The organism is Nocardioides gansuensis, assembly GCF_003076135.1.
Taxonomy (GTDB): domain Bacteria; phylum Actinomycetota; class Actinomycetes; order Propionibacteriales; family Nocardioidaceae; genus Nocardioides; species Nocardioides gansuensis.
On record NZ_QDGZ01000003.1, the window covers coordinates 1 to 112681 of the forward strand.

At 71.9% G+C, this 112681-nt stretch carries 116 protein-coding genes, 1 tRNA gene and 1 pseudogene (1 of these 118 cut by a window edge); 89 read left to right on the forward strand and 29 right to left on the reverse strand.

Going from position 1 to position 112681, the window contains the following annotated elements; translation table 11 throughout:
• The coding region (locus DDE18_RS06980) for a carboxyl transferase domain-containing protein (protein WP_281258365.1) at positions 1-427 on the reverse strand (427 nt) is incomplete at its 3' end.
• 97 nt (positions 428-524) lie between these two features.
• Here DDE18_RS06980 and DDE18_RS06985 point away from each other — a divergent pair.
• The 8 genes from DDE18_RS06985 to DDE18_RS07020 all read left to right on the forward strand — a co-directional run bounded on the left by DDE18_RS06985 (position 525) and on the right by DDE18_RS07020 (position 7001).
• Positions 525-1328 (forward strand): biotin--[acetyl-CoA-carboxylase] ligase, encoded by an 804-nt coding sequence (locus DDE18_RS06985; RefSeq protein WP_116571550.1) that lies wholly within the window; start codon positions 525-527, stop codon positions 1326-1328.
• A 12-nt stretch (positions 1329-1340) separates the two neighbouring features.
• Positions 1341-1841: a PH domain-containing protein gene (locus DDE18_RS06990; protein WP_116571551.1), complete on the forward strand. Its 501-nt coding sequence runs from the start codon at positions 1341-1343 to the stop codon at positions 1839-1841.
• The gene (locus DDE18_RS06995) at positions 1831-2817 is read left to right on the forward strand and encodes an adenylate/guanylate cyclase domain-containing protein (RefSeq protein ID WP_116571552.1); all 987 of its coding nucleotides are present in this window, start codon (positions 1831-1833) and stop codon (positions 2815-2817) included. Before DDE18_RS06990 ends, DDE18_RS06995 begins: the two co-directional genes overlap by 11 nt.
• 71 nt (positions 2818-2888) lie before the next feature.
• Positions 2889-3197, forward strand: coding sequence for a winged helix-turn-helix domain-containing protein (locus DDE18_RS07000; RefSeq protein ID WP_116571972.1), 309 nt, complete (start codon positions 2889-2891; stop codon positions 3195-3197).
• Positions 3198-3232: 35 nt separating this feature from the next.
• Complete coding sequence (locus DDE18_RS07005; protein WP_116571553.1) at positions 3233-4390, forward strand: 5-(carboxyamino)imidazole ribonucleotide synthase; 1158 nt, start codon at positions 3233-3235, stop codon at positions 4388-4390.
• A complete protein-coding gene (gene purE, locus DDE18_RS07010) occupies positions 4383-4919 on the forward strand; it encodes a 5-(carboxyamino)imidazole ribonucleotide mutase (RefSeq protein ID WP_281258351.1) in 537 nt (178 codons plus the stop codon). Before DDE18_RS07005 ends, purE begins: the two co-directional genes overlap by 8 nt.
• Positions 4920-4923: 4 nt before the next feature.
• A complete protein-coding gene (locus DDE18_RS07015; RefSeq protein WP_165821070.1) occupies positions 4924-6006 on the forward strand; it encodes a heparan-alpha-glucosaminide N-acetyltransferase domain-containing protein in 1083 nt (360 codons plus the stop codon).
• 5 nt (positions 6007-6011) lie between these two features.
• The gene (locus DDE18_RS07020; RefSeq protein ID WP_116571555.1) at positions 6012-7001 is read left to right on the forward strand and encodes a Gfo/Idh/MocA family protein; all 990 of its coding nucleotides are present in this window, start codon (positions 6012-6014) and stop codon (positions 6999-7001) included.
• Here DDE18_RS07020 and arfB read toward each other — a convergent pair.
• The gene (arfB, locus tag DDE18_RS07025; protein ID WP_116571556.1) at positions 6998-7426 is read right to left on the reverse strand and encodes an alternative ribosome rescue aminoacyl-tRNA hydrolase ArfB; all 429 of its coding nucleotides are present in this window, start codon (positions 7424-7426) and stop codon (positions 6998-7000) included. The genes DDE18_RS07020 and arfB overlap by 4 nt on opposite strands.
• A gap of 48 nt (positions 7427-7474) precedes the next feature.
• On the opposite strand from arfB, the gene DDE18_RS23955 reads away from it, so the two are divergent.
• Together DDE18_RS23955 and DDE18_RS23960 are read left to right on the forward strand one after the other, a co-directional pair.
• The gene (locus tag DDE18_RS23955) at positions 7475-8548 is read left to right on the forward strand and encodes an AAA family ATPase (protein WP_116571557.1); all 1074 of its coding nucleotides are present in this window, start codon (positions 7475-7477) and stop codon (positions 8546-8548) included.
• Complete coding sequence (locus tag DDE18_RS23960) at positions 8506-8931, forward strand: ATP-binding protein (protein ID WP_116571558.1); 426 nt, start codon at positions 8506-8508, stop codon at positions 8929-8931. Before DDE18_RS23955 ends, DDE18_RS23960 begins: the two co-directional genes overlap by 43 nt.
• A gap of 76 nt (positions 8932-9007) precedes the next feature.
• Here DDE18_RS23960 and DDE18_RS22865 read toward each other — a convergent pair whose 3' ends face one another.
• From DDE18_RS22865 to DDE18_RS07050, 4 genes are all read right to left on the reverse strand, one after another.
• Positions 9008-9151: a GPGG-motif small membrane protein gene (locus DDE18_RS22865; RefSeq protein WP_165821071.1), complete on the reverse strand. Its 144-nt coding sequence runs from the start codon at positions 9149-9151 to the stop codon at positions 9008-9010.
• 77 nt (positions 9152-9228) lie between these two features.
• A complete protein-coding gene (locus DDE18_RS07040; RefSeq protein WP_116571559.1) occupies positions 9229-9657 on the reverse strand; it encodes a DUF1707 SHOCT-like domain-containing protein in 429 nt (142 codons plus the stop codon).
• Entirely contained in the window at positions 9657-10271 is a 615-nt protein-coding gene (locus DDE18_RS07045) for a PadR family transcriptional regulator (protein WP_116571560.1), read from the reverse strand. The genes DDE18_RS07040 and DDE18_RS07045 overlap by 1 nt, the downstream gene beginning before the upstream one ends.
• Positions 10272-10368: 97 nt before the next feature.
• Positions 10369-11412, reverse strand: coding sequence for an NAD-dependent epimerase/dehydratase family protein (locus tag DDE18_RS07050; protein WP_211754455.1), 1044 nt, complete (start codon positions 11410-11412; stop codon positions 10369-10371).
• Positions 11413-11452: 40 nt separating this feature from the next.
• Here DDE18_RS07050 and DDE18_RS07055 point away from each other — a divergent pair, with 40 nt between their 5' ends.
• On the forward strand, positions 11453-12637 hold the full coding sequence (locus tag DDE18_RS07055) for an alcohol dehydrogenase catalytic domain-containing protein (protein ID WP_116571974.1): 1185 nt from the start codon (positions 11453-11455) through the stop codon (positions 12635-12637).
• On the opposite strand, the gene DDE18_RS07060 is transcribed toward DDE18_RS07055, so the two are convergent.
• Together DDE18_RS07060 and DDE18_RS07065 are read right to left on the reverse strand one after the other, a co-directional pair.
• A complete protein-coding gene (locus DDE18_RS07060; protein ID WP_133241179.1) occupies positions 12609-13139 on the reverse strand; it encodes a hypothetical protein in 531 nt (176 codons plus the stop codon). The genes DDE18_RS07055 and DDE18_RS07060 overlap by 29 nt on opposite strands.
• A 55-nt stretch (positions 13140-13194) precedes the next feature.
• Positions 13195-14430 carry an LCP family protein gene (locus tag DDE18_RS07065; protein ID WP_116571563.1) on the reverse strand — a complete coding sequence of 412 codons (1236 nt, stop codon included), beginning with the start codon at positions 14428-14430 and terminating at the stop codon, positions 13195-13197.
• Between the two features lie 24 nt (positions 14431-14454).
• Here DDE18_RS07065 and DDE18_RS07070 point away from each other — a divergent pair, with 24 nt between their 5' ends.
• The 9 genes from DDE18_RS07070 (at position 14455) to DDE18_RS07110 (ending at position 26232) form a co-directional block, all read left to right on the forward strand.
• Positions 14455-15039 (forward strand): acyl-CoA thioesterase, encoded by a 585-nt coding sequence (locus DDE18_RS07070; protein ID WP_245916493.1) that lies wholly within the window; start codon positions 14455-14457, stop codon positions 15037-15039.
• A gap of 49 nt (positions 15040-15088) precedes the next feature.
• Complete coding sequence (locus tag DDE18_RS07075; RefSeq protein ID WP_116571564.1) at positions 15089-16603, forward strand: LCP family protein; 1515 nt, start codon at positions 15089-15091, stop codon at positions 16601-16603.
• 31 nt (positions 16604-16634) lie between these two features.
• The gene (locus tag DDE18_RS07080; RefSeq protein WP_116571975.1) at positions 16635-17567 is read left to right on the forward strand and encodes a glycosyltransferase family 2 protein; all 933 of its coding nucleotides are present in this window, start codon (positions 16635-16637) and stop codon (positions 17565-17567) included.
• Complete coding sequence (locus DDE18_RS07085; RefSeq protein ID WP_116571565.1) at positions 17564-18469, forward strand: glycosyltransferase family 2 protein; 906 nt, start codon at positions 17564-17566, stop codon at positions 18467-18469. Before DDE18_RS07080 ends, DDE18_RS07085 begins: the two co-directional genes overlap by 4 nt.
• Before the next feature lie 43 nt (positions 18470-18512).
• Entirely contained in the window at positions 18513-19688 is a 1176-nt protein-coding gene (glf, locus tag DDE18_RS07090) for a UDP-galactopyranose mutase (RefSeq protein WP_211754456.1), read from the forward strand.
• Positions 19685-21703 carry a glycosyltransferase gene (locus tag DDE18_RS07095; RefSeq protein WP_211754457.1) on the forward strand — a complete coding sequence of 673 codons (2019 nt, stop codon included), beginning with the start codon at positions 19685-19687 and terminating at the stop codon, positions 21701-21703. The genes glf and DDE18_RS07095 overlap by 4 nt, the downstream gene beginning before the upstream one ends.
• Entirely contained in the window at positions 21696-22592 is an 897-nt protein-coding gene (locus DDE18_RS07100) for an ABC transporter permease (RefSeq protein ID WP_116571567.1), read from the forward strand. The genes DDE18_RS07095 and DDE18_RS07100 overlap by 8 nt, the downstream gene beginning before the upstream one ends.
• Positions 22593-23366 (forward strand): ABC transporter ATP-binding protein, encoded by a 774-nt coding sequence (locus tag DDE18_RS07105; protein WP_116571568.1) that lies wholly within the window; start codon positions 22593-22595, stop codon positions 23364-23366.
• A 172-nt stretch (positions 23367-23538) separates the two neighbouring features.
• Positions 23539-26232, forward strand: coding sequence for an FG-GAP-like repeat-containing protein (locus DDE18_RS07110; RefSeq protein ID WP_116571569.1), 2694 nt, complete (start codon positions 23539-23541; stop codon positions 26230-26232).
• Here the strand turns inward: DDE18_RS07110 and DDE18_RS07115 are convergent.
• Positions 26229-26933, reverse strand: coding sequence for a TIGR03089 family protein (locus DDE18_RS07115; RefSeq protein WP_116571570.1), 705 nt, complete (start codon positions 26931-26933; stop codon positions 26229-26231). The genes DDE18_RS07110 and DDE18_RS07115 overlap by 4 nt on opposite strands.
• Before the next feature lie 43 nt (positions 26934-26976).
• Between DDE18_RS07115 and DDE18_RS07120 the strand changes: the two genes are divergently transcribed.
• Positions 26977-28071: a mannose-1-phosphate guanylyltransferase gene (locus DDE18_RS07120; RefSeq protein ID WP_116571571.1), complete on the forward strand. Its 1095-nt coding sequence runs from the start codon at positions 26977-26979 to the stop codon at positions 28069-28071.
• Positions 28072-28074: 3 nt separating this feature from the next.
• Here the strand turns inward: DDE18_RS07120 and DDE18_RS07125 are convergent, their stop codons facing one another.
• Positions 28075-28812, reverse strand: coding sequence for a DUF3105 domain-containing protein (locus tag DDE18_RS07125; protein ID WP_116571572.1), 738 nt, complete (start codon positions 28810-28812; stop codon positions 28075-28077).
• Positions 28813-29073: 261 nt separating this feature from the next.
• On the opposite strand from DDE18_RS07125, the gene DDE18_RS07130 reads away from it, so the two are divergent.
• The 4 genes from DDE18_RS07130 (at position 29074) to DDE18_RS24230 (ending at position 34051) form a co-directional block, all read left to right on the forward strand.
• The gene (locus DDE18_RS07130) at positions 29074-29331 is read left to right on the forward strand and encodes a WhiB family transcriptional regulator (protein WP_116571573.1); all 258 of its coding nucleotides are present in this window, start codon (positions 29074-29076) and stop codon (positions 29329-29331) included.
• A 119-nt stretch (positions 29332-29450) separates the two neighbouring features.
• Positions 29451-32327, forward strand: a complete 2877-nt coding sequence (locus DDE18_RS07135) for a glycosyltransferase family 2 protein (protein ID WP_116571574.1) — start codon at positions 29451-29453, stop codon at positions 32325-32327.
• Positions 32320-33690, forward strand: a complete 1371-nt coding sequence (locus tag DDE18_RS07140; RefSeq protein ID WP_116571575.1) for a DUF5719 family protein — start codon at positions 32320-32322, stop codon at positions 33688-33690. Before DDE18_RS07135 ends, DDE18_RS07140 begins: the two co-directional genes overlap by 8 nt.
• Before the next feature lie 109 nt (positions 33691-33799).
• Positions 33800-34051: a helix-turn-helix domain-containing protein gene (locus tag DDE18_RS24230; RefSeq protein WP_133241180.1), complete on the forward strand. Its 252-nt coding sequence runs from the start codon at positions 33800-33802 to the stop codon at positions 34049-34051.
• Between the two features lie 272 nt (positions 34052-34323).
• Here DDE18_RS24230 and DDE18_RS07150 read toward each other — a convergent pair whose 3' ends face one another.
• Positions 34324-34767 (reverse strand): metallopeptidase family protein, encoded by a 444-nt coding sequence (locus DDE18_RS07150; protein WP_245916494.1) that lies wholly within the window; start codon positions 34765-34767, stop codon positions 34324-34326.
• A gap of 49 nt (positions 34768-34816) precedes the next feature.
• Between DDE18_RS07150 and DDE18_RS07155 the strand changes: the two genes are divergently transcribed.
• The 14 genes from DDE18_RS07155 to secA all read left to right on the forward strand — a co-directional run bounded on the left by DDE18_RS07155 (position 34817) and on the right by secA (position 51076).
• Positions 34817-35191, forward strand: coding sequence for a DUF3499 domain-containing protein (locus tag DDE18_RS07155; protein ID WP_116571577.1), 375 nt, complete (start codon positions 34817-34819; stop codon positions 35189-35191).
• Between the two features lie 23 nt (positions 35192-35214).
• Positions 35215-36606 carry a phosphomannomutase/phosphoglucomutase gene (locus tag DDE18_RS07160; RefSeq protein ID WP_116571578.1) on the forward strand — a complete coding sequence of 464 codons (1392 nt, stop codon included), beginning with the start codon at positions 35215-35217 and terminating at the stop codon, positions 36604-36606.
• Positions 36603-36767 carry a Trm112 family protein gene (locus DDE18_RS07165; RefSeq protein WP_116571579.1) on the forward strand — a complete coding sequence of 55 codons (165 nt, stop codon included), beginning with the start codon at positions 36603-36605 and terminating at the stop codon, positions 36765-36767. Before DDE18_RS07160 ends, DDE18_RS07165 begins: the two co-directional genes overlap by 4 nt.
• A gap of 12 nt (positions 36768-36779) precedes the next feature.
• The gene (locus DDE18_RS07170; RefSeq protein ID WP_116571580.1) at positions 36780-37811 is read left to right on the forward strand and encodes an SIS domain-containing protein; all 1032 of its coding nucleotides are present in this window, start codon (positions 36780-36782) and stop codon (positions 37809-37811) included.
• Between the two features lie 67 nt (positions 37812-37878).
• A complete protein-coding gene (locus tag DDE18_RS07175) occupies positions 37879-38805 on the forward strand; it encodes a DUF808 domain-containing protein (protein ID WP_116571581.1) in 927 nt (308 codons plus the stop codon).
• Positions 38806-38890: 85 nt separating this feature from the next.
• Positions 38891-40336, forward strand: a complete 1446-nt coding sequence (gene ahcY, locus DDE18_RS07180) for an adenosylhomocysteinase (RefSeq protein WP_116571582.1) — start codon at positions 38891-38893, stop codon at positions 40334-40336.
• Positions 40337-40361: 25 nt separating this feature from the next.
• Positions 40362-41060, forward strand: coding sequence for an MtrAB system response regulator MtrA (gene mtrA / locus DDE18_RS07185; RefSeq protein ID WP_116571583.1), 699 nt, complete (start codon positions 40362-40364; stop codon positions 41058-41060).
• A 7-nt stretch (positions 41061-41067) separates the two neighbouring features.
• The gene (gene mtrB, locus DDE18_RS07190) at positions 41068-42687 is read left to right on the forward strand and encodes an MtrAB system histidine kinase MtrB (protein WP_116571584.1); all 1620 of its coding nucleotides are present in this window, start codon (positions 41068-41070) and stop codon (positions 42685-42687) included.
• Positions 42684-44408, forward strand: coding sequence for an LpqB family beta-propeller domain-containing protein (locus DDE18_RS07195; protein WP_116571585.1), 1725 nt, complete (start codon positions 42684-42686; stop codon positions 44406-44408). The genes mtrB and DDE18_RS07195 overlap by 4 nt, the downstream gene beginning before the upstream one ends.
• 59 nt (positions 44409-44467) lie before the next feature.
• Complete coding sequence (locus tag DDE18_RS07200) at positions 44468-45199, forward strand: ComF family protein (protein WP_116571586.1); 732 nt, start codon at positions 44468-44470, stop codon at positions 45197-45199.
• 356 nt (positions 45200-45555) lie between these two features.
• Positions 45556-46182 (forward strand): ribosome hibernation-promoting factor, HPF/YfiA family, encoded by a 627-nt coding sequence (gene hpf / locus DDE18_RS07205; RefSeq protein WP_116571587.1) that lies wholly within the window; start codon positions 45556-45558, stop codon positions 46180-46182.
• Positions 46183-46235: 53 nt separating this feature from the next.
• On the forward strand, positions 46236-46931 hold the full coding sequence (locus DDE18_RS07210; RefSeq protein ID WP_245916495.1) for a response regulator: 696 nt from the start codon (positions 46236-46238) through the stop codon (positions 46929-46931).
• 2 nt (positions 46932-46933) lie between these two features.
• The gene (locus DDE18_RS07215; RefSeq protein WP_425437548.1) at positions 46934-48163 is read left to right on the forward strand and encodes a winged helix-turn-helix domain-containing protein; all 1230 of its coding nucleotides are present in this window, start codon (positions 46934-46936) and stop codon (positions 48161-48163) included.
• Between the two features lie 51 nt (positions 48164-48214).
• Positions 48215-51076 carry a preprotein translocase subunit SecA gene (gene secA, locus DDE18_RS07220; protein WP_116571589.1) on the forward strand — a complete coding sequence of 954 codons (2862 nt, stop codon included), beginning with the start codon at positions 48215-48217 and terminating at the stop codon, positions 51074-51076.
• Here secA and DDE18_RS07225 read toward each other — a convergent pair.
• Positions 51073-51537 carry an Rv3235 family protein gene (locus DDE18_RS07225; protein ID WP_116571590.1) on the reverse strand — a complete coding sequence of 155 codons (465 nt, stop codon included), beginning with the start codon at positions 51535-51537 and terminating at the stop codon, positions 51073-51075. The genes secA and DDE18_RS07225 overlap by 4 nt on opposite strands.
• An 11-nt stretch (positions 51538-51548) precedes the next feature.
• On the reverse strand, positions 51549-52205 hold the full coding sequence (locus tag DDE18_RS07230) for a LysM peptidoglycan-binding domain-containing protein (RefSeq protein WP_116571591.1): 657 nt from the start codon (positions 52203-52205) through the stop codon (positions 51549-51551).
• An 89-nt stretch (positions 52206-52294) separates the two neighbouring features.
• On the opposite strand from DDE18_RS07230, the gene DDE18_RS07235 reads away from it, so the two are divergent.
• A complete protein-coding gene (locus DDE18_RS07235) occupies positions 52295-52828 on the forward strand; it encodes a hypothetical protein (protein WP_116571592.1) in 534 nt (177 codons plus the stop codon).
• Between the two features lie 23 nt (positions 52829-52851).
• Here DDE18_RS07235 and DDE18_RS07240 read toward each other — a convergent pair whose 3' ends face one another.
• The 4 genes from DDE18_RS07240 to DDE18_RS07255 are packed head-to-tail and all read right to left on the reverse strand — an operon-like array spanning position 52852 to position 56163.
• Positions 52852-53175 (reverse strand): sec-independent translocase, encoded by a 324-nt coding sequence (locus DDE18_RS07240; RefSeq protein WP_116571593.1) that lies wholly within the window; start codon positions 53173-53175, stop codon positions 52852-52854.
• A 3-nt stretch (positions 53176-53178) separates the two neighbouring features.
• Positions 53179-54339, reverse strand: a complete 1161-nt coding sequence (locus DDE18_RS07245) for an Mrp/NBP35 family ATP-binding protein (protein ID WP_116571979.1) — start codon at positions 54337-54339, stop codon at positions 53179-53181.
• Positions 54340-54370: 31 nt separating this feature from the next.
• Positions 54371-54901 (reverse strand): DUF1003 domain-containing protein, encoded by a 531-nt coding sequence (locus DDE18_RS07250; protein WP_116571594.1) that lies wholly within the window; start codon positions 54899-54901, stop codon positions 54371-54373.
• On the reverse strand, positions 54898-56163 hold the full coding sequence (locus tag DDE18_RS07255; RefSeq protein ID WP_116571595.1) for a magnesium transporter MgtE N-terminal domain-containing protein: 1266 nt from the start codon (positions 56161-56163) through the stop codon (positions 54898-54900). The genes DDE18_RS07250 and DDE18_RS07255 overlap by 4 nt, the downstream gene beginning before the upstream one ends.
• A gap of 107 nt (positions 56164-56270) precedes the next feature.
• Between DDE18_RS07255 and DDE18_RS07260 the strand changes: the two genes are divergently transcribed.
• The 17 genes from DDE18_RS07260 to DDE18_RS07340 all read left to right on the forward strand — a co-directional run bounded on the left by DDE18_RS07260 (position 56271) and on the right by DDE18_RS07340 (position 72667).
• The gene (locus tag DDE18_RS07260; RefSeq protein WP_116571596.1) at positions 56271-56669 is read left to right on the forward strand and encodes a hypothetical protein; all 399 of its coding nucleotides are present in this window, start codon (positions 56271-56273) and stop codon (positions 56667-56669) included.
• Between the two features lie 103 nt (positions 56670-56772).
• Positions 56773-58194, forward strand: coding sequence for a phospholipase D-like domain-containing protein (locus tag DDE18_RS07265; RefSeq protein WP_133241181.1), 1422 nt, complete (start codon positions 56773-56775; stop codon positions 58192-58194).
• Between the two features lie 143 nt (positions 58195-58337).
• Positions 58338-60245 carry an RCC1 domain-containing protein gene (locus tag DDE18_RS07270; RefSeq protein WP_116571598.1) on the forward strand — a complete coding sequence of 636 codons (1908 nt, stop codon included), beginning with the start codon at positions 58338-58340 and terminating at the stop codon, positions 60243-60245.
• Between the two features lie 76 nt (positions 60246-60321).
• Entirely contained in the window at positions 60322-61404 is a 1083-nt protein-coding gene (locus DDE18_RS07275; RefSeq protein ID WP_116571599.1) for a hypothetical protein, read from the forward strand.
• Entirely contained in the window at positions 61401-62282 is an 882-nt protein-coding gene (locus tag DDE18_RS07280) for a glycosyltransferase family 2 protein (protein ID WP_116571600.1), read from the forward strand. Before DDE18_RS07275 ends, DDE18_RS07280 begins: the two co-directional genes overlap by 4 nt.
• Positions 62283-62364: 82 nt before the next feature.
• Positions 62365-63945 (forward strand): class I SAM-dependent methyltransferase, encoded by a 1581-nt coding sequence (locus tag DDE18_RS07285; protein WP_116571601.1) that lies wholly within the window; start codon positions 62365-62367, stop codon positions 63943-63945.
• Positions 63942-64142, forward strand: a complete 201-nt coding sequence (locus tag DDE18_RS07290; protein ID WP_133241182.1) for a DUF6752 domain-containing protein — start codon at positions 63942-63944, stop codon at positions 64140-64142. The genes DDE18_RS07285 and DDE18_RS07290 overlap by 4 nt, the downstream gene beginning before the upstream one ends.
• Positions 64139-65251: a hypothetical protein gene (locus DDE18_RS07295; RefSeq protein WP_116571603.1), complete on the forward strand. Its 1113-nt coding sequence runs from the start codon at positions 64139-64141 to the stop codon at positions 65249-65251. Before DDE18_RS07290 ends, DDE18_RS07295 begins: the two co-directional genes overlap by 4 nt.
• Complete coding sequence (locus DDE18_RS07300) at positions 65248-66282, forward strand: MaoC family dehydratase (protein ID WP_116571604.1); 1035 nt, start codon at positions 65248-65250, stop codon at positions 66280-66282. Before DDE18_RS07295 ends, DDE18_RS07300 begins: the two co-directional genes overlap by 4 nt.
• A gap of 54 nt (positions 66283-66336) precedes the next feature.
• Positions 66337-67554, forward strand: a complete 1218-nt coding sequence (locus DDE18_RS07305; protein WP_116571605.1) for an acyl-CoA dehydrogenase family protein — start codon at positions 66337-66339, stop codon at positions 67552-67554.
• Positions 67555-67559: 5 nt separating this feature from the next.
• A complete protein-coding gene (locus DDE18_RS07310) occupies positions 67560-68423 on the forward strand; it encodes a sulfotransferase (RefSeq protein WP_116571606.1) in 864 nt (287 codons plus the stop codon).
• 22 nt (positions 68424-68445) lie between these two features.
• A complete protein-coding gene (locus DDE18_RS07315; RefSeq protein WP_133241183.1) occupies positions 68446-69504 on the forward strand; it encodes a hypothetical protein in 1059 nt (352 codons plus the stop codon).
• Positions 69504-70274 (forward strand): class I SAM-dependent methyltransferase, encoded by a 771-nt coding sequence (locus DDE18_RS07320; RefSeq protein ID WP_116571608.1) that lies wholly within the window; start codon positions 69504-69506, stop codon positions 70272-70274. Before DDE18_RS07315 ends, DDE18_RS07320 begins: the two co-directional genes overlap by 1 nt.
• Positions 70275-70341: 67 nt before the next feature.
• Complete coding sequence (locus DDE18_RS07325; RefSeq protein WP_116571609.1) at positions 70342-70530, forward strand: DUF5302 domain-containing protein; 189 nt, start codon at positions 70342-70344, stop codon at positions 70528-70530.
• 28 nt (positions 70531-70558) lie between these two features.
• Positions 70559-71119 carry a histidine phosphatase family protein gene (locus tag DDE18_RS07330; RefSeq protein WP_116571610.1) on the forward strand — a complete coding sequence of 187 codons (561 nt, stop codon included), beginning with the start codon at positions 70559-70561 and terminating at the stop codon, positions 71117-71119.
• Between the two features lie 31 nt (positions 71120-71150).
• Entirely contained in the window at positions 71151-71777 is a 627-nt protein-coding gene (locus DDE18_RS07335) for a DUF6758 family protein (protein ID WP_245916496.1), read from the forward strand.
• Positions 71778-71788: 11 nt separating this feature from the next.
• Positions 71789-72667, forward strand: a complete 879-nt coding sequence (locus DDE18_RS07340) for a PHP domain-containing protein (protein WP_116571981.1) — start codon at positions 71789-71791, stop codon at positions 72665-72667.
• Between the two features lie 12 nt (positions 72668-72679).
• Here the strand turns inward: DDE18_RS07340 and DDE18_RS07345 are convergent, their stop codons facing one another.
• Positions 72680-73453 carry an SDR family NAD(P)-dependent oxidoreductase gene (locus DDE18_RS07345; protein WP_116571982.1) on the reverse strand — a complete coding sequence of 258 codons (774 nt, stop codon included), beginning with the start codon at positions 73451-73453 and terminating at the stop codon, positions 72680-72682.
• Between the two features lie 61 nt (positions 73454-73514).
• Here DDE18_RS07345 and DDE18_RS07350 point away from each other — a divergent pair, with 61 nt between their 5' ends.
• Complete coding sequence (locus tag DDE18_RS07350; protein WP_116571611.1) at positions 73515-74300, forward strand: ParA family protein; 786 nt, start codon at positions 73515-73517, stop codon at positions 74298-74300.
• Positions 74301-74355: 55 nt separating this feature from the next.
• Positions 74356-75150 (forward strand): endonuclease/exonuclease/phosphatase family protein, encoded by a 795-nt coding sequence (locus tag DDE18_RS07355; RefSeq protein ID WP_116571612.1) that lies wholly within the window; start codon positions 74356-74358, stop codon positions 75148-75150.
• 126 nt (positions 75151-75276) lie between these two features.
• On the opposite strand, the gene DDE18_RS07360 is transcribed toward DDE18_RS07355, so the two are convergent.
• Complete coding sequence (locus tag DDE18_RS07360) at positions 75277-76758, reverse strand: DEAD/DEAH box helicase (protein ID WP_245916497.1); 1482 nt, start codon at positions 76756-76758, stop codon at positions 75277-75279.
• 146 nt (positions 76759-76904) lie between these two features.
• On the opposite strand from DDE18_RS07360, the gene DDE18_RS07365 reads away from it, so the two are divergent.
• Positions 76905-77618: a ferritin-like fold-containing protein gene (locus DDE18_RS07365; RefSeq protein WP_116571613.1), complete on the forward strand. Its 714-nt coding sequence runs from the start codon at positions 76905-76907 to the stop codon at positions 77616-77618.
• Positions 77619-77687: 69 nt separating this feature from the next.
• Here DDE18_RS07365 and DDE18_RS07370 read toward each other — a convergent pair whose 3' ends face one another.
• From DDE18_RS07370 to DDE18_RS07380, 3 genes are all read right to left on the reverse strand, one after another.
• Positions 77688-77963, reverse strand: a complete 276-nt coding sequence (locus DDE18_RS07370; protein WP_116571614.1) for a GlsB/YeaQ/YmgE family stress response membrane protein — start codon at positions 77961-77963, stop codon at positions 77688-77690.
• 130 nt (positions 77964-78093) lie between these two features.
• The gene (locus DDE18_RS07375; protein ID WP_116571615.1) at positions 78094-78312 is read right to left on the reverse strand and encodes a DUF3107 domain-containing protein; all 219 of its coding nucleotides are present in this window, start codon (positions 78310-78312) and stop codon (positions 78094-78096) included.
• 26 nt (positions 78313-78338) lie between these two features.
• On the reverse strand, positions 78339-78935 hold the full coding sequence (locus DDE18_RS07380) for a TetR/AcrR family transcriptional regulator (protein ID WP_116571984.1): 597 nt from the start codon (positions 78933-78935) through the stop codon (positions 78339-78341).
• Between the two features lie 296 nt (positions 78936-79231).
• Between DDE18_RS07380 and moeZ the strand changes: the two genes are divergently transcribed.
• The 6 genes from moeZ to DDE18_RS07410 all read left to right on the forward strand — a co-directional run bounded on the left by moeZ (position 79232) and on the right by DDE18_RS07410 (position 89708).
• The gene (gene moeZ / locus DDE18_RS07385; protein WP_116571616.1) at positions 79232-80431 is read left to right on the forward strand and encodes an adenylyltransferase/sulfurtransferase MoeZ; all 1200 of its coding nucleotides are present in this window, start codon (positions 79232-79234) and stop codon (positions 80429-80431) included.
• 165 nt (positions 80432-80596) lie between these two features.
• Entirely contained in the window at positions 80597-81472 is an 876-nt protein-coding gene (locus DDE18_RS07390) for a hypothetical protein (protein ID WP_165821073.1), read from the forward strand.
• Positions 81473-81584: 112 nt separating this feature from the next.
• Entirely contained in the window at positions 81585-82463 is an 879-nt protein-coding gene (locus DDE18_RS07395) for a S1 family serine peptidase (protein ID WP_116571617.1), read from the forward strand.
• A gap of 44 nt (positions 82464-82507) precedes the next feature.
• Positions 82508-83176, forward strand: a complete 669-nt coding sequence (locus tag DDE18_RS07400) for a lysophospholipid acyltransferase family protein (protein ID WP_116571618.1) — start codon at positions 82508-82510, stop codon at positions 83174-83176.
• A 47-nt stretch (positions 83177-83223) separates the two neighbouring features.
• Complete coding sequence (locus tag DDE18_RS07405) at positions 83224-86463, forward strand: ATP-dependent helicase (protein WP_116571619.1); 3240 nt, start codon at positions 83224-83226, stop codon at positions 86461-86463.
• Positions 86460-89708: an ATP-dependent helicase gene (locus DDE18_RS07410; RefSeq protein WP_245916499.1), complete on the forward strand. Its 3249-nt coding sequence runs from the start codon at positions 86460-86462 to the stop codon at positions 89706-89708. The genes DDE18_RS07405 and DDE18_RS07410 overlap by 4 nt, the downstream gene beginning before the upstream one ends.
• Here DDE18_RS07410 and deoD read toward each other — a convergent pair.
• A complete protein-coding gene (gene deoD / locus DDE18_RS07415) occupies positions 89695-90405 on the reverse strand; it encodes a purine-nucleoside phosphorylase (protein ID WP_116571987.1) in 711 nt (236 codons plus the stop codon). The genes DDE18_RS07410 and deoD overlap by 14 nt on opposite strands.
• A gap of 43 nt (positions 90406-90448) precedes the next feature.
• Between deoD and nudC the strand changes: the two genes are divergently transcribed.
• Positions 90449-91366, forward strand: coding sequence for an NAD(+) diphosphatase (gene nudC / locus DDE18_RS07420; protein ID WP_245916500.1), 918 nt, complete (start codon positions 90449-90451; stop codon positions 91364-91366).
• A gap of 4 nt (positions 91367-91370) precedes the next feature.
• Here the strand turns inward: nudC and DDE18_RS07425 are convergent, their stop codons facing one another.
• Positions 91371-91613: a mycoredoxin gene (locus DDE18_RS07425; RefSeq protein ID WP_116571621.1), complete on the reverse strand. Its 243-nt coding sequence runs from the start codon at positions 91611-91613 to the stop codon at positions 91371-91373.
• Positions 91614-91691: 78 nt separating this feature from the next.
• Here DDE18_RS07425 and DDE18_RS07430 point away from each other — a divergent pair, with 78 nt between their 5' ends.
• From DDE18_RS07430 to DDE18_RS22870, 5 genes are all read left to right on the forward strand, one after another.
• A complete protein-coding gene (locus tag DDE18_RS07430; RefSeq protein WP_116571622.1) occupies positions 91692-93734 on the forward strand; it encodes an ATP-dependent DNA helicase UvrD2 in 2043 nt (680 codons plus the stop codon).
• A gap of 134 nt (positions 93735-93868) precedes the next feature.
• Positions 93869-94060 (forward strand): hypothetical protein, encoded by a 192-nt coding sequence (locus tag DDE18_RS07435; protein WP_116571623.1) that lies wholly within the window; start codon positions 93869-93871, stop codon positions 94058-94060.
• Positions 94061-94183: 123 nt separating this feature from the next.
• Positions 94184-94516: a WhiB family transcriptional regulator gene (locus DDE18_RS07440; RefSeq protein ID WP_116571624.1), complete on the forward strand. Its 333-nt coding sequence runs from the start codon at positions 94184-94186 to the stop codon at positions 94514-94516.
• 40 nt (positions 94517-94556) lie between these two features.
• Positions 94557-94757, forward strand: coding sequence for a hypothetical protein (locus DDE18_RS07445; RefSeq protein ID WP_116571625.1), 201 nt, complete (start codon positions 94557-94559; stop codon positions 94755-94757).
• Between the two features lie 91 nt (positions 94758-94848).
• Complete coding sequence (locus DDE18_RS22870; RefSeq protein WP_165821074.1) at positions 94849-95007, forward strand: hypothetical protein; 159 nt, start codon at positions 94849-94851, stop codon at positions 95005-95007.
• Between the two features lie 17 nt (positions 95008-95024).
• Here DDE18_RS22870 and DDE18_RS22875 read toward each other — a convergent pair whose 3' ends face one another.
• Together DDE18_RS22875 and DDE18_RS22880 are read right to left on the reverse strand one after the other, a co-directional pair.
• Positions 95025-95516, reverse strand: coding sequence for a hypothetical protein (locus tag DDE18_RS22875; RefSeq protein ID WP_165821075.1), 492 nt, complete (start codon positions 95514-95516; stop codon positions 95025-95027).
• A gap of 128 nt (positions 95517-95644) precedes the next feature.
• Positions 95645-95803, reverse strand: a complete 159-nt coding sequence (locus tag DDE18_RS22880; protein WP_165821076.1) for a DUF5679 domain-containing protein — start codon at positions 95801-95803, stop codon at positions 95645-95647.
• Between the two features lie 189 nt (positions 95804-95992).
• On the opposite strand from DDE18_RS22880, the gene DDE18_RS07450 reads away from it, so the two are divergent.
• The 3 genes from DDE18_RS07450 (at position 95993) to DDE18_RS07460 (ending at position 98751) form a co-directional block, all read left to right on the forward strand.
• The gene (locus DDE18_RS07450; RefSeq protein ID WP_116571626.1) at positions 95993-96787 is read left to right on the forward strand and encodes an enoyl-CoA hydratase/isomerase family protein; all 795 of its coding nucleotides are present in this window, start codon (positions 95993-95995) and stop codon (positions 96785-96787) included.
• 332 nt (positions 96788-97119) lie between these two features.
• Positions 97120-98172, forward strand: a complete 1053-nt coding sequence (locus tag DDE18_RS07455) for a PHP domain-containing protein (protein ID WP_245916501.1) — start codon at positions 97120-97122, stop codon at positions 98170-98172.
• Positions 98173-98181: 9 nt separating this feature from the next.
• The gene (locus tag DDE18_RS07460) at positions 98182-98751 is read left to right on the forward strand and encodes a M48 metallopeptidase family protein (RefSeq protein WP_116571628.1); all 570 of its coding nucleotides are present in this window, start codon (positions 98182-98184) and stop codon (positions 98749-98751) included.
• Between the two features lie 2 nt (positions 98752-98753).
• Here DDE18_RS07460 and DDE18_RS07465 read toward each other — a convergent pair whose 3' ends face one another.
• A complete protein-coding gene (locus tag DDE18_RS07465) occupies positions 98754-99299 on the reverse strand; it encodes an NUDIX hydrolase (RefSeq protein ID WP_116571629.1) in 546 nt (181 codons plus the stop codon).
• Positions 99296-100615: a zinc-dependent metalloprotease gene (locus DDE18_RS07470; RefSeq protein ID WP_116571630.1), complete on the reverse strand. Its 1320-nt coding sequence runs from the start codon at positions 100613-100615 to the stop codon at positions 99296-99298. Before DDE18_RS07470 ends, DDE18_RS07465 begins: the two co-directional genes overlap by 4 nt.
• 62 nt (positions 100616-100677) lie before the next feature.
• Between DDE18_RS07470 and DDE18_RS07475 the strand changes: the two genes are divergently transcribed.
• The 12 genes and pseudogenes from DDE18_RS07475 (at position 100678) to DDE18_RS23595 (ending at position 109628) form a co-directional block, all read left to right on the forward strand.
• Positions 100678-101109 carry a molybdenum cofactor biosynthesis protein MoaE gene (locus DDE18_RS07475; RefSeq protein ID WP_116571631.1) on the forward strand — a complete coding sequence of 144 codons (432 nt, stop codon included), beginning with the start codon at positions 100678-100680 and terminating at the stop codon, positions 101107-101109.
• A gap of 47 nt (positions 101110-101156) precedes the next feature.
• A complete protein-coding gene (locus DDE18_RS07480; RefSeq protein ID WP_245916502.1) occupies positions 101157-101402 on the forward strand; it encodes a hypothetical protein in 246 nt (81 codons plus the stop codon).
• A gap of 26 nt (positions 101403-101428) precedes the next feature.
• Complete coding sequence (locus DDE18_RS07485; protein WP_116571633.1) at positions 101429-102490, forward strand: YlbL family protein; 1062 nt, start codon at positions 101429-101431, stop codon at positions 102488-102490.
• Positions 102490-103029, forward strand: a complete 540-nt coding sequence (locus DDE18_RS07490; RefSeq protein WP_116571634.1) for a PPA1309 family protein — start codon at positions 102490-102492, stop codon at positions 103027-103029. The genes DDE18_RS07485 and DDE18_RS07490 overlap by 1 nt, the downstream gene beginning before the upstream one ends.
• A gap of 5 nt (positions 103030-103034) precedes the next feature.
• Positions 103035-105941: a UPF0182 family membrane protein gene (locus DDE18_RS07495; protein ID WP_116571988.1), complete on the forward strand. Its 2907-nt coding sequence runs from the start codon at positions 103035-103037 to the stop codon at positions 105939-105941.
• A gap of 63 nt (positions 105942-106004) precedes the next feature.
• Positions 106005-106078: transfer RNA gene (locus DDE18_RS07500), tRNA-Met, on the forward strand.
• 469 nt (positions 106079-106547) lie between these two features.
• Positions 106548-106700 (forward strand): hypothetical protein, encoded by a 153-nt coding sequence (locus DDE18_RS22885; protein ID WP_165821077.1) that lies wholly within the window; start codon positions 106548-106550, stop codon positions 106698-106700.
• Positions 106701-106882: 182 nt separating this feature from the next.
• Complete coding sequence (locus tag DDE18_RS07505) at positions 106883-107239, forward strand: cupin domain-containing protein (protein ID WP_211754458.1); 357 nt, start codon at positions 106883-106885, stop codon at positions 107237-107239.
• 167 nt (positions 107240-107406) lie between these two features.
• Positions 107407-108081 (forward strand): haloacid dehalogenase type II, encoded by a 675-nt coding sequence (locus DDE18_RS07510; RefSeq protein WP_116571636.1) that lies wholly within the window; start codon positions 107407-107409, stop codon positions 108079-108081.
• A gap of 377 nt (positions 108082-108458) precedes the next feature.
• Positions 108459-108716 (forward strand): TIM barrel protein, encoded by a 258-nt coding sequence (locus DDE18_RS23585; protein WP_342748923.1) that lies wholly within the window; start codon positions 108459-108461, stop codon positions 108714-108716.
• Positions 108717-108757: 41 nt separating this feature from the next.
• Positions 108758-109102, forward strand: a pseudogene (locus DDE18_RS23590) (NAD(P)-dependent oxidoreductase); the annotation flags it as partial.
• Entirely contained in the window at positions 109095-109628 is a 534-nt protein-coding gene (locus DDE18_RS23595) for an NAD-binding protein (protein WP_245916504.1), read from the forward strand. The pseudogene DDE18_RS23590 and the gene DDE18_RS23595, both read left to right, overlap by 8 nt.
• Positions 109629-109645: 17 nt before the next feature.
• On the opposite strand, the gene DDE18_RS07525 is transcribed toward DDE18_RS23595, so the two are convergent.
• The gene (locus tag DDE18_RS07525; RefSeq protein ID WP_116571637.1) at positions 109646-110545 is read right to left on the reverse strand and encodes a LysR family transcriptional regulator; all 900 of its coding nucleotides are present in this window, start codon (positions 110543-110545) and stop codon (positions 109646-109648) included.
• Between the two features lie 278 nt (positions 110546-110823).
• Between DDE18_RS07525 and otnK the strand changes: the two genes are divergently transcribed.
• Together otnK and otnC are read left to right on the forward strand one after the other, a co-directional pair.
• A complete protein-coding gene (otnK, locus tag DDE18_RS07530; RefSeq protein ID WP_211754459.1) occupies positions 110824-112125 on the forward strand; it encodes a 3-oxo-tetronate kinase in 1302 nt (433 codons plus the stop codon).
• On the forward strand, positions 112122-112681 hold the 5' portion of the coding sequence (otnC, locus tag DDE18_RS07535; protein WP_116571639.1) for a 3-oxo-tetronate 4-phosphate decarboxylase. Its footprint extends 91 nt past the window's final position; only the first 560 of its 651 coding nucleotides appear in the window; its start codon is at positions 112122-112124; its stop codon lies off the right edge, out of view. The genes otnK and otnC overlap by 4 nt, the downstream gene beginning before the upstream one ends.

Consider the following 112681-nt stretch of genomic DNA (forward strand, 5'->3'; position numbering starts at 1 on the left):
CCACGCCCTCCTGGATCCGGGCGCCGGCGCCCTCGTTGATCCCGATGATCGGGCAGCCGGTCTTGATGGCCAGGTCCATCACCTTGGTGATCTTCTCGCCGTAGACCTCGCCCAGCGAGCCGCCGAACACGGTGAAGTCCTGGGAGAACACGCACACCTGGCGGCCCTCGATGGTGCCGTAGCCGGTGACCACGCCGTCGCCGTAGGGGCGGCGCTGGTCCAGCCCGAACGCGGTCGAGCGGTGCCGGGCCAGCTCGTCGAGCTCGACGAAGGAGCCCTCGTCGAAGAGCATCTCGATCCGCTCCCGGGCGGTCCTGCGGCCCTTGGCGTGCTGCTTCTCCACCGCCTTGGCCGACCCCGCGTGCACCGCCTCGTCCAGGCGCCGCTCCAGGTCCGCGAGCTTGCCGGCCGTGGTGTGGATGTCGATGCCCTGCGGGACCTCGGTGCCGCCTGTCGGCTGTGCGCTCACGCTGGTGGTGTCCTCTCACTGGCTCGTGCTGGGGCCATGGGCCAATCTAGTGTCCATGACCGGGACCCCCTCACCGCGCCCACCTCTCGATCCGGACCGCCTCGCGGTCCCCAGCGGCTGGCGCGTGGAGGTGCTCGAGAGCGCTGCGTCGACCAACGCCCTCGTCGCCGAGCGCGCCCGCGCCGGCGAGCCGGCCGGCCTCGTGGTCGTCACCGAGCACCAGACCGCGGGCCGGGGCCGCCTCGACCGTGCCTGGGAGACGCCGGCCCGCTCGTCGCTGACGTTCTCCGTGCTGCTGCGTCCCGACGTGCCCGCGAAGGACTGGCCGTGGCTGCCGCTGCTGACGGGGTACGCCGTGCAGGCGGCGCTCGCCGACCGGCTGCCCGAGATCGCCCTCAAGTGGCCCAACGACGTCCTCGTGGAGGACCCCGCCACGGGGCAGGGTCGCAAGCTGGCCGGCATCCTGGTGGAGCGGGTCGACTCCGAGGACGGCCCGGCCGCGATCGTCGGCATCGGCATCAACGTCGACCAGACGCTCGACGAGCTGCCCGTCGCGTCGGCCACGTCGGTGCAGCTGGAGCTCGGCGAGACGCCCGACCGCACGGACCTCCTGGGGCAGGTGCTCGGCTCGCTGCACGGCCTCCAGGGCCTGCTCGAAGACACCGCGGCTCTCCGTGCCGCCTACGTCGACGCCTGCTCCACCCTCGGGAAGGTGGTCGACGTCCAGCTGCCCGCCGAGGGCGTGCGGCGGGGGGAGGCGCTCGACATCGACGCCGGCGGGGCGCTGGTGGTGAGTGCCGACGACGGCGTGTTCAGCGTGGGTGCCGGAGACGTCGTACACGTGCGTCCGATCGGGTGACATGATCGGGGCGTGTCGTTCCCCGCGCGTCTCCTCAACGAGGGTGAGACCGTCCTCGTCTCGACCCGCACCCACCCCAAGGCCCTGATCGGCCCCGTGCTGCTCACCGTGGTGCTGGTCGTCCTCTCCGTCCTCGTCCTGCGGACCGGCGTCACCGCGCTGGAGCTGGTCGTGTGGGTGCTGGCCGCGGCCGCCTTCCTGTGGTGGGTGGTCCGCCCGGTCGTCGCCTGGCTGACCACGACCTACACCTTCACCACGCGACGGTTCGTCAAGCGGTCCGGGCTGATCGCGAAGGAGGGCCGCACCATCCCGCTCAACCGGATCAGCGGTGTCGACTTCGAGATCGGGGTCATCGACCGGATCTTCGGTTGTGGCACGTTGATCGTCTCCGACGCCAGCACCGACGGCCGCGTCCTCCTTCACGACGTCCCGCGCGTGGAGGAGGTCCAGCTCCGCGTCGCCGAGCAGTTGCACGAGCTCTCCGGAGAAGGGCGTTCCGACGATGGCGCGTGACGCCGAGCTCGACGCCACCGAGCGGCTCGATCGCGCGATCCTGGGCGAGACGCCGAAGTTCACCGCCACCGACGTCGCGGAGGAAGCGGGTGTCACGCTCGACGAGACCCGCCGGCTCTGGCGGGCACTCGGCTTTCCCGAGATCCTCGGGGAGGCGGCCTTCACCCAGGGCGACGTCGACGCCCTCAGCACCGTCACCGGCATCGTCCGCACGGGAGTCCTCGACTTCGACATGGCGGTCAACCTGACGCGTGCGCTGGGCCAGACGATGGCCCGGCTGGCCGACTGGGAGGTGGGCACGCTGGCCGCCCGCGTGGAGGAGCTCGAGCGTGGCGAGCAGGCCACCGGCTCCCGCGTCGGCTCTGCGCTCCGGCTGATCCACGAGGTCAACCCGCCCTTCGAGGAGATGCTCGTCTACGCCTGGCGGCGTCACCTCGCTGCCGCCGTGCACCGGATGCAGGCGATGGGGGCCCGCGACGAGGACCTGCACACGGTCGACGTCACCGTGGGCTTCGCCGACCTGGTGGCCTTCACCGCGCTCTCCAACGAGATGGACAAGGACGGCCTCGGCGACCTCGTGGAGGTCTTCGAGTCCCGCTGCCACGACGTCATCTCCCACCACGGCGGCCGGATCATCAAGAGCCTCGGCGACTCGGTGCTCTTCGTGGTCAGCGAGGCGGTCGCGGGGGTCGCGATCGCCGAGGGGATCATCCACGTCATCGGCCGCGACCCGAAGATGCCCGACGTCCGCGTCGGCCTCGCCACCGGCGCCGTCATCGCCCGCCTGGGGGACGTCTTCGGGCCGCCGGTCAACATGGCGGCCCGGCTCACCGCGGTCGCGCGGCGCAACCGCCTGATCATCGACCAGGCCACCGCCGAGGCCCTGCCGGACGAGGACTTCGAGTGGCGACGGCTGCCCGCCCGGCCGGTGCGCGGCTTCGGCCTGGTCGAGCCGGTCGCCGTACGCCGTCGCTGACCGCAGAACTTTTTACTTGCGACTTCCGCAAACCGGTCGTGGGCCACGCGGCCACTGCCTACTTTGTGTCCGTGCTGGAAGTCCAAGACCTGCGTCTGGACCCGCAGTCCCGCAGGGTGTGGCGAGCCGAGGAGGAGATCCGGCTCTCCCGCAAGGAGTTCGACCTCCTGCACCACCTGATGGGGCGGGCGGGCCAGGTGGTCACGCGCGCCGAGCTGATGGAGCACGTGTGGCAGACCTCGTTCTTCACGTCGTCCAAGACGATCGACGTCCACCTGGGGTGGCTGCGGCGCAAGCTCGGTGACGACCCGAGGAGGCCGCACCTGATCACCACGCTGCGCGGCCACGGGCTCCGCTTCGAGACCGGCGGAGGCGCCTGAGCGCCCTCGGCGCGACCGGGGCTAGGGTTCTTCCCGTGTCTGAGCCTGCCCCCACTCTCGCTGTCATCGGCGGCGGCCAGCTGGCCCGGATGATGGCCCAGCCAGCGATCGCGCTCGCCCTGCCGCTGCGCCTGCTCGCGGAGGCCGAGGGCGTCTCGGCGGCCCAGGTGATCCCCGACCACGAGGTGGGGGACTACCGCGACCTGGAGACGCTGCGCCGGGTGACCAAGGGCTGCGCGGTCGTGACCTTCGACCACGAGCACGTCCCGACCGAGCACCTGCACGCGCTGGAGGCCGACGGGATCGCCGTACGCCCCGGGCCCGACGCGCTGGTGCACGCCCAGGACAAGGCGGTGATGCGCGCCCGGCTCGCCGAGCTCGGGGTGCCCTGCCCCCGCAACGCCGTCGTCGCCTCGCCCGCGGACGTCGAGGAGTTCGGCTTCCCGTGCGTCCTCAAGACGACGCGGGGCGGGTACGACGGCAAGGGGGTCTGGGTCGTCCGGGGGACCGAGGACACCGCCGAGCCGTTCGCGGTCGCCGCGGAGACCGGAGTCGGGCTGCTCGCCGAGGAGCTGGTCGAGTTCCGCCGCGAGCTCTCCGCGCTCGTCGCCCGGTCGCCCAGCGGCCAGGCCGCGGCCTACCCGGTCGTCGCCTCGACCCAGCTCGGCGGCATCTGCCACGAGGTCGTCGCCCCGGCGCCCGACCTCGACCCCTCACTGGCCGGGCAGGCACAGGAGATCGCGCTGCGGATCGCCGGGGCGCTCGACGTCACCGGCATCCTCGCCGTCGAGCTCTTCGAGACGACCGACGGCCGGATCCTGGTCAACGAGCTGGCGATGCGCCCGCACAACACCGGCCACTGGACCCAGGACGGCGCGGTGACCTCGCAGTTCGAGAACCACCTCCGTGCCGTGATGGACCTGCCGCTCGGCTCGCCCGCGCCCCGCGCCCGGTGGACCGTGATGGTCAACATCCTCGGCGGCCCCACCGACGCCGGCCGGCTCTACGACGGCTACCCGCACGCGATGGCCCGCGACCCGCACCTGCGGGTGCACCTCTACGGCAAGGAGCTGCGCCCCGGCCGCAAGGTGGGCCACGTGAACGCCTACGGCGACGACCTCGACGACTGCCTGGAGCGCGCCCGCCACGCGGCGGCGTGGTTCAGGGGAGACCTGGGAGACACGAGTGAGTGACCACGCAACCCCCACCGGTGCACGCGTCGGCATCGTGATGGGATCCGACTCCGACTGGCCGGTCATGCAGGCGGCCGCGGAGGCGCTGCGCGAGTTCGACGTGCCGTTCGAGGCCGACGTCGTGTCCGCCCACCGGATGCCCGACGAGATGCTCGCCTACGGCCGGGAGGCCGCCGACCGCGGGCTGTCGGTGATCATCGCCGGCGCCGGGGGAGCGGCCCACCTGCCGGGGATGCTGGCCTCGGTCACGCCGCTGCCCGTCATCGGCGTGCCCGTCCCGCTCAAGTACCTCGACGGCATGGACTCCCTGCTCTCGATCGTCCAGATGCCGGCCGGCGTCCCGGTCGCCACCGTCGCGGTCGGCAACGCCCGCAACGCCGGGCTGCTCGCCGTACGCATCCTCGCCGCCACGGATGCGGACCTCCGGGCGAAGATGGTGGAGTTCCAGGACTCGCTGCGGCAGGCCGCCACCGACAAGGGCGCCGTCGTCCGTGAGGCCGCAGGCGGCCCCCGCAAGCTCGGCTTCTGATCCGGTGCCGGGCGCGGGCCGAATCGTCGGGCTCGACGTCGCCCGGTGCCTCGCCCTGCTGGGGATGGTCGCGTCGCACGTGTTCGACGAGCCCACGCCCGCCGACGGCCGGGCGTCGGCGCTCTTCGCGGTCCTGGCCGGCGTCACCCTGGCGCTGTCGTCGGGCGGGCCTCGTCCCACGCCGGCGAGCCGTCGGGCCGGGGTCGCCGCCGGCCTGGCCGTGCGCGCCGTCCTGATCGCCCTGGTCGGGCTGGTGCTCGGCGGGCTCGGCTCGGGCCTGGCCGTGATCCTCACCTACTACGGCCTGCTGTTCCTGGTCGGCCTGGCCTTCCTGCCTCTCCGGGCCAGCGCCCTCCTCGTCCTCGGCGCAGTCACGGTCGTGGTGGGGCCGGTGCTCTCGCACCTGGTCCGGCCGCACCTGCCCGAGCGCGGCTTCGCCAGCCCGACCCTGGGCCAGCTGGTCGGCGACCCGGCCGGCCTCGTGTCGGAGCTGCTGTTCACCGGCTACTACCCGGTGGTGCCCTGGCTGGCCTACCTCCTCGTCGGGATGGGGCTGGGCCGCCTCGGCCTCTCGTCCCGCCGTACGCCGCTGCTGCTGGCCGGAGCCGGCGCGGTCCTCGCGGTCGCCGCGACGGTCGTCTCACGCGCGTTGACAGGGGACCGGGTCGCCGGTCGTCGGCTCGAGGAGGTCGAAGGGCTGCCCGGCACGACTCCGACCGGCGGCCCGTGGGAGTGGCTCCTGGTGGCAGAGCCCCACAGCGGCACCCCCTTCGACCTGGCGCAGACGACGGGCAGTGCGCTGCTGGTCATCGGTCTCGCGCTCCTGGTCGTGGGCCCGCTCGGCGCCCGGGGCACGCGCTTCGTCTCCGTCCTCTTCGGCGCCGGGACGATGACGCTCACCCTCTACTCGCTGCACGTGGTGACCCGGGCACCCGGGCTGCTGCCGGGATCGCTCGTCGAGAGCTATCTCTTCCACGTCCTGCTGCTGATGGGCATCGGCTCGGTCTACGTCGCGCTGGGCCGCCGGGGACCGCTCGAGCGCCTCGTCGGTGTGGCCAGTCGCTCCACGTCGCGTGCCCTAGGTTGACGTCCATGACGACGCGCTGGGGCATCGCCGGCACCGGGGCCATGGCGGCCGCCTTCCTCGCCGACTTCGACCAGGTCGCCGACGCGGAGGTGACCGCGGTCGGCAGCCGCACCGCCGAGCGGGCCGCGGAGTTCGCTGCCGGGCACGGCATCGCCGGCGCGCACACCTACCGCAACCTGATGGCGAGCGACGTCGACGTCGTCTACGTCGCCACGCCGCACCCCCAGCACCACGCGCTCGCCCTCGCGGCGATCGAGGCCGGCAAGGCCGTCGTCGTCGAGAAGGCCTTCAGCGCCACGCTCGCCGGCGCCCGCGAGGTCGTCGACGCCGCCCGCGAGCGCGGGGTCTTCTGCATGGAGGCGATGTGGACGCGCTTCCAGCCCGCCGTCGTCCGGGCCCGCGAGCTGATCGCCGAGGGCGAGATCGGCGACGTCTTCATGGTGCAGGCCGACCTGGGTGCCTTCCGTCCCTACGACCCCGCCAGCCGGCTCTTCGACCCCGCGCTCGGGGGCGGCGCCACCCTCGACCTCGGCGTCTACGTGATCTCCGTGGCGCAGCACTTCCTCGGCACGCCCGACCGCGTCACGGCCACCGGCACGCGCTACCCCAACGACACCGACGCCAGCGCCGCCATCCACCTCGCGTACGACGACGGGCGCGCCGCCTCCCTGGTCTGCTCGCTCACCAGCGAGACCGGTGGTCGCGCCGTCGTGATGGGCACCGCGGGGTCGATCGAGCTGGCTCCGCGCTTCCACCACCCCACGCGCCTCGTCGTACGGCGCAACGGGCAGGCGGCCGAGGAGGTCGACCTGCCGGCGGACGGCCGCGGCTACGCCCACGAGATCGTCGAGGTGGGCCGCTGCCTCGCCGCCGGGCTGACCGAGAGCCCGCTGATGTCGCTCGACGACACCCTGGCCGTGCAGTGGGTGATGGAGGAGACCCTGTCGCAGCTCGGCATCACCGCGCACGAGGGAGAGGTCCCGGGCCTCGCCTAGTCGCCGACCCGCCCCCGCAGCGACTTGGTCTCCGCGCGCTGCTTCTTCTCCTTCAGGCGCCGCTCCTTCGACCCGCGGGTCGGCCGGGTGGGCCGCCGCGGCGGAGGAGGCGGCGCGAGGGCCTGGCGCAGCTGGTCGGCCAGCCGCTCCCGCGCCGCCATCCTGTTGCGGTGCTGGGAGCGGTGCTCCGACGCCGCGACGGTGATCCGTCCCTCGGGCCAGCGGGCGAGCGCTCGCCGCCGTTGGGTCTCGGTGAGCGAGGGCGACGACGCCATGTCCCACTCCAGCTCCACGCGGGTGTCGCTGGTGTTGACCGACTGGCCGCCGGGGCCGGGCGACTTCGAGAACCGCTCGACCAGCTCGGCCGAAGGGATCACGAGTCCCTGCGGCACGCCCGGACCGGGCGGCACCTGGAGGTCGCGCATGTCTCTGCTCCCGGGATAAGGGCTGGACAGCCAGCCTAGGCTCGCGCCATGGGGATGCCGGGGGAGCAGAGGGAGCCCGACGGGTTCGAGCTGGCAGACGTCGGCCGCGTGGCGCGCCACTCGGTTGGGCGGTGGGTCAAGGCCGCCCGCATCGCCGAGCAGCCGACGTTCTCCGACATCATCGCCGGGCACCTGCACACGGACGCACGGGGGCTCCCGGTCGCGGAGGAGCGGTGGCCTTCCTACGAGCACGTCAACGTCCAGGCCGGGCTCGACGCCTGGCTCGCCACGGGTGAGTGGGAGCACGACACGCTAGGCATGACCGGCTACCGCCACCGCGGGCCGTTCGGGCTCAGCGACCTCCTCAGCGCGGACGAGATGTTCGGCCCGGCGATCCGGCCCGGCAACATCTCGACCGTCCGGTTGGCGGCGGGCCCCGACGGCGATACCGTCGAGTGCCTCCGCGCGGCCGTGATCCTGCTCAGCCGGGCCGGCGACCGCGCGGCCCTGCTCGTGCGCGGGTCGGACCGCGAGAGCGACATGCACGGGGTGACCGTGGAGATCATCGCCAGCCGGGACGGCCTCGCAGCCGAGATCGGGGCGCGCGTGCGGGCGGCGGCCGTCGAGCACAACGTCTTTCGCGGTCACGTGGTGTCCTTCGGCCAGGACATGTTCGGTGAGCGCGGCTCGGCCCTGAAGTTCCGGCGTCGTCCGTCGATGTCGCGTGAGCAGCTCATCCTGCCGGAGGAGACCTTCTCCGACGTACGCCGCCAGGTGGTCGGCGTCGCCCGCAACCGCGACCGGCTGCGCGCCGCCGGCCAGCACCTGAAACGGGGCCTGCTGCTCTACGGCCCGCCGGGAGTGGGAAAGACGCACACGATCCGCTACCTCATCAGCGAGCTGGCCGACACGACCGTCGTGGAGCTGACGGGCGAGACGCTCCATGCCATTCGCGAGGCCTGCTCCGTGGCCCGCACCCTGCAGCCGGCGGTCATCGTGGTCGAGGACGTCGACCTGATCGCGGAACAGCGCGACCACTACAGCGGGCAGACTCCCTCCTCTTCACGCTGCTCAACGAGATGGACGGGCTCGACGAGGACGCCGACGTCGTCTTCGTGCTGACGACCAATCGGGCCGACCTGCTCGAGCCGGCGCTCACCCAGCGACCCGGCCGGGTGGACCAGGCGGTGCATATCGGGCTGCCCGGCAGGGACGACCGCCGGCGCCTCATCGACCTCTACCGCGGCCGGCTCGAGGTCGACCTCAGCCGGCTCGAGGACGTGCTCGACCGCACGGAGGGCGTCACCGCCTCCTTCCTCAAGGAGCTGCTCCGCAGGTCCGCGGTGCTCGCGGTCGAGGAGGGGCTGGTCGACGGGGGCGAGCCCGTGCAGGTGGCCGCGGAGATGCTCGACCGGGCGCTCGCGGACCTCCTGGATGACCGCAACGAGATGACCCGGACAGTGCTGGGCTTCCGCGACCCCGGACAGGTGGAGGTCGACGGCTGACGCCTGCGTCCGGAGACGCCGGGGCCCTCAGGCCGCGCACCCCCGTGGGCTGCACGTGCTGAGGGCCCCGGTGCGCCTACCGGAAGATGCTGTAACCGCCCGGGCCCACGAGCAAGCCCACGACGATCAGCACGACGCCCCAGAGCACCTGTCCGCGGATCAGCGAGACGATGCCGGCGATCACGAGGATGGCCGCGATGATGAACAACAGGGTGGTCATGTTCCCTCCTACGTCTGCGGCTGATGCCGCCTCGCTCGTCCGGTACCCGGTCACCGCGGCCCGCTAACCCGCGGCCATCAGGACGTGTGGGGCCGCCGCATCATCCCGTGGCAGCCGCCGTGCTGCCACGATCCGGCCCGGCGCGGCGACCCGCGGTGGAGCTTGGCCAGCACGATCCAGACGCCGATGGCGAGGACCCACCACGGGATCAGCTCGACCAGCGCGACGGCCACGAGGGCGCCGAGCACCAGCAGCGGGACGGGCAGCGGGAGGGACAGCCGGCCGCGCGGCCGCAGGTAGCTGCGCTGCGGCGTGGCCGCGGCCGGTGGCGCCAGGGCAGGCAGGTCCTCGAACAGCATCGCCAGGTCGGCCCGGGTGCGAGCGGTCCAGATAGCGTCGAGGCGCTCGTCGTACTCCTCGTGCGAGAGCCGGCCGTCGGCGTAGTGCCGCGCGAGGTCGGCCATGGCGCGCTCGCGGTCGGCGTCACTGATGCGCAGCTCGGCCATCACGCCTCCTCGTCCCGTGCGGTGTCGTCACCGTCGGCGAGGATGCCGTAGAGGCGCCGGCGGGTGTCGACCAGCACGTCGAGCGCGGCCCGGCGCTGCTGGTCGGAGCCCTGGGTGAGCAGCTGCCACACGGCGCTCATCACCTGGCCGATCTCGCTCTTGATGTCCGCCCCGCCGGACGTGCCCTGCTCGCGCCGGTCAGGACGCTCGAAGGGCGCCCAGACCTCCGCGAGCTCGTCGGCGTGCTGCTCCGCCCAGGCGAGACCCTCCGCGGTCAGCCGGATCGTGCGCCTGCCGCGGTCGTCGTCACTCTCGACCAGGCCCTCGTCCTGCAGCTGCTGGATGGTCGGGTAGACCGACCCGGGGGAGGGTCGCCACTCGCCGTTGCTGCGCTCGGCGATCTCCTGGATCACCTGGTAGCCGTTGATCGACTCTCCGGCGTGGGCAGCCCGCGCGAGCACGTCGATGATCCCGGTGCGGACGTCGCCCCGGCGCACGCGCGGGCCGCTGCCCGCCGGGCGGGTGGGCTGGGCGAGCCCGAAGAGTCCCTGCAGCCAGGGCGGGGGTCCCGACGGACCGCCGCTCCACGCGTGTCCCTGCCATCCGTGTCCCATGGTCGCCTCCCCGACGCTGTATCGCTGTCATATCGCTGTCCTATCGCGATATATCGCGAGCGTAGCGCCGCTGAAGGAGGCGGACAAGGGGAATCCGTCAGCGGTCGGGGTGGAGGGGCGGCGTGCCGTGGCCGGCGCCCGCCTGCATCCCGCCGAGCAGCTCCTGGAGGGCCTCGGTGGCCGTCCGGGTGGGTGCCCAGTCCAGCTCGCTCCGGGCGCGCGCGTGCGACAGCACCGGCACCCGCATCAGCGCGTCGAAGAGCTCCGGCGGGACCGGCGCCGCCCGGGTCCGCCAGGCCGCGCCGAGCGCGGCGCGCGCCACCCGGGGCGGCACGACCCAGGCCCGCGAGCCGACGGCCTCCGCCACGTCGGACTCCGTGAGCACCTGGTCGGCGCAGAGGTTGAACGGCCCCGGCGCCCTCCTCGCCAGGATCCGGGCGACCGCGTCGGCCACGTCGCGGGCGTGCACCACCTGCAGCCTCAGGCCCGCCGGGATCGGGAGTCGCGGCGCGAGCTCGGGGCGCATGAGCCGCCCGGGGACTAGGGGGCCGGCGAAGATCCGGCGCTGCTCGGAGGACGCCCGCCACTGGAAGACGAAGGCAGGGCGCAGGCGCGAGACCACGAGGCCGGGTCGCTCCGCCAGGTCGAGCAGACGCTCGACGTACGCCTTCTCCCGCGCGTACGCCGCCGAGGACGCGCCATGGGTCGGCCAGTCCTCGGCCACGGGAGCATCGGACCCCGCGGGGGAGTAGGCGGCGATCGAGGACGCCACGACCAGCTGGGAGACCGAGGTCGACGGCAGCGCCTCCAGCAGCCGGACCAGCCCGATCACGTTGGTGCTCCAGGTGATGTCGGGGCGCCTGGTGGGGTGGAACATCCAGGCCAGGTCCACCACCGCGTCCGCGTCGCCCACCACGTCCTGGGGCCTCGCGAGCCGGACGTCGAGCGCGCGCCACCTGACGCTCCGTCCGCCGGGCGCCCTGGCCTCGGGCGTCTCGGGCAGCCGCCGCGCCACGCCGACGACCTCGTCCACCTCGGGGTCGGACGCCAGCCGCTCGACGACGGCCGTGCCGATGTTGCCGGTCGCGCCGACCACCACCACCTTCACCTCGCGCCGGTACCCGGCCGGCTCCTCGGGCACACCGTGCATGCGGCGGGGTCGGCATGGGCACCGGTCCGCCATGCGAGCGGTGACCTGGCACGGAGTCGGCGACGTGCGGGTCGAGGACGTCCCCGACCCCGTCATCCAGCAGCCCACCGATGCGCTCGTGCGCATCACCTCCACCGGGCTGTGCGGGTCGGACCTCCATCTCTACGGCCCGCTGGCGCCGTTCATGACCCGCGGCGACGTCCTCGGCCATGAGCCGATGGGCGTGGTGGAGTCGGTCGGGTCGGCGGTCCCCGACCTCGCGGCTGGCGACCGGGTCGTCGTGCCGTTCCAGGTCGCCTGCGGCACCTGCTGGATGTGCACGCACGAGCTGCAGTCGCAGTGCGAGACCACGCAGGTGCGGGAGCACGGCACCGGCGCCAGGCTGCTCGGCTACAGCGCCCTCTACGGCAGCGTCCCGGGCGGCCAGGCCCAGCTGCTGCGGGTGCCCCACGCGTCGTACGGACCCATCAAGGTGCCGCACGGGCCGCCCGACGAGCGCTTCCTCTTCCTCTCCGACGTGCTGCCGACCGCCTGGCAGGCCGTGGAGTACGCCGAGGTGCCCGACGGCGGCACGCTGCTGGTCCTCGGGCTCGGGCCGATCGGCCAGATGTGCGTGCGCATCGCCCGGCACCGGGGACACCGCGTCATCGGCGTCGACCGGGTCCCCGAGCGGCTGGAGGCCGCCGCCGCCTGGGGTGCGGAGACCATCGACTTCTCGGGCACCGACGTGGTGCCGGAGATCCACGACCGCACCGAGGGGCGGGGAGCCGACTCGGTGGTCGACGCGGTCGGCATGGAGGCCCACGGCTCACCCGTCGCCGAGCTGGGCATCAAGGCCGTCAGCAGGCTGCCGTCCCCCGTGGCCGGCGCCATGATGAAACGTGCGGGAATCGACCGGCTCGCCGCCCTGCAGACCGCCATCGAGGCGGTCAGGCGTGGTGGCACGCTGTCCCTGAGCGGCGTCTACGGCGGCCAGGCCGACCCGCTGCCGATGATGACCCTGTTCGACAAGCAGGTCCGGATCCACATGGGCCAGGCCAACGTCCGCCGCTGGGTGGACGACCTGATGCCCCTGGTCGCCGGCGAGGACGACCCGCTGGGCGTCGAGTCGTTCGCGACGCACCGGCTGCCCCTCGGCGAGGCGCCGGACGCCTACCGAGCCTTCCGCGACAAGGAGCGCGGCATGATCAAGGTCGTCCTGGACCCCTGGGCGTGAGCAGCTGGGCCTCGACGCTCATGGTGTGGGCCTCCTCCAGGCGGCGCAGCTGGTCGTCCGCCCGCGCGATGAGCGCGTCGAGGACCGCCACGTCGAGACGCGAGTCGTCCCGCGCCAGCACCCGTAGGCTCTCCCAGCCGGCCCGCTTGCCGATCACGGCGCTGCGCAGGCCCTCGATCTCGAGGACGTCCGAGACGGGTGAGCGCCGCACGATCCGGCCGTTCGGCTTGAGGCGCCCCAGGCGCTCGACCGCCCGTGCGGCGAGCGGCATGACATGGCCACGGCCGACCCCGAGCGTGTCCATCAGGCGGGCGAGCTGGTCCCGGTCCTCGGCGATGTCCTGGGCGACACCGTCGAGCACGCGCGCGACCTCGCGGTCCGAGTGGGAGCGCGCCGCACGACGTGCGAAGTCGACGCCGGCGGCGGCGCCTGCCCAGTGGTTGCGCAGGTAGATCTCGAGAGCGTCCATGGTGGGGACGTACCCGATCCGGTGCCCGCGCACGCGGGTCAGAGGATGCGCGGCGTCTCCGACGCCCGGGCATCGTAGGCGTCGCCGGTCACCGGGGCATTCCTGTCGGGGTGCAGAGCTGGTCGGGGATGCCGGCGGTGTCGTCCTCGATGATGTGCTGGAAAAGCTGCCGGCTCCGCTCCTCGTCCCAGTTGACGGCGAGGTCGGCGATCGGGACGCCGCAAGTGAGGCCCTGCTCGCCGTTGACCCGGGTCATCGCGAAGCCGAACCTGGCCAGCGAGATCGGCGAGGTGCCGTCGCTGACGTTGAACGAGTCGGCCGCGGCCATGTTGAGGCGGTAGTAGCGGACCGGGTTGATGAAGGTCCACGGCGAGAGGGCTTCCTTGCCGATCGCCGAGACGACCTCGCGCTGGTGCTTCGCACGGTCGATGTCACCGAGTCCGGACGTGTGCCGCGAGCGCGCGTAGCCCAGCGCGGTCTTGCCGTCGGCCTCCTGGCAGCCCTTCTTGATCTTGAGGTTGGCCAGCGGGTCGTCCATCGCCTCGGTCGGGCAGATCTCGATGCCGCCCACCGCGTCGACCATGCCGACGAAGCCGCCGAACCCGACCTCGACGTAGTCGTCGATGCGGATGCCGGTCTCGCCCTCCAGCGTCCGGATCAGCCCCTCCGGGCCGTCGTAGGCGAACGCGGCGTTGATCTTGTCGGTCCCGTGGCCGGGGATCTCCACGATCGAGTCGCGGGGGATCGACATCAGCAGGTTGGGCCCGTCGCCGGTGTGCAGCAGCATGATCGTGTCGGTGCGCTGGCCTTCCGGGCCGCCCGTGCCGAGCTCCTTGCGCTCCTCCGGCGTGAGGTCGTCGCGCGAGTCTGAGCCGACGAGCAGGTAGGTCTGCCCCGGCTGGTCGGCCGGCCTGTCGCCGTCGGGGAGCGCCTCGACCTTGGTCACCTTGGTCCACGCCCAGAACGGCACGGCGATCATGAAGACCAGCCAGAGCAGCAGGACCAGCTTGAGCCAGCCGAGGCGGAACCGGCCGCGCGACCGGGCTGGACGGGATGGCGGCCGGTCCCCCGTGGTGGAGCGGGACTCCGGGCGGCGCGGCGGGCCATCGGCCGAGCTCGCCCGGCGTGGGCGGGTGACGGCCGGCATCACTCGGGTCTCGTCGGGGCGTGAGGTCGACTCTGCTCGGGGTGTCTGGCTCTTCGGGGACTGCGTGGGGATCGCCCGCGTGACGTCGTCGGGCGCGTTGCCGCGCCGGCCGTAGAGCCATTCGTACTCGGGCGTCCCCTCCGCGGGGGCGCCCGGATCCCTGGGACGATCAGACATGGCCGTGACGCTACCGTGCAGCCCATGAGCGAGCACGGCCCGGCAGCACATGTGGATCACCACGCCCCGAGCGCCCGCCCGGCCTCCTTCTCTCGTGTCTCACTGGCCATCACGGCTCACTCCACGCACGCCAACCTGCTCGGCAACGTGCACGGCGGCGAGATCATGAAGCTCGCCGACAACACCGCCGGCGCGGTCGCGTTCCGGCACAGCGGTGGGCCTGCCGTGACGGCGGCCATGGACGAGATGAGCTTCCTCGAGCCCGTGCGCGTCGGCGACATCATCCGCACCTTCGGCCAGGTCAACTGGTCGGGTCGCTCGTCGATGGAGATCGGCGTCCGGGTCGAGGCGCAGCCGTGGGGCAACGCGACCGACGAGCCCGTGCACGTGGCCAGCGCCTACTTCGTCTTCGTCGCCATCGACGAGCACGGCGCCCCGCGCCCACCCTCGTCACGGAGACCCCCCACGACGTACGCCGCGAGCGCGAGGCCCAGATCCGCCGCGCCCACCGCCTCGCACGCAAGAGGGAGATCGACCAGGGCCGCGAGCCGTGACGGCGAGCCCACCGCAGACCTGACGGCGCGTCGTACCCGGCTGTGGCGGGTGTGACTGGTGATACTGGCGGGGCACTCTTCTTCCCCCACCGAGAGGGCACCCCATGGCTCCAGGGCAGCCTGCCGTCGACTCCGGCGCTCGCTTCTCGACCGTCGACCGCGCCCAGCGGGTGCGGTTCCGGCGCGCCGTCACGCTGATGGTGATGACCCTCATCGTCCCCGGGTCCGCGCAGCTCGTGGCGGGCAACCGGCGTCTCGGGCGGCTGGCGATGCGGATCTGGATGGTGCTGCTCCTGGTGGGCCTGGTCGTGGGGGCGATCGCCTGGTTCTCCAACGCCTTCGTCTTCTGGGCCGCGTCCAACACGCTGCTCCTCGGCGCTGTGCGGCTGCTGCTCATGGGCCTGGCGATCGGCTGGGCAGCCCTCTTCATGGACGCCTGGCGGATCGGCCAGCCGCTCACCCTGCACCGCAAGCAGCGGCTGGGCGTGGTGGGCGTCAACGGCCTGCTCTGCTTCTCCGTCGCCGGCACCCTGCTCTTCGGCGCGCACCTGGTGGGGGTGCAGCGCCAGTTCATGATCACGATGTTCGGCGACGGCGAGGCCGTCGGCGCCCACGACGGCCGCTACAACATCCTGCTGCTCGGCGGTGACGCCGGCGCCGGCCGCTGGGGGCTCCGCCCCGACTCGCTCACGGTCGCCTCCGTAGATGCCCGCACCGGCAAGACGGTGCTCATCGGGCTGCCCCGCAACATGGCCAACTTCCCGTTCGCCGAGGGCTCCCCGATGGCGCAGGAGTTCCCGGACGGCTTCGACTGCGACGGGTGCTACCTCAACGGCGTGAGCACGTGGGCGATGGACAACACCGAGCTGTTCAAGGGCTCGAAGCACCCCGGCGTCGACGCCACCGTGAGCGCGGTCGAGGGGATCACCGACCTCGAGATCAGCTACTGGGCGATGGTCAACCTCGAAGGGTTCAAGGACCTCGTCGACGCCGTGGGCGGCGTGACCCTCAACGTCCGCTCGCGGATCCCGGTCGGCCTCCCACACGACGACTTCTACACGCACATCGAGCCCGGGGTGAAGAAGCTCAACGGCTTCGAGACCCTGTGGTTCGCCCGGGCCCGGCACGACTCCGACGACTACTCGCGGATGGCCCGCCAGAAGTGCGTGATGAACGCGATGCTCCAGCAGGTCAGCCCGGAGGTGGCGCTGCGCAACTTCTCCAAGATCGCCAAGGCGAGCTCGCAGATGGTGTCCACCAGCGTCCCGCGCGGCGAGGTCGACCGCTTCGTGCAGCTCGCGCTCCGCGCCAAGGAGCAGAGGATCGCCTCGGTGTCGCTGGTGCCGCCGAAGGTCAACACCGCCGACCCCGACATGGACGTCGTGCACGCGATGATCAGCGACGCGATCGACAGGTCCGAGGGCGACGCCGCGACGCCCGCTCCGGTGCCGACCGACGACGAGGCAGCAGCCGACGGTGGCAAGGCGGTGTCGGGCAAGCAGGCGGTGGAGCCGAAGCCCACGCCGGCACCGCAGCCGACCACGACCGGAGGCTCGCTGGGCTCCCTGAAGGACGGCTACCAGGCCAACCAGGCCGACGACCTCGGCGCGGCCTGCTGACCGTGGAGCACGGCCCCCTAGGGTGTACGCCGTGAGTCGTCGAGGTCCGGAGCCGCGCATCGTCGCGGTGGTCGTGACCTTCAACCGGCTGGCGCTCGTGCAGCGGCTCGTCGCCCGGCTCGGGGAGGTCGCCGGGGTCGCCGAGGTGCTCGTCCTCGACAACGCCTCGACCGACGGCACGGGGGAGTGGCTCGCAGCCACGACGACCACGGGTGAGGTCCCGGTCGTGGGCCGCTCGCTCGAGACCAACCGCGGCGGAGCGGGTGGCTTCCACGACGGCCTCGCCTGGGCGATCGACCGGGACGCCGACCTGGTCTGGCTGATGGACGACGACGGCCTGCCGGACTCCGACTGCCTGGAGCGGCTGCTCCCCTTCCACGGGGAGCTCGACTTCTGGGGCCCCGCGGTGCTCGCGGAGCACGACCCGTGGCGGCTGTGCTTTCCGATCCGGCTGCCCGGAAGCAGCAAGGTCGTCCACGAGATGGCAGCGGTCGAGGCCGCGGCCACGGACGGGCTGATCCGCGACGTCGTCATCCCGTTCAACGGCGTTCTCGTCACCCGTGACCTCGTCGACCTGGTCGGTCTGCCGCGCGAGGAGTTCTTCATCTGGGGCGACGACGTGGAATACCTGTGGCGGTCCCGCGAGGCCGGCGCCCGCGTCGCCACGGTGGTCGACGCCCACTTCCTGCACCCGGCGACCGATGACCTGGGGACGCCCATGATGTTCGGGCTGACCACCTACAACCACAGCCCGAGCGACCTCAAGCACTACTGCATGGCGCGCAACAACCTGGTCAACCTCCGCGACTACCGCGGCCCGCTGCACGCCCTGGCGTTCGTGGTGAAGACGCTGTGGTTCTACGCCTTCACCCGCCCCAGCCCGGCCCGGCTCCGCCTGAGCATCGGGGCGATGCGGGCCGGCATCGCCGGCGACTTCGACGGGCATCGGAGGTTCCTGGCGTGAGGGAGACCGTGGCGGTGGTCGTGGTCACCTACAACCGCGCCGACCTGCTCGCGAGGATGCTCGACGGCCTCGCAGCCCAGACGCACCTGCCCGACGCGGTGATCGTCGTCGACAACGCGAGCACCGACCACACCCGGGCCGTGCTCGACGCGCGGCACGACCTGCCGCTGCACGTGACCACCACCCACGCCAACCTCGGCGGCGCCGGCGGCTTCCACGTCGGTGTCCGCGCGGCGTACGACGCGGGCTGGGACAGGCTGTGGCTGATGGACGACGACGTCGTCCCGGCGCCCGACTGCCTCGCCACGCTGATGGCCACGGACGAGGACTGCCTGATGGCCGTGCGCGAGGACCTCGAGGGCCGGCTGTGCGAGAAGGCGGCGCTGCGCTTCGACCTCGCCAACCCGCTGGTGATCCGGCCGAAGACGGCCAGCGTCGACTCGGCGTACTCCTCCCGCGACGAGCTGCCCGCGCTGGTGGAGCTGGAGAACGTCGCCTTCGAGGGCTTCATGGTGCGGCGCCGGGTGGTGGAGCGGATCGGGTTCCCCGACCCGGAGTTCTTCATCTTCTACGACGACGTCGACTTCGCCGTGCGCGCCCGGCGGGCCGGCTACCGGATCTGGGCCGTGCGCGACGCGCGGCTGGTGCGCCAGCTCGACTTCAACCAGCAGCACGACCTCGCGGGCTGGAAGGGGTTCTACATGTACCGGAACCTCTTCGTCGTCCACCTCCGCTACGGCGAGAACGCCCTCGTCCGGCTCAAGCCGTGGCTGATCGTCCTCGCGGTGCTGCTCATGTGCCCGCTGCGCGGCGGCCGTGCCGAGGCGGCCAACGTGACCCGCGCCATCCGCTCGGCCCGGGGCATGCGTCGCCTGACCGAGGCCGCCGGGCCCCCTCGCTAGACTCATCGACGCCTCCAGGCGTCCCACACACAGGAGATCCCCCTTGTCCGATCCCGACCTCGTCGTCGTCGGCTCCGGCTTCTTCGGCCTCACCATCGCCGAACGCTGCGCCAACGACCTGGGCCTCAACGTCCTCGTCCTCGAGCGGCGCCACCACATCGGCGGCAACGCCTACAGCGAGCGTGAGCCCGAGACCGGGATCGAGGTGCACGTCTACGGCGCCCACCTCTTCCACACCTCCAACCAGAAGGTGTGGGACTACGTCAACCGGTTCACCAGCTTCACCAACTACCAGCACCGGGTCTTCGGCCAGTACGCCGGGCAGGTCTACTCGCTGCCGATGAACCTGGGCCTGATCAACCAGTTCTTCGGCCAGTCGCACACGCCCGACGAGGCGAAGACGCTGATCGCCGAGCAGGCCAGCGAGTTCGACACCGCGGAGGCGACCAACTTCGAGGAGAAGGCGATCTCGCTGATCGGTCGACCCCTCTACGAGGCCTTCATCAAGGGCTACACCGCGAAGCAGTGGCAGACCGACCCGACGAAGCTGAGCGCCGACATCATCACCAGGCTCCCGGTCCGCTACAACTTCGACAACCGGTGGTTCAACGACAAGTACGAGGGCCTCCCCGTCGACGGCTACACCGCGTGGCTGGAGAAGATGGCGGACAACCCGAACATCGAGGTCCGGCTCGAGACCGACTTCTTCGACGTGGCCGAGGAGTTCAAGGGCAAGGTCCCGATCGTCTACACCGGCCCGGTCGACGAATACTTCGGCAACTCCGAGGGGCGGCTGTCCTGGCGGACCGTCGACCTCGAGGCCGAGGTCAAGGAGGTCGACGACTTCCAGGGCTGCGCGGTGATGAACTACAACGACCAGGACGTGCCGTGGACCCGGATCCACGAGTTCAAGCACTTCCACCCCGAGCGGACCTACCTCTCGGGGAAGACCGTCATCGTTCACGAATACTCCCGCTTCGCGGAGGACGACGACGAGCCCTACTACCCGATCAACACCGCCGAGGACCGCGAGAAGCTGCTGAAGTACCGCGACCTGGCCCGCAAGGAGCCGATGGTGCTCTTCGGCGGCCGCCTCGGCACCTACAAGTACCTCGACATGCACATGGCCATCGGCTCGGCGCTGTCGATGTACGAGAACAAGCTCAGGCCCCACTTCGCCGAGGGAGCCGAGCTCAAGAGCGGAGGAGTCGACGAATGAGCGACAACGCAATGAGTGGCACTGTGACCAGGCTGCTGCAGCGGCAGATCCTGCCGATCGACGGTGACACCGACGTCTTCCGGCTGTACGTCGACCCCGACCCGGCCGTCCTGGATCGGGACAAGTACGAGGTCGGCTCCAACCGCACCGCGCAGGAGCTCAACGCCTCCCAGATGCGGGAGTCGATCACCAGCGGCGCGCAGATCCACCCCGACCAGATCCTCGGTCGCACCGCCCTGCGCATCCCGGCGGAGCAGCGCCTCTCGTTCGGCTCCTACTTCAACGCCTTCCCCGCGTCGTACTGGCGGCGCTGGACGGTGGTCACCGACGTGACCCTCACCCTGGTGGTGGAGGGCCGCGGCGCGACGGTGATCGTCTACCGCTCGATGGCCAACGGCCGCTCGCAGCGCGTCGAGACGGTAACGACCGAGGGGGAGGAGTCCTCGTCGTTCACCTTCGACCTGCCGCTGAAGCCGTTCGTCGACGGCGGGTGGTACTGGTACGACGTCGTCGCTGGGGACGAGGACGTCGTCGTCCGCTCCGCCGAGTGGACGGCCGAGGTGTCCGCCGACCGGGCCGAGCACGGCACGGTCGACGTCTGCATCACGACGATGAACCGCCCCGACTTCGTGGCCAAGCTGCTCGGCCAGATCGCCGACACCGAGGAGCTGCGCCCCTACCTCGACCAGGTGATGGTCATGGAGCAGGGCACCAAGAAGATGAAGGACTCCGAGTTCTTCCCCGCCGCGGCGGAGTCGCTCGGCGACACCCTCCGGGTGATCGAGCAGGGCAACCTGGGTGGCTCCGGCGGCTACGCCCGCGGACAGCTCGAGTCCGTGCGCAAGGGCACCGCGACCTACGCGGTGATGATGGACGACGACGTCATCTGCGAGCCCGAGGGCATCATCCGCGCGGTCACCTTCGGCGACCTCGCCCGCCGCCCCACGATCGTGGGCGGCCACATGTTCAGCATCTACGCCCGCACCCGCCTGCACAGCTTCGGCGAGGTCATCCAGCCGTGGCGCTTCTGGTGGCAGTCGGCGCCGGGGGTGTTCAACGACTGGGACTTCGGCGCCCGCAACCTGCGCTCCACCCGCTGGCTGCACAAGCGCATCGACGTCGACTTCAACGGCTGGTTCATGTGCCTCATCCCGCGCCGGGTGATCGAGGAGATCGGCCTGAGTCTGCCGCTGTTCATCAAGTGGGACGACTCGGAGTACGGCCTGCGCGCGCGGGAGGCCGGCTACCCGACCGTGTCGTTCCCCGGTGCGGCCGTCTGGCACATCCCGTGGTCCGACAAGAACGACGCCCTCGACTGGCAGGCCTACTTCCACCTCCGCAACCGCTTCGTCGCGGCGCTGCTCCACTCGGCGTACGAGCGGGGCGGGCGGATGGTGCGCGAGAGCCTCAACCACCAGATCGCCCACCTGGTCTCGATGCAGTACTCCACCGCCGAGCTGCGGCTGCAGGCACTCGAGGACGTGCTGGCCGGACCGCACGCGCTGCACGAGAAGCTGCCGACCAAGCTGGCCGAGGTCAACGCGTTCCGCAAGCAGTTCACCGACGCCCAGCTCGAGGCCGATCCCGAGGCGTTCCCGTCGGTGCGGCGCCACAAGCCGCCGCGCAAGGGCAGGGACGGCACCGAGGTGCCCACCCGTCTCCAGACTCTGATCGCCGCCGGCATCATGCCGCTGCGTCAGCTCAAGCCGGTCCGCCCCACCTCGCGGAAGCACCCCGAGGCGGAGATCCCGGCCATGGACGCCAAGTGGTACCGGATCGCGCGCTTCGACTCGGCGATCGTCTCGATGCCCGACGGCACCTCGGCCGCCTACTACCAGCGTGACCCCGAGCGGTTCCGCGACCTGATGAAGCGCACCGTCGAGATCCACGCCCGCTTCAAGAAGGAGTGGCCGCGCCTCGCGGCCGAGTATCGCGCCGCGCTGCCGGAGATCACCTCGCCGGAGGCCTGGGAGAAGACGTTCGCGCCCTGGACGGACGAGGCCACTGATGGGTGACCTCACGAGGCACCGGGCGCGCGACGACGCGCCGATGGTCTCGCCGTCCTCGACGACCGGCCTGGTCGAGGTCTTCCGCCGCAGGCACCTGCTGGGCCTGCTGGTGCGTACGACGATGAAGTCGCGCTACCAGGGCACGCTGCTCGGCTGGGCGTGGAGCTACCTCCAGCCGGCCGTCCGCTTCTGCCTGTTCTACTTCCTGTTCCAGGTGATGATCGGCCGCGGCGCGGAGACGACCCCCAACTTCGCCATCCACCTGTTCGCGGGGATGGTGATCATCCACTTCTTCACCGAGACCTTCAACGGCGGCACCCAGTCGCTCGTGGCGAACCGGAGCCTGATCATCAAACTGGCGATGCCCAAGGAGCTGTTCCCGGTCGCCCGCATGCTGGTGGCCCTGTGGCACACCGGGCCGATGATGGTGATCCTCGTGATCGCCTGTGTCGCGACCGGGTGGCGCCCCGACATGGTCGGACTGGGGGCCGGACTCCTCGGCTTCGCCGTCACCATGTCCCTCGGCCTCGCCGTCGGCCTGACCTTCGCGGTCGCCAACGTCTACTTCCGCGACTTCGGCAAGGTGGCCCAGACCCTCACGCAGTTCGTCACGTTCAGCGTGCCGATGATGTACCCCTACACGCTGGTGGCCGAGCGCTTCGGCGAGACCGGGGCCCACTATTACCTGTTCAACCCGATGGCCGAGGCCGTGCTGCTGATCCAGCGGTGCTTCTGGACCGGCTCCACGGACGATCCCGCAGCGACCGCCGCCGCGCATCTCCCCGACGACCTGTGGTCACGTGGCTTCGTGATGCTCGGGGCCACGCTTTTGCTACTTCTCCTGGCGCAGCTGCTCTTCGCCCGCCTGGAGAAGGGCGTTCCCGAAAGGCTCTAGATGTCGACCGTCATCTCGGTGGAGCACGCGACCAAGTCCTTCACCATGCACTACCACCGCTCGCTCAAGCAGATCGCGCTCGCGAAGGCGCGCGGGCGGCAGACCTCCGACACCTTCAACGCGGTCGAGGACGTCAGCTTCACCGTCGGGCAGGGTGAGTCGGTGGGCCTGATGGGGCTCAACGGCTCCGGCAAGTCCACCCTGCTCAAGCTGATCAGCGGAGTGATGCAGCCCGACAGCGGCTCGGTGCTGACCCGGGGCCGGATCGCCGGGCTGATCGCGACCGGCGCGGGGTTCGACCTCCAGCTCTCGGGCCGCGACAACCTGTGGCTCAACGCCGCCATCCTCGGCATGTCCCGCGCGGAGACCGCGCGGAAGCTGGACGAGATCGTCGAGTTCGCGGACCTCGGGAAGTTCCTCGACACCCCGGTGACCTACTACAGCTCCGGCATGAAGGCCCGCCTCGGCTTCGCGGTGGCGATCCACGTCGACGCGGATATCTTCATCGCCGACGAGGCACTCGCCGTCGGAGACCGGCCGTTCAAGCGCAAGTGCAAGCAGAAGATGGAGGAGATCGTCGCGCAGGGCACGACGATGTTCTACGTCTCCCACGCGCCCGGCTCGGTTCGCAAGCTGTGCAACCGGGTGCTGGTGCTTGAACAGGGTCGGCTGGGCTTCGACGGGGGAGTGGAGGAAGGGATCCACTACCTCCACTACGACGATGACGACGAGGACACCCAGACCGCCGACGACGGCCTCGGCGTCGACATCTGACGCGCGATCTCGGCCGCGACGCGTCCCGACGAATTGACAAATCGCGGAGTGGTCGGCGTGTCGACTGGAAATTACAGCCTTGTAGTTACTCACGAAACCTTGCGGTGACTGGTGTGACTGGTGTGAAACTTGCTACCCGTGTGAACTTCCCCGCGCACTGGAGTAGCCACTCATGCAGCCTCATCAGGCCCCGTTCGTCACCGCGACCCAGCAGCTGCTGGCGCTCGGTGTAGTCCTCGCCCTGCTCACCCCCGCGTCGAGGATCATCTCTCTCGACGTGGTCCCCGGGAGCACCGCTCAGCCGGCGGGACTGGTGTCGGCGACGGTGCCCACGAGCCCGGTGACCCCCGAGGTCACCGAGGTGCCCCTCACCGACCGGTCCGGCCGCACCGGCGGTCTGGTCGGCCGCACCGTGCTGGGCCGGACCGTCGAGTCCGGCCACCTGCAGAGCCGCCCGCAGCCGGTCGACGGCTTCGGGACGGTCGGCGTCACGTGGGGCCACGGCGAGCAGTTCGAGGAGGACGACATCACGGTGGCGGTGCGCACGCGCACCGACGGCACGTGGGGTGAGTGGAGGACGCTGGCCTACCACGACGAGCACGCCCCAGACCCGGGCAGCCCCGAGGCCGCGCACGCGCGTCCCGGCACCGAGCCCCTCGTCGTCGGCGACGTGGACGACGTGCAGGTGAAGGCCGACGCGGCGAGCGGGCTGCCGGCCGACCTCTCCCTGGCCGTGATCGAGCCGGGCGCCGCTCCCGGCACGCAGGCCCAGGCACCGGACACGGGCGCCTCGCTGGACCCCGACGAGAAGTTCGAGGAGGAGGGCGACCGCGGCGCGATCGCGCTGCGCTCCGCCGCTGCGCCCGCCCAGCCGACGATCTTCTCCCGCGCCCAGTGGGGCGCCGACGAGCGGATGCGGGACGCCGGCTCACTGCGCTACGGCAGCATCAGCGCCGGGTTCGTCCACCACACCGTCAACGGCAACGACTACACCGAGGCCCAGGTGCCCGGCATCATCCGCAGCATCTACGCCTACCACGTGAAGTCCCGGGGCTGGAGCGACATCGGCTACAACTTCCTCGTCGACAAGTTCGGCCGGATCTGGGAGGGCCGCTACGGCGGCGTCGACAAGCCGGTGGTCGGCGCCCACACGCTCGGCTACAACGACTACTCGTTCGCGATGTCGGCCATCGGCAACTTCGAGACCGTGAAGCCGACCGACGCGATGCTGCGGTCCTACGGCGCGCTCTTCGGCTGGAAGCTCGGCCTCCACGGGGTCAACCCCGCCTCGACGTCGCAGAAGGTGGGCAGGTCCACGTTCGCCGCCATCAACGGGCACCGCGACGCCGGCAGCACTGCCTGCCCCGGCAAGTACCTCTACGCGCAGCTCCCCCTGATCCGCCAGTACGCCGTGTCCGCCGCCCCGCCTCCGCCCCCGCCTCCGCCACCGCCTCCGCCGCAGGTCACCATCACCGAGCCGGACCTCCAGACCAACCTCGTCGGCACGCCGTACCCCGACCTCGTCGTCCGGCGCGCCAGCGACGGCCAGGCGTTCATCCTCCCGACCGGTGGGCTGAGCTCGTTCACCAGCCGCAAGACGGTGTCGCAGAAGGGCTGGAAGGACCGCGTCGACGTGCTCGTCTCTCCCGACCTCACCGGCGACGGCCTGGTCGACCTGGCCTCCACGACGAGGTCGGGCCTCCTCAAGATCCGTCCCGGTACGGCGAGCGGCAAGTTCGCGGCGACGAGCAAGGTGGTCAAGTCCACCCGGAAGCACGACCTGCTCACGGCCACCGGTGACCTCAACCGCGACGGACGCAACGACCTGGCAGCCCGCCAGCAGGGTCGGCTCGTCGTGTTCCTCGGCGCGCCGAAGGGCGGGTTCAAGCGGGTCGTGGCGGCCAAGGGCATCGGCGGCTACAAGCAGCTGGTCGGCCCGGGCGACGTGACCGGCGACGGCTCCCCCGACCTGCTCGGCCGCGACTCGAAGGGCACGCTCAAGCTGCATGCGGGCGACGGCTCCGGCGACTTCGCGACGCGCAGGTCGGTGCCCGGCTCGTGGAGCGCCTACAACCGGCTGGCCGGCGGCGGCGACTACACCGTCGACGGGCGCACCGACCTGGTGGCCCGCGACGCCAAGGGCAAGGTCTACATCCTGCCCGGCCGCGGCGACGGCACCTTCGGCATGCCGCTCGGCCCGACGGCCAACCTGCGCACGATGCGCTCCATCACCGGAGCCGGCAACGTGCTCGGCGACCCCGCCCCCGACCTGGTCGGCGTCAAGGGCAACAGCCTCGTGGTGGCGCCCAACCGCGGCACCTACGACCTCGGCACGCCGATCGACACCGGCGCGAGCTTCGCCGGCGACACCGCGGTGCTCAACGTGGGTGACTGGGACCGGGACGGCCTCGGCGACGTGGTCACCCGCAACGCGGCCGGCGAGCTGGTGCTGCGCAGGGGCAACGGCCAGGGCCAGCTGGTGAGCGCCACGACCATCGGGTCGGGGTTCGGGGCGATCCCCGACCTCCGGGCGGTCGGCGACGTCACGGGCGACGGCTTCCCCGACCTGCTCGGCACGCCGCCGGGCGGCGCCCTCATGGTCTACGCCGGCACCGGCTCGGCCATCTCCTCCGGCAAGCTGGTCAACAAGAAGGACAGCGTCCTGGGTCGCGCCGGACTGCCCGTCGACCTCTCGCCGTACGACTGGGTGATCGGGATCGGCGACATGAGGCTCGCGGGCGGCGACGACTTCGTGGTCCGCCAGCGCGGCACCGGCTTTCTCTACCTCTTCAACGGCCAGGCGTCGGGCACCAGCACCCCGCGGTTCCTCGGCGAGGGGCTGGGGGTCTACGACCTGGGCGGCTAGCCGCGGTGCGTGGCCCGCTCCGCTGCCGCCGTCTCCTCGAGGCGGGACGGGTCGGGGTGGGCGACGAGGACCAGCGAGCCGCGATGCGCGAGCGGCTCGGTGAAGGTGGCGATCCCCGGTGGGGAAGCCGGGTTCGCCACCGTGAGGAGACGGCCGCCGTCGGTGAGGAGACTCCCGGCGGCGGCCGCCTCCATCAGCTCGCCCTGGGTGAGGTCGTCGGTCGCCGGGTCACCGGAGCCCGGCGGGTCCCACGGGATGAACGAGTCGGGCTGCCCCCAGACGTCGACGCCGACATCGCGTACGCCGGGCGGCAAGGGGGTAGCGAACCGGACCCCAAGAGGGAGGAGGCTGCACGCGAGCACGGGAGTCGCACTCGCGCTCCCCGCCCAGCGCTCGACCGAGTCGGGCCCGCAGACGACGGCGTCCGGCGAATCGTCGGTCGTGACCACGAGGCCGACCGTCCACGCGGCGCCGAGGAACACGGTGCCCAGCCAGTGGGCGGGCAGGTCGAGGCGGATCCGCTGGCCACGCTCCAGGTCGCACTCGTCCACCAGGAGGCCCGCCACCTTGGCGACCCAGTTTGCGTAGGTGGTGACGGAGAGCTCCACCCGCTCCCCGGTCCCGTGGTCGTAGAAGGTGACGAGGGGCTGGCCGGGGTCGGTGCGCAGCCGGGCGGCCAGGACATCGGCGAAGGTGGTCACCCGTCGATCATTCCAGCCGTGACCCGCAGGTAGCCTCGCCGACATGACTGAAGCCGACGTGGCCGCCTCGTCCCTCGACCACTTCTGGGCCGTTATCCCGGCAGGCGGTGCGGGCACCCGGCTCTGGCCGCTGTCGCGGGCGGCTGCCCCGAAGTTCCTCCACGACCTCACCGGTTCGGGGCGGACCCTGATCCAGGCGACCGTGGACCGCCTCGTGCCGCTCGTCGCGGAGCGGGTGCTGGTCGTCACGGGCGCCAGCCACCGGGATGCGGTCGTCGCCCAGCTCCCCGAGGTGGACGAGGCCGGTGTCGTCGGCGAGCCCTCGCCCCGCGACTCGATGGCCGCGATCGGGCTGGCCGCCGCGATGCTCGAGCTACGCGACCCGGACGCGGTGATGGGCTCCTTCGCCGCCGACCACGTGATCACCGATCCCCAGACGTTCCGGGCGGTCGTCACCCGGGCAGCAGCCGCCGCTCGCGAGGGATGGCTGGTGACCATCGGCATCGAGCCGACCCATCCGGCCACCGGTTTCGGCTACATCGCCGTCGGCGACCCGCTCCCGGGCCTCGACGAGACCTTCGCCGTCCGTGAGTTCGTGGAGAAGCCCGCGGCCGACGTGGCGGCACGCTACGTCGAGGACGGATACCGGTGGAACGCCGGCATGTTCGTCGCCCGGCCAGGCGTGATCCTCGACCTGCTCGCCGGGGAGGACCCCGACTTCGCGAGGGCGCTGCGCGGCATCGCGGCGGCGCCCGAGACGCTCGAGGAGGCCTGGTCGACCCTGCCGAGGATCGCGGTCGACCACGCGGTCGCGGAGCCGGCGGCCGCAGCGGGCCGGGTCGCCGTCGTGCCGGGCTCCTTCGGCTGGGACGACATCGGCGACTTCGCCTCGCTCGAGACCCTGCTGCGGAGTGCAGGCGGCCTCACCGTCCTGGGCGACCCGGAGCTCGTGCGCACGCTCGACGCCTCGGGGCTCGTCGTGCCCTCGGCCGGGCGGGTGGTCGCGGTGGTCGGGCTCGAGGACGTCGTCGTGGTCGACACCGGTGACGCCCTGCTGGTCACCACCCGTGAGCGAGCCCAGGACGTGAAGGCCGTGGTGGCCGCCCTCAAGGAGGGCGCCCACCACGGCCTCACGTAGCGACTACCTGACCGTCGGCTCGGGGGAGTCCATGTAGGGGTAGTCCTCCATGAACTGCTCGAGCGCAGCGCCGCTCGGGGCCTCGCAGTACTGGAAGACGCCCACCTGCTTGCCGGTGGTCTCGGCGCCCGCGCCGCCGATCGACCAGTGGGTCAGGGCCACGTGCTGGCCCTTGGGGAACGGCTCGCCGTCCTCCTCGGTCCACGGCACGGCCTTGAACTTCAGGCGCAGGTCGTCGGTGCCCTGCAGCTTCTGGGCGATGGCGCGGAGGTCGTCCATCTGGGCGTCGTCGGCCGCGACGGTCTCGTCGTACCAGAGGATGGTGTAGCCGTGCTCGAGGTTGTGCACGAGCTCGCCCACGTCGGGGCGGTCGGACTCGATGTAGAGCTTGCGCTCCATCTCGTCCCAGACGTTGTAGTGCGTGCCGAAGGCCGGCGGGGCGTCGTCGTAGGTGATCGGGGTGCCGGGCTCGACGTGCTCCTGGCTGCCGGTCGCCTTCTTCGTGGTGACCTCGCCGCAGGCGTCGGCGGGAGCTCCGATGTCGGAGAGCGCCTGGTCCTGGATGCCGCGCAGCTCCCACCAGTCCACGAGCGGGCGGTAGGCCGCTGCCCCGACGATGAGCAGCGCCACCAGCACGCAGACGCCCACGATCATGGTGCCGCGGCGCTTCTCGGCGCTCTTCTGCTGCTTGCGGATGGACTCGATGACCGCCTGGCGGTCGGTCTTTGCCTGCTTGGCCACGGGGAGTGCGTCTCTCTTGTCAGTCCAGACTTCTCGTCAGCCGGAGTGTCGTCGGCAGAGTCTACGGAGTGGCCGGGGAGACCCGCGCCTCCGCACCCCCGCGTCAATCGACCAGGTGACCGGCGGCCGCCACCATGGCGGCGGTGGCGTCGTGGTCCTCGTCGGTGGTCTGGTCCATACCAGATGCGGGCTTGACTTCCGTGGATGACAGGCATGTAATTCCCGTAGTGTTCTTCTCCGAGGGTCGAAAGGGCGAGCGCCATGAGAGCAGAGCTGTTTCTCCTCGAGCCGGAGGCCGAAGAGCTGGGTTGGCAGGAGCGTGCCCTGTGCGCCCAGACCGACCCTGAAGCCTTCTTCCCTGAGAAGGGTGGCTCGACCAGGGAGGCCAAGAAGGTCTGCCTGACCTGCGAGGTGCGTGATGACTGCCTCGAATACGCACTGATGAACGACGAGCGCTTCGGCATCTGGGGCGGTCTCTCCGAGCGGGAGCGCCGCAAGCTGAAGAAGCGCGCAGTCTGAGCACGACCCAGCTCCACCGTCTGCGCACCACCTGACGCACGCACGCTCCGGTCCCGTGTCCGACACGGGGGGCCGGAGCGCGTGCATTTCCGCTCCCGGGGCTCACGTAGGGTGCTCCGGTGACCGTCACCGCCCTGCTCGTCAGCCATGACGGGGGCAGGTGGCTCCCCGCCGTGCTGGCCGGCCTCTCGGGCCAGAGCCGCGCCGCCGACCGCGTCGTCGCAATCGACACCTCCAGCAAGGACGGCAGCGCCGACCTCGTCCGCGCGGCCCTCGGGGACGAGGCGGTCCACGTCATCCCCGGCTCGACCAGCTTTCCCGACGCCGTCGCCCACGGGCTCGCCACCGTGCCCGCCGCGAGCGACGACGAGTGGGTCTGGCTCCTCCACGACGATGCCAATCCCGAGCCCGGCGCGCTCGCGGCGCTGCTCGCCGCCGCGGAGAGCCATCCCGACGCCGACGTCCTCGGGCCCAAGCTCCGCGAGTGGCCCTCATTGCGCCGACTCCTCGAGGTGGGGCTCACGATCACAGGCACCGGCCATCGAGAGACCGGCCTGGAGCGGGGCGAGTACGACCAGGGGCAGCACGACGAGGTGCGCCGCGTCCTCGCGGTCAACACCGCCGGGATGCTGGTGCGCCGCCGGGTGCTCGAGGACCTCGGCGGCCTCGCCCCGGAGCTGCCGATCTTCGGCAACGACGTGGACTTCGGCTGGCGCGCCGCCGCCGCCGGGCACGCGACGTACGTCGTGCCGCAGGCCGTGGTCTTCCACGCGGAGGCCGCCCACCGGGGCCTCAGGCGGACGCCGCTGACCGGCCGTCACACCCACTACCAGGAGCGCCGGGCGGCGCTCTTCACCATCCTGGCCAACGCGCCCGCGCAGTGGCTGCCCTGGCAGGTGGTGCGGCTGTTCGCCGGCTCACTGCTGCGGATGCTGGGCTTCCTGTGCGTGCGCTCGGTGGGCGAGGCGCTCGACGAGCTCGCCGCCGTCGTGTCGCTCTACTCCCACCCCGGTGAGATCCGCGCCGCGCGGCAGGTCCGCGCGTCCCGGCGGCGCGGCGAGCCGCACGACGTGCGCGGCCTGCTCGCGCCGCGCTGGCTGCCCTACCGCCACGGCCTCGACTTCGTCACCGACCTGGTCACGGCGGCCAGCAACCAGGCCCAGGACGTCGCAGAGCGCCGTCGGGCCGCGAAGGCGGCCGAGCTGCCGGTGGCGACTGCCGCGGCCTCCAGGCCGCGGCCGGACGCCGACGACGAAGAAGCCTTCCTCCGGGACACCGGTCTCGTGGCGCGCTTCCTCTCCAACCCCGTGGCGCTCGCGCTCACGCTCTTCGCGGTCCTGGCCATCGTGGCCGCACGGGCTGCCTTCGGCAGCATCACGGGCGGCGCGCTCTCCCCGGCACCCGAGGCGGCCGCGGACTGGTGGCGGCTGCACGTCGAGGCACGCCACCCGCTCGGCACGGGCACCGACGTCCCCGCACCCGCCTACGTGCTGCCGTTCGCCGTGGTCGGCTCGGTGCTCGGGGGGCAGGCCGGCGCCGTGGTCTCCGCGCTCATGCTGCTGGCGGTGCCGCTCGCGGCCTGGGGCGCCTGGCGCCTGCTCCGCGTGGTCGGCCACCTCGTCGATCCGGCGGGCCTGCCGCGCTGGGTGCTGGTCTGGGGGGCCACGACCTACGCCCTGGTGCCCGCGACGAGCGGTGCCTGGAGTGAGGGGCGGTTCGGGACCGTCGCTGTCGCGGCCCTGCTCCCGTGGGCGGCGCACGCCGCCCTCGGGTTCTCCGACCCTGACGCCGACCGTCGCTGGCGGGCCGCGTGGCGCACGTCGCTGCTCGTCGCCCTCGCGGCGGCCTTCGTCCCCGGGGTCTGGCTCTTCGCACTGCTCGCGGCCGTCGTGGGGCTGGGCGCTGCCGCCTTCATCGCTCCTCGGCTGCTCCGGGACCGGTCCGCGTGGGGGCCGCCCGTCGTGGCCGTCCTCGCCGTCCCCGTGCTGCTCGCTCCCTGGCTGCTGCCGCTGGTGACCACCGGCTCGTCGGCCGGACTCCTGCTGGAGTCGGGGCGGCTGCCGGGTGACCGGGTCGACTTCACCGGGCTGGTGACCGGACGGCTGGGTGACCTGGGGGCGCCCTGGTGGCTCGGCCTCGTCCTGGCGGTGCTCGCGCTGCTCGCCCTGGTCCCGGTGCGCACGCGGGTGCCGGTGCTCGCCTGCTGGCTGCTCGCGCTCGCGGCCGCCGTCGTGGCGGCCGTGCTCGGGCAGGTGACGCTGCAGTTGCCGGTCGCCTCGACCCGCCCGAGCCTCGGACTCTTCGTCGTGGTCCTGCAGGGTGCGGCCGTCGTGGCCGCCTGCCTCGGCGGCACGGCGTACCTCCGCCGCCTGGCCGGGCGCCATCCGGCCTGGCAACGCGCCGTCGCGGGGGCGCTGGTCGTCGTCGCGGCCCTGGTGCCCCTCGGCGGGCTGGCCTGGTGGCTTGCGTCGCCGAGCGATGTGCTCGAGCGCGACGCGGACGCCGTCGTGCCGGCCTACATGGAGCAGAGCTCGCTGCTGGGAGCCGAGCACGGCGTCCTCGTCCTGCGCGGCTCGGTCGACGACGGCGTGGACTACCGCGTACGCCGCGGCGACGGCACCACCCTGGGCGAGGACGAGGTGCTCGCCCTGGCCGACGAGGACGTCGCGTTCACAAAGGACGTCCGGACCCTCGTCTCCGCGCCGACACCCGCCGTCGTGACCGCACTGGGGGACCGGGGCATCGAGTACGTCGTGGCCCCGGCGCCCGTCGACGGGCGGATCGCGTCGGCCCTCGACGCCACGAGCGGCCTCGAGCAGGCCAGCGCCGAGGACCGCACCACCCGCGCCTGGCGGGTGGACCGCCCTCTCTCGGCGGGCTCGGTCGAGGGCGCGTGGGCCTGGTCGCGCACGGTGCTGCTCGTCGTCCAGGGCCTGGCGGTCCTCGCCGTGCTCGTGCTCGCAGCACCGACCGTGAGGAGGTCGCGCGATGGCTGAGCCGACGCCCGGCCGCCGTGCGCTGGTCGCCACCCGCCGGCGCCCGGCCGCCCTCGACGTGCTGGCGGTGCTGATCCCGCTGGTGACGGTCGGCGCGCTCGCCCTCGTCCGCCCGGCCGCGGAGCCGGTCGAGCACCGGGCCTCCGAGCCGACCCAGCTGCACCGCACCACCCTGGTGTGCCCCGCGGCGCTGCCCGGGGCCGACGACGTCTCTGTCGCCAGCCTCGAGAGTGCCACCGGTGAGCTCACCACGCGTGGTGAGGAGGAGTCCATCCGGCTCACGGACGGAGTGGCGGTGACGGACCGACGGGACGCCGTGGCGATGACGGCGGAGGGCCAGCTCGCGCCCGGCCTGGCTGCCTGGCGGCATGGCGCCGGTTCGGCCACCGCCTGTCCGCGGCCCGCCGCCGAGGTGTGGTTCACGGGTGTGGGCGCGGCGCCCGAGCACTCGTCCGTCCTCGAGCTCGTCAACCCCGACGGCGGACCGGCCGTCGCGGACGTCACCGTCCTCGGTCCGACGGGGGAGATGACGGTGGCCTCGCTGCGCGGGGTCACCGTCGCGGGCGGCCGCACCGAGCGCTTCGACCTCGCCCGGCTGGTGCCGACCCGTGACGAGCTCGCACTGCGGGTGCGCGTGCCCCGAGGGCGGCTCGGGGTGCACGTCGTCGACGTCGTGGACGAGCTCGGCCTCGGCGCCCGCAGCCAGGACTGGCTGCCGGCGCAGGCGGAGCCGCTCACCACGTCCCATCTCCTCGGCCTCGGATCGAGCCCGGGAGGCCGGGTGCTGAGCGTCGCCAACCCGGGTGACTCCGAGGCCCGGGTGCAGATCGACCTGCTGACCCGGGCCAGTGCCTTCGCGCCCGCCGGGGTCGAGGAGCTCCGGGTGCCGCCGGGCTCGGTCGTCACCACCGACCTGGGCCGGCTGCTCTCCTCGCGAGTCGCCCAGGGCGCACTCGGCCTCCGACTCACCGCGACACAGCCCGTCACCTCCTCCCTCCGCACGCTCGCCGCTGGCGATCTCTCGCACGCGGTGCCCGGCGAGCCGCTGGAGGGGCGCGCGGGCGCGGTCCTGCCGCCCGGCCCCAAGCGCCTCCTCCTCTCCGGGGCCGAGGGGGCGGGCACCGTGACCTGGCTGGCCCTGGACGAGCGCGGGCGCGAGGTCGCCCAGGAGACCGTCCGGGTCTCCGAGGGGACCAGTCAGCGCATCGCCCTCCCGCCGCCGGCGGCCGTGCTCGACGTGCGCGTCGAGGACACCACCCTGCTCGCGGCCCTCGAGATGGGACCGCCCGGCCTGGCGGTCGTGCCGCTCGCCCCCTTGCCGCTCACCGGGGAGGTCCCCGACGTGCGACCGGCGCTGCAGTGAGCTGAGGGGCTCTGCTCTCAAGTGAGGTGGGGCGGACGTGGTGGCCGCCTCGATCCGCACTGTGGATGATGCCCGCCGGCTGTCGGTGCCAGGCGGTGTGCTTGGGGTCATGAGCGGAAGCACCATCTTCGAGAGCCAGGTGCCGGGACTGCTGCGACGCGTCCGGCGGGTGGCCGGACTGTCCCAGCGTGCGCTGGCGGAGGAGATCGGTGTGTCGAAGTCCGTCGTGGCTCGCTGGGAGAGCGGCCAGCGGCTTCCTCGCTCGGGCTGCTCGAGCAGGCCGCCGCCCTCGCCGATCTCCGTCTCGTCCTCATCGACGACGAGGACAGGGTGGTTCCGTCCATGCGCCCCGACGGAGTGAGGACCGAGGCGGGTCGGCGGCCTCCGCCGTTCACGGATCCCAGGCCGGGAGGCTGGCGCACCGAGACCGACAGCCTGGACGCCTCATGGACGAAGGATCGCCTGTAAGCACGGCGTGCCGGCCGTGTGCGGGTCACCTTTCCATCGGACGGGCTCGACGCCGAGTGAGCGACTCCACGACGACCACCCGACCGATGGCGAGCTCCTGGACGAGATCGAACAGCGGGAGCAGGCACTGGACCGGGAGACGAATCCCCCTGAGCCGAGCGTGGCTCAGTCGCCGTAGCGGGGGTCCACGTCCTCCGGCGGGATCCCCAGCAGCTCGGCGACCTGCTCGACCACGACGGTCAGCACCATCGCCTCCAGGTCGTCGCGGCTCTCGGCGCGGTGCTCGATCGGCCGGCGGAAGATCACCAGGCGCGTCGGCTCCGCCCCGGAGCCGCGGACGAGCGACGACAGGGGCACGGTCTCGCCCCAGTCGTCGGGCAGCATCGGCGCATCCTCCACGGCGTACTCCACCAGCCCGAGGTGCCGCTGCCAGCGCGCGTCGATCTCCGTGACGATGTCGAGGACCAGCTCGTCGAAGCGCTCCCGCCTCGTGCGTGTGGCGGGCCGGCCCGGGATGCGCGGCAGCACGCCGGGCCCGCGCATGCCCCGCCCGCGGCGGTCGCGGGTGACCCGTCGGCCGCGGCCTTCGACGCCGGTGCTCTCCTCCACGCAGCGAGCCTAATCGGGCGGGGCGGTGGGGCGAGGTAGCGTCTGCCGCGTGAGCCTCGCCCGTCGCTGTTCGCGCACTGCCTGCGGTCGCAGTGCGGTGAACACGCTGACCTACGTCTACGCCGACCAGACCGCGGTCCTCGGCCCCCTCGCGACGTACGCCGAGCCGCACGCCTACGACCTGTGCGAGCAGCACAGCGAACGGCTCTCGGCGCCGCGGGGCTGGGAGGTGCTCCGCCTCGCTCCGGACCCCTCGGCCAAGGGACCCAGCTCCGACGACCTGCTCGCCCTCGCCGACGCGGTGCGCGAGGCGGCCCGCCCGGCCGAGCCGCTGCCGCCGCTCCGTGCCGCCTCCCCCGAGGGCGCCGACGACGCGACACGGGGCACCAAGCGCGGCCACCTCCGGGTGCTCACCTCCGACTGACCGCGGCGGTCTACGCTGCTCGCATGCCACCGAGCGAGCAGCCGAGCACTCTCGATCCCGCGAACCTCGACGCCACGTTCAAGGCGTACGACGTTCGTGGCACCGTCCCGGACCAGGTCGACGAGGACCTCGCGCGCGCCACGGGTGCCGCCTTCGTGGAGGTGACCGGTGCGACCACGGTCGTCGTCGGCCACGACATGCGTCCCAGCTCGCCCGGCCTGGCCGGTGCGTTCGCAGACGGCGCCACCTTCGCCGGTGCGGACGTGGTGATGATCGGCCTGTCCTCGACCGACCAGCTCTACTTCGCCTCCGGCCACCTGGGCCACCCGGGAGTGATGTTCACCGCCAGCCACAACCCCGCGCAGTACAACGGGATGAAGCTGTGCCGGGAGGGCGCGCAGCCGATCGGCACCGACACCGGTCTCGGCGAGATCCGGGCCAGCGTGGAGGCGGGTGGCCACCGCCCCGCCCGGGTGGCGGGCAACATCACCCAGGACGACGTGATCGAGGCCTACGCCGCCCACCTGCTGGTGCTCGCGCCCGTCGAGGGCCGCCGCCTCAAGGTCGTCGTCGACGCCGGCAACGGAATGGCCGGCCTGACCGCCCCGGCCGTCTTCGACCGCCTCGGCTCCGACAAGGTGGAGCTGGTGCCGATGTACTTCGAGCTCGACGGCACCTTCCCGAACCACGAGGCCAACCCGATCGAGCCCGAGAACCTCCGTGACCTCCAGGCCCGGGTGCTCGCCGAGAGCGCCGACATCGGCCTGGCCTTCGACGGCGACGCCGACCGCTGCTTCCTCGTCGACGAGAGGGGCGAGGCCGTCTCCCCGTCCACGCTCACGGCGCTCATCGCGGCGCGCGAGCTCGCCAAGGAGCCGGGCGCGACCGTCATCCACAACCTGATCACGAGTCGCGCCGTGCCCGAGATCGTGGAAGAGCTCGGCGGCTCGCCCGTCCGCACCCGGGTCGGCCACTCCTACATCAAGGCCAGGATGGCCGAGACGGGTGCGATCTTCGGCGGCGAGCACAGCGGCCACTTCTACTTCCGCGACTTCTGGCGAGCCGACTCCGGGATGCTCGCGGCCCTGCACGCCCTGGCCGCGCTCGCCGAGACCGAGCAGCCGCTCAGCGCGCTGCTGGCCGACTACGAGCGCTACGTCGTGAGTGGCGAGATCAACTCCACCGTGGCCGACCAGCAGGCGATCATCGACGACCTCGAGAGGCGCTACGCCGGCAGCGACGGCGTCGAGACCGACCGCCTCGACGGGCTGACGGTCTCCCACGAGGACTGGTGGTTCAACGTCCGGCCCTCCAACACCGAGCCGCTGCTGCGGCTCAACGCCGAGGGGCGCGACCGGGCCACGATGGAGCGGGTGCGCGACCAGGTGCTGACGACGATCAGGAGAGACGCATGAACATCGACCCCCGGCTGATGGAGATCATCGTGTGCCCGGGTTGCCACGGGGACCTCGCAGCGGAGGGGGAGGAGCTCGTGTGCTCAGGCTGCGGCAATGCCTACCCCGTGCGCGACGACATACCCGTGCTGCTCCTCGACGAGGCCCGCAAGCCGGCCTGACGGGCTGTCGAGATGGCGACCTGGTTCGACGAGTCCCGGCTGGACGACGAGTCCGCCCTCGCGCACATCGACGCACACCTGCGCTCCCTCGCCGAGAGCGGCGCCCGGGTCCGCCGGGAGGCCCACGACGCCGCGGCCGCCACCGCCGAGGCCATCGCGCGTGAGCAGGGCGCGTCGGCGCCGCGCGCCGTGATCGCCGCCGGCCCGGACTCGCGGCTCCTGCGGGCCGTGCTCGAGCCGTGGTGCCCGGTGCCGTTCGTGGCCTGGCCGGGCCCGGCCCTGCCGGGCTGGGCAGGCAGCCTCGACCTCGTGGTGATGCTCGCGCCCGAGGGGTCCGACACGGGCTCGGCGTCCGCGGTCGCGGAGGCCGTACGCCGCGGCGCGCAAGTCGTCGTGGCCTGCCCCCCCGGATCACTGGTGGCCGAGCACGCGGCCGGCCGCTACACGACCCTGCTGCCCACCGTGACCGGCGACCAGCTCGCCACTGCGGTGGTCATGCTCGACTACCTCGCGCAGGTCCACCTCGGGCCGAGGGCCGACGCCGAGGGTGTCGCCACCGCCCTGGACGACGTGGCGGTGTCCTGCTCGCCGCACCGCGACCTCGCGGTCAACCCGGCCAAGATGCTCGCGATCTCCCTCGCCGACACCATCCCCGTCGTCTGGGGCGGGTCGGTCCTGGCGGCACGCGCTGCGCGGCGCGTCGCCGAGTCCATCCGCCGGGCAAGCGGTCGCTCCGCGATCGCCGGGGACGCCGAGCACCTGCTGCCGGTGCTCGAGGCCGCCAAGCAACGCGATGTCTTCGACGACCCGTTCGCGGACCCGGCCGGTGATCTGAGGCCGCTGCTGCTCGTGCTCGACGACGGCAGCGACGACCCGGTGGTGCGGGAGCAGCGCGGCCGGCTGCAGGCGGCGGCCACGAGCCGCGGCGTACGCGTGGAGACGCTGACGACGACGGCTGACACCGAGGTGGCGCGCTACGCGTCGCTCATGCTGCAGGGACGCTACGCCGCGGCGTACCTGCAGCTCGGACTCGTCGAGGAGTGACCTGAGGGGTCGTCGCTAGGCTTCGGCCCGTGACTGACCACGCCGCGACTCGACCGGGGGACTGCTGATGGCCGGAGGACTCTTCGCTCTCCTCGACGACGTGGCCGTGCTGGCCAAGATGTCCGCGGCTGCCAGCACCAAGGCGGCGGGCGTGGTCGTCGACGACATGGCGGTCACGCCGCAGTACGTCCACGGCGTGACGGCCGAGCGCGAGCTGCCGATCATCCGCAGGATCGCGATCGGCTCACTGCGCAACAAGCTGCTCCTCATCCTCCCGGCGGCCTTGCTGCTCAGCCAGTTCCTGCCATGGCTGCTGACCCCGCTGCTCATGATCGGCGGCACCTACCTGTGCTACGAGGGCGCGGAGAAGATCTGGGAGAAGCTCAGCGGCCACGAGGAGCACGACCACCTCGCCGTCGAGGAGGGCCCCGACGCCGAGCGGACCATGGTCTCCGGGGCGATCCGCACCGACTTCATCCTCTCCAGCGAGATCATGGTGATCGCCCTCAACGAGGTCGCGAGCGAGGGCTTCGTCGATCGCGCGATCATCCTCGTCGTGGTGGCCGTCGCGATCACGGTGCTCGTCTACGGGCTGGTCGCGCTCATCGTGAAGATGGACGACGTGGGCCTGCGGATGACCGAGCGCGGCTCCTCGACCTCCCAGCGCCTGGGCCACGCGCTCGTCGCCGGCATGCCCCGGCTGCTCACCGCCCTGTCGACCATCGGCATCGTCGCGATGCTCTGGGTCGGCGGCCACATCCTCCTCGTCGGTGTGGACGAGCTCGGCTGGCACTCGCCCTACGAGCTGGTGCACCACCTCGAGGAGGCGGTGCACCACGCCGTCCCGGCGGTCGGCTCGTTCCTCGGCTGGGTCGTCAACACCCTCGCGTCGGCGATCGTCGGCGTCCTCATCGGGGCCGTCGTCGTCGTCGCGATGCACCTCCTGCCGTTCCGCAAGGGCGGCCATCACGTGGAGGAGCCGGAGCAGGCCTGAGGATTCTGCGTTCGACTCGGCAGAGTCCTACCCTCGGACGAAGGGGCGCGGCAGCGCGCAGTCACAATCGCGAGGGGAACCACTGATGGACTTCAAGGTCGCCGACCTGGGGCTGGCCGAGTTCGGCCGCAAGGAGATCGCGCTCGCGGAGCACGAGATGCCGGGCCTGATGGCCATGCGCGAGCGCTACGGCGCCGAGAAGCCGCTGGCCGGCGCGAAGATCGCGGGCTCGCTGCACATGACGATCCAGACCGCTGTCCTCATCGAGACGCTCGTCGCGCTCGGTGCCGAGGTCCGCTGGGCCTCGTGCAACATCTTCTCCACCCAGGACCACGCGGCTGCCGCGATCGTCGTCGGCCCCGAGGGCACCGTCGACGCCCCGGCCGGTGTCCCGGTCTTCGCCTGGAAGGGCGAGACCCTGGAGGACTACTGGTGGTGCACCCAGCAGATCCTGCAGTGGCCGAACGGCGAGTTCGCCAACATGATCCTCGACGACGGCGGCGACGCCACCCTGCTCGTCCACCTCGGTGTCGAGATGGAGAAGAGGGGCGAGGCACCGGACCCGGCGACCGCCACCTCCACCGAGCAGAAGATCATCTTCGACGTCCTCAACGCCTCGCTGGCCGAGAGCAAGGACCGCTGGACCCGGATCGCCGCTGAGCTCAAGGGCGTCACCGAGGAGACCACCACGGGCGTGCACCGCCTCTACGAGATGATGAAGGAGGGGTCGCTCCTCTTCCCCGCCATCAACGTCAACGACTCGGTCACCAAGTCGAAGTTCGACAACAAGTACGGCTGCCGCCACTCCCTCATCGACGGCATCAACCGCGCCACCGACGTGCTCATCGGCGGCAAGGTCGCGGTCGTCTGCGGCTACGGCGACGTGGGCAAGGGCTGCGCGGAGTCGCTGCGGGGCCAGGGCGCGCGCGTGATCGTCACCGAGATCGACCCGATCTGCGCCCTGCAGGCGGCGATGGACGGCTACCAGGTCGCCACCCTCGACGACGTGCTCGACGTCGCGGACATCGTCATCACCGCCACGGGCAACAAGGACGTCGTCACCGTCGACCAGATGCGCCGGATGAAGCACAACGCGATCCTCGGCAACATCGGCCACTTCGACAACGAGATCGACATGGCCGGCCTCGAGGCGCCGGGCGTGGCCGAGCGCACCAACGTCAAGCCGCAGGTCGACGTGTGGACCTTCCCTCCCGACGACATGGGAGAGCGCAAGGCGATCATCGTCCTCTCCGAGGGTCGCCTGATGAACCTCGGCAACGCCACGGGCCACCCGAGCTTCGTGATGTCCAACTCCTTCACCAACCAGGTGTTGGCCCAGATCGAGCTCTTCACCAAGCCCGAGGCCTACCCGGTCGGCGTCTACGTGCTCCCCAAGCACCTCGACGAGGAGGTCGCGCGGCTGCACCTGGCGTCGCTCGGCGTCAGGCTCACCACGCTGACCGACGAGCAGGCCAGCTACCTCGGCGTGCCGGTGTCGGGCCCGTACAAGCCCGATCAGTACCGGTACTGAGCCGGCGGGCTGGCAGACTGGCGGCATGACCCCGTCCGCTGACACCAGGGGCAGCATCCTCGTCGTCGACGACGACGCCTCCCTGGCCGAGATGCTGTCGCTCGTCCTCCGCCAGGAGGGCTTCGACAGTCGTCTCGTCGGCCGCGGCGACGAGGCGATGGAGGCGTTCCGCGCCTACCGGCCGGACCTGGTGCTCCTGGACCTGATGCTGCCCGGCAAGGACGGCATCGACGTCTGCAAGGAGATCCGGGCCGAGTCGGGTGTGCCGATCGTGATGCTCACCGCCAAGGGCGACACGGTCGACGTCGTGCTGGGCCTCGAGTCCGGCGCCGACGACTACATCGTCAAGCCGTTCAAGCCCAAGGAGCTCATCGCGCGTGTCCGGGCGCGGGTGCGTCGGCTCGACGCACCCGCCTCGGAGTCGCTCACGATCGGCGACCTGGCCATCGACGTCGCCGGGCACTCCGTGACTCGCGACGGCAAGCCGGTGAGCCTCACGCCGCTCGAGTTCGACCTCCTCGTCTGCCTGGCGCGCAAGCCGTGGCAAGTGTTCACCCGCGAGGTGCTGCTCGAGCGGGTGTGGGGCTACCGCCACAGCGCCGACACGCGGCTCGTCAACGTGCACGTCCAGCGGCTGCGTTCCAAGATCGAGCACGACCCGGAGAACCCCGAGATCGTCGTGACGGTGCGGGGAGTGGGCTACAAGGCCGGCCCGCCGTCCTAGGCCAGCCATGAGCACTACGCCGCGGCTCCCTCCTGTCCCCGAACGCGCGTCGTACGCCCTCCGCCGGGGGCTCACCTTCTGGCGCCGGTCGGTGCAGGCGCGCGTCGTGGCCAGCACGGTGCTGCTCTCGGCCGCGGTCGTGGGGATCGTCGGCTGGTTCCTGATGCAGCAGACGCGCGACGGCCTGCTGGACCACCGCGTCGACCAGGTGGTGGCGGAGGCGGAGAACGAGACCGCCGACGCACGCAACCGGCTGGCCTACGCGCCGGGGACCGAGGTCGACGAGTCGGAGCAGCAGGAGGACCTCGTCGAGCCGATCATCGCGCGCGGCGCGACGCGGGGCTTCGCCGTCGTGCTGGCGCCGGCCGTCGGCAGCGGCCGGCTCGCCGAGGGTGGCGCCAAGTTCACCCAGGGCCTGGACACCTCGAGCGTGCCCGACAACCTCCAGCAGCACTTCGACCAGCCCGCGCCCACGGCCTGGACCTACACCACGATCCGCACCACCCGCGCCGTGCCCGGCCTTCCGGAGGGCCCCGGCATCGTCGTCGGCAGCCAGGTGACCCTGCCGGCCGACGACCAGACCTACACCCTCTACTACCTCTACTCCCTCGACGACGAGGAGGAGACCCTGGCGCTCGTCGAGCGGGCCCTCCTCACCGCCGGCGTGCTGCTCCTCCTGCTGGTCGCCGGGCTCACCTGGCTGGTCGCCCGCCAGGTCGTGACGCCCGTGCGGATGGCCCGCCGGGTGGCCGAGCGGCTCGCGGCCGGTCAGCTGCAGGAGAGACTGCGGGTGACCGGCGAGGACGACCTGGCCCGGCTGGCCACGTCCTTCAACCAGATGGCCTCCAACCTCCAGCGGCAGATCCGCCAGCTGGAGGAGCTCAGCCGCCTGCAGCGACGCTTCGTGTCCGACGTCTCCCACGAGCTGCGCACCCCGCTCACGACCGTGCGGATGGCGGGCGACGTCCTCCACGACGCGCGCGCCAGCTTCGACCCGATGACCGCACGGGCCGCCGAGCTGCTCCAGACCGAGCTGGACCGCTTCGAGACGCTGCTCTCCGACCTGCTCGAGATCAGCCGGTTCGACGCCGGCGCGGCCGTGCTCGAGGTCGAAGACGTCAACCTGGTCGACGTCGCCCGGCGGGTGGTCGACATGACCAGCGCCCTGGCGGAGCAGCGGGACACGCGCGTCATCGTCATCGACCCGGGTCACCTCTGCCTCGCGGAGGCCGACGTACGCCGGGTGGAGCGGATCGTCCGCAACCTGGTCACCAACGCGATCGACCACGCGGAGTCGCACGACGTGCACGTGCTCGTCGAGGGCGACGACCACGCGGCCGCGATCGCGGTGCGCGACCACGGGGTCGGTCTCGGTCCGGGCGAGTCCGCGATGGTCTTCAACCGGTTCTGGCGTGCCGACCCCGCCCGGGCCCGGACCAGCGGCGGCACCGGCCTCGGCCTCTCGATCGCGCTCGAGGACACCCACCTGCACGGCGGGTGGCTGCAGGCCTGGGGCCGCCCCGGGGAGGGCGCCCAGTTCCGCCTCACCCTGCCGCGGCGGCTCAGCCAGCCGTTGCGCCACAGCCCGCTGCCGCTGGTGCCGCAGGATGACCGGGAGCCGGCATGACCCGCGCGCTGAGGCTGCTCGTGGCCCTGCTGCTCCTGGCCGGGCTGGCGGGGTGCGTCCGGATGCCCAGCGAGGGTCCCGTGGAGGCCCGCACCGGATCGGGGCGCCCGCCGGAGACGCCCAGGCTCTACTTCGACCCCAGGCCGCCGCAGCCGGGGGAGACCCCCTCGGAGATCGTCACCCACTTCCTCGAGGCGATGACCGCGACACCGATCAAGACAAGTGTGGCGCGGCAGTTCCTCTCCACCTCTGCCCAGGAGGCCTGGCGGCCCGAGAAGGCCATCCTCACCTACGCCGAGGCCGGTGAGCCGCTGGGCGACCTCGAGGTCGCCCAGCCGCTGGCAGGAATCAACCGCTATGACGACCGGGGGGCCTGGCAGGGACGCGGCGCCGCGCACACGCTGCGGTTCGCGATGGTCCAGGAGGACGGGGAGTGGCGCATCGACCGGGCGCCGGACGCGGTCATCGTGCCCGAGGGCTGGTTCGCCGACTGGTACCAGCGCGTCTCGCTCCACTTCTTCGACCCGACGGCCCAGATCCTGGTGCCCGAGCCGGTCTACGTGCCGGTGGGCGACCAGTCGGGCGCCGCGATGGTCCGCGGCCTGCTCGCGGACCCGTCCGACGGCCCGCAGGTGGCGCGCACGTTCTTCCCGCCGGGCTTCGACGAGGGCCTCTCGGTCCCCATCACCCCGGGGGGCATCGCGGAGGTGACCCTCTCGGGCGGCGACCCGGGTGCGCTGGACGAGGCGACCACGCACCGCATGCTCGCCCAGCTGGTGTGGACGCTTCGGCAGGATCCACGCGTCAGCGCGGTCCAGGTCACCGTCGGCGACCGTGAGCTGGGCCTGCCGGGCGGTCCCACGCAGGTCCGGCTCGACGTGGGCGCGGCCTACGACCCCACCGGCGCCCAGGCGACCGGCGACCTCTTCGGCCTGCTCGACGGTCGCCTCGTGCGCGGCTCCGCGGATGGCTTCGAGCCCACGGCCGGGCCGCTCGGCGCCGCCCAGCTGAGCATCCGGTCGGTGGGTGTCGACCTCGCGGGCGAGCGCGCGGCCGCCGTGGCAGCCGACGGCCGGTCCGTGCTGGTCGCGCCGGTCGACGACGGCGAGGACGCGGCGGTCCAGGTCGTGAGCGGGGCCCGCGACCTGCTCCCGCCGCACTGGGACTTCGCCGACCGGCTGTGGCTGGTCGACCGCAACCGGGGCAGCGCCCGCGTGCAGTACGTCGTGGGTGAGCGGTCGCGGCGGGTCGCGATCGACGTGCCCGGCATCACCGGCAGGCAGGTCCGTCACTTCCTCGTCTCGCGCGACGGCAGCCGCCTGGTCGCGGTGGTGCGCACCCGGGCCGGTGACCGGGTCCGGGTGAGCCGGCTCCTGCACGACGAGCGGGGCCGGGTCCTCCGGGCGACCCGGGCCCGCGGCATCGCACCGGGGCTGGCAGCCGAGCGCATCAGCGACCTGGGGTGGCGCTCGCCCACGGCGGTGTCGGTGCTCATCAACGACGAGCTCTCACAGGTGCGCACGGTGTCGGTCGAGGGCGCTCCGGAGGAGGTGCTGACACCGACCCGGCTGCGGGGCCGCACGAGCCGGCTGGTCACGTCGCCGGTGGAGGGGGCGGGCGTCTACGCCGTCGGCGGCTCCACGATCACCGACATGGCCTCGCCCGACCTGGACCTGGCCGCCCTGCCCGACGGGATGGAGTTCCTGACCTACGTCGGCTGATCCACAGGCCGGCCGGGTGCCGGTTGAGATCACAGGCCCCGTGCTGGTGGCATGGCCGGGTGCGTGACGCCCTCGTCGACCTGGTGACCGGCAGCTCCTGCGTGGGCTGCGCGAGGCCCGGGCGCCTGCTGTGCCCGTCCTGCCGTGCCGCCCTGCCGACGTCGGCCTCCGTGCGCTGGCCGACGCCCGTCCCGCCGGGCCTGGCCGTCCCGTGGGCGACGGGGGAGTACGCCGAGGCGCTGAGGGCGATGGTCGTGGGACACAAGGACGAGGGCCAGCTCGTGCTGCGGCGGCCGCTGGGCGCGCTGCTCGCGACGGCCGTCCGGGCAGCGGTCGTCCACCTGCCTCCGGGTGACCCGATCGTCCTCGTGCCGGTGCCGTCCCGGCCGGGCTCGCGCCGGCGCCGGGGCTACGACCCGACGGGGGCGCTGGTGCGCTCCGCGGAGCGGGCGATGCGGCAGGAGCGGCACGTCGTGGTGGCCGACCTCCTGGTGTCGCGTGGCGGCGTGCGCGACCAGGCCGGGCTCGGCGCGGCCGACCGCACGGCCAACCTCACGGGGTCGATGACGTGCCCCTCGCCGCGGCTGCGGCGCCTCGCCCGGCTGGTGCCGCGGGCCCGCGTGGTCGTGTGCGACGACGTGCTGACGACCGGCGCGACGGCTCGCGAGGCGCAGCGCGCGCTCGAGTCCGTGGGGCTCCACGTGGCCGCGATCGCGGTCGTGGCGGCGACGCGCAGGCGACGTACGGATGAATCCTCCGGCACGCTTTCAACGACCGGCCGCGACCTGTAGCGTCTGTGCATGGAGTCCGTCCGGGTCCGTGGTTGCGTCACCCGGAGCACCGCGCGCCAAGCGCGGGGAGACGGGTGGCTAGCCGATGCCAGTCGCAGGCGAAACGGTCCACGTAAGTCCGGCCCACCCTCACCGGTGGCCGGGCGATCACGGTGCGGCTTAGACGTAAGTCCTGCCTCGGTCCCGCCGTCAGACACGGTGAAGCCCGGGAGAAGGCCGGTAGTGACGGAGAAGTTGCGGAAGCCTCAGCAGGCGACTGTGGGGACGAAGACCAGGTCGGCCGGGCGGACTCCATCCCACCCTGCTCACATGCGGGTGAGGACGATCGAGGGGCAACCCACGCTACGGAGGTTCAGATGGATGTTGTGGTCACCGGACGGCACTGCGAGGTGTCGGAGAGGTTTCGCGAACACGTCTCAGAGAAGCTCAGTCGACTGGAGAAGCACGATCATCGGATCATCCGGGTCCAGGTCGAGGTCGAGGTCGAGCGCAACCCCCGCCAGCACGATCACGCGACGCGCGTGGAGCTGACCGCCTTCTCCAAGGGCCCGGTGATCCGGGCGGAGGCGGCTGCCGAGGACAAGATGAGCGCCCTCGACCTGGCGCTCGACAAGATGGCCTCGCAGATGCGCAAGGCTGCCGACCGGCGCCGCGTGCACCGCGGCCGGCACACGCCCGTGTCCGTGGGCCAGGCGCTCGCCAGCGGCGCCGGTGCGCTGGTCGGCAGCGAAGCCGCGCCCGACGAGGACGTGGTCACCGATCGCCAGGTGGGTCCGATCACGGTGACCGGCGACGGACCCCTCGTCGTCCGGGAGAAGACGCACGCCGCCACCCCGATGACCCTCGACCAGGCGCTCTACGAGATGGAGCTCGTCGGCCACGACTTCTACCTGTTCGTCGACAAGGAGAGCGAGCGGCCCTCGGTGGTCTACCGCCGCCGGGGCTACGACTACGGCGTCATCTCCCTGGACCTCGGGGACTGATGCACGGCCCTTCTTCGTCTCGGCCACGTCCCGCGTCTGACATGATGCGGGACGTGACCGAGGCGACTCCCACCGAGACCAGACCGACGGGCGGCGAGCCGATCCGGGTCCTCGTCGTCGATGACCAGGAGCTGTTCCGCCGGGGCCTTGTCATGCTGCTCCGCCAGGACGCCGACATCGAGGTCGTCGGTGAGGCCGGCGACGGCATGGCGGCGACCGACTTCGCCGAGAGCCTCGCGCCCGACGTCGTGCTCCTCGACGTCCGGATGCCCAAGCGCACCGGTGTCGAGGCGTGCCGTGCGATCAAGGAGGCCGTGCCGTCGGCCAAGATCATCATGCTGACGGTCTCCGACGAGGAGGCTGACCTCTACGACACCGTGAAGAACGGCGCGTCGGGCTACCTCCTCAAGGACTCCTCGATCGACGAGGTCGCCCAGGCCATCCGGGTGGTCCATGAGGGACAGTCGCTGATCAGCCCGTCCATGGCGGTGAAGCTGATCGACGAGTTCAAGTCGATGTCCAAGCCGGAGAAGGCACAGGGTCCGGGCTTCAAGCTCACCGACCGCGAGCTCGAGGTGCTGCGGCTGGTCGCCAAGGGGATGAACAACCGCGATGTGGCCAAGGCGCTGTTCATCTCCGAGAACACGGTGAAGAACCACGTCCGCAACATCCTGGAGAAGCTGCAGCTGCACTCGCGCATGGAGGCGGTCATGTTCGCCATGCGGGAGAAGCTCCTCGACCTGCCCTGACGGTGGCCCAGACACTCACGCGCCCCCAGGCGCGACGCATCGCCCTAGCCGCCCAGGGGTTCTGCGACCGCCCGCACGCCACGCCCACCATGCGCACCCTGGAGCGCACGGTGGGGCGCACCGGCGTGCTGCAGGTGGACTCCGTCAACGTGCTTCAGCGCGCGCACTTCATGCCGCTCTACTCCCGGATGGGCCCCTACGACGTGTCGCTCCTAGCCCGCGCGCAGTCCGCCCGTGCACGGCAGCCGCGGCGGCTGGTGGAGTACTGGGCGCACGTGCAGGCGCTGATGCCGGTCGACCTCTGGCCGGTCATGCGGCACCGGATGGACTCCTACCGTGCCCAGCGCGGCAAGTGGGGCTTCACCGCCGACCCGATGCTGGAGCCCGCCGTGCTGGCAGCCGTGCGCGAGCGTGGCCCCGTCACGGCGCGCGACCTCGACACCGACTTCAGCGGTCCCCGGATCCGTGAGCACTGGGGCTGGAACTGGTCGGACGCCCGGAAGGTCCTCGACTACCTCTTCCTCGTCGGCGAGGTCGCCATCGCCGGCCGCAGCCCGCAGTTCGAGGTCCTGTACGACGTGCCCGAGCGGGTGCTGCCAGCCGAGGTCCTGGCCGCGCCGACCCCGACGCCGGAGGAGGCCGCCGTCGAGCTCGTCCGGCGGGCCGCGCGGTCCCACGGCGTCGCCAGCGCCGCGTGCCTGGCCGACTACTACCGGCTGCGCCTGCAGCCGGCCCCCGGCGGGCCCAGCGTCCAGGACGCGATCGACGTGCTGGTCGGGTCGGGCGAGCTCGAGCCGGTGCGCGTGGAGGGCTGGCGCCGCGCGGCGTACCTCCATCGCGACGCACGGCTGCCGCGCAGCGTGGGCGCCCGCACCCTGCTCAGCCCGTTCGACCCGGTGGTGTGGGAGCGGTCCCGCACCGAGGCGCTCTTCGACTTCCGCTACCGGATCGAGATCTACGTGCCCGCCGAGAAGAGGGTGCACGGCTACTACGTGCTCCCGTTCCTGCTCGGCGACCGGATCGCCGCCCGCGTCGACCTCAAGGCCGACCGTGCGGAGCGGCGGCTGCTCGTGCGGGCCGCGCACCTCGAGCCCGGCGCCCCCGACGGGACGCCGGAGCAGCTGTGGGCCGAGCTGCACCGGCTGGCGGGCTGGCTCGGCCTCGACCAGGTGCTGGTGGAGCCGCGCGGCGACCTCGCGCCCGCGCTGAGCGCCGCTTCCGTGCGTAGGTAGCATGACCGGTGGCCGTCCGGCCGCCCATCGACCTGCCTGGAGACCCATCCCGTGCCTGCCATCATCGACAAGCTCCTCCGCATCGGCGAGGGCAAGATCCTGCGACAGCTCGAGGCGATCGCCAAGGCGGTCAACGCGATCGAGGACGACTTCGTCAAGATGACCGACGACGAGCTGCGCGGGATGACGGCGGAGTTCAGGGAGCGCCTGGCCAACGGCGAGAGCCTCGACGACCTGATGCCGGAGGCGTTCGCCACCGTGCGCGAGGCGTCGCGCCGGGTGATGGGCATGCGGCCCTTCGACGTGCAGATCATGGGTAGCGCGGCGCTGCACATGGGCAACATCGCCGAGATGAAGACCGGTGAGGGCAAGACCCTGGTCGCGGTCGCCCCGGCCTACCTCAACGCGCTCGCCGGCAACGGCGTCCACGTCGTCACCGTCAACGACTACCTCGCCCGCTACCAGTCCGAGATGATGGGCCGCGTCCACCACTTCCTCGGCCTCTCGGTCGGGGTGATCCTGCCGCAGATGCGTCCTGCGGAGCGCCGCGAGGCCTACGCGTGCGACATCACCTACGGCACCAACAACGAGCTAGGCTTCGACTACCTGCGCGACAACATGGCCGACTCCATCGAGGAGTGCGTGCAGCGCGGCCACAACTTCGCCATCGTCGACGAGGTCGACTCGATCCTGATCGACGAGGCCCGCACGCCCCTCATCATCAGCGGCCCGACGCAGGACGAGGTGAAGTGGTACGCCGAGTTCGCGACCATCGCCCGCAGCCTGGCCAGGGACGTCGACTACGAGGTCGACGAGAAGAAGCGCACGATCTCGGTGCTCGAGCCCGGCATCACCAAGGTCGAGGACCACCTGGGCATCGAGAACCTCTACGACTCGGTCAACACCCCGCTGATCTCCTTCCTCAACAACTCCATCAAGGCCAAGGAGCTGTTCCGCAAGGACAAGGAGTACGTCGTCATGGACGGCGAGGTGCTCATCGTCGACGAGCACACCGGCCGCATGCTCGCCGGCCGCCGCTACAACGACGGCCTCCACCAGGCGATCGAGGCCAAGGAGGGCGTGACCGTCCGCGAGGAGTACCAGACGCTCGCGACCGTCACCCTGCAGAACTACTTCCGCCTCTACGACAAGCTCTCCGGCATGACTGGCACGGCGATGACCGAGGCCAGCGAGTTCGACAAGATCTACGGCCTCGGCGTGGTCCCGATCCCGACCAACAAGCCGATGATCCGCATCGACCAGCCCGACCTCGTCTACCGCACCGAGGAGGCGAAGTACGAGGCGGTCGTCAAGGACATCACCGAGCGGCACCGCAACGGCCAGCCGGTGCTGGTCGGCACCGTCTCCGTCGAGAAGTCCGAGCTGCTCTCGGGGATGCTGAAGACGAACGGCGTGCCGCACTCCGTGCTCAACGCGAAGATGCACGCCGACGAGGCGAAGATCGTCGCGCTCGCCGGCCACACGGGCGCCGTCACCGTTGCCACCAACATGGCCGGTCGGGGCACCGACATCATGCTGGGTGGGTCGATCGACTTCCTCGCCGACCAGGAGCTGCGCAAGCAGGGTCTCGAGCCCTCGGGTGAGACCGCCGAGGCCTACGAGGAGGCCTGGCCGGCGATGCTCGAGAAGATCCGCGAGCAGGTCGCGGCCGAGCACGACGAGGTCAAGGAGCTCGGCGGCCTCTACGTCGTCGGCACCGAGCGCCACGAGTCGCGCCGCATCGACAACCAGCTGCGCGGCCGCTCCGGCCGCCAGGGAGACCCGGGCGAGTCCCGCTTCTACCTCTCCCTCGAGGACGAGCTGATGCGGCTGTTCAAGTCCGACTGGGTCGACCGTGTGCTGCAGGTGCTCAAGGTCCCCGACGACGTGCCGATCGAGAACAAGCGCGTCACCGGCGCCATCGCCAACGCTCAGGGGCAGGTCGAGTCGCAGAACTTCGAGTCCCGCAAGAACGTCCTCAAGTACGACGACGTGATGGACCGCCAGCGCCAGGTCATCTACGCCGAGCGCCGCGAGGTCCTCGAGGGCGCCGACCTCGAGAAGCAGATCCGCGGCTTCATCGACGACGTGATCGCCGGCTACGTCACCGGTGCCACGGCCGACTACGCCGAGGACTGGGACCTCGAGGGGCTGTGGACCGCCCTGGGCCAGCTCTACCCGATCGGACTGAGCCTCGACGTGGTCGAGAAGGCGGCCGGCGGCCGGAGCGGTCTGAGCCGTGAGTCCCTCATCGCGGACCTGCAGAAGGACGCCCAGGAGGCCTACAACAGGCGCGAGGCCGAGATGGGTGAGGAGGTCATGCGCGAGCTGGAGCGCCGTGTCGTGCTCTCCGTGCTCGACCGCAAGTGGCGCGAGCACCTCTACGAGATGGACTATCTCCGCGAGGGCATCTACCTCCGCGCCTACTCCCAGCGCGACCCGCTGGTGGAGTACCAGCGCGAGGGCTTCGACATGTTCGCCGCGATGATGGACGGCATCAAGGAGGAGTCGGTCGGCTTCCTGTTCAACCTCGTCGTGGAGGTCGAGCCGGAAGGGACCGCGGCCGACGACGACCTGGTCGACGAGGGCGACGAGCTGCGGGACCTCGAGGCCTCCGGACCCGCGATCGACCTGGCGGCGGCCGCCGCGCACGCCGAGCAGGCGCACGAGCACGCCCCCCAGATCAGGGCCAAGGGCCTCGAGCGCAAGGCTCGCCCGCAGAACCTCGCCTACACCGCGCCCAGCGAGGACGGCGACGCCGAGGTCCGCGGCGAGACCGTGAGCAACGCCGGAGACCCCTTCGCCGGCGTCGGCCGCAACGAGGAGTGCCCCTGCGGGTCGGGCAAGAAGTTCAAGAAGTGCCACGGCGCGCCCGGGGGAGCGAGCGGCTACACCGCGCGCGTCAGCGGCTAGGCAAACTCCAGCGCGACGCACTGCCAGCGGTCGCGGACCAGCTCGAACCGGGCCGCGACCGCGCGGCTGCGCTCCCCGTGGCGCACCCGCACGCACGCCTCCAGGACGTCCGGGCAGACCAGGCTGGTGTGTACGCCGACGACCTGGGGCCGCACGGCTCCGGGTCCTCGGCCCCGGCCCGGCGTCGTCCCGGAGGCCCGGGCCGCCAGCTGCGCCCGGCGGGCCAGGTCGGCGTAGACGTCGGGATGGGTCCACCGCAGCACCTGGGTGACCGGCCGGTCGCCGCAGGCGATCTCGACGACGGCCTGGAGGTAGCGGTGCGCCCAGGCGTCGAGCCTGGACCGGGACGGGCGCGGGGGCTCCGGGGGGTCCAGGCGCGGACCCAGGTCGAGGGCGAGGGCGCCCTGGACGGAGGCCACCGGCACGGCCGGCAGCGGGATCACGGGAGCGATGTCGGACACGGAGCTTCTCCTCACTCGTCGGTCGCTGAGGGCGAGGGCATCCGCAGCCGGAGCCCGGGGTGGATGAGGCCGGGGTCGTCGCCCACGGCCGCGCGGTTGGCGGCGTAGAGGGCCCGGCACCGGGCGGCGACCTCCGAGTCAGGCGCGTCGGGGGGCAGGGTGGACGCGGCGATCGCCCAGAGGCTGTCCCCCCGCTGGACGACCACGTCGCCGGTGGGAGCCGGGGCGATCCGCGCCACCGGCGCGGCGGCCAGTGGCGCGGTCGGCACGGCGCGGTCGGGCAGCGGCAGCCCGGCAAGCACCGGGCCTCGGTCGCCCTGCGCGACCGCGGGGGAGGCGACGCCGGCCGCGAGCGCCGCTCCGCAGGCGGCCAGCGCCCAGCGGCGCGCCAGGCCCTGAGGCCGGGCCAGGTCCGCGGCGCCGCGCGCCACCTCCCACGCCGTCACGGTGGTCACGACCCAGCACCAAGCGGCGCAGCACAGCAGCGCCGCGGCGGCAAGGCCGACGAGGACCTCCTCGAAGGCGCCCCGCCAGGAGGCGGCCTCGAGCAGGGAGAGCGCACTGGCCGACAGGCCGCGCCACGCCAGCCAGGCGACGGCGCTGGCTGTGAGCCAGACCGCGAAGCAGCGGACCGGCTGCGGACCCTGAGACGCATTCCCCCGAGACAACTCAAACCTTTCGTTTGCCTACGTTTGCGTTATTCAAAGATGCTTTGAGGCCGATGTCAATCGGTTGTCCACACGGCTAGGCTCCGTCCATGCGATGGGAGGACCAGCTCTTCGCGCTCTTCGACGACCTCGAGGCGCAGGCGAGCGTGCTGCACGGCCTGGAGCGCGAGGCGGAGCTCGCCGACCGGAGCCGCGCGGAGTACAGCCACGTGACCCTCGCCAGCCGGCTCGCCGCCTCGACGGGGCGTGAGGTGGTCCTCGACGTGACCGGCCTCGGCCGGGTGGCTGGCGAGCTCCGGCGCACGGGCGCGGGGTGGTGCCTGCTGCGCGGACACCAGCAGGACTGGATCGTGCGCACGGCCCTTGTGGCCCTGGTGCACGGGGCGTCGGAGCGCTCGGTGCCGGAGGTCGCCTGGTCGCCGCTCCAGCGGCTCGGACTCGGCTCCGCGCTCCGCGGCCTGGCGGAGCAGCGGCTGCGCTGTGTCCTCCATCTCGCCGACGGCACCACCCACGAGGCCGTGGTCAGCCGGGTCGGGCAGGACTTCGTCGAGGCGGAGGCGCCCTCAGGCGCCCGCCTGCTCGTGTCGTACGACGCGATCGCGGCCGTCCAGAGCCGCGACTGAGCGCGCGGCGGGCGACGGGCCGGTCAGGTCGCGTCGACGTCGTAGGGCGGGACCTGGCCCTCGGCGAGCGACGCACCGGCGGCCCGGGACGTCTCCGGCTCGTCCTCCATGGCCTCGATGATGTGCTTGCGCACGATGTTGCGCGGGTCGAGGTCGCGCAGCTCCAGGTCGGCGTAGTCGGGGCCCAGCTCGGAGCGCAGCTCGTCGCGTGCGGCGTTGGCCATCGAGCGGGCCTTGCGCAGCGCATGGCCCGCCTGCCGGGCGAGGTCCGGTAGCCGGTCGGGACCGAAGACCAGGATGGCGACGAACGCGATGACCGCCAACTCGGTCAGGCTGACCCCGAACATGGGTCAGAACTTAGCGGCCGGTGTCAGCCCGAGCTGCATCCCAGCCAGACCGCGACCACGACCCGCCAGGACGCGGGCGACCGAGCGCAGCTCTTCGGCTGCGGGCGCGGTGGGGTCGGCGTCCACGATCGGCTTGCCGGCGTCGCCCCCCTCGCGGAGGGAGATGTCCAGCGGGATGCGACCGAGGACCGGCACGTCGTAGCCGAAGCGCTGCGACAGCGTGGCCGCGACCCGGTCGCCGCCGCCGGAGCCGAACACCTCGAGCCGGTGGCCCTCCTCCGGGGCGCAGTGGGGGCACGGCAGGTAGCTCATGTTCTCCACCACGCCGATGACGCGCTGGTGCATCATCGAGGCCATCGTGCCGGCGCGCTCCGCCACCTCGGCCGCCGCCTCCTGGGGCGTGGTCACGACCAGGACCTCGGCGTTCGGCAGGTGCTGTCCCAGCGAGATCGCGATGTCGCCGGTGCCGGGCGGGAGGTCGAGGAGCAGGGCGTCGAGGTCACCCCAGTAGACGTCGGAGAGCATCTGGACGAGCGCCCGGTCGAGCATCGGGCCGCGCCACGCGACGACCTGGTCGCGGCGGGGCTTGAGCATGCCGATGGAGATCACCGAGACACCGCTCGGAGTCGGCACGGGCATGATCAGGTCGTCGACCTGGGTGGGCCGCGCGTCGGCCACGCCCAGCATGGCGGGCACGCTGTGGCCGTAGATGTCGGCGTCGACGACGCCGACCTTGAGGCCCTCGGCCGCCAGCGCGAGCGCGAGGTTGACGGTCACCGACGACTTGCCGACGCCCCCCTTGCCGCTGGCGATCGCGTAGACCTTGGTGAGCGAGCCCGGCTGTGCGAACGGGATCTCGCGCTGGGCCTGGCCGCCCCGGAGCGTCTCGTGGAGGCCCGAGCGCTGGTCGGCGGTCATCACGCCGAGCGTGAGGTCGACCCCGGTGACACCGGGCACCTTCGAGACCGCGGCGGTCACGTCGCGGTCGATGGTCTCCTTGAGCGGGCAGCCCGCCACGGTCAGCAGCACCTTCACGGCCACGCGGCCGTCCTCGGCGACCTCGACCGAGTCGACCATGCCGAGCTCGGTGATGGGGCGCTTGATCTCGGGGTCGTTGACGCCTGCGAGGGCGGCGTGGACCTGCTCCACGGTGGGGGTGCTCATGATCCCCGAGTCTACGAGGGGGACGGCGGGCTCAGCCCGGCGGCTGCTCGTCGCGGACGTCGCCTTCGTCACCACGTGCCAGCTCCTGGATCTCCTGGGCCAGGCCCCTGAGCTCGGAGCGGAGGAAGTCGCGGGTGGCGACCTCGCCGACGGACATCCGCAGCGAGGCGACCTCCCGGGCCAGGAACTCCATGTCGGCGTGGGCCCGGGCGTTGGCCTGGCGGTCCCGCTCGGCCTCCACCTTGTCGCGCATCTCCTGGCGGTTCTGGGCGAGCAGGATCAGCGGCGCGGCGTACGACGCCTGCAGGCTGAGCATCAGGGTCAGGAAGATGAACGGGAACTTGTCGAACCGCAACTCCCGGGGCGCCAGCGTGTTCCAGAGCATCCAGGCCAGGACGAAGAGCGTCATGTACATGAGGAACCGGGCGGTCCCCATGAACCGGGCGAACTGCTCGGCGAAGACGCCGAACGCGTCGCGGTCGTACTCGGGCCGCCGGACGAGGGGCCGCCGTCGGGACTCGCGCGGCATGTCGAGGCGGCCGCGGCTGCGGGTGTCGCTCATCGGCGCCCCCTCTTCGCGAGGCCCCGCACCGCCTGGTCGCGCCAGTTCTCCGGGAGCATGTGGTCGAGCAGGTCGTCGACGGTGACCGCGCCCAGCAGACGGCCCTCGTCGTCGACGACCGGAGCGGCCACCAGGTTGTACGTCGCGAGGTGGGCGGCCACCTCGTCGATCGTCGCGTCGGGGCGCAGCGGGTCGAGCGAGTCGTCGACGGCTGCGGCGACCAGTGTGGAGGGCGGCTCCCGCAGGAGGCGCTGGATGTGGGCCGCGCCGAGCAGCCGGCCGGTGGGCGTCTCGAGCGGCTGGCGGCAGACATAGACCAGCGCGGCCAGCGCGGGCGTGAGCTCGGGGTTACGCACGCGGGCGAGGGCGTCGGCGATGGTCGCGTCGGGGGAGAGGATCACCGGCTCGGGCGTCATCATCGCGCCGGCGGTCATCTCCTCGTAGGACATCAGTCGCCGGACGTCCTCGGCCTCCTCGGGCTCCATCAGCCCGAGCAGGGTCGCCGCCGTCTCCGGGTGCAGGTCGGCGATGAGGTCGGCGGCGTCGTCGGGAGACATCTCCTCGAGCACGTCGGCGGCCCTCTCGGAGTCGAGGTGCTCGAGGATCTCGACCTGGTCCTCCTCGGGCAGCTCCTCGAGCACGTCGGCGAGGCGCTCGTCGTCGAGGGCGGCGACGACGGCGGTGCGCCGCTCGGGCGGGAGGTCGTGGATCACGTTGGCCGCGTCGGCCGGGCGCATCTCGTTGAGCGCCGCGATCAGGTGGGTGGCGCCCTGGCTGGCCTCGCGGCGTGCGAGCCCGGTGACGTCGTTCCACTCCGCGATGTGGGTCTGGCCACGCCGGCGGAACCCCTTCGAGGGCTCCTGCACCGCGACCCTCGAGAGCACCCAGTCGCGGTTGCGGGCCTGCTCCATGGCCACGTCGTAGACGGTGCCCTGGACCCCGGTGCTCTTCACCGTGACCTGGCGGTCGAGCATCTGGCCGACCACCAGCGTCTCGGTCGAGCGCTGCTCGAACCGGCGCATGTTGAGCAGGCCGGTGGTGTGCACCTGGCCGGAGTCGATGCTGGTCACGCGCGTCATCGGCACGAAGATGCGCCGTCGGCCGAAGACCTCGGCGACCATGCCGAGGACGCGGGGCTGGCTGGACTCGGAGCGGAGCGCGACCACGAAGTCGCGCACCTTCGCGACCTGGTCGCCCAGCGGGTCGAAGACCGGCAGGCCGACGAGACGGGCCAGGTAGATGCGGCTCGGCGCGGTGCTCATGGCCCCTCCTCGCTCGACTCGGCTGGATCGCGGATTTGTCCCCGGCGCGAAGGCTACCGCTCGTGTGTGATGAGGCAGGACCGACTCCTTCACCTACACTGCTGGGCATGTCCATCCTGATGAAGCGGGTCGCCCGCGTGGCCGGAGCAGCTGCCGCCACGGCGCTGATCGCCGCCTGCGGCACCGACTCGGGCACGGGGGACACGGCGTCCGATCCGTCCTCGAGCCCGTCCGGGACGCCCTCGCCGACGGAGACGACCGGCCCGACCGGCCTGCCGCTCTGCTCGGTCATCTGGGTCGACGGCCAGGACCTCCCGGTCGACTACAAGGCCTGCGACCAGGACGGCGTGAAGGTCAAGCCGGAGAAGCAGATGTGCGGCTTCGGCCGCCCGATGGTCGAGCACGACGGCCGCTTCTACGCCATGCCGGGCAACCGCATCAACGACGTCGGTGACCTGGCCACCAGCGAGCAGTACCAGAACGCCTGGGACGCCTGCACGGGCTGAGCTCCTCAGCCGTCGCCGCGGCCGGTGCCGTGCTGCGTCCGGGCGCCACTGACCAGACCATCGAGCAGGCCGCGGGCCTGAGAACGCAGGGGAATCGCATCACATGTTGTCTCTGAGGTCCTTGGCCGTCACGGCGGCCGCGATCGTCGTGACGACGCCGGTCGCGGTGGCCGCCACCCAGGGCGCGTCGCTCGCGGCGGCGCCCAAGCCGACGCTCACGCTCACACCGACACCGACGCCGACGCCGACACCGACGCCGACCCCCACGCCGACCCCCACGGAGACCGCGACTCCCACGCCGGCTCCCACCGAGGAGACGGCGGACCCCGGCTGGCAGCCCCGCTCGGGCGTGCGCTTCAACGAGCCGCGTGACCCGGCGCTCTCCCACAAGATCAACCGCTACATCCGCAACGCCATCCAGAGCACCCCCAAGGGGGAGAAGATCCGGCTGGTGACCTGGAACTACAGCAACGAGCTGTTCGTCCGCGACATCATCGCCGCCCACAAGCGGGGGGTGAGCGTGCGGCTGATCATGGCCAACGGCCTTGCCGAGGACCAGAGCCGCCAGGGCTACTTCGGCCGCACCCGCGATGCGCTCGCCCAGGGCAACCAGAAGCGCAGCAACGGCATGAAGAGCTGGGCGCGTACCTGCCGCAACTCCTGCCGCGGCCAGGAGGGCATCCAGCACGGCAAGTGGTTCATGTTCAGCAAGACCGGCGGCAAGGAGAAGGTGGTGATGTCCACCTCCGCCAACCTCACGGACGCGGCCGCCGCCAACCAGTGGAACGACCTGCTCACCGTCATGGAGCGGCCGATCACGTGGAAGAAGTACAACTCGGTCTTCAAGCAGATGGCGCGCGACCAGCCCGTGAAGCGGCCCTACTCCACCTTCGACGACGGTGCGTACGACGGGTGGTTCCTGCCGCGTCCCGGCAAGATCAGCAACTACAACGTCGTCGAGATGCTCGACAAGGTGAAGTGCCGCGGGGCCCGCGGTGACGCCGGCAAGAACGGCCGCACCCAGATCCGCGTCTCGCAGTCGGTCTTCAACGGCAAGCCCGGCTCGGCCGTCGCGCAGCGTCTCAAGTCGCTCCACGAGCGTGGCTGCGAGATCAAGATGGTCTTCGGCGTGCTCAACAACCTCGCGCGCGAGCGGATGAAGAAGATCCCGAAGAAGACGATCCTCGAGGACACCGACGGCGACGGCTTCGTCGACCGCTACATCCACATGAAGGCGCTGACCATCTCGGGCCACTACGACGGCAGGCGCAGCGCACACGTCGTCTACCAGGGCAGCTCCAACTGGTCGGGCATGAGCACCCTGTCGGACGAGCAGGGCTTCATCGTCCACAGCCAGAAGCTCGAGGAGAAGTACCGCAGGTTCATCAACTACCTCTTCAGAAACCCGCCCCCGCAGGGGCAGGACCTGGTGAAGTACATCGAGCTGCGCCGAGCAGCGGGCCACGACCCGTTCGCCCTCGTGCGCGAGGAGATGGGCATGGGGAACATGCAGCCCGCGCTCTGAATCCAGGACACGGACGCAACCGAACCACCTCCTGGAGCGTCATCCATGACGGGTCCGACCGCGCGCGGTCTCGCCACGTGTGGCATTTGTGAACTACCGTGACTGATGGTTCCCGTGATGCATCGTCTGCCCTGGAGGTACACATGAAGGCGCACGTCGCCCTCATCGCCCTGCTTGCGAGCCTGCTGACACCCGGGGTGCTGGGGGGCACCGCCGCTGCGGAGCCTGGCTCCGAGCGTCGCCGGGCTGCAGTCGAGACCGTGTCGGCGGGAGGGGAGCACGGCTGCCGTCTGCCCGGCGACGGGACGATGCAGTGCTGGGGCCGGGATACCTACGGCCAGCTCGGTGGCGGCAAGACGGGCTACCAGGTCACCGGCGCCCAGCGCGTCGGCAGCGGGGCACGCTGGAAGTCCGTGAGCGCCGGTGGCGCCTCGACCTGCGGCATCAAGACCGGAGGCAAGCTCTACTGCTGGGGCGTCAACCACCGGGGCCAGCTCGGCGACGGGACCACGAAGCCGCGGAACAAGCCGAAGGCGGTCTCCGGCAAGTCCAAGCGCTGGAAGGACGTGGATGCCAGCTGGTTCAACACCTGCGGCATCACCACGAACAACAAGCTCTACTGCTGGGGCGACAACGCCGCCGGCCAGCTCACGAAGAAGGACCCGAAGAAGCGCAGCACCCCGGTCCGCGTGCCCGGCGGCAACTGGAAGAGCGTCTCGGTGGGCAGCCGGTTCGTCTGCGGCATCAAGGGCACCGGCGCGCTCTACTGCTGGGGCGGCAACCTGTTCGGCCAGCTCGGCACCGGCTCGTGGTCCGGCCGCACGACGCCCGGCCGCGTCCCCGGCACCTGGAGCGAGGTCTCGACGTCCTGGACCCACACCTGCGCCCTGGGCACCGACGGCCACGTCAGCTGCTGGGGCCGCAACACCTGGGGCCAGGTCGGCGACGGCACGCAGACCACCATCAACACCCCGCGTCCCGTCGTCGGCGCCCCGAAGGCCGTCGACGTGACCACCACCGAGGGTGCCTCCTGCCTCCTCGACACGGAGGGCAGGTCCTGGTGCTGGGGCAACAACGCCTACGGCATCCTCGGCGACGCGGGGCTGCCCTTCTCCGCCTCCCCGGTGAAGGGCCCCGAAGGGCTGCGCGAGATCGAGGGCGGCTGGCGGCACGTGTGCGCCGTGACCAACGGCGGTGCCCACAGCTGCTGGGGCCAGAACGACCGGGCCCAGCTGGGCAACGGCACCTACGACAGCTCGCCCTTCCCGCGCGAGGTCGAGCCGCTCCCGGCTCCGGACCCGGCCGGCGCCACCGACTTCCGGATCGCCACCGCGAACGTCCTCGGCAACGGCCACACCCGGCCCTACGCCCACGACGACGCGTTCGGCCCCGCCACCACCCGGATGGGCTGGCTGGCCGACCAGCTGGACAACAGCGCGGTGGACATCATGGGCACGCAGGAGGCCAACGCCGACCAGATCTGGCACTTCCTCAAGGCCGCGCGCGGCACCTGGGACGCCTACCCGCGGCCGGAGTCCGGCGACGACGCCGTGGAGGCCGCCCTGGTCTGGCGCACCAGCGTCTGGGAGCTCGTCGAGGCCACGACGATCACCACGCAGTTCATCAGCAAGCAGCTGCCCCGGCCCGTGGTGAAGCTGCGCCACCGGGTCACCGGCAAGGAGATCTACGTGATGAACGTCCACAACGCCCCGTGGGACTACCAGCGCAAGCGCGACATGGCCACCAGGGTCCAGATCGCCAAGCTCGCCGCGCTCCGGGCCACGGGCCTGCCGGTCTTCTACATCGGTGACATGAACGAGAAGCGCACCTTGCTGTGCAAGGTCACCAGCAAGACCGACCTGATCAGCCCGTACGGCGGCGGCTACAACGCCTCCACCGGCACGTGCCCCAACCCGCCGAGCCGGATGCGCGTGGACTGGATCTTCGGGTCGCCGGACGCGACGTACACCAACTTCGCCTACACCCGTCCGCCCCTGATGAGCCTGGTCACCGACCACAACATGGCGCTCGTCGACGTCCGCCTGCCCTGACCGACCAGCCAGCCGGGTAGGGTCGTCGCCGCAGGCGCATCGACGCCCTCAGGGCGAGGCAGGGAAGGACGGGCAGGTGGCCGAACGCGTCATCCTCCACATCGGATCGATGAAGTCCGGCACGAGCTTCGTCCAGAACGTCCTCGGCAACAACAGGGCCGTGCTGGCCGAGCACGGGATCAGCCTCGCGGGCCAGAAGTGGCGTGACCAGGTGAAGGCGGTCCAGGACGTCATCGGCCAGGGCGGCGAGGGCCAGCCACCGCTGCGCCGCAACGGCCCCTGGCGCCGCCTGGTCAAGGAGATCGATGCCTGGCAGGGGACCGCCGTGGTGTCCATGGAGTTCCTGGCTCCCCGCAACGCCGCCAAGATCGAGCTGATCCGCGACTCCTTCGACGCCCCCGTCGATGTCGTGCTCACCGGCCGCGACCTGGCGCGCAACCTCACCGCGATGTGGCTGGAGTCGGTGCAGAACGGCTCGGCGACCACCTGGGCGCACTACCTCGAGGCGGTGCGCGCCGAGGACCGCGGCAACGCCGACGGCCGGGCGTTCTGGCGCCACCAGGGACTGGCCTCGATAGCCGGGCGCTGGTCCGACGCCGTCGGGCCCGAGCACTTCACCCTCGTCACGGTGCCCCAGAAGGGTGCCCCGGCCGACCTGCTGTGGACCCGGTTCGCCAGCCTGCTCGGCATCGACCCCGCCACCTGCTCCCTCGGCGTACGGGCCAATCCCTCCATCGGGCTCGCCACCGCGCTGGTGCTGCGCGAGCTCAACGAGGAGCTGGCCAAGGGCGACCCCGCCGCCGAGGAGGGCACTAACCCCCAGCGCTACCACGACCTCCTGGTCAAGCACCTGCTCACCAAGCGGGCGCTGGCCCACCGCCACGCCCAGGAGCCCCGGCTCGGCCTCGATGCGCGGTGGGTGCTCAAGCGGGGCACCGAGGAGGTACGTCGCCTGCGCGAGGCCGGTCACCGCGTGGTCGGTGACCTCGACGAGCTCGTGCCGCGGCCGGTGCCCGGTGTGCAGCCCTCCGACGTCTCGCTGCAGGAGCGGCACGCCGCCGCCATGGAGGCCCTCACCCGGATGGTGCAGATCAGCGCCCGGCGCGAGGACCGCAACCGGCGACGGCTCGCCGAGGCGAAGGAGGCCGCACAGCGATGACGTCATCCCTGCCGTCGGTCGCCGTGATCACGATGGCCCGTGACGAGGGCCGCATGCTGCGGCGCTGGGTCGACCACTACGCCCGCGAGGTCGGTGCCGAGCACCTGGTGGTCGTCGACGACAACAGCAGCGACGGGTCGACCGACGACCTGCCGTGCCCGGTGCTGCGCATCCCGCCGCTGACCAAGAGGAGCTTCGAGCCGTCCCGGATGGGCCTGCTCAGTGGCCTGTCGGCCGGCCTCCTGGAGGCCTACGACGCCGTGATCTTCTGCGACGTCGACGAGTTCATCGTGGCCGACCCCGGTCGCTACGAGACGCTGCGCCACTTCGTCGCCGACCGGCCCGGCCGCGAGGCCGTGGGCGTGATGGGGCTCAACGTGGTGCACGACCTGGCCCACGAGGGCCCGCTGCGCGAGGACGAGCCGATCCTGGGCCAGCGCCGGCTCGCGAAGTTCCTGCCGTTGATGTGCAAGCCGTCGCTCAAGTGGGTGCCGGCCAACTGGGTGCTCGCCTCGCACGGCATCCGCTGCGAGTTCGCCGTCGACCCCGAGCTGTTCATGTTCCACATGAAGTTCGCCGACCGCGACCACCTCAAGGCAGTGGCCGACCACCGGCACGGGATGTACACGAGCGAGGGCCGTGCCGCCCGCACGAGCTGGGAGCGCTCCGGCGGCGACATGGTCGAGCTGCTGGACGAGATCGCCGGCGACATCGACCACACCGACATCAAGCCGTTCGGCCCGCCGCTGAAGAAGCTCGGGCAGATCGTCGAGCAGCCCGAGGCCGGTGTCTGGCGCGCCGTCGGCGGCGGACAGGTGCGGGCCATGCGCAACCGCCCGCTGACCCGCATCCCCGACCGGTTCCTGGGGCGGCTGTGAGCGACGGAGCCGAGCGAGGAACGAGCGAGCGACCGAGCTCACCCAGTGGCGCTGTGAGCGACCGAGCTCACCCGGTGGCGCTGTGAGCACCCCCGGCACCCACGCCGTCACCGTCGACCTGGTCGACGACGACGGCATCCGCCTCCACGCCGGGTCCGACGAGCTGTGCAACCTGCTGTTCGACGACCGGCGGATCTGGTCGTTCTGGGTGCAGCGCGACGGCCGGCCCGACGGGGACGGCTGGCTGGTCCCGTGGCCCGAGCGGCTGCTCCTCCACCTGGAGGGCACGACCCGGGTCACGATCACGACGGCGGCCGGCGCCACGGCGTACGACGCGGAGGTGCGCTTCGGCACCGAGGACCGCCGGCTCACGGTGGTCGACCGGCAGGGCGCCCCGCTCGGCATCGACAACTACGGGCGGCTGGTCAAGACGTTCGAGACCAAGGACCGCGGCGAGCTGCTGCCGCTGCTCGACGCTCTCGAGACGGTGCTCGGGCTGCTGCGCGAGCAGGGCCTCGAGGCGTTCCCCGCCTACGGCACGCTGCTCGGCGCCGTCCGCGACGGCGCGTTCATCGGGCACGACTCCGACGCCGACGTCGGCTACGTCAGCCGTCACTCCCACCCGCTCGACGTGATCCGCGAGTCGCACCGGGTGCAGCGCGCCATCCAGCGGCAGGGCTACGAGACCGCCCGCTACAGCGGCGCGGCCTTCCAGATCCTGGTGCCGGACGCCGACGGCTCGCGGCGCGGCCTCGACGTCTTCGGTGGCTTCTTCATAGACGGGCGCCTGGCGCTGATGGGGGAGGTGTTCCAGCCCTTCGAGCGGGAGTGGGTCTTCCCGCTCGGCACGACCACCCTCGAGGGCCGCGAGCTGCCCGCGCCCGCGCGGCCGGAGCACCTGCTCGAGGCGATGTACGGGCCCGGCTGGAAGGTGCCGGACCCGGCCTTCCGGTTCGAGAAGTCGGCCGACGCGCAGCGGCGCTTCGACTGGTGGTTCCGCGGCACCCGCGTCAACCGGCCGCAGTGGGACCACCGCTACGGGCTGGCCCGGCTGCTGCCGCCCTACCAGCCTCCGCACGACGTCTCCGTCGTGCTGCACGAGCGGGAGCCCGCCGACGCGTGGGTGCTCGACGCGGGCTGCGGCCGCGCCCGCGACGCCCGTTGGCTGGCCAAGCAGGGCCGCCAGGTCGTGGGCCTCGACTACTCCGGGGTGGCGATGGACTTCGTCCGCGCCCGCGCCGCCGAGCAGGGCTGGCCCCTGGAGCTGCACACCGTGAACCTGCTCGAGCTGCGCCAGCTGCTCGTGTGGGGCGCCCGGCTGGCTGCTCGGCCGGGGCCACGGGCGATGCTCGCCCGCCACCTCATCGACAGCACGTCGCCGCAGGGCCGCGAGCACGTGTGGCGGCTGGCCGACATGGTGCTGCGCGGCGGCCACCGGCTGCACCTGGAGTTCCTCACAGAGCGGATCGAGGACGAGGAGGGGCGGCCCCCGCTCACCAGGCCCCTCGACCCCGACCTGGTCGTCGCCGAGCTCGCCGGCTGGGGTGCCCGGGTCGTCGCGCGAGAGGATCTGGTGGGGCAGCCGATCGACTACGGCTACGGCGAGGAAGTGTCCCGGGACAAGCACTGGCGGTCCTGCCGCCTGGAGGTGGAGTGGCGATGAAGTTGCGAGGCCGTGAGCGCGAGCTGGAGGCGAGGATCGCCGCGCTGGAGGCGCAGGTGGCCGAGTGCCAGTCCCTGCACCACCGGTTCGCGGAGCTGATGGACGTGGTCACCGAGCTGCTGGTGCCGCTGGCGTCGCGCGACGAGGCGAAGGTGCAGGAGACGCTCCAGAAGTACGCCGACGAGCTGGGTTCGTGAGCCGGCGCGTCTTCGTCCACATCGGGCTGCCGAAGACCGGCACGTCCTACCTGCAGGCCATCCTCTGGCCGGCTCGTGAGCAGCTGCGCTCCGTCGGCCTGCTGCTGCCGGGCGCGCGCAAGGCCGACCACCTCTTCGCCTCGATGGTCGTCCGCGACGACCCTGGCGTCCGCCGGCGCGGGCCTGACGCGCCGGCCGCCTGGGACCGGGTGAGCGCCGACGTCGCCGCGTGGGGCGGCGACGCGCTGGTCAGCCACGAGTTCTTCTGCGCGGCGACGGCCGAGCAGGCCCGCCGGATGGTCGACCAGCTCGCGCCGGCCGAGGTGCACGTCGTCGTCACCGCCCGCGAGCCGCTCGGCCTCTTCACCTCCAGCTGGCAGGAGTCGCTGAAGAACAAGAGCACCACCCCCTTGCGCGACTACGGCCAGTCGGTGTCCGAGGACCCCCGCGACGTCTGGGACTGGCGGGCCCTCGACCTCGGGCTGGTGCTCGAGCGCTGGGCCCCTGCCGTGCCCGCCGAGCGGGTGCACGTGATCTGCCCCGGCCCGCCCGGCTCGCCCCGAGAGCTGCTCTGGGAGCGGTTCGCCGCCGTGCTCGGCCTCGACCCGGCCGTCTGCGACGCCACGCGCGGCTTCGCGAACGCCTCGATGGGGGTCGTGGAGGCGGAGACGCTGCGGCGCATCAACGCCGCGCTCCCGGCGTACAGCGGGCACGCCCGGGGCGCCTGGATCCGCAGCTTCCTCGCCGACGAGCGGCTGGTGCCGCGGCAGGGGGAGCCGTTCTGGCCGGCCGACGACCAGGTGGCCGACTGCCGCGAGCGCGGCCGGCGCGCCGTGGAGATGCTGCGCGCCTCGGCGTACGACGTGGTCGGTGACCCCGATCTGCTGCTGGTGCCGGACGACCTGCCGCCCCGGCGCCACCCCGACGACGTCACCGACGCCGAGGTGGCCGCGTGCGCCGTCGACCTGGTGGCCACCCTGATGGGTGACCTGCGCGAACGCGCCGAGAAGCCCCGCAACAACGCCTCCGGCCCGCCGCGACCGTCGCCAATGTCACGTCTGGGACGGGTGCTGCGCCGTGCTGCGATGCGGCAGCATGGGGCCTCGTGACCAAGACCAACCCGGGCAACTTCTTCGAGGACTTCTCGATCGGCCAGGTGCTGGAGCACGCCACGCCGCGGACCGTGACCGAGGGCGACCGCGCCCTGTACGGGGCGCTCTACCCGACCCGGTTCGCGATCCCCTCGTCGGCCGACTTCGCCGCCAGCGTAGGTCTCGCAGCACACCCGGTGGAGGACCTGGTCGCGTTCCACATCGCCTTCGGCAAGACCGTGCCGGACATCTCACTCAACGCGGTGGCCAACCTCGGCTACGCCGAGTGCCGCTTCCACCAGCCGGTCGTGCCCGGGGACACCCTGCGCACGCGCTCCGAGGTCATCGGCCTCAAGCAGAACTCCAACGGCAGGAGCGGCGTGGTCTACGTGCGCTCGACCGCGACCAACCAGCGCGGCGAGGTCGCCCTCGACTGGTGCCGCTGGGTGATGGTCCACAAGCGTGACGCCGAGGCCCCGGCCCCCGAGACGGTGGTGCCCGAGCTGGCGCCCGTCGTCGCCGCCGACGACCTGGTGCTGCCCACCAGCCTCGACTTCACGTCGTACGACTTCGCCGCCGCGGGCGAGCCGCACCGCTTCAACGACTACGAGGTGGGGGAGAAGATCGACCACGTCGACGGCGTCACCCTCACCGACCCGGAGCACATGCTGGCCACCCGGCTGTGGCAGAACACCGCGAAGATCCACTTCAACACCCAGGCGCGGCCCGACGGCAACCGGCTGATCTACGGCGGCCACGTGATCTCGCTGGCCCGCGCCCTCTCCTTCAACGGGCTGGCCAACGCCCAGCTCGTCGCGGCGATCAACGCCGGCTCCCACGTCGCCCCCGCCTTCGCCGGCGACACCGTCTACGCCTGGTCCGAGGTGCTCGACAAGGCGGAGACCTCCGCCCCCGGTGTGGGCGCCCTGCGCCTGCGGCTCGTGGCCACCCAGGGCCACGACGAGTCGATGACGCTGCGCACCGAAGAGGGCACGTACAAGGACGGCGTGCTCCTCGACCTCGACCTGTGGGCGCTCGTCCCGCGCTGAACCCATCAACCTAGACTTCGCCCGATTCCACCCCCACGGAAGGACCGCACCGACATGGGTCGCCTCTGCCAGACCGAAGGCCTCACCGAGGACCAGAACGAGATCCTCAAGGCGGTGCGCCAGTTCGTCGAGGAGAAGATCATCCCCGTCGCGCAGGAGCTCGAGCACGCCGACGAATACCCGACCGAGATCGTCGAGGGGCTCAAGGAGCTCGGGGTGTTCGGGCTGACGATCCCCGAGGAGTTCGGCGGGCTGGGGGAGTCGCTGCTGACCTACGCACTGGTGGTCGAGGAGATCGCCCGGGGCTGGATGAGCGTCTCGGGGGTGATCAACACCCACTTCATCGTGGCCTACATGCTGATGAGGCACGGCACCCAGGAGCAGAAGCAGAAGTACCTGCCGCGGATGGCGACGGGTGAGGTCCGGGGCGCGTTCTCGATGTCCGAGCCCGGCCTGGGCTCGGACGTGTCGGCGGTCTCGACCAAGGCGACGGTGCTGCAGAAGGGGGACGACGGCGCTCCCCTGGAGTACTCCATCACCGGGCAGAAGATGTGGCTGACCAACGGGGCCACCTCCACGCTGGTCGCGCTGCTGGTCAAGACCGACGAGGGCGCCGAGAGCGTCTACAAGAACATGACCACCTTCCTGGTCGAGAAGGAGCCCGGCTTCGGCGAGACCGCCCAGGGCGTCACCGTGCCGGGCAAGATCGACAAGATGGGCTACAAGGGCGTCGAGACGACCGAGCTGGTCCTGGAGGACCACCGGATCGCCGCGGAGCAGATCCTCGGTGGTGAGCCGGGCCAGGGCTTCTTCCAGATGATGGACGGCGTCGAGGTCGGCCGGGTCAACGTGGCGGCCCGGGCGTGCGGCCTGGCCTGGCGCGGGTTCGAGCTGGGCGTGGCCTATGCCCAGCAGCGCAAGACCTTCGGCAAGGTGATCGCCGAGCACCAGGCGGTGCTGTTCCGGATCGCCGAGATGGCGACCAAGGTCGAGGTCGCGCACAACATGATGGTCCGCGCCGCCCGCCTCAAGGACACCGGCCAGCGGATGGACGTCGAGGCCGGGATGGCCAAGATGGTCGCCTCGGAGTATGCCAACGAGGTGGTCGAGGACTCCTTCCGGATCCACGGCGGCTACGGCTACTCCAAGGAGTACGAGATCGAGCGGCTGATGCGCGAGGTCAAGTTCATGCTGATCGGCGAGGGCACCTCCGACATCCAGAAGATGATCATCGGCCGCAGCCTGCTCAAGGACTACGCCCTCAAGGGCTGAGCCCCGTGTCCCTGACGGCCAGCCTCATCCCCCCAGCGGTGCGCCGTCGGCTCGAGGCCCGGGACGCCCGGGTCCGGGCCGACGGCGTGCGGCACGGCATCGAGCTGATGCGCGCCCGCCGCGACCGCCAGCGCTACCGCTACGTCTTCGTTGTGACCTACGGCCGGTCGGGCTCGACCCTGGTCCAGGGGCTGCTCAACGCCCTGCCCCGGGTGCTCGTCCGAGGCGAGAACGACCTCTACCTGCTCCACCTCTACCGCGCCCTGGCCGCCGTCCGGGCGTTCCGGGAGCGGCACGGCGAGCACGGCTCGCGCAACGTCACCTCCGCGTTCTACGGCCTCAAGGCGATTCGCCGCAGCGCCTTCATGCAGGCGATGAACGACATCGTCACCACCTCGGTGATCGGCAACCTCGACCCGGCGGACTTCGACGTCCTCGGCTTCAAGGAGGTTGTGTGGCATCGGATCGAGCCCGAGGAGACGGCCGCCTTCTTCGACACCATGGACAAGGCGTTCCCCGGGGTCCGCTACGTCCTCAACACCCGCGACCCCGGGCAGGCGCTCGGCTCGGGCTTCTGGCAGAAGGCCGACGCCGACGAGGCGCGCGCGCTGATCGCCCGGGTGGTGGAGATCCAGGACCACCTGCGGACCACCCGGCCCGACCGCGTCCTCGACGTGGCCTACGAGGTGATCACCGGCGACGACACAGCGGCGCGTGACCGGTCGCTGCGCGGCCTCGGGGAGTTCGTCACCGGTGCACCCGTCGACGACGCGCTGCTCGCCCGGCTGCAGACCGTGCTCGACGTGGGCTACGGGCCGTTCCCGTTCGCCCGCGCCGAGTCGGACGCGGAGGAGCCCGTCGAGGCGTGAGCGGGCCGATAGGGTGACCGCCATGTCCCGCCGGCTCGTGCTCCACGTCGGAGCGATGAAGTCCGGCACGAGCTACATCCAGTCGCGGCTGTTCGCCAACAAGCGCCGCCTCGCCGAGCGCGGCATCCTGGTGCCGGGCATGAACTGGCTCTCCCAGGTGATGGCCGCGCGCGACGTGCTCGGCGACGGCCAGCGCCAGTGGGCCAAGATGGCCGGCAAGGTGCACGCCCACGACGGCACCTCGGTGATCTCGATGGAATACCTCGGCCCGGTGCGCCCGGTCGTGGTGGAGCGGGTGCGGGCGACGTACGCCGACCTCGACGAGGTCACCGTCGTCGTGACCGCTCGCGACCTCAACCGCAGCATCCCGGCCATGTGGCAGGAGACCGTGCAGAACGGCCGCACCTGGACGTTCGCGGAGTACGTCGAGGGGATCGAGTCGTGGCGACCCGGCCACCGGGGCGAGGGCGAGTCGCCCAGCGAGGCCGGCCGGACCTTCTGGCGGCAGCAGAACATCGTCCGCTTCGCCCGGACCTGGGGCGAGGCGTTCGGCCGCGACCGCCTGGTCCTCGTCACCGTGCCGCCGCCCGGCGCGCCCCGCGACCTGCTCTGGGAGCGCTTCTGCTCGGTCCTGGGCACCGACCCGGCCGGCCTCGACCCGGCCCGGATGGGCAACGAGTCGATCGGAGCCGCGTCCACCCTGGTGATCCGGCGGCTCAACGAGCTCCTCGACGAGGCCGGGCTGCCGTTCCCCGAGGGCACCGACCTGCGCAAGGGCATGCTCGCCAAGCAGCTGCTGGCCGCCCGCAAGTCCGCCGAGCCCGCCACCGGGCTGCCGGTGCAGCCCTGGGTGCGCGACCACGCCACCCACATGGTCGCCTCCCTGCAGGACCTCGGGGTGCGGCTCGTCGGCTCCTGGGACGACCTCACCCCCGTGGACGTGCCCGGCATCGACCCGGCGCACGTCGACCCGTCCGACGTGGCCGAGGCGGCGATCGCCGGACTGGCGGGCCTGCTCGAGGGCCAGATCCGGGCCGCTGCCGAGTCGGAGGCCGGCGACGACGAGGAGCACACCGGCTGATGGGCGACCTGGCCGAGCTGCTGGACCGGAGCCTCGCCCCGCGGGGGCCAGGCCAGCTCTATGACATCGTCCGCGAGCTCGGCCTGCCGCCGGACAGCGACGTGGTCGACCTCGGCTGCGGCGAGGGCGTCGACGCCCTGCGCCTGGCGACCCACTTCGGCTTCCGCGTGCTCGGCCTCGACCCCCTGCAGCGCCACCTCGACCGCGCCCGCGAGGCACGCCGCGGCGAGCCCGAGGAGATCGCCTCACGGGTCTCCTTCGAGCGCGGCCGGGCGGAGGCGATGCCACTGCCTCGCAGCTCTGCCGACCTGGTGTGGTGCCGCGACGTGCTCGTGCGCGTCGGCGACCTGGACGCGGCGTACGCCGAGATGGCGCGGGTGCTGCGGCCGGGCGGCCGGGCCTTGGTCCACCAGGTGTTCGCCACGCCGCTGCTGGAGCCTCGCGAGCGGGACTGGCTCTTCGGGGCGCTCGGTGTCGTCCGCGACTCGGCCGACCCGGCCTCCACCGACGCCGCGATCGAGGCGGCCGGCCTCCAGGTGGACGTCGTCCTCGAGCTCGGGTCGGAGTGGGAAGAGCGGACGGAGGAGAGCTCGGGGGCAGTGTCCCGCGCCCTGCTGCACGCCGCCCGGCTCCGCCGGGCGGAGGAGCACTTCCGCGGCATGCTCGGGGACACGGCGTACGACTCCGCGCTCGCGGACTGCCTCTGGCAGGTCTACCCGATGCTCGGGAAGCTGTCGCCGCGCATCATCCTGCTGACGCGGCCGGGGTGAGGGGAAACCCGCTCGACCCGTGTGGAGCCGGGTGGCAGGGTGGAGGCCTGACGACGGAGGAGATCCCATGCCTGACAAGTCCGCGAACAACGACGACCTGAAGGCCAAGATGCGCGAGGCCCTCGAGCGGAAGAACAACCGCGAGAAGGGCGTCCACCAGGACGGGCCGGTGCACGAGAAGGCACACGGTCCGGAGGTGGCCGGGGGTGCCGCGCCCAAGCTGCACCGGCGGAAGGCCGGTGGGGGCGGCAGCTGAGGCGGCTCGGCGGGCTTAGGCTCGCCCCATGACGAGTGAGCTCTGGCTGGTCCGCCACGGGGAGACCGAGTGGAGCCGCGACCACAGGCACACCTCGGTGACCGACCTCCCGCTGACCGAGGTGGGAGTCCGGGTCGCCGGCGAGCTCGCGGCCCGGCTGGCGGGTGAGGAGTTCGACCTCGTCCTCACCAGCCCGCGCCGGCGGGCCCGCCACACCGCGGAGCTGGTGGGCTTCCCGGACGCCGAGGTCGACGAGGACCTCGTCGAGTGGGCGTACGGCGACTATGAGGGCATCACGACCGCGGAGATCCGCGAGACGGTGCCCGGCTGGACGGTGTGGACGCACCCGAGCCCGGGCGGGGAGACCCCGCAGCAGGTGACGGCCCGGCTCGACCGGGTCGTCAAGCGCGTCCGCGACCAGGGCGGCCGCAGCCTGGTCTTCGGCCACGGCCACGCGCTGCGCGCGCTCACGGCCCGCTGGCTCGAGCAGCCCGTGACGGAGGGCCGCTACTTCCGCCTCGACACCGCCACGCTGTCGGTCCTCGGCTGGGAACGGGAGACCCCCGTCCTGCTGCGCTGGAACTCTTGACGCGTCCGCCTGCTGCGGACACGGTGGGCACATGCTGCGCCCGGGCTGCCTCCACTGCGCGGCGCCGGTGACGGGCGCCGGCGCGAGCTGGGGCTGCGTCGTCCACGGACCGGTGTCGCCCCTGTGGACCCCGGTGGAGTCGACGTACGACGCCTTCGTCGCCCACCTGGAGAAGGCGGGCGAGTTCCCCACCCTGCTGCCCTGGCCGCTGGGCGCGGGCTGGTCGGTGAGCGACTTCGCGCTCGTGGCCGGCGAGCGCGGCACGCTCGGCACCCTGGCCTGCTGCTCCGGCACGAGCGCGCTCGACGGCCCGGTGGACGTCTTCGTCGTGACGGAGGAGCCGGGCACCGGACTCGGTGCCCGGGTGGCGAAGCTGTCGGGTCCCGACCCGGTCGACGTCGGCGAAGGCCCTCCGCTCACCAAGGTGCGGGTCGGCTCGGCGTCCGTCCCGCTGTGGGCCGTGTCGACCAGCGCCGCGGACGAGGAGTTCGATCGGGTCGTGGTGGCCGGTGAGGCCGCTGGCCGGTGGCTCTGGATGGTCCTGCGGCCGGCGTCCGCCATGCTGCTGCTCCGGGACGAGTGGATCCTGCGCGACGTGTCGGGCCTCGGCCCGCCCCTGGTCGAGATGCCGTTTGGGGGGCCGCGCCCTCCGTGGTGAAGACTGCGGGCGTGCGGATCGACCTCCACACCCACTCCAGCACCAGCGACGGCACGGACACCGCGGCCGAGGTGGTGCACAAGGCCGCCGCGGCGGGCCTCGACGTGGTCGCGCTCACCGACCACGACACCGCGGAGTCCTGGGACGAGGCGGTGGCGGCCGCACTCGCCACCGGCATCACCCTGGTGCGCGGCATCGAGATCAGCACCAAGCACGCCGACCTGAGCGTGCACCTGCTCGCCTACCTGCCCGACCCGACGTACGCGCCCCTGGCCGAGGGGCTGGACCGGGTCCTCGCCGGCCGCAACGCCCGGGTGCCGGCGATCTGTGCCCGGCTGGCGGACCTGGGGGTCGGCGTCACGGCCGAGGACGTACGCCGCCTGTCCGGCGACGCCGCGGCGACCGGCCGTCCCCACGTGGCGGACGCGATGATCGCGGCGGGCGCGGTCCGGACCCGTGAGGAGGCGTTCGCGCACTACCTCAACCCCGGGCGCCCGGCGTACGTCCACAGGTATGCCCTGCCGCTGACCGAGGCCATCGGCCTGGTGCGGGCGGCCGGGGGCGTGAGCGTGGTGGCCCACCCGTGGGGGCGGCACGGTGCGTCCTCGCTGCCGGTCGACGTCATCGCCGGCCTCCGCGACCTCGGGCTGGCCGGGCTGGAGGTCGACCACCAGGACCACGACGCCCGGGCGCGCGAGCAGCTGCGCGGGATCGCCCGCGAGCTCGATCTCGTGGTCACCGGGTCGAGCGACTACCACGGCACCGGGAAGGTCGGCCACGACCTCGGGTGCAACACCACGGCGCCCGGCGAGCTGGAGCGGCTGCTCGACCTCGCGGCGGCGGCCGCCCGCGAGTCGGGACGCCCGACCCCCGAGGCCGTCCGGCCCTGACTCCGCGCGGGCCTACTTGCGGCCGATTGCCTGGGTGGCCTGCAGGACCCGCGACGGGATGGCCCGGGCCAGCGCCACGATCGCCTTGTACTGCGCGCCGGGGATCGAGAACGCCCGGCCCTTGTCGTGGTCGCGCAAGGCGGAGCGGACGAGGAACTCCACGTCGAGCCAGAGCGGGCCGGTGCCGGGCTCGACGTCCATCCGCTGGTGGAACTCGGTCCGGGTGAAGCCGGGGCACAGCGCCGTCACGGTGACCCCGCGCCGGCCGTACTCGTGGTGCGCCCACTCGCTGAAGCTGTTCACCCAGGACTTCGCCGCGGAGTAGGTGCCGCGAGGCAGGAAGGCCGCGACGCTGCTCACGTTGATGATCCCGCCTCGGCCGCGCTCCGCCATCGAGCCGAGCGCCGCATGGGAGAGGCGCAGCACCGCCGTGACGAGCACGTCGAGCATCGCCACCTCGTCCTCCACCGCGTTGTCGAGGAAGCGCTTCCTCAGCCCGAACCCGGCGTTGTTCACCAGCAGGTCCACCGGCCGGTCGCGGTCGGCCAGCCTGGCCTCCACCCGGCCGAGCTCCTGGGGCACGACGAGGTCGGCCGGCAGGACCTGGACCTCCACGCCGTACGCCGGGCGCAGCTCGTCGGCGACCGCCTCGAGCCGCGGCCCGTCGCGGGCCACCAGCACGAGGTCGTGGCCGCGCGCGGCGAGCTGGCGGGCGAACTCGAGGCCGATGCCGGCGGTCGCGCCGGTGACCAGGGCGGTGCCGGGCGGGGTGGGGGTCTTCGTCATGCGGCCCAGCATCCAGCGTGTCCGACGGCGGCGGCAACCGGGTGCGGCATGATGTGCCGTGATGACCACGACACTCGCGATCGCGAACCAGAAGGGCGGCGTCGCCAAGACGACCTCGGTCGCCTCGATCGGCGCGGCACTCGCCGAGCTCGGCCACTCGGTCCTGCTCGTCGACCTCGACCCGCAGGCGTGCCTGACGTTCTCCCTCGGCATCGACCCCGAGGACCTCGAGACCTCGGTGCACCACGTCCTCACCAAGGGCATCGACGCGACCGAGGCGATCATCGAGACCGACGACGGGGTCGACCTGCTGCCCGCGACCATCGAGCTCGCCCGCGCCGAGGCCGACCTGCTCACCCGCACCGGCCGCGAGCACGTCATCAAGTCCTCGCTCGAAGAGCTCGACGGCTACGACTGGGTGCTGCTCGACTGCCCGCCCTCGCTGGGGGTGCTGACCGTGGCCGCCCTCACCGCGGCCGACGGCGTCCTGATCCCGTTGCAGTGCGAGACCCTGTCCCACCGCGGCGTCGGCCAGCTGCTCGACACGGTCCACGACGTGCGCCGCTTCACCAACCGCTCCCTCGACGTGTGGGGCGTGCTGCCGACGCTGTACGACGGTCGCACCAACCACGCCCGCACCGTGCTCGAGACCATCTCGGACACCTACGACCTCGAGGTCGTCGAGCCGCCGATCCCCAAGACGATCAAGTTCGCGGAGGCCCCGGCAGCGGGCCGCTCGATCCTCGCGACGAGCCGCTCGAGCAAGGGCGCGCAGGCCTACCGGGAGGTCGCGGCCAACCTCGTCAGGCGCTCGCAGCGGCCCAAGGTGAAGCGCAAGAAGGCCTGACCGGGCCGTTCCGACGATTTGGCAGGCCACCGGGCTCCTTCCCTAGGGTGGCCGGATGCGCCTGCTCCTGACGCTCTGCCTGCTGCTCACCTTCGGCCTCGCCGCTCCCTCGATGGCCGTCGACTCGACGACCGGGGAGAAGCCGCCCAACGGCTACGGCATCCGGCTGACGACGTTCAACATCCTCAGCAGCTCGCTCGCCCGTGGCGGCACCAGCCGCGCCCACCGCGCTGCCCGCTGGGTGCAGGGGGAGGGGGCCGACGTCGCCGCCTTCCAGGAGGTCGCCAAGGACCAGCTCCGCGAGATGCAGCGCGTGATGCCGGGCTACCACTTCTTCCCGCGCCGCACCCTGGGCACGCGCGGCTCGGCGATCCAGATCGCCTGGAAGACCGACGAGGTCAAGATCCTCAAGACCGGCGCGGTCTACCGCCCGTTCCTGGGCTGGCAGCGGCCGATCCCCTACGTCAAGGTGCGCGACCGCGGCACCGGTCGCGGCTTCTGGGTGATGGCGATCCACAACGCCCCCGGCGGCCACGAGACCGAGCGCGACATCTCCACCGCGAAGGAGATCGACAAGATCAAGGAGATGGTCGCGGGCGGCCAGCCGGTCTTCGTGATCGGCGACGTCAACGAGCGCTCGGAGTTCTGCGACAAGGTGGCGGCCGCCACCCCGCTGGTCTCGATGAACGGCGGCACCGCCAAGCGCCCCTGCCCGGTCCCGCGCTTCGGCGGCCCCGACTGGATGCTCGGCAGCGGCGCCGAGTTCTCCGGCTTCGAGAAGGTCTACAACGGGATCAGCGACCACCCGGCGCTGACCGCCAAGGCCTGGGTGCCTGCCAACAACCGCTGACGCGCTCGCCGTACGGCCTGTCGCGAGAACTCGCCGAGACGGCGGTGCGCCAGCAACCGGATGCGCTGCGGATTCGGTTGCTCTCCCACCGCCCGTGAGGGCGGCGGGAGCCGTACGACGCGGGCGTCAGGCCTGCGAGGCCTGGCTGCCCGCGCTCGCGGACTCGCCCGAGCCGCCCGAGGAGCGACGGCGGCGACGGCGGTTGCGGCTGGCGCCGGCCGGCTTCTCGCCGCTCGAGCCCTCCGACGACGAGGACGCGGGGGAGGACTGGGCCTGGCCGCCACCGTCGACGGGCGCGCCGCTGCGGGTGCGGCTGCGGCTGCGGTTGCGCGTCGGCCGGTCGCCCGAGCGGGAGTCGGAGCGCGGGGAGCGGTCCTCGCGCGGCGCGGCCGGGGCGGGGTCGACGATGCGGCCCCGGGTGCCGGCCGGGATGCCCTGGTCGTGGAAGAGGTGCTCGGAGGTGGAGTAGGTCTCCACGGGCTCGTCGAAGGGAAGGTCGAGCGCCTTGTTGATCATCTTCCAGCGGTGCACGTCGGCCCAGTCGACGAAGGTGATCGCGATGCCCGAGGCGCCCGCGCGGCCGGTGCGGCCGATGCGGTGGATGTAGGTCTTCTCGTCCTCGGGGCAGGTGTAGTTGATGACGTGGGAGACGCCGCGCACGTCGATGCCGCGGGCCGCCACGTCGGTGCAGACCAGCACCTGGAGCTTGTCCTCGCGGAACTTCGCCAGCGCCTTCTCGCGCGCGATCTGCGCCATGTCGCCGTGCAGGGGCGCGGACTTGAATCCGCGCTCGGCCAGGTCCTCGGCGATGCGCTGGGCCTGCCGCTTGGTGCGGGTGAAGACGATGATCTTCTCGACGTCCTCGGCCTGCAGGATGCGGCCGATCATCTCCGGCTTGTCGAGGTCGTGGGCCAGGTAGATGAACTGCGCCGTCGCCGGCACCGTGGCGTTCTCGTAGGAGGACTCGGCGCGGATGTTCATCGGGTGGCGCATGTGGGTGCGCGCCAAGGCGACGATCGCGCCCGGCATGGTGGCCGAGAACAGCATCGTCTGCCGGGTCTCCGGCGTCATCTTGAGCAGCTTCTCCACGTCTGGGAGGAAGCCGAGGTCGAGCATCTCGTCGGCCTCGTCGAGCACCAGGGCGTGAACGTGGGAGAGGTCGAGCGCCCGCCGGTTGGCCAGGTCGATGAGCCGCCCGGGGGTGCCGACGACGACGTCGACGCCCTCCTCGAGCGCCTCGAGCTGCGGCTCGTAGCCCACGCCGCCGTAGACCGTGAGGACGCGCAGGCCGCGGTCGGCGCCGGCGAGGGCGAGGTCGTTGGACACCTGGAGCGCGAGCTCGCGGGTGGGGGCCACGATCAGTGCCTGCGGCTTGCCCTGGGGCAGCTGCGCGTAGTCGGGGTCCTTCGGGGCGACCGAGCGCTGCAGTACCGGGATGCCGAAGGCGAGGGTCTTGCCGGTGCCCGTGCGGGCCTGGCCGATGAGGTCGGTGCCGAGCAGGGCGACCGAGAGGGTCATCTCCTGGATGGCGAACGGAGTGGTGATGCCGGCGCGCTCGAGCGCGTCGCAGATCTCGGGGAGCACCCCGAGCTCACGGAACGTGGTCACGATATGTCGCTTTCTTCGTCGTCCACTGGTGCGGCGGACTCGGTGTGAAAGCCCTCCGCGCACATGCGGTGCGCCTGGCGGCCACGGCAACCGGGTCGGTCGCGGGCGCGGCGCTCGAGTCCTGAGTCTATCGGTAGGGTGCGAGCATGACTGAATCCTCTGTCGGGGCGTCGCAGGCGCGGGTCGGGACGGTGCCGGACGACGAGGACTACCGCCAGGCGGTCGTCGAGCTGCTCGGAGCGATCGCGTACGGCGAGCTCAGTGCCTTCGAGCGCCTCGCCGAGGACGCCAAGCTGGCGCCCACGCTGGAGGACAAGGTCGCGATGGGTGCCATGGCGTCGGTCGAGTTCGGTCACCTCGAGCGGCTGCACGCGCGGCTGCGCGAGCTCGGCGCCGACCCGTTCGCGGCGATGGCGCCGTTCAAGCGGGGCTTCGACGACTTCCACGCCCACACGGCACCCGCCGACTGGTACGAGGGCCTGATCAAGGCCTACGTGGGCGACGGGCTCGCCGCCGACTTCTACCGCGAGATCGCGGCGTACCTCGACGCCGACACCCGCGACCTGGTCATCGGCTCCCTGGAGGACGCCGGCCACTCCGCGTTCGTCGTCGATCGGGTGCGCGCCGCCATCGCGCAGGACCACCGGCTCGGCGGGCGGCTCGCGCTGTGGGGCCGCCGGCTGATGGGGGAGGCGCTGACCCAGGCGCAGCGGGTCGCGGCGGAGCGCGACGCCCTGAGCGCGCTGCTGACGGGTGGTGTCGACCGGCCCGGCCTCGACCTCGCTGCGCTGGGCCGGATGTTCACCCGGCTCACCGAGCGGCACGCCCAGCGGATGGACGACCTCGGCCTCGACGCGTAGTCGCCCGAGCCGGACACGCACGAAGGCCCCGCACCTGTCGCAGGTGCGGGGCCTTCGAGCTGGAAACGGTCAGACGCGGCTGGTTCGTCCGGTCACCGTCGCAGCGATCATCACGAGGATGGCCGCGACGACGACCTGCCAGACGTGGCGCCACCAGTCGATGCCGCGCGTGGTCGGGTCGAAGAACAGGCTGTAGAGGAAGGTGCCGAGCAGGACACCACCGATACCGCAGAGGATCGTGAGCCACACCGGGATGTTGTCGCGGTCGCCGGGCGCTACGAGCTTGCCGAGAAAGCCGATGATGACGCCGCCGATGATGGCGACGAGGATGTCACTGAGCTCCATGTTCGTTGCAACCTTTCACAGTGCATGCGCCACGGTGGCGCCTGTGTCGAGGATGTCGACGGGCACCCCTCCTGTACCCGCGGAGGCCGGTTCGTACTCGGCGGCTCCGGCGGGCCGCGGCGTCATCGGCTCAGCGGAAGCCGACCATCCCGGAGACGCCGCCGCCCATCTCGACGTACGCGACCTTCGAGGCGGGTACGACGACGCGGCGGCCCTTGCTGTCGGTGAACGCCAGCACACCGTCGCTCGACAGCGCGGCTGTCAGCTGCGACTCCAGCTCCTCCGCCGTGGAGTCGGTCTCCACGACCAGCTCTCGGGGGGCGTGCTGGACGCCGATCTTGACCTCCATGTGGTGCCTTCCTGCGATGGTGGGTTTCAGTGGTCGTCGGTGAGGGGGTAGCCGCGGATGCCGCGCCAGGCCAGGCCGGCGACGAGTGCGGCGGCCTGCTGGCGCTCGATGCCCGAGGCGGCGCCCCCTTCAGCCAGCCAGAACCGGGAGCTCACCTGCGCCATTCCCACCAGGGCGGCCGCCAGCAGGCGGCACGCCTCGTCCGGCAGGCCGGTGTCCTCGTGGATGACCTCGGCGATCATCTCGGCGCACTCGATGGTGACCCGCTCGACGTGCTCGCGCACGGCCGGCTCGCTCGTGAGGTCGGACTCGAAGACGAGGCGGAAGGCGCCGCTCTCGGAGGAGACGTAGGTGTAGAACGCCTCCATGGTGGCCGCGACCCGCTGCTTGTTGTCGGTCGTGGAGGCGAGCGCCTTGCGGCAGTTGTCGATGATCGTGTCGCAGGACGTGTCCAGCAGGGCGAGGTAGAGCTCGAGCTTGCCGGGGAAGTGCTGGTAGAGCACCGGCTTTGAGACGCCCGCCCGGTCGGCGATGTCGTCCATCGCTGCCGCGTGGTAGCCCTGCGCCACGAACACCTCGAGCGCCGAGTCGAGCAGCTGCACGCGCCTCTCCCTACGCGGCATGCGGCCGCCGCGCGGCCGCGGCTCGAGCGACCGTGACTCGGGGGTCTCGGGGTGGCCTGCGCTCACCATGGTGCTCCTGACGATGTGGGTGCTGGTGGGACGAGAGCCTAGCCGCCGCGCGACGCGCGCCCCCGACACGTGCCCGGGGCGAGACCGTCCGGATGCCGGGACGCGAGTCCGGATGGCGGTACGCCGCGGGGCGGCACGGGTGGCGCAGGGACCATGGAGGCCTGGGAACACCTGGGCTCGCGCGGGTGTTGGCCCAGCGACGTCCCGCACACACCGAGGAGAGACTCGTGTCCTTCGCCCCGCTCGTCGAGCCAGCCACCGAGCTCACCGTCGACGAGGTGCGCCGCTACAGCCGGCACCTGATCATCCCCGACGTCGGCATGACCGGCCAGAAGCGCCTGAAGAACGCCAAGGTGCTCGTCATCGGCGCCGGCGGCCTCGGCTCGCCCGCGCTGCTCTACCTCGCGGCCGCCGGCGTCGGCACGATCGGCATCGCCGAGTTCGACGAGGTCGACGAGTCCAACCTGCAGCGCCAGGTCATCCACGGACAGTCCGACGTGGGACGCCCCAAGGCCGAGTCGGCGCGGGACTCCATCCAGGAGGTCAACCCGCTCGTGAACGTCGTCGTCCACGGCGAGCGCCTGGACAACGACAACGTGATGCAGGTCTTCGAGGGCTACGACCTGATCGTCGACGGCACCGACAACTTCGCGACGCGCTACATGGTCAACGACGCGGCGTACTTCCTGAAGATCCCCTACGTGTGGGGCTCGATCTACCGCTTCGACGGCCAGGCCTCGGTCTTCGCGCCGATGCTCGCCGACGACGCTCCGTGCTACCGCTGCCTCTACCCCGAGCCGCCGCCGCCGGGCATGGTCCCCAGCTGCGCCGAGGGCGGCGTGCTGGGCGTGCTGTGCGCCAGCATCGGCTCGATCCAGGTCAACGAGGCCATCAAGCTGCTCACCGGCGTCGGCGACCCGCTGGTCGGCAAGCTGATGATCTACGACGCCCTGGAGATGGAGTACCGCAAGCTCAAGGTGCGCAAGGACCCCACCTGCGCGCTGTGCGGCGACAACCCCACGGTGACCGGGCTCATCGACTACGAGTCCTTCTGCGGCGCCGTCTCCGAGGAGGCCGCGGACGCGGCTGCGGGCTCGACCATCTCGGTCACCCAGCTCGACCAGATGCTCAAGGAGCGCGAGGCGGGGGAGCGGGACTTCGTGCTCGTCGACGTGCGCGAGCCCAACGAGTACGAGATCAACCGGATCCCGGGTGCCGTGCTGATCCCCAAGGGCGAGTTCCTCAACGGCAACGCGCTCGGGCAGCTGCCTTCGGACAAGCAGGTCGTGCTGCACTGCAAGTCCGGCGTGCGCTCGGCGGAGTGCCTGGCGATCGTCAAGGGCGCGGGCTACGCCGACGCCGTCCACGTCGGTGGTGGCGTGGCGGCCTGGGTCAGCCAGATCGACCCCTCGCAGCCGGCGTACTGACCCGGCTCCCACACACCGGCGTGGCCCCGAACGGGCTACGCCGGTCTGGTCATTTCGGACTACCGGCGCGTAACGTCGGTCCGGCCACCTCGTTAGCGGGGTGTGACCGGTCCCCGCCTCGCTCGGGAAGGCGGGGGCCTGACGACTCTGGGAGGAAACCAACAGATGCGCAAGAACCACGTCCTGGCCCTGGCCTCCGCCACCGTCCTGATGGGCGCGGTCGCCTCGGCCTCGCCGGCCGTCGCTGCCAAGGGCGGCAAGCAGCAGGTCGCCGCCTCGTGGGCCCCCGCCGACACCGCCCGGATCCACCCCGGCGTGCAGATGTACACCGACGGCGCGCAGTGCACCGCCAACTTCGTCTTCACCGACGCCGCCGGCAGCACCTACGTCGGCTACGCCGCCCACTGCGCCGGCAAGGGCGCCGCCACCGACACCAACGGCTGCGACGCGGCCTCCCTGCCGCTCGGCACCCGGGTGACTTTCGTCGAGGGCGGCTCGCTGCTGACCGAGGGCACCGAGGTCGGCCACGGCACCCTGGCGTACTCGTCCTGGCTGACCATGCAGAAGAACGGCGAGCGCGACGACAACGCCTGCGCCTACAACGACTTCGCGCTGGTGAAGGTCGACGCCGCCGACGCCTCGAAGGTCAACCCGAGCGTCCCCTTCTGGGGCGGCCCGGTCGCGCTCAACACCACCGGCACCGCGGCGGGTGACACCGTCTACTCCTACGGCAACTCCAGCCTCCGCGCCGGCCTCACCCAGCTCTCGCCCAAGCAGGGCACCAGCCTGGGCTCCGAGGGCGAGGGCTGGTCGCACCCGGTCTACACGGTGAGCCCGGGCGTTCCCGGTGACTCCGGCAGCGCCTTCCTCGACGCCGAGGGCAACGCCCTCGGGGCCCTGTCGACGCTCGCCATCGCCCCGCTGGCCGGCTCCAACGGCGTGGGCGACCTGGCCCACGAGCTGGGCTACGCCCAGCAGCACGGCGGCATCGCGGGCCTGGCCCTGGTGCCCGGCACGGAGCCGTTCAGCCCGCTGCTCTGATCCACGCGTGACCACACGGCCCAGCCCACTCCGGTGGGCTGGGCCGTTGCTCGTGCGCAGGTGCACGGACACGGATCCGTAGCACCGGCTGGGGTCCGTCGTTGGAGGGGGCATGCTCTGCCAGGGTCGACCCGTCCGCTCTCTCCTCTCCCTCCTCGGCACCCTCCTCCTCGGTGCCGCCACCGCGGCGAGCCCCGCCGGGGCCGCGGAGGTCTCGTCGGCTCAGGTGCGCGGCCCACGGTGGGCGCCGGCTGCGCGGGCGACCATCACCCCGGGGGTGCAGATGATGACGGCCGGGGCCCAGTGCACGGCCAACTTCGTCTTCACCGACACGCGCCACCGGGTCTACGTCGGCTACGCCGCCCACTGCGCCGGGCTCGGCGAGGCGACCGAGACCGACGGCTGCGAGACCGGGTCCCTTCCGCTGGGCACCCGTGTCGACTTCGTGCGGGGCGCGTCGCTGCTCGAGGACGGCACGGCCCTGGGCCGCGGCCGGCTGGTCTACAGCTCCTGGCTGGCGATGCAGGAGCTCGGAGTCGAGGACCCCGACGCGTGCGCCGCCAACGACTTCGCGCTCGTCAGGGTCTCCCGCGCGGACCGGCGCAAGGTCAACCCCTCCGTGCCGGTCTTCGGCGGCCCCGTCGGGCTGGCGGAGCCGCCGGCCCAGGGCGAGGCGGTGCTCAGCTACGGCCAGTCCCGGCTGCGGCCCGGCACCGTGCTGTCCCCGCGGCGCGGGGTCTCGCTGGGCCCGTCGTACGGCGGGTGGGGCAGCGACGCCTACACCCTGGCCCCGGGCGTGCCGGGAGACTCGGGGAGCGGCTTCCTCGACGCACAGGGCCGGGCCTTCGGCACCCTGTCCACGCTGGCGCTGACCCCGCTGCCCGCCGCCAACGGTCTCGGCTCGCTGGCGCGCGAGCTGGCGTTCGCCCGGCAGCACTCCGGACTGCGAAAGCTGCGGCTGGTGCGTGGCACGGAGCCGTTCACCGGCTGACACACCACCGAGGGGGTCCCCTCGCCGGCTGCCACACTGTCCGCATGTTCTATGGCGTCCTGCACCGGATCGTGCCCCCCGTCGCGAAGGTGCTCTGGCGCCCCACCGTCGAGGGGGTGCACCACGTCCCCCGGACGGGTGGCGTGATCCTGGCGAGCAACCACCTCAGTTTCGCCGACAGCGTCGTGATCCCGGTCGTGGCGCCGCGCAAGGTGGTGTTCCTCGCCAAGTCCGACTACTTCACGACTCCGGGCCTCAAGGGCCGGGCGATGAGGGCGTGGTTCGAGGGGCTCGGCATGCTGCCCGTCGACCGCGACGACTCCCGCGCGGCGATCGCCAGCCTCGACACGGCGCTCCAGGTGCTGGGCCGCGGCGAGGCCTTCGGCATCTACCCCGAGGGCACCCGCTCGCGCGACGGACAGCTCTACCGCGGCCGCACCGGTGTCGCACACCTGGCGCTCACCGCCGGCGTCCCGATCGTGCCCGTCGGCCTGCACGGCACGGACCAGCTGCAGCCGGTCGGCTCGAACGTGCCCCGGCTGGCCAGGGTGACGGTGCGCTTCGGTGCCCCGATCGACGTGGCGGGGGAGTACGACGGGGTGCCCCCGGGGCGTGCGCGCCGCGAGCTCACCGATCGGGTGATGACGGCCATCCAGCAGCTGTCCGGCCAGGAGGAGGCGGGCGTCTACAACGAGCGGTCGCTGGGGGTCTGAGCCCGATAGCCCGCCCGGTGTCGGTGGGGTCTGGAAGGCTGCAGGACATGAGCACCACCCACCTCGACCCCCCGGCCTACCGGCTCGTGCGGCAGCACGCGCCGACGGCCGCGCCGGTCCTCGACGCGTGGCAGCGCCAGTTCGTCGAGCACGAGTCGGGGCCGCTGCTGGTGCTCGCCGGCCCGGGCACGGGCAAGACCACGACGCTGGTCGAGGCGATCGTCGAGCGGATCGAGGTGCGTGGCGCCGACCCGTCGTCCGTGCTGGCGCTGACGTTCTCGCGCAAGGCCGCGGAGCAGCTGCGCGACCGGGTGACCGCCCGTCTCGGCCGCACGGTGGCGACGCCGCTCGCGGCGACGTTCCACTCGTTCGCCTTCGGGCTGGTGCGGCGGTTCACGCCGGCCGAGCTCTACTCCGCGCCCCTGCGGCTGCTCACCGCGCCGCAGGCCGACGTGATGGTGCGCGAGCTGCTCGACCTGCATCGCGACGAGCTGCCCTGGCCGCCCGGCCTCGCAGTCGCAGCCCGCACCCGCGGCTTCGCCCAGGAGGTGTCAGCGGTGGTCGCGCGCGCCCGCGAGAAGGGCGCCGACCACGAGCAGCTCCTCGCGCTCGGCCACGCCGAGCAGCTGCCGGAGCTCGTGGCGGCCGGCATCTTCCTGCGCCACTACCTCGACAACCTCGACGACCACGGCGCCACCGACTACGCCGACCTGATGCGACGTGCGGTGATCGAGGCCGAGGCCCACCGCGGCGAGCTGCGCCGCCAACTGCGCCACGTCTTCGTCGACGAGTACCAGGACACCGACCCCGGCCAGGTGGCGCTGCTGCAGGCAATCGCCGGCGACGGGGGAGACCTGGTCGTCGTGGGCGACCCGCACCAGTCGATCTACGGCTTCCGGGGCGCCGATGTCCGGGGGCTCCTGGACTTCCCGGCGACGTTCCCGACCAGGGAGGGTGCGAAGGCCCCTGTGGTCGTGCTGCGCACGACGCGGCGCTTCGGTGCCGACCTGCTCGAGGCCAGCCGGCGGGTGGCGGCGCGGCTGCCGCTCGCGGGCGCGATCGGCGAGGAGGCGCGAGCCGCCTTCGCCTCACCCGTGCCGTCGCCCGACGCGCCGGCGGGCTTGCTCGAGGTGCTCACCTACGACACCGACCGCGCCGAGGTAGAGCGGATCGCCGACCTGCTGCGCCGGGCGCACCTCGAGGACGGCTTGCCCTGGTCCGACATGGCGGTGCTCGTGCGCTCGGGCCGGGCCACGCTGCCCGTCATGCGGCGGATGCTGGCCAGCGCCGGCGTGCCGGTCGAGGTGGCCGGTGACGAGATCCCGCTCGTGGCCGAACCGGCCGTCCGCCCGCTCGTCGACGCGCTCGCGGTCGTCGTGGCCAGCCCGGAGCCACCCACGCCGGAGGCCGCGGAGGCGCTGCTGCTCTCGCCGCTGTGCGGCCTCGACGCCACGGCCGTCCGCGCGCTCGGCCGCCAGCTGCGCAGGCGCGATCTCGCCGAGGCGACCCGCGACCGCCGCCCGCCGCGGGGCTCGCGCGAGCTCGTGGCGCAGGCGCTCGTCGACCACGACCTGCTCGACGGCCTCGAGGGCGCGGCCGTCGACGGTGCCCGGCGGCTCGTCCGCCTGCTCGGGGCCGCCCTCGACGCACTGCACGACGACCGCTCGGTCGAGGAGGTGCTCTGGGGCCTGTGGTCCGGCACGTCATGGGCAGAGCACCTCCGGGCGGGGGTCGCCCGCGGCGGCGCGGCGGCGCGCCGTGCCCATCGCGACCTCGACGCCATCTGCGCGCTCTTCGACCTCGCCGCCCGGGCCGAGGAGCAGCGCGGCCACACCAGCGCGGAGAACTTCCTGGCCGAGTTGCAGGCGCAGCAGATCCCCGGCGACACCCGCGCAGAGAAGGGCGTCCGCGGCGACGCCGTGCGGCTGCTGACCGCCCACCGGTCCAAGGGGCTGGAGTGGGAGCTGGTCGTGGTCGCCCACGTGCAGGAGGGCGCCTGGCCCGACCTCCGCCGCCGGGCGACCCTTTTGGGCGGCGACCGGATCGGCGCGCCGGCCTACGGCCGGCTGGAGCTCCAGCCCGACGTGACTGCCCGTGCCCTGCTGGCCGAGGAACGCCGTCTCTTCTACGTCGCCTGCACCCGCGCCCGGCGGCGACTCGTCGTCACCGCCGTCTCGTCCACTGCGGAGGAGGGTGAGCAGCCCTCGCGCTTCCTCTTCGAGCTGGTCGACGAGCCGACCCACCTCCAGGGCCGGCCACAGCGCCCCCTGACGCTCGCGGGGGTGGTGGCCGAGCTCCGGCGGACGGCTTCCGACGACACGCTCTCCGACGCGCTCCGGCAGGCCGCGGCCCGCCGGCTCGCCCAGCTGGCCGCCACCGAAGTGGCCGGCCGTCCGCTGGTGCCCGCCGCCGACCCTGCCCACTGGTGGGGCACCCACGCGCGCACGGCGTCCGCCACGCCGGTGCGGCCGGCTGACGAGCCCCTGGGGCTCTCTGCCTCCACCATCACCTCGATCGGGGAGTGCCCGGCGAGGTGGTTCCTCGAGCACGAGGCCGGCGGCGCGACGTACTCAGGACAGGCCGCCGGCTTCGGCAACCTCGTCCACAAGATCGCCGAGCACGTGGGCAGCGGCCGACTCGCGGACGCGGACATCGACGAGCTGATGGAGCATGTCGACCAGGTGTGGGACCAGCTGCCCTTCCGCACGCCGTGGTCGCGCCACAAGGAGCGCGAGGAGGCGAGGGCGGCGATCGAGCGCTTCCTCAAGCAGCACCGCGACCCGGCCGCACGCACCATCGTCGCCACCGAGCACTCCTTCGAGGTCCTGGCCACGCTGCCGGACGGCGAGCAGGTGCGGCTCCGCGGGTTCGCCGACCGCGTGGAGCTGGACGCCGAGCGGCGCGTCGTCGTGGTCGACCTCAAGACCGGGAAGTACATGCCCACGCAGGCCGAGCTCGCCGTGCACCCGCAGCTCGGTCTCTACCAGCTCGCCGTCGAGCGCGGCGCGGTCGACGGGCTGCTCCCCGACGGCACGCCCGGGGCGGTCTCGGGCGGCGCCGAGCTCTGGCAGCTGCGCACCTCGACGAGCGATGCCCCGAAGGTGCAGACCCAGCGGCCGCAGGAGCCGGACGAAGAGGGCTGGTTGCCGGTGGAGCGCCAGATCGCCCTGGCCGCCCACGCCATCCGGGCCGAGGAGTTCCCGGCGAGGCCCTCGGACAAGGTGTGCCGGGTCTGCTCGTTCCAGGCGATGTGCCCGGCCCGCACGACCAAGGCGGTGATCCAGTGAGGGCGCCCCGACCGATCGCGAGCCCGGCCGACCTGCGCCGGCTGACCGGAGCGGACTTCACGGTCAGCGACCAGCAGTGGGAGGCGATCAGCGCCCCGTTGGGACCCGCCGTGGTGATCGCCGGCGCCGGCTCCGGCAAGACCGAGCTGATGTCGGCCAGGGTCATCTACCTCGTCGCCAACGGGCTCGTCCGGCCCGACCAGGTGCTCGGCCTGACGTTCACGACCAAGGCGACCGCCGAGCTGTCCCACCGCATCCGCAAGGCCCTCTCGGTGGCCGGGCTCGACACCGGGGCAGTCGGCGAGGACGGCGTGCCCGAGCGGCTGGAGCCGGTCGTCTCCACGTACAACGCCTACGGCGCCGCGCTGCTCTCCGAGCACGGGCTGCGCATCGGGCACGAGCAGGACCTCCGCGTGATGGCCGACGCCTCGCGCTTCCAGCTCGCGCAGCGAGTCATCGCCCAGCACCGCGGCGTCGTGGCCCGGCTGTCGGACCATCCACCGACCGTCATCGGCTACCTGCTGGCGCTCGACGGGGCGATGAGCGAGCACCTCGTCGGCGTGGAGGACGTGCGCGACTTCCACCGGCGCGAGCGGCCGCGCTTCGAGGCGGCGCTCGCGCGCCTCGTCGCCGAGGGCGGCACCAAGGGCCGGCAGGACTGCCTCCGCAAGGTCCTCGACAAGATGGACGAGCGCGATGAACTGCTCGGCCTGGTCGCCGACTACCGCGCGCTCAAGGCCGAGCTCGGCCTCCTCGACTTCTCCGACCAGATCGCCGGCGCGCACCGGCTCGCGACGGGGCATCCCGAGGTGGGCGAGGCCGAGCGCGAGAAGTACCGCGTCGTCCTGCTGGACGAGTATCAGGACACCTCCGTCGCCCAGGCGCGCCTGCTGGCCGGCCTCTTCGGGGGCGACCACCCCGACTCCGGTCGCGGCCACCCGGTGATGGCGGTCGGCGACCCCAACCAGGCGATCTACGGCTGGCGGGGGGCCTCGGTCGCCAACATCGAGCAGTTCCGCGAGCAGTTCCTGCAGGCCGACGGCAGCCCGGCGCGGCTGTTCCACCTCACCGTCAACCGCCGCTCCGACCGACGCATCCTCGAGCTGGCCAACACCCTGGCAGGTCCGCTGTACGCCGCGTCGGGTGCCCTCGTCGCGCCGCTCGAGGCCAAGCCCGGGGCGGCCGAGGGGCGCGTGCGCACGTGCCTCCACCGCACCCACGACGAGGAGCTCGCCTGGCTGGCGAGGGAGGTGCAGGCCGCGCACGACGCCGGGACCGAGTGGCGCGAGATCGGCGTGCTCGTCCGCACCAACAAGCACGGCGCCGAGGTCTACGACGCGCTCACCGAGGCCGAGATCCCGGTCGAGATCGTCGGCCTCGGCGGTCTCATCCGGCTGCCTGAGGTGGCGCAGGTCGTGGCGACCCTGAGCCTGCTCGACGACCTCACCGACAACGCCGCGCTGCTCACGCTGCTGACCGGGCCGCGGTGGGAGATCGGCCCTCGCGATCTCGCCCTGCTCGGCGAGCGGTCGGCCGCGCTGGCCCGCGTGCAGCACCGCGATGACCCCGAGCGGTCGCTCGCCGACGAGATGCACGAGGCCGTCGCCGGGGCTGACCCCACCGAGATCGCCTCCCTCAACGAAGCCCTCGAGGACCCGGGCGACCTCGACTATTCGCCCGAGGCGCGCGAGCGCTTCGCCCGGCTCGCTGCCGAACTGCGCCACCTGCGCGGCTACGTCGGGGAGCCACTGCTGGACCTGCTGCGCCGGATCATGGACGTCACCGGACTCGACATCGAGCTGGCCTCGTCGACCTCGCCGGCGGCCGAGGCGCGACGGGAGAACCTCGACCTCTTCGTCAAGGCGGTGGCCGACTTCCAGGCCGTCGACGGCTCCGTCACGCTCTCGGCGCTCAACGCCTGGCTGGAGACCGAGGACGACTACGGGGGCGGCCTCGACGTCGCGCCGCCCAGCGAGTCCGACGCCGTCAAGCTGCTGACGATCCACCGGGCCAAGGGCCTGGAGTACGACACGGTCTTCCTCGCCGGGGTCGCGGACAAGAAGTTCCCCAACACGACCCTCCGCTCCCAGTGGACCACCGTGGCCAGCGTCCTCCCGTCGCCACTGCGCGGGGACAAGGACCACGTGCCGCAGGCGCCTGGCTGCGAGCCGGAACATCTTCGCAAGGAGTTCGTCGGCAAGGACGATCCCGACCACTCCCTGGAGAGCGCGGCCCGCGACCACCAGGCCCTCGAGGAGCTGCGGCTGGGCTACGTCGCCTTCACCCGTGCGCGCCACGAGTTCGTGGTCAGCTCCCACACGTGGGGCACGACCATCAAGCCGCTCGACCCCTCGCCGTACCTCCTGATCGCCCGCGACCTCGTGGCCGAGTGGGGCGAGAAGCCCGAGGTGTGGGAGGTCGCCGAGCAGGGCGAGGCCAACCCGGTCACTTCCGCGGCGGCGGAGGTCTCGTGGCCGGTGACCGGCCGCAGCCTGGAGCGGGCCCGGCGTGAAGCGGCCGCCGCGCTCGTGAAGGACCAGGGGACCGGCACCACTCCCGACCCCGCCGGCCTCACGACTGAGGAGCGGAAGGTCGTCCAGCGGTGGGACGCCGAGATCGAGCGACTGCTGGCGGAGGCGTCCAGGACCGCCGCGACGGTCCGTGAGGTGCCGCTGCCCGCTGCGCTGTCCGCCACTGCAGTAGCCCGGCTGCGAGAGGACCCCGACGGGTTCGCCCGCGACCTCGCCCGGCCGATGCCCAGGCCGCCCGCTCCGCAGGCCCGGTTCGGCACCCGCTTCCACGCGTGGGTCGAGGCGCGGTTCGGCCAACAGCAGCTGCTCGACCCCGACGAGCTGCCCGGTCGCGCCGATGCCGGCATCGAGGACGAGGCCGAGCTGCTGGCGCTCCAGGGGGCGTTCGAGGCGGGGGAGTTCGGCGACCGCAGCCCACACGCGGTCGAGGCGCCCTTCTCGCTGGTCCTCGGCGGGCAGGTCGTGCGCGGCCGCATCGACGCCGTCTACGCCGAGCACGACGGCGGGTTCCTCGTCGTCGACTGGAAGACCAACCGGCGTCAGACGGCCGACCCGCTGCAGCTCGCCCTCTACCGCCTGGCCTGGTCGGAGCTCCAGGGCGTCCCGCTCGAGAAGGTCCGGGCGGCGTTCCACTACGTCCGCAGCGGCGAGACGGTCGAGCCGCCCGACCTGCCGGGTCGCCAGGAGCTGGAGGCCCTGGTCAGCGGGGGCTGAACGCGGCGCCCAGGGCGATCTCGACCATCGTGCCGAAGGTCTTCTCCCGCTCTCGGGCGGTGGTCTCCTCGCCGGTGACGATGTGGTCCGACACCGTGCAGACGGCCAGCGCCCTGCGGCCGTGCTTCGCGGCCAGGGTGTAGAGCGCGCTGGCCTCCATCTCGACCGCCAGCACGCCGTACTCCACCATCCCGGAGACCAGCTCGGGCCGCGCGGGGTAGAACGAGTCGCTGGAGAGGATCAGCCCGACGTGGTGGGCGGAGTCGAGGGCCTCGGCCCGCTCGACCGCGCCCCGCAGCAGTCCGAAGTCGGCGACGGGCGCGTAGTCGAGGCCGTGGAAGGCGATCCGGTTCATCGAGGAGTCGGTGCAGGCACCCGAGGCGATCACGACGTCGCGCATCGCCACCCGCTCCGTGAGCGCGCCGCAGGAGCCGACCCGGATCACCGTCTCCACGCCGTAGTCGCGGAACAGCTCGGTGACGTAGATGGCCAAGGAGGGCTGGCCCATGCCGGAGCCCTGGACCGAGACCCGCTGTCCCTGCCAGGTGCCGGTGTAGCCGAGCATGCCGCGCACCTCGGTGTAGCACTGCGCGTCCTCGAGGAAGGTCTCGGCGATCCACCGCGCCCGCAACGGGTCGCCGGGCATCAGGACGACGGGGGCGACCTGGCCGGGCTGGGCTCCGATGTGGGTGCTCACGGCCGACAGCCTAGGTCTCGGCCAGGTGGCTAGCCTGTGGCGTGTGGCCGACCTCCCGCACGTCGCTCTCTCCGCGCACGCCCACAACCGGCTGGGGCTCCACCGCACCGATGCCGAGTGGCTCGCGAGCCGCTGGGCCGACCCGGCGACCCGCGTGCTCGTGGTCGCGGGCTCGCGGCTGCGCGTCGTCGACAGGGCCGTCTCGTGGGTGGCTCCCGAGGACGCGCCCGAGGGCACGACCGTGCTGCTCGGCGAGGCGGCCGGGGCGGTGCACTTCGCGCAGATCATCGACCCCGGGATCGCGCCCGGCCGGCGCGAGGAGTGGGTGCCGCTGCGCGCGGTGCTCCCGGTGCTGACCGAGGACCCCGCCGAGGCGCCGCTGCTGTTCCATGCGGTCGGCCTGGCGGAGTGGCACTTCGCGACGCGCTTCTGCCCCCGCTGTGCGGCCCCGCTGGAGTCGGTCGCGGCGGGTCACGAGCTGCGCTGCACCGCGTGCGGCCGCTCGCAGTTCCCGCGCACCGACCCGGCGGTGATCATGGCGGTCACCTACGGCGAGCCGGGCAGCGACGACGAACGGGTGCTGCTGGGCCGCAACGCCAGCTGGCCAGAGGGCCGCTTCTCGTCCCTCGCCGGCTTCTGTGAGCCGGGGGAGACGCTGGAGGACGCCGTACGCCGCGAGGTCAGGGAGGAGACCGGCGTGACCGTCGCCGAGGTGACCTGGTTCGGCAACCAGCCGTGGCCGCTGCCGGCGAGCCTGATGCTGGCGTTCACGGGCCGCGCCGTGACGACGGACATCGACGTGGACGGCTCGGAGATCGAGGAGGCCAGGTGGTTCACCCGTGCCGAGCTGCGCCAGGACGCCGAGGCCGGCCTGGTGCGGGTGCCGCGCAGCGTCTCGATCTCGTCGTCGCTGCTGGAGCACTGGTTCGGCGAGCCGCTCCCGGGCAGCTCCGCCTGGTGAGCGGTCAGGTGAGCTCGACGAGCTTGGCCTTCACCTGGGCCAGGGACGGGTTGGTCATCGCCGCGCCGTCGGCGAAGACGAGGGTGGGGACGGTCTGGTTGCCGCCGTTGACCTCCTCGACGACCTTGGCCGCGGACGGGATCTGCTCGATGTCGACGACCTCGTAGGTGATGCCGTCGCGGTCGAGCTGGCTCCTGAGCCGGTGGCAGTAGCCGCACCAGGGGGTGCTGTACATCGTGAAGGTCATCTCGGGAGTGTCCCCTCGTCCGTCTAGGGTGGCCGACACCGTTAGCCAACCACGCACGCGCAGGAGTTGTTCCCGTCCATGCCCAGCCCGACCGACCTGCTCGAGGCCCTCGACCCGGAGCAGCGACGGGTCGCCGAGGCGCTGCGGGGACCGGTGCGGGTGCTGGCCGGCGCGGGCACGGGCAAGACCCGCGCGATCACCCACCGCATCGCGTACGGCGTGGCGTCGGGCGTCTACGTCCCGACCGAGGTCCTCGCGGTCACGTTCACCACGCGCGCCGCGGGTGAGATGCGCGGCCGGCTGCGGGCGCTGGGAGCCGGGGGGGTGCAGGCCCGCACCTTCCACTCCGCCGCCCTCCGCCAGCTGCGCTTCTTCTGGCCCCGGGTGCACGGCCACGAGCTGCCCGAGCTCGTGGAGAGCAAGATCGGCATCCTCGCCGGCGCGGCGCGGCGGCTCCGGCTGACGGCCGACCAGGCGCTGCTGCGCGACCTGGCGTCGGAGATCGAGTGGGCCAAGGTCAGCAACATCAGCCCCGACACCTACCCACGCCTCGCGCCCGCCCGGGGCCGCGCCGTCAACGGCCTCGACTCCGACACCGTGGGGCGCGTCTTCGAGGGCTACGAGGTGCTCAAGCGCGGCCAGGGCCGGATGGACATGGAGGACGTCCTGCTCTTCGCTGCTGGCCTCCTGGCCGAGGAGGAGGCCGTCGCAGCCCAGGTGCGCCGTCAGTACAAGTGGCTCGTCGTCGACGAGTTCCAGGACGTCTCACCGCTCCAGTCGGCCCTGCTCGACCTGTGGCTCGGTGGCCGCGACGAGATCTGCGTCGTCGGCGACCCGGCCCAGACGATCTACTCCTTCGCCGGCGCCGACGCGAGCTACCTTCGCGAGTTCCCTGCCAAGCACCCCGGCACCACCTCGATCGAGCTGGTCCGCAACTACCGCTCCACACCCCAGGTGGTGGCCGCTGCCAACGCGCTGCTCGCCGGCACGCCGAGCAAGGGCGTCGACCTGGTGGCCCAGCAGCCGCCGGGCGTGGAGGTGCGCCACTCGGCGCACCCCGACGAGGTCGCCGAGGCAGAGGCTGTCGCGACGCGCATCGTCGAGCTCCGGGCGACCGGCACGCCGGCGTCCGAGATCGCGGTGCTGTTCCGGATCAACGCCCAGTCCGAGACGTTCGAGGAGGCGCTCACCGCCCGCGGGGTGCCCTACGTCATCCGCGGCGCGGCCCGGTTCTTCGACCGCCCCGAGGTACGCCAGGGCGTCACCCTGCTCCGCGGGTCGGCGCGCTCCGGCGAGGGCGACGGCCCGATACCCGAGCAGGTGCGGGCCACCCTGTCCGGACTCGGCTGGTCGCCCGAGGCGCCGACGAGCCGGGGCCAGACCCGGGACCGCTGGGAGTCCTGGCAGGCGCTGGTCGACCAGGCCGAGGAGTTCGCCCGCGAGCACCCGGGCGCTCCGCTCGGTGCCTTCGTGGACGAGCTCGACCGCCGGGCCGCAGAGCAGCACGCCCCGGTCGCCGACGGCGTCACCCTGGCGACCCTCCACGCAGCCAAGGGCCTCGAGTGGGACGCGGTCTTCGTCTGTGGCGTCCAGGACGGCACCCTTCCCATCATCTACGCCGAGGGCGCAGCGGCGATCGAGGAGGAGCGGCGCCTGCTCTACGTCGGGCTCACCCGGGCCCGCCGCGAGCTCAGCATCTCGTGGGCCCAGGCCCGCAATCCGGGTGGCCGCGCCTCGCGCAAGCCCTCCCGCTTCCTCGACGGCATCGTGACCCAGGAGGAGCCGCCCGGCCGCGGGCAGGCCGCCCGACGCTCCCGCAAGGCGATGCGCTGCCGCGAGTGCGGTGGTCCGCTCGAGTCGGCCGCGGAGAAGAAGATCGGGCGCTGCAGCGGCTGCCCCGCGTCGTACGACGAGGAGCTCTTCGAGCGGCTGCGGGCCTGGCGGCTGGAGCGCGCGAGCGCCGACAAGGTGCCTGCGTTCGTGGTCTTCACCGATGCCACGCTGCAGCTGATCGCCGAACATCGTCCGGCCGACGAAACGGCGCTGCGCAAGATCAGCGGCGTGGGGCCCTCCAAGCTGGCGAAGTACGGCGACGAGGTGCTCTCGCTGCTGGTTTCCTGAAACTTTTCCAGAAATACCCATTAAATCGTTTGCCCATGACAGCAGCGCGCCGCTACGTTTCTCTCATCGCACTCACGCGCAGACGACTGTTGGCACCAGTCAGCGCCCGATCACCCGAAGGAGGTGGAGACGCAATGAGCATCACCATGATCAAGACCCCGGCCCTCGCGCCGGCCTTTGGCATGTCCGCCATCGCCCCCACCTCCCCGCAGTGCGCCCGCACCTGGGACGTCGAGGCTGTGGTGGCCCACGTGGCTCTCGTCACGGATCGAGTCAAGGGTGCCTACATCACGGGTGACAACGCCTGGAGTCCGCCGCTTACCTGAGTTCACACTCGCATCGGCAGCCTCCAGGCCGCGGAACCCACACCAGGGATCCGCGGCCTTTGTGTTTCCCAAGCACAACTCATCTGCACCAGCGATCAGGTCAACGAGAAGGAGGTGACACACATGACCATCAGTGTTCTCGACCGCGAGCCGGCTGCCGACGCGAGCAACCCCACCGACCTGGGGTGCTTGCACGACGCAGCCGCGCAGGTGGACCAGGAGCGGCTGCCGTGCCGGGTGAACGACCCGGAGCTGTGGTTCGCCGAATCGCCTGCGGACGTCGAGTTCGCCAAGACCCTGTGCCAGGACTGCCCGGTGCAGTCCCTGTGCCTCGACGGGGCGCTCGAACGGCGTGAGCCGTGGGGCGTCTGGGGCGGCGAGCTCTTCCTCCAGGGCGTGGTGATCCCGCGCAAGCGGCCTCGCGGCCGGCCCCGCAAGAACGAGGTGGCCGCCTGACCGGCGCCGGCTCATCCCTTCTCACAACGAAACCCCTTTGATGACCAAGACCCCTTTCAAGAACGGACGCACGCACATGAACCTCATGCACGAAGACCTGGCACGCGCGCAAATGACCGCGCGCCTGGGAGAGGCGCAACGAGCCCGGCGCGGCCACCAGCTGGCCCTGGCCCGCCGGATGAGCCGCAAGGCCGAGCAGGCCGCGCAGCAGGCGCGCCTCGCCCTCGCCCGCGCGATCTAGGCGCCAGCGCTCGCCCTGATCGCGGGTGATGCAGAAGCCCAGCCGGCACGACCACCGCCACGGTCGTGCCGGCTGGGCGTATTTTGGGGGAGTGACGTGCGACTTCTGCGGCCGGCAGTCCGAGGACGAGGCCGAGACCCTGGCGTGGACCACCTCGGTCGAGAACGGGCGCAGGCGGACCTACTGCACCGAATGCTCGCGCACCCACCTGCGCGCGATCGAGGGCAAGCTCGACAGCACGTGGTGGTGATCAGCTGGGCGTGCTGATCAGACCGCCTCGTCCCACGCGCAGCCGCAGTGGGGGTGGCGGTGCCACCTGCGCGGCTGCACGACGAGGCCGCCGTCGAGCGTGAGCGTGCGCGACCAGGTGACCGGCACGTCGTCAGGCCAGTGCGCCAGGTCTCGGGCCGCCAGTGCCAGCCCGGCGAGCAGCAGGGCCGGGTCGGCCGCAGCTGGGTCGGCGGCGGCTGGGTCGGGGAGCGCGTCCGCGGCGGCGAGGCAGCGCAGGCACGCGGTGAGCCCCGGCGCGACGAACGGCCCGACCTGCACGTGGCCGGCCGCGCCGATGACGTGGAGGTGGGGGACCGCGGAGCGCACGAGCTCGTCACCGTCTCCCGGGTCTCCCAGACCGAGGACGAGGGCCACCGGCGCCGACGGGTCGGCGGCCAGGCCGGCGGCGGCGAGGACGGCGGCGAGCGCGGCGGCGGGCAGGCCGGGGACCCCGGGATCGCGAGTGACCACTCTGACGGCGCGCGGCATGCCAGCAGTCTGGTGGAGTGCGGCGCGCGGCGTACGAGCTCATCCACAGGGGCGCACGGCCCGAAAATGTCAGCGGCGGCGCCACCCGAAGGTGACGCCGCCGGCTGCTCAGCCAGTGGGCGTGATGGTCACGCCTTGCCGAGGATGCGGTTGAGGTTGGTCCCGCAGACCGGGCAGACGGCCTTGGCCATCTTGGTGCCCTTGTCGTTGACCTTGACCTCGCCCTCCGCCTCGCGCTTCTCCTTGCACTTGACGCAGTAGAACTCGCCGCTCCAGGTCTCCGCCATGACGGCCTCCTTGCCTATTAATTTCTCGGTCGTCGCGACGGGGGATCGTTGGGGAAGCCCGTCGGAGGCCCCGGCACGCCGGTGGCCCACGCAGAACCCTACGGTACGCGGGGGCGCGGGCGTGTCAGGCGCGCAGTGAGGCGTGGAACGGGGTGATCCGGGGCCTGGCCCGTCAGTACGCTCGCGGCCATGGCTGACTACACCCACCTGCGGCTCGAGCGTCCCTCCGACGGCGTCGCGCTGATCACTCTCGACCACCCGGACATGCGCAACGTGATGAGCGACGAGATGACGTCGTCCTGGGTCGCGGCCATCCGGGAGCTCGCCGCGGACAGGTCGGTGCGCGCCGTCGTCGTCACCGGCGAGGGCTCCGCCTTCTGCTCCGGCGGGAACAAGAGCTGGATCTCCGGCGAGCCCGACGCGACGGTCGACCAGCTGCGCACCCGGATGATGCCGTTCTACCGGTCCTGGCTCTCGATCCGGGAGCTCGAGGTGCCGACCATCGCCGCGGTCAACGGTCCCGCCGTCGGCGCGGGCCTGTGCCTTGCGCTGGCGTGCGACATCCGCTACGCCGCCACCGGGGCGAGGATGAGCGTGCCCTTCGTCAGGCTGGGCATGCACCCCGGGATGGCCGCGACCTTCCTGCTGCCCAACGCCGTCGGCGCGGCCGCCGCGCGAGACCTGCTGCTGACCGGCCGCACCGTCGGCGCCGACGAGGCGCTGCGCCTGGGCCTGGTCTCGCGGGTCATCGACCAGGAGTCGTTCCTCGACGAGGTGCTCGACGCGGCGGCCGGCATCGCCGCCACCGCGCCGCTGCCGAGCCGGCTCACCAAGCTCGCGCTGCGCGACGGCGGGCACGCGGACCTCGAGAGGTGCCTGCAGTGGGAGGCCCTGGCCCAGCCGATCACGCTGGCCACCGAGGACCTCCAGGAGGGCGTCCGCGCCAGCGCGGAGAAGCGGGCGCCGGTCTTCCAGGGACGGTAGCCAGGAGCGCCCGGCAACGGAGAAGAGGCCGCCGGCCCTCCCGCTCGACGCCTGCCTTCCCCTTGCGGACGTCTCGCGGACGGGCCGTGCGGCCTCATCGGGTGCCACGCTAGGAGCGCCGGGGCGCGCGGGTCAACGCAGCGCTCTCCACCCCTGTGGACAAGCCTGTGGACAACATGTGCACGGAGCCGTGCGGATGGTGGACAACCCGGCACCTGCGCGGGATGGTGCTGTGCGGGACACGCCCGGGCGGGCGTGTCCGCGCGTCGCTGACCAGCAACAATGGTCATCCACGTGCTGTGGACGGAAAACTCTCGAGGGATCGGAGCGCGGTGAGCGAGGAGTACGCCGGGGGGCCGGTGGCCGCCCTGCGGCGGATCGCCTTCCTGATGGAGCGGGCACGCGAGGACAGCCGGCGCATCCAGGCCTTCCGCAGCGCGGCCGCGGTCGTGCTGCCGCTGCCGGCCGAGGAGGTGCGGGAGCGGGCGGAGGCGGGCACGCTCACCGAGCTCGCCGGGATCGGGCCGTCGACCGCGGCGGTCATCACCGACGCCGTACGCGGCATCCTGCCCGAGCGGCTGGCCCGCCTCGAGGCCGAGCACTCCGGGCCACTGGCGTCCGGCGGCCGGGAGCTGCGCTCCCTGCTGCGCGGCGACCTGCACTCCCACTCCGACTGGTCGGACGGCGGCTCCCCGCTGGAGGAGATGGCGATGACCGCCATGGAGCTGGGGCACGACTACCTCGTGCTCACCGACCACTCGCCGCGGCTGACCGTCGCCAACGGCCTGTCGGCGGCCCGGCTCGCCCGCCAGCTCGAGGTCGTCGACGCCGTGAACATCCACCTCGACGGCGGCTTCACCCTGCTCAAGGGCATCGAGGTCGACATCCTCGAGGACGGCGAGCTCGACCAGACCGAGGAGATGCTGGCCCGACTCGACGTCCGGGTGGCCAGCGTCCACTCCAAGCTGCGGATGGATCCCGCGCAGATGACGCGCCGGATGCTCGGGGCCGTGCGCAACCCGTTCACCAACGTGCTCGGCCACTGCACGGGGCGGCTGGTCACCGGCAACCGCGGGAAGCGGCCGTCCTCGGAGTTCGACGCGCAGGCGGTCTTCGAGGCGTGCGCCGAGCACGGCACCGCCGTGGAGATCAACTCCCGCCCCGAGCGCCGGGACCCGCCGACGAAGCTGCTCGAGCTGGCGCGCGACCTCGGCTGCCTCTTCTCGATCGACTCCGACGCCCACGCTCCGGGCCAGCTGGACATGGTCGACTACGGCTGCGACCGGGCGGAGGCGGCCGGCATCGACCCCGACCGGATCGTCAACACCTGGCCGCGCGAGCGGCTGCTGGCGTGGGCGAACCCTGCCCGCTCCGACTCGCGCTAGCGTCAGGTCATGGCCGAGGTGACCGGGACGCCCGAGGTGGAGGTGCGCCGCTCCAAGCGGCGCCGCCGGACGGTGTCGGCCTACCGCGACGGCGAGCGCATCGTCGTCCTCATCCCGGCCTCGATGAGCAAGCGCGACGAGGCGCGCTGGGTCACCGACATGGTCGCCCGGGTGCAGCGCTCCGAGCGGCGGCGCAGGCCGTCGGACGACCAGCTGATGGCCCGCGCCCGGGCACTCAACGACACCTACTTCGGTGGGCTGGCCAGGCCCGCCTCGGTGCGCTGGGTGGCCAACCAGACGTCCCGCTGGGGCTCGTGCACGCCCGGCGACCGGTCGATCCGGCTCTCCGAGCGGCTCCAGGGCATGCCGTCGTGGGTCGTCGACTACGTGCTCGTGCACGAGCTGGCGCACCTCCTCGAGGCCGGCCACGACGACAAGTTCTGGGCCTGGGTCGACCGCTACCCCAGGGCCGAGCGGGCCAAGGGCTACCTGATCGGGTGGTCCGCGGCGTCCCGGGCCGACGGGGCGCCGGAGGAGGACCCCGACGCGGTGGCCGACGCCGACGTGCACGTGGACTAGCGTCAGGCGAGCCGCTCCCGGGCGAGCGCAACGAACGGTGCGAGCTCAGGGTTGGGCAGGTCGCCGACGGGCCACCAGGCGACCTCGAGCGACTCCTCGCTGACGGTGTACGACGCGTGGTCGCGCGCCACGGCCACGAACATCACGTCGAGGTGGTGCACCCCCTCGCCGGGCCAGCAGAACGGCACCGGGTGCTCGTCGAGCACGACGGGAGCGCCGTCGAGCGACAGGTCGGTGGGGGCCAGGCCGGACTCCTCCACGGCCTCCCGAAGCGCCGCGCCGGCCAGGGTGGTGTCGGACTCCTCGGCGTGGCCACCGAACTGAAACCAGCGTCCCGACTTGGCGTGCAGGGTCAGCAGCACCCGCTCGAGCGGCTGGTCGAGCACCAGCGTGGACGCCGTGAGGTGGTCGGGCCGGCACGAGCGCCACATCGCGTCGTCGTGCGACGCCAGGTGCGCGACGTACCTCTTCCGCAGCGCGGCCTGGGACGCGCTGGGCGGCGACCACGAGGTCAGCGTCGCCAGCGCGTCGGCGCGGAGCGGGCTCACTCCTCGGGTCGGTCGGGGTCGGACGGCCCGTCGAGCAGCTGGCGCAGCCCGGCCTCGAAGTCCTCGTCGCTGATCGACTCGGGCGCGACGGAGTCCTCGCGGAAGCCGAGCGGGTCGTCGAGGTCGGCCGCGGTCGGCAGCAGGTGAGGGTGCATCCAGACGCCGTCGCGACCCTCGGTGCCCTGCCGGGCGCGCAGCGAGCCCCACAGGGTGGAGGCGTCACGCAGCCGGCGGGGCCGGAGCTCGAGTCCGACCAGGGAGGCGAAGGTCTGCTCGGCCGGACCGCCGGCCGCGCGGCGCCGGCGCACGATCTCCTGCAGCTTGGCGGCGTTGGGCATCCGCTCGGCGGTGGCCTGGCCGACGACGTCGTCCACCCAGCCCTCGATCAGCGCGAGCGTCACCTCGAGGCGCTCGAGCGCCGCCTGCTGGGCGGGGGAGCGCTGGAGGTCGAAGAGCCCACCCTCCATGGCCTGCTGCATCGCCATCGGGTTGGTCATGTCGATCTGGCGCAGCTTGTCCTCCATGGAGGAGGTGTTGATCTCGATGCCGCGGCCGTAGTCGGCGATCGCGCTGAGCAGGTGCTCGCGCAGCCACGGCACGTGGGCGAAGAGCCGCTGGTGGGCGGCCTCGCGGAGCGCGAGGTAGAGGACCACGTCGTCCCGCGGCACGTCGAGGTCGGCGGCGAAGGCGTCGACGTTGGCCGGGAGGAGCGCGGCCTTGCCGGCCGGGCCCAGCGGCAGCCCGATGTCGGAGGCGCCGAGCACCTCACCGGCGAGCCCGCCGATGCCCTGCCCCACCTGCGTGGCAACCATGGCCCCGGTCGCCTTGGCGAGCATGCCGAGGAGCGGGCCGGCCATCGCGCGCGCCTCCTCGGGCAGCGCGCCGGCCAGGGCGGTGGTGGCGGAGCCGGCGATCGGCTCGACGAGCCGCTTCCACACCTCGGTGGTCTCGACGATCCACTCCGCGCGGCTCCACGCTGCCGTGGAGGTGACGCCCGAGGGGAAGTCGGTCGTCTCGTCGAGCCAGTGGTCGGCGAGCCTTACGGCGTCGGCGACGGCGGCCTTCTGGGACTGGGTCGCCGACGGGTCGGGCTGCTGCGCGGCGGAGCGGCGGGCGATGTCGGTGACGACCGACCAGTTGACCGGTCCGTCGTGGGGCTGCATGAGGGCCTGCACCTGCGAGAACAGGGCGCCCAGGTCGGGCATCGCGCCGCCGGCCATGCCGGCGAACAGCTGCTCGAACGGCGTGCCCTTGAACGGGTTGCCCTGCGACGGGTCGTCGTCGGGCCCGGGGGTGCTGCCGGGGTCGTTGCTCATGGCTCCACGTTACTCAGCACCTCCACGCCCCTGGGGCCCCCGGCGTCCCTACACTCGACCTCGTGAGCCTCCCCACGCCCGTGCGCCTCGTCGACATCCGCGAGACGCCGCTGTCGGTCGACGAGGTCGTCAAGGCGCTCGACAACGATGCGGCCGGTGGCCTGACCCTGTTCGTGGGCCGGGTCCGCGATCACGACGGCGGCCACGGCGTGAGCTCGCTCGACTACAGCGCCCACCCGAGCGCCCTCGAGCGGCTCCAGGCGGTGTGCCTGCGGGTCGCGGAGGAGTACGCCGTGCACGGCGTCGCCGCGGTGCACCGCACCGGCCACCTCGAGATCGGGGACGCCGCCGTCATCGTCGCGACCACCGCGGCCCACCGGGACGTCGCGTTCGCCGCGTCGCGCGCGCTGATCGACACCCTCAAGGCCGAGGTGCCGATCTGGAAGCACCAGCTCTTCGACGACGGCACCGAGGAGTGGGTCGGCACGCCGTAGGCGGCGCGCCTCCTCACCCCGCGGACACGCCCGCCTAGCCTGTGGCCGTGGAGATCCTGCTGTGGCTCGTGCCCTCGGTCCTGGTGACCGTGGCCGCGATGTGCTGGGTGTCCTGGGTGAGCCGCGACGGGCGCGGCGAGGTGGACCGCGACGAGGCCGTGGCACGGCTCGCGAGGGCCATGTCGAAGGACCACCGCGCACGGCTGCCCGAGCGTCCGGTGCGCCCACACGACCGCAGCACCGGGATCGCCGTACGCCCCCGCAGGGACGGCGCCCCCCGCCGCGTCTCCTAGTTGCACTGGTTTGAGAGGCTGACCGCATGAGTCAGCGGACCCTGTCGGGCCTCCTCGCGGCGCCCCTCCTGGTCGCGATGTGGCTCTTCGTGATGCTCTCGCCGCTGCCCTATGTCACCTACCGGCCCGGACCGACGGTCGACATCCTCGCCGAGCAGGAGGGCAAGGAGATCGTCGAGGTCAGCGGGCACCAGGCCTACTACGAGGACGGGGCGGAGGGCGGCGAGCTGCGCCTCACCACCATCTACGTCGACCAGCCCGAGGAGGACGTCAACCTCGTCGAGCTGATGGAGGCCTGGCTCGACGACGACTCCGCGGTCTATCCGCGCGAGGCCGTCTACGCGCCGGACGAGACCGACGAGGACAAGGACGTCGAGTCCTCGGTGCAGATGGTGAGCTCGCAGGACGCGGCGATCGCGACCGCCCTGAAGGAACTCGACTACGACGTCGAGGAGGTCGTCGAGATCCTCCATGTCAGCAAGGACATGCCGGCCGACGGCAAGCTCGAGGTCCGCGACGTGCTGCTGAGGGTCGGGGACACCCCGATCCGCGAGGTCCAGGACGTGGTCGACGCGGTCGAGGCGACCCGGCCGGGGCAGCCCCTCCCGTTCGTCGTACGCCGCGACGGCAAGGAGCTGACGGTCGAGGTGACTCCTCGCGAGGTCGACGGCAACCCGCGGGTGGGCATCTCGCCCGGGCCTGGCTTCACCTTCCCGTTCGAGGTCAACGTCGACGTGGGCGACAACATCGGCGGCCCGAGCGCCGGGCTGATGTTCAGCCTGGCGATCTACGACACCCTCACGCCCGGCTCACTGACCGGCGGCCACGTCGTCGCCGGCAGCGGCACGATCGACGCGGACGGCAAGGTCGGCCCCATCGGCGGGGTGCAGCAGAAGATCGCCGGCGCGGAGCAGGCGCAGAGCGAGCTGTTCCTGATGGCGGCGGACAACTGTGCCGACGCCGCCGGCGTCGACCCCGGCGACATGTTGCTGGTGAGCGTGACGACCATGCACGAGGCCCGCGAGGCCATCGAGACCTGGGTGGACGACCCCGACGCCACCCTCCCCACCTGTGAAGATGAGACCTGATGAGTGAGCTGCCCGCAGACCCGGCCCTGGCCTCGGCCGTGCTGGAGATCGAGTCCCACGTCGCCGAGAGCGGCTGGGACCAGCCGGCCCGCCTCTACGCACTCGTCGACACCGCGCGCCTGGTCGCCGAGTATCCCGACGTGGCCGCGTCGATGGGGCTCGAGGACGGACCCGGGCTGACGCCGGTGGAGCAGGAGGCCCTCCCCGCCGACCAGCCGCTGGAGCGCACCCTCGAGCGGATCGCCTGGCCCGACGACGTGGCCGGCTGCGCGGCCGTCCTGGAGCGGCTCGTGCTGCCCCCCGAGCTCGACGACGAGATCCCCTCCGACGCGGAGGAGGCCCAGCGCTTCGCCAGCGAGCACCCGCTCCGCCAGGAGGTGCGCATCGTCGCCGGGGCCACCCGCACGGGCTCCACCTACTGCGCGCTCCGGCTGCGCGCCCACGACGACGACCAGTCGGTGGTCGACGGCACCGAGCTCGTGCCCGGGCTGCTCGACCTCCTCCGCCACACCCTCGACGAGTCCGGGAGGCCCGCGTGAGCGGCATGTTCGACCAGCCCCAGCGCCCCGCGCAGGTCCCGCCCCAGCGCCCACCCGGCCGGTCGCGGACGCTGGTCATCACGGCCGGCGTGCTGGTCGTGGGCTTCCTGCTGATCACCGGGTTCTCCTCGTTCTGGACCGAGCGGCTGTGGTTCCGCGCCGCCGGCTACTCCGGCGTGTTCAGCACGCTGCTGTGGACCCGGATCGGGCTGTTCCTCGTCTTCGGCGCCCTGATGGCTGCCGCGGTCGCGGTCAACATCGCGGCGGCCTACCGCTTCCGCCCGCACGTGTGGCCCTCAGGCGACGCCGACGGGCTCGACCGCTACCGCCAGGCGGTCACGCCCGTGATGGGCTGGCTGCTCGCGGGAATCTCGCTCCTCATGGGCGCGTTCGCCGGAGCCTCGGCGTCGGGGCAGTGGCGCGCCTACTCGCTGTGGCGCAAGGGTGGCGAATTCGGGCACACCGACCCCTACTTCTCCCGGGACGCCGGCTTCTACGTCTTCGACCTGCCGTGGTGGCACTACGTCGTCGACTTCGCGATGGCGCTCGTGGTGATCGGCCTGATGGCGGCCGCCGTCATCCACTACCTCTACGGCGGCATCCGTCTCTCGGTGCCCCGCGACCGCCTCTCCGGGCCGGCTCAGGTGCACCTGTCGCTGCTGCTCGGGCTCTTCGTGCTCGCCAAGGCCGCGGACTACTGGCTCGACCGCTACGACCTGGTCACCTCGTCCGGCTCGCTGTTCACGGGCATGGGCTACACCGACGACCACGCCGTGCTGCCTGGCAAGGAGATCCTCACCGGCATCGCGGTGATCTGCGCCGTGCTGTTCTTCCTCAACGTCTGGCGCCGCACGTGGCTGCTGCCCTCGGTCGGCATCGCGCTGTTCGCGCTGTCCGCGGTCCTGCTCGGCCTGATCGTGCCCGGGGTGGTCCAGCAGTTCCAGGTCAGCCCCAACGTGCCTGACAAGGAGGGGGACTACATCGAGCGCAACATCGAGGCCACGCGCGCGGCGTACGCCCTCGACCAGATCGAGGTCACCCCCTATACCAGCGAGCCGGACACGTCCGCGAGCAACCTCGAGGCCCTCGACGCGAGCACCAGCACCGTGCCGCTGGTCGACCCGAAGGTGGTCAGCGACACCTTCGAGCAGCAGCAGCAGGTGCGGGCCTACTACTCCGTGAGCCCGGTCCTCGACGTCGACCGCTACGAGATCGAGGGCAAGGACCGGGCGGTCGTCCTCGGCGTGCGCGAGCTCGACCAGAGCGGCCTGGCTGCAACCGACCAGAACTGGTCCAACCTCCACACGGTCTACACGCACGGCAACGGCGTGATCGCGGCGTACGCCAACCACCGCCCGAAGGACGACACCACCCAGGACGAGGACGTCCAGTGGGCCGAGGGCCAGGAGTCCGACGAGAGCGACCTCACCGAGATGAGCGAGGATGGCTACGAGGACCGCGTCTACTTCGGCGAGCAGAGCCCGTCCTACTCCATCGTCGGCAAGCGCGAGGGCGGCAGCGACGTCGAGCTCGACCTGCCCAAGGGCGAGCGCGACGACGAGAACCAGACCACGACGTACGACGGCCTCGGCGGCGTGCCGATCAACAGCATCTTCGACAAGCTCCTGTACGCCGTGAAGTTCGGCGAGACCAACCTGGTGCTCTCGAGCCGCGTGCACGAGGACAGCAGGATCCTCTACGACCGCAACCCCCGCACCATGGTCGAGAAGGTCGCGCCGTGGCTGACCGTCGACGCCGACCCCTACCCGGCCGTGATCGACGGCAAGATCCAGTGGATCCTCGACGGCTACACCGTCACCGACCGGTTCCCCGGGGCGCAGCGCGAGTCCTTCGAGGAGATGACCGACGACTCGCTCAACCAGACCCCGGGCTTCCAGACGCTGCCGACCGACGAGATCAACTACATGCGCAACGCCGTGAAGGCCACGGTCGACGCCTACGACGGCACCGTACGGCTCTACGCGTGGGACGAGAGCGACCCGGTCCTGCAGGCGTGGAGCGAGGTCTTCCCCGGGGTGGTGCGGCCGAACTCGGAGATCCCCGACTCGCTGCGTGAGCACCTGCGCTACCCCGAGGACCTGTTCAAGGTGCAGCGCTACCAGTTCCAGCGCTACCACGAGACTGACGCGCAGGACTGGTTCGAGGGCTCCACGCGCTGGGAGGTGCCGAAGGACCCCGAGCTCGACACCCGCCTGCAGCCGCCCTACCGGCTCTTCGCCGACACCGGCGAGGGCGAGCGCTGGGCCCTCACGAGCGTCTACGTGCCGCGCGAGAAGGACAACCTGGCGGCCTTCATGTCGGTCGACAGCGACGCCACCAGCGACAGCTACGGGCAGATCAAGGTGCTCGAGCTGCCGAACGAGCGCACCGACGGCCCGCGCCTGATCGCCAACGAGATCTCCTCGGACGAGGACGTGCGCGAGGAGCTGCTGTCCTTCACCAGCGGTGGCTCGACCCCGGTCTACGGCAACCTGCTGACGCTGCCGGTGGGGGAGGGGCTGATGTACGTCCAGCCGCTCTATGCCAAGCGCGACACCGCGGAGTCGTCGTTCCCGATCCTGCGCTTCGTGCTGGTCTCCTACGGCGACCGGGTCGGCATCGGCCGGACGCTGCGCGAGGCGATCGCCGACGTGCTCGGGGTCTCGGCCGGGGTCACGCCGCCGGCGACTCCGGAGGAGGAGCCGCCGTCCGGTCAGCCGGACCCCGGCGAGGGCGAGGAGCAGCCCACCGGCAATGTCAACGCCCAGGTGCGCGAGCTGCTGCGGGAGGCCGACCAGCTCTTCACCCGGGCCGACCAGGCTCAGCGCCAGGGCGACACGGTGCGCTGGGCGCGGCTGATGGAGCAGGCGCGGTCGCTGATCGACGAGGCGATCACGCTCGCGAGCCGGTAACCGTCGCGCTGGTGTCCTCGATTTGAGCCTGCTCGGACCGGCCTGTAAGGTTCTGTTCACCGACGCGGGGTGGAGCAGCTCGGTAGCTCGCTGGGCTCATAACCCAGAGGTCGCAGGTTCAAATCCTGCCCCCGCTACAAATAAGTGGCCCCTGACCTGCGGAAACGCGGATCAGGGGCCACTTGGCATTTGAGCCATTCTGGCCTATGCCGCGTTTTGTGACCCCAAAACCCCTCTGTGAGAGTGCTCGTGGAGCCTGTAGGTCGCTCTCGGTTGCATCTCCAATGCCGCCGGGCGTGCTTGATCGGCGAAATGACGCCGTCCCGCACCGCACGAATGGGCTGCCAGAGCTTGATCGTCCGTCGCGCCACTGACCCCAGGGGTGGCGCCTCACTGGGCGGCGATGTCATGGATATGTGTCGACCAGACCGATAGGGAGCAGCTATCGATCGGCCTGCAATTGTGTCTTAGACGGAACCGGTGGTCGCGGTGTTCGATTGCCGGCATGACCAGCTACCGCAGCGAACGCGCGTTCCGAGGTCCGTTCGCATGCAGGTGTCCCTACCGCCGACCTCAGGCTCGGCCGCAACTGCCAGGTGACGACGAATGAAGGTGTGGACTCTCTCCATCAATGGGAAGTTGGACGGGATATTCGACAGTGAGGTGAAGGTCATCGAAGCCCGCCGTCAATACCTTGCCAGCAGCCTTGAGAACGCCCAGCTGACGGTCGCGTCCATCGGCCAATGGGAACTTCAATGAATGAGTGGGTCGGCTACCGCCGCGACTGCCGCGGCCGTCCGGCCAACCCCGACGGCGCTGCCACACGCGCCGGTGACTGCTGACCTCGAGGGCAGCAAGCCCTCGCCTGCCCGATCCCACCCACGATCCGACGGTCGGTCCCCGTGCCCGGCTGACTCTACGAAAGGAAACCCATGCCCAGCATGTACCACCAACCCCCCACCGCTGTGACCGGCCCCCTCGAGCCCAGGGGCCAGCGCGAGGGTGCTGACAGCGGCGACCCGCAAATTGCTTGGACCGCCTTCGACTCCTCGGACGACGTGAAGGTCGGCGTCTGGGAGGCCGCGGCGGGCGGCTGGCCGATCGTGAACCGTGAGAACACCGAGACCTGCTACATCATCAGCGGACGCGCCACCATCACCGACGACGAGACCGGCGAGAAGAACGAGATCTCTGCGGGGCACGTGGTCACGTTCCCGAAGGGATGGTCGGGTCGCTGGGACGTCACCGAGACGATCCGGAAGGTCTACTGCATCGCGGTGCCCGCCACCGACGGGTGAGCGATCAGCTCGGCGGCTGACACGGCCGAGCTCCGAGCTACGTCGCGTACGCCGACCGTCGGCACTCCAGGAAAAGGGAACTGCCGGCACCAAGCTGCCGACCTGACGATCGGCTGACCGGGCCTGAGCGGCCCATTCGAAACCTAGTGAACTGAGAGGACCCTTTGATGAGCGACCCGACCTTCAGGCCCAAGTACGTCTCGTTCGACTGCTACGGCACCCTGATCAGCTGGCCCATGAACCCGATCACCAAGGAGCTGGTCGGCGACCAGATCCCCGCCGACCAGTGGGACCAGTTCGTCGCCGAGTTCCGGGGCTACCGCTATGACCAGGTCAAGGGGAAGTACTACCCCTACGTGCAGGTCCTGCAAGACGCCTTCGACAGGGTCTGCCGCAAGTGGGAGATTCAGTCCGACCCCACGGCGGGCAAGCGGTTCGCCGATGGCGTGCGCAGCTGGGGCCCGCACCCGGACGTGGTGGAGCCGCTGAAGAAGATGGGCGAGCACTACAAGCTGGTCATCCTGTCCAACGCCGACGACTCCTTCCTCGAGGAGAGCGTCCCGCGGTTGGAGGCGAAGTTCCACGCGGTCTTCACCGCCGAGCAGGCCGGCTACTACAAGCCGCGGTACGCCGCGTTCGAGTACATGCTCGACCAGCTGGACGCCAAGCCGGAGGACTTCGTGCACGTGTCGTCGCACACCCGCTACGACCCGCTGCCGATGCACGACATGGGCTTCCGCAACCTGGTGCTGCTGGACCGCGGCTGCGACCCGATTCCGCCCGGCTACAACCTCACGGTCGTGAAGTCCCTGGACGAGCTCAACACCATGCTCGGCATCTGACCCTTCTCGGCTGTGGTGACGCGAGTGGTTAGACACCATGCAAGATGAGGAGAATGCGAGTCACCGCCGCTACGCGGTCAACCTGTCGATCCTGTTCGCCGAGGTGCCGCTGCTCCAGCGGTGCGCGGCGGCACGGGAGGCCGGCTCTACCGCAGTCGAGTTCTGGTGGCCGGTCCCCGACGCGGTGCCGGCCGGCCCGGGTCGGCGGCACGGTGCTCCTCGAGCCGCTGAGCGGGGCGCCGAGCTACCCGTTGCACACCGCAGTTGACGCGCTCGGCGTGAACGACCGGGTCGCGCAGGAGACCGGCGTGACCAACCTCGGCTTTCTTTGCGACCTCTAGCATCTGGCGGTCAACGGCGACGACCTCGATGCCGCGATCGCCACCCACGCCGACCGCGTCGAGCACGTGCAGATCGCCGATGCGCCCGGCCGGCATGAACCGGGCACCAGCGAACTGGACCCCGACGGCTACCTCCGCAAGCTCGAGGCCGCCGGCTACGACGGCTGGGTGGCCCTGGAGTACACGCCACGCGCTGACACCGTCCACGGGCTGCTCTGGCTGCCCCCCGCGCAGCGCTCCACGTCAGGGCGCATGCCCGAGCGCTGCCCCACACCAAGGGAGGCACCGAGTTGACCACTGTCGCCGTCATCGGACTGGGCATCATGGGCGGACCGATGGCCGCCAACCTGGTCAAGGCCGGTTACGACGTGATCCGCTACAACCGCAGCCGGTCGAAGATCGACCGCCTGGTGGAGCAGGGCGGCCGCTGTGCGGCCGACGTGACCGAAGCCGTCCGCGACGCAGACGTGGTCCTCACCGTGCTGCCGGATTCTCCTGACGTGGAGGAGGTCGTCCTCGGCAACGGCGGCGTCCTCCTGGAGTCAGCCGATCCCGGCACGCTCCTCATCGACGCCAGCACCGTCAAGCCGGAGGTATCCGTCCGGGTCGCCGAGGCGGCCGGGCAGCGCGGCCTGCGCGCGGTCGACGCACCCGTCTCGGGCGGGGAGCCGGGTGCCATCGAGGAGACCCTCTCCATCATGGTCGGCGGCGAGGAGGCCGACGTCGCCGCCGCACGCCCCGATCCTCGATGCCCTCGGATCGACCGTCGTCCACGTCGGCCCGGCCGGCTCAGGACAGACCGTCAAGGCCGCCAACCAGCTGATCGTCGCCGGCACCATCCAGCTCGTCGCCGAGGCACTGGTCTTCCTCGAGGCGCACGGCGTGGACACCCAGGCCGCCATACAGGTGCTGGCGGGTGGCTTGGCGGGCAACCGCATCCTCGACCGCAAGTCCGAGCAGATGCGCGCACGCCAGTTCCAGCCCGGCTTCCGCGTCGACCTGCACCACAAGGACCTCGGCATCGTCACCTCGGCGGCACGGGACGTCGGGGTGGCCATCCCACTCGGCGCTTTGGTCGCCCAGCTCATGAGCGCACTTCGGGCACAGGGCCACGGCTCTCTCGACCACTCCGCCCTTCTGCTGCTGGTGGAGCAGCTCTCCGGCCGTGGAGCGGCGGAGCCGTCCCCACGTGTTGCTTGTCGCTGACCGACGGGAGCTCGTTGTCAGCCGGCGGCGACAGTCCGTCCCGCTTCCTCGGCCAACGCCACGAATGCCGCGGCGGCCGGGCTGAGCCGATGCCGTTGCCATACCAGCGCGACGTCGAGCTCGTCCTCGACCGCCAGCCGGCGTACCTGCAGGCCCACGGCGTCGGCCAGAGGGCGCCATGAGTCCGCGACCACGGCCGCGCCGACACCACTCAGCACGAGGGGCAGGAGTCCCTCGCGATGCTCGATCTCCACCACGATCCGACAGTCGGTGGCGGCGATGATCGCGTCGGCGACCCGCCGCATCCCCGTGCCTGGCTGACCTACGACCAACGGCAGGCGCCGCAAGTCACTCATGGTGAGGACGTCATGGCCAGCCGGCAGTTCCACGTCATCGCGTGCGACCAGGACGAACGGCTGGCTCTCGAGCGGCAGGCGGTCGAGGTCGGCCAGGGCTTCCGTCGGGCCGGCGGTTGCGACGACACCGACCTCGGCGACGCCGCGCCGCAACGCCTCTCGCACGTCGACGGGTCGGGCTGCCGCGCCGACGGCCACCTGCACGCCGGGGTACCTCTCCACGAACGAAGCCACCAGGCCGGTCAACGGGCTGACCACCTGCGACGGCATCGACGCGATCCGCAGCCGTCCCCCACGCAGACCGTCGACGGCGGCCACGGTCTCTCGTGCCACGTCGAGCGCCCGGACCACCTCACGCGCCGGGCCGACCAACGCCGTCCCTGACGGGCTGAGCACCAACCCTCGTCCCCGGCGGATGAACAGCTTCGTCCCGAGGTCGGACTCGAGCCCGCGGATCGTCTGGGTCACCGAGGGTTGGGCCACGAACAAATGCTCGGCTGCCCGATGGACCGTTCCGTGGTCGACCACGGCAAGGAAGTGGCGGAGCTGCCTGACGTCCATGCTGCCCCTTCCTCGCCGTCGGCGCCTGTGTGCGATTCCCAGCATATCGATAGAGAAGACTTATCGATTGGGCGCCGCCGCGAGCGGGATGCCTCCTTCTCGAGCGCCTCTTGACAGGCGGCTCCTTGGGGAAGGACAGGACCGGCTCCCGCCGTCGAACGATAGGGGACAGCTATCGGTGAGCCTGCAAACGAGTCTTGGACGGTGGGGGTGGTGGCCGGGTTCGATAGACGCGCATGGCCAGTGCGGCGACTACGGAGTAAGGACAACCCTGCCTGATGACCACGATCGGATGCATCGCTGACGACTACACGGGAGGCACCGACGTCGCCGCCGGACTACGTCGTGCGGGACTGCGCGTTGCGCTGGTGTTCGGCGTACCCACCCCCGATCTGAGTCTGCCCCCATGCGATGCGGCGGTCGTGGCCATGAAGATCAGGACGGCTCCTGTCGAGCTGGCCTCGAGACACGTCGCGACCACCTACGACTGGCTGACGAGCCAAGGGGTCCAGCGCTACTACTACAAGTACTGCTCCACGTTCGATTCCACCCCCGAGGGCAACATCGGCCCCATCACCGACCTCCTGCTCCAGCTCACAGGAATGCAGACGTCCGTGATCTGCCCCTCGTCCCCGATCCACGGTCGAACGGTCTACCAGGGGCATCTCTTCGTCGGCGATCGGCTGCTGTCGGAGTCACCGCTGAGCAGCCACCCCCTGACCCCCATGACCGATCCCGACCTGGTCCGGTTCCTGGGTCGCCAAACGGCGGGTCGGGTCGCCCTCGTGAGCTGGCCAGAGGTTGCCACGGGGCCCTCGGCGGTCCGAGACGCCGTTGACCGCCTCGACCGATCTGGCGTTCGCCACGTCGTGACGGATGCGATCAGCGCTGGCGACCTCCGGACCGTCGCGACAGCGATGCAGGATCGCTCGCTGCTGACCGGGGCAGCGGGTCTCGCCGAGGCCTGGGGGCAGCTCGTCCACGATCGCCTCTACGACGGGGAGGCCCGGCGCGACGGTGGCGCGCCGCCTGCGCCGGGAACGGCGGGGGATGAGCACAGCGCCACCCTCGAGGACGGCTCCGCGGGGGACACGCTCGTCCTGGCGGGCAGCTGCTCGGCAGCGACCCTCGGGCAGGTCTCCGAAGCGAAAGCGGCCTTTCCCAGCTACCGGCTCGACCCGGTGCGAACCCCTGATCCAGCTCAGATGCTCGAGGAGGCACGTGCGTGGCTGCAGGCCCAGGCCTCCGGCCGACCGCGACTCATCTACTCCTCCGCGACACCAGCAGAGCGTGAAGCAGCCATCGCGGCCATGGGATCCCGCACGGCTGAGCACCTGGAAGACGTCCTGGGTGCGCTGGCCGTGCATGCCGCCGCGGCGGGTACACGCCGCTTCGTGGTGGCCGGCGGTGAGACATCCGGTGCCGTTGTCTCCGCCCTCGGCATCCGACAGGTGCTGGTCGAGGACGAGCTCGAAGCGGGCGTTCCGTGGTGCACCACCGAAGGGCGCCGTCCGCTGCGCCTGTTGCTCAAGTCGGGGAACTTCGGCTCGAGCCGACTGCTGATCGAGGCCGCCCCATGAACGCGCATGGCGCAGGCGTCGGCGCCGTCGCCGAGGACATCGCCAGGCTGGGAGCCTCGATCTTCGCGCGGGGCCTGACCCCGGGGCGCACGGGGAACCTCAGCTGTCGGATCGGGGACGAGATCGTGGTGACACCCACCGGTGCGAGCCTCGGCTCCCTTGATCCGTGCCAGCTCGCGATCATCGATCTCGAAGGGCGTCCGATCAGCGGAGCACAGCCGTCCAAGGAGGCCGGAATGCACGCCGCCCTCTATCGCGCCAGGCCGACCGCCCGAGGGATCGTTCACCTCCACAGCACCCACGCCGTGGCCGTGTCGTGCCTTGCCGACCTCGATGAACGCTCCGCGCTACCGCCACTGACCGCCTACTTCGCGATGCGCGTGGGGCGGCTGCCCCTTGTGCCGTACTTCGCGCCCGGGGATCCGGCGCTGAGCGTCGCGGTGGAGGAGATGGCTCGTGAGCACCACGCCATGCTGCTGGCCAACCACGGCTCCGTCGTGGCCGCCGACGATCTCCTCTCCGCGGCCGATGCGGCGGAGGAGATCGAAGAGACCGC

Coding starts and splice junctions, on each gene's coding strand:
- DDE18_RS06985 (WP_116571550.1), top strand. CDS start 525: ATGACCGGGACCCCCTCACCGCGCCCACCTCTCGATCCGGACCGCCTC.
- DDE18_RS06995 (WP_116571552.1), top strand. CDS start 1,831: ATGGCGCGTGACGCCGAGCTCGACGCCACCGAGCGGCTCGATCGCGCG.
- DDE18_RS07020 (WP_116571555.1), top strand. CDS start 6,012: ATGACGACGCGCTGGGGCATCGCCGGCACCGGGGCCATGGCGGCCGCC.
- arfB (WP_116571556.1), bottom strand. CDS start 7,426: ATGCGCGACCTCCAGGTGCCGCCCGGTCCGGGCGTGCCGCAGGGACTC.
- DDE18_RS23955 (WP_116571557.1), top strand. CDS start 7,475: ATGGGGATGCCGGGGGAGCAGAGGGAGCCCGACGGGTTCGAGCTGGCA.
- DDE18_RS23960 (WP_116571558.1), top strand. CDS start 8,506: ATGGACGGGCTCGACGAGGACGCCGACGTCGTCTTCGTGCTGACGACC.
- DDE18_RS22865 (WP_165821071.1), bottom strand. CDS start 9,151: ATGACCACCCTGTTGTTCATCATCGCGGCCATCCTCGTGATCGCCGGC.
- DDE18_RS07040 (WP_116571559.1), bottom strand. CDS start 9,657: ATGGCCGAGCTGCGCATCAGTGACGCCGACCGCGAGCGCGCCATGGCC.
- DDE18_RS07045 (WP_116571560.1), bottom strand. CDS start 10,271: ATGGGACACGGATGGCAGGGACACGCGTGGAGCGGCGGTCCGTCGGGA.
- DDE18_RS07055 (WP_116571974.1), top strand. CDS start 11,453: ATGCGAGCGGTGACCTGGCACGGAGTCGGCGACGTGCGGGTCGAGGAC.
- DDE18_RS07065 (WP_116571563.1), bottom strand. CDS start 14,430: ATGTCTGATCGTCCCAGGGATCCGGGCGCCCCCGCGGAGGGGACGCCC.
- DDE18_RS07070 (WP_245916493.1), top strand. CDS start 14,455: ATGAGCGAGCACGGCCCGGCAGCACATGTGGATCACCACGCCCCGAGC.
- DDE18_RS07075 (WP_116571564.1), top strand. CDS start 15,089: ATGGCTCCAGGGCAGCCTGCCGTCGACTCCGGCGCTCGCTTCTCGACC.
- DDE18_RS07095 (WP_211754457.1), top strand. CDS start 19,685: ATGAGCGACAACGCAATGAGTGGCACTGTGACCAGGCTGCTGCAGCGG.
- DDE18_RS07100 (WP_116571567.1), top strand. CDS start 21,696: ATGGGTGACCTCACGAGGCACCGGGCGCGCGACGACGCGCCGATGGTC.
- DDE18_RS07105 (WP_116571568.1), top strand. CDS start 22,593: ATGTCGACCGTCATCTCGGTGGAGCACGCGACCAAGTCCTTCACCATG.
- DDE18_RS07110 (WP_116571569.1), top strand. CDS start 23,539: ATGCAGCCTCATCAGGCCCCGTTCGTCACCGCGACCCAGCAGCTGCTG.
- DDE18_RS07120 (WP_116571571.1), top strand. CDS start 26,977: ATGACTGAAGCCGACGTGGCCGCCTCGTCCCTCGACCACTTCTGGGCC.
- DDE18_RS07130 (WP_116571573.1), top strand. CDS start 29,074: ATGAGAGCAGAGCTGTTTCTCCTCGAGCCGGAGGCCGAAGAGCTGGGT.
- DDE18_RS07140 (WP_116571575.1), top strand. CDS start 32,320: ATGGCTGAGCCGACGCCCGGCCGCCGTGCGCTGGTCGCCACCCGCCGG.
- DDE18_RS24230 (WP_133241180.1), top strand. CDS start 33,800: ATGAGCGGAAGCACCATCTTCGAGAGCCAGGTGCCGGGACTGCTGCGA.
- DDE18_RS07160 (WP_116571578.1), top strand. CDS start 35,215: ATGCCACCGAGCGAGCAGCCGAGCACTCTCGATCCCGCGAACCTCGAC.
- DDE18_RS07165 (WP_116571579.1), top strand. CDS start 36,603: ATGAACATCGACCCCCGGCTGATGGAGATCATCGTGTGCCCGGGTTGC.
- DDE18_RS07170 (WP_116571580.1), top strand. CDS start 36,780: ATGGCGACCTGGTTCGACGAGTCCCGGCTGGACGACGAGTCCGCCCTC.
- DDE18_RS07175 (WP_116571581.1), top strand. CDS start 37,879: ATGGCCGGAGGACTCTTCGCTCTCCTCGACGACGTGGCCGTGCTGGCC.
- ahcY (WP_116571582.1), top strand. CDS start 38,891: ATGGACTTCAAGGTCGCCGACCTGGGGCTGGCCGAGTTCGGCCGCAAG.
- mtrA (WP_116571583.1), top strand. CDS start 40,362: ATGACCCCGTCCGCTGACACCAGGGGCAGCATCCTCGTCGTCGACGAC.
- mtrB (WP_116571584.1), top strand. CDS start 41,068: ATGAGCACTACGCCGCGGCTCCCTCCTGTCCCCGAACGCGCGTCGTAC.
- DDE18_RS07195 (WP_116571585.1), top strand. CDS start 42,684: ATGACCCGCGCGCTGAGGCTGCTCGTGGCCCTGCTGCTCCTGGCCGGG.
- hpf (WP_116571587.1), top strand. CDS start 45,556: ATGGATGTTGTGGTCACCGGACGGCACTGCGAGGTGTCGGAGAGGTTT.
- DDE18_RS07235 (WP_116571592.1), top strand. CDS start 52,295: ATGCGATGGGAGGACCAGCTCTTCGCGCTCTTCGACGACCTCGAGGCG.
- DDE18_RS07240 (WP_116571593.1), bottom strand. CDS start 53,175: ATGTTCGGGGTCAGCCTGACCGAGTTGGCGGTCATCGCGTTCGTCGCC.
- DDE18_RS07245 (WP_116571979.1), bottom strand. CDS start 54,339: ATGAGCACCCCCACCGTGGAGCAGGTCCACGCCGCCCTCGCAGGCGTC.
- DDE18_RS07250 (WP_116571594.1), bottom strand. CDS start 54,901: ATGAGCGACACCCGCAGCCGCGGCCGCCTCGACATGCCGCGCGAGTCC.
- DDE18_RS07255 (WP_116571595.1), bottom strand. CDS start 56,163: ATGAGCACCGCGCCGAGCCGCATCTACCTGGCCCGTCTCGTCGGCCTG.
- DDE18_RS07260 (WP_116571596.1), top strand. CDS start 56,271: ATGTCCATCCTGATGAAGCGGGTCGCCCGCGTGGCCGGAGCAGCTGCC.
- DDE18_RS07265 (WP_133241181.1), top strand. CDS start 56,773: ATGTTGTCTCTGAGGTCCTTGGCCGTCACGGCGGCCGCGATCGTCGTG.
- DDE18_RS07270 (WP_116571598.1), top strand. CDS start 58,338: ATGAAGGCGCACGTCGCCCTCATCGCCCTGCTTGCGAGCCTGCTGACA.
- DDE18_RS07280 (WP_116571600.1), top strand. CDS start 61,401: ATGACGTCATCCCTGCCGTCGGTCGCCGTGATCACGATGGCCCGTGAC.
- DDE18_RS07290 (WP_133241182.1), top strand. CDS start 63,942: ATGAAGTTGCGAGGCCGTGAGCGCGAGCTGGAGGCGAGGATCGCCGCG.
- DDE18_RS07305 (WP_116571605.1), top strand. CDS start 66,337: ATGGGTCGCCTCTGCCAGACCGAAGGCCTCACCGAGGACCAGAACGAG.
- DDE18_RS07315 (WP_133241183.1), top strand. CDS start 68,446: ATGTCCCGCCGGCTCGTGCTCCACGTCGGAGCGATGAAGTCCGGCACG.
- DDE18_RS07320 (WP_116571608.1), top strand. CDS start 69,504: ATGGGCGACCTGGCCGAGCTGCTGGACCGGAGCCTCGCCCCGCGGGGG.
- DDE18_RS07325 (WP_116571609.1), top strand. CDS start 70,342: ATGCCTGACAAGTCCGCGAACAACGACGACCTGAAGGCCAAGATGCGC.
- DDE18_RS07330 (WP_116571610.1), top strand. CDS start 70,559: ATGACGAGTGAGCTCTGGCTGGTCCGCCACGGGGAGACCGAGTGGAGC.
- DDE18_RS07335 (WP_245916496.1), top strand. CDS start 71,151: ATGCTGCGCCCGGGCTGCCTCCACTGCGCGGCGCCGGTGACGGGCGCC.
- DDE18_RS07345 (WP_116571982.1), bottom strand. CDS start 73,453: ATGACGAAGACCCCCACCCCGCCCGGCACCGCCCTGGTCACCGGCGCG.
- DDE18_RS07350 (WP_116571611.1), top strand. CDS start 73,515: ATGACCACGACACTCGCGATCGCGAACCAGAAGGGCGGCGTCGCCAAG.
- DDE18_RS07355 (WP_116571612.1), top strand. CDS start 74,356: ATGCGCCTGCTCCTGACGCTCTGCCTGCTGCTCACCTTCGGCCTCGCC.
- DDE18_RS07365 (WP_116571613.1), top strand. CDS start 76,905: ATGACTGAATCCTCTGTCGGGGCGTCGCAGGCGCGGGTCGGGACGGTG.
- DDE18_RS07370 (WP_116571614.1), bottom strand. CDS start 77,963: ATGGAGCTCAGTGACATCCTCGTCGCCATCATCGGCGGCGTCATCATC.
- DDE18_RS07375 (WP_116571615.1), bottom strand. CDS start 78,312: ATGGAGGTCAAGATCGGCGTCCAGCACGCCCCCCGAGAGCTGGTCGTG.
- DDE18_RS07380 (WP_116571984.1), bottom strand. CDS start 78,935: ATGCCGCGTAGGGAGAGGCGCGTGCAGCTGCTCGACTCGGCGCTCGAG.
- DDE18_RS07390 (WP_165821073.1), top strand. CDS start 80,597: ATGCGCAAGAACCACGTCCTGGCCCTGGCCTCCGCCACCGTCCTGATG.
- DDE18_RS07395 (WP_116571617.1), top strand. CDS start 81,585: ATGCTCTGCCAGGGTCGACCCGTCCGCTCTCTCCTCTCCCTCCTCGGC.
- DDE18_RS07400 (WP_116571618.1), top strand. CDS start 82,508: ATGTTCTATGGCGTCCTGCACCGGATCGTGCCCCCCGTCGCGAAGGTG.
- DDE18_RS07405 (WP_116571619.1), top strand. CDS start 83,224: ATGAGCACCACCCACCTCGACCCCCCGGCCTACCGGCTCGTGCGGCAG.
- DDE18_RS07425 (WP_116571621.1), bottom strand. CDS start 91,613: ATGACCTTCACGATGTACAGCACCCCCTGGTGCGGCTACTGCCACCGG.
- DDE18_RS07430 (WP_116571622.1), top strand. CDS start 91,692: ATGCCCAGCCCGACCGACCTGCTCGAGGCCCTCGACCCGGAGCAGCGA.
- DDE18_RS07435 (WP_116571623.1), top strand. CDS start 93,869: ATGAGCATCACCATGATCAAGACCCCGGCCCTCGCGCCGGCCTTTGGC.
- DDE18_RS07440 (WP_116571624.1), top strand. CDS start 94,184: ATGACCATCAGTGTTCTCGACCGCGAGCCGGCTGCCGACGCGAGCAAC.
- DDE18_RS07445 (WP_116571625.1), top strand. CDS start 94,557: ATGACCAAGACCCCTTTCAAGAACGGACGCACGCACATGAACCTCATG.
- DDE18_RS22875 (WP_165821075.1), bottom strand. CDS start 95,516: ATGCCGCGCGCCGTCAGAGTGGTCACTCGCGATCCCGGGGTCCCCGGC.
- DDE18_RS22880 (WP_165821076.1), bottom strand. CDS start 95,803: ATGGCGGAGACCTGGAGCGGCGAGTTCTACTGCGTCAAGTGCAAGGAG.
- DDE18_RS07450 (WP_116571626.1), top strand. CDS start 95,993: ATGGCTGACTACACCCACCTGCGGCTCGAGCGTCCCTCCGACGGCGTC.
- DDE18_RS07460 (WP_116571628.1), top strand. CDS start 98,182: ATGGCCGAGGTGACCGGGACGCCCGAGGTGGAGGTGCGCCGCTCCAAG.
- DDE18_RS07470 (WP_116571630.1), bottom strand. CDS start 100,615: ATGAGCAACGACCCCGGCAGCACCCCCGGGCCCGACGACGACCCGTCG.
- DDE18_RS07485 (WP_116571633.1), top strand. CDS start 101,429: ATGAGTCAGCGGACCCTGTCGGGCCTCCTCGCGGCGCCCCTCCTGGTC.
- DDE18_RS07490 (WP_116571634.1), top strand. CDS start 102,490: ATGAGTGAGCTGCCCGCAGACCCGGCCCTGGCCTCGGCCGTGCTGGAG.
- DDE18_RS07495 (WP_116571988.1), top strand. CDS start 103,035: ATGTTCGACCAGCCCCAGCGCCCCGCGCAGGTCCCGCCCCAGCGCCCA.
- DDE18_RS22885 (WP_165821077.1), top strand. CDS start 106,548: ATGAAGGTGTGGACTCTCTCCATCAATGGGAAGTTGGACGGGATATTC.
- DDE18_RS07505 (WP_211754458.1), top strand. CDS start 106,883: ATGTACCACCAACCCCCCACCGCTGTGACCGGCCCCCTCGAGCCCAGG.
- DDE18_RS07510 (WP_116571636.1), top strand. CDS start 107,407: ATGAGCGACCCGACCTTCAGGCCCAAGTACGTCTCGTTCGACTGCTAC.
- DDE18_RS07525 (WP_116571637.1), bottom strand. CDS start 110,545: ATGGACGTCAGGCAGCTCCGCCACTTCCTTGCCGTGGTCGACCACGGA.
- otnK (WP_211754459.1), top strand. CDS start 110,824: ATGACCACGATCGGATGCATCGCTGACGACTACACGGGAGGCACCGAC.